The organism is Sphingomonas zeae, assembly GCF_014197135.1.
Taxonomy (GTDB): domain Bacteria; phylum Pseudomonadota; class Alphaproteobacteria; order Sphingomonadales; family Sphingomonadaceae; genus Sphingomonas; species Sphingomonas zeae.
Window position 1 is genome coordinate 56,317 of the sequence record NZ_JACIFA010000008.1, and the last position, 112,009, is coordinate 168,325.

Genomic DNA, 112,009 nt, shown 5'->3' on the forward strand with positions numbered 1-112,009 from the left:
GTCCGACAGCCCGCCCGAGCGCGACCTGCCTTGGTCGGAGTCGGGCATCGAGGGCTCGTGGCGCTTCGTCCAGCGTCTATGGCGTCTGTTCGACGGTACGGAAGCCGCAGAGGGCGAGGACAAGGCGCTTTCGCGGAAACTGCACCAGACGATCGCGGGCGTCGCGGCGGACATTGAGGCACTCGCCTTCAACAAGGCGGTGGCCAAACTGTACGAGCTGGTCAACGCCATCGAAAAGGCCAAGCCTTCCGCCGCCCGGAACGAGGCGATCCGCACCACCATGTTGCTGGTCGCGCCGATGGTCCCGCACATGGCCGAGGAAGCCTGGGCCGGGATGGGGCAAGAGGGCCTGATCGCCGACGCCGCCTGGCCGGTGGTCGACGAAAGCCTGCTGGTCGAGGATGAAGTCACCGTCGCGGTGCAGGTCAACGGCAAGCTGCGCGACACGCTGACCGTCGCCAAGGGCCTGCCCAAGGACCAGTTGGAGGCGACCGCGCTGGCGTCGGAGAAGATCCTCCGCGCGCTCGACGGTGCCAGCCCGAAGAAGGTGATCGTGGTGCCCGACCGTCTGGTGAATATCGTCGCATGACCCGCAAGTTTTCCCTGATCGCTGCCGGTCTGGCGTTGACGCTGGGGCTCACGGGCTGCGGGCTGCATCCGCTCTATGCGGGGGGCAGTTCCGGCCCGGTCGCCAATGCGCTGACGCAGATCGAGGTCGCGCCGATCCAGGGGAAGGCGGGCTGGCTGATGGCCAATGCGCTGAACGACCGGCTGGGCGGCAAGACGGGCAATGCGCGCTATCGTCTGGACGTGAAGCTGGATGACCAGATTCGCGGGCTTGGCGTCCGGCGCGACGACTCGGTGGTGCGCGAACGGCGTATCCTGCGCGCGCGCTATCAGCTGGTCGACCAGACGAGCAACGCGGTGCTGGTCGACGCCACCGCCGGGTCGGATGCCGGGATCGACGTGGTGCGTTCGGAATATGCCACCATCGCGGCAGAAAACACCGCGCTGGAGCGACTGTCGGTGATCGTCGCGGACGAGATCGTCGCGCGTCTTGCCACCTATGCGCGGTCGCGCCCTGGCGAAACGATGGTGCCCGCGCGCCCGTGAAGGCGAACGCCAACCAGATTCGCCAGGCGCTGGGGCGCCCCTCCGCCGACATCCGCCTCTATCTGCTCCACGGTCCCGACGAAGCGGGGGCGAGCGAGCTGGCGCGAATCCTGGCGAACGCGATGGGGCAGGATGCCGAGCGGATCGACCTCGATTCGGCGACGCTGAAGAGTGATCCCGCCCGGCTGACCGACGAAGCCGCATCCATGTCGCTGTTCGGCGGCCCGCGCCATATCCGCATCGCCAGCGTCGGCGAAGAGGGACTGGCGGCGTTCACCGCGCTGCTGGAGGCCGAGTCGGCAGGCAATCCGGTCGTCGCCATCGCACCGACGGTCAAGACGACCGCCAAGATCGTGAAGCTGGCGCTCGACTCGCCGCGGGCGATGGCGTTCGGTTGCTACGCGCCGACGGCGGCGGATGCCGAGCGGCTGGCCACGACGATCGGTGGCGAGATGGGTTTGCGGCTGGCGGCCGGCGTGCCCGCGCGGCTGGTCGAGGCGGCGGCGGCCGATCGTTCGGTGATGATGCGCGAGCTGGAAAAGCTGGCGCTCTATCTCGATGCCGCCCCCGACCGCCCGCGCGAGGTGGATCACGCCGCGATGGATGCGATCGGCGCCGATCTGGGCGAAGCCGAGATGGGTGATGCGGTCGAGGCCGTGGTCGAGGGCCGGGTCGGCGATCTGGGCGGCGAACTGGCCTTGCTGGATGAAGGCGGAGCGTCGCCGATTCCCTGGCTGCGCGCACTGGCCCGGCGGCTGGTTGCGCTGGCCGAGATGCGCGCCGATGTCGACGCGGGCGAGCCGGTCGAGGCGGTGATGAAGCGCCACCGCGTCTTCTTTCGCGACGAGGCCAAGACGGCACGCACGCTGCGCCGCTGGACCCCCGCCATGCTGGCCCGCGCGCTGGCCCGCATCCGCGCGGCCGAGCGCGCGGTGATGGCACCAAGCAATGCCGGGGCGGTGCTGGCCGAGTCGGAGGCGACGATCATCGCCCAGGGAATCGCGCGGCGCGGGTAAAGTTCAGAAGGCGAAGATGATGTTCGCGCGGAGGCGCGGAGAACGCGGAGGTGTCCGGCTTGCCGCGATAGCGGCCCTCTTATCGCAACCGGGGTAAAAGCGTCCCAACTTACCCCCAGGCGATTCCTCTCCGCGTCTTCGCGTCTCCGCGCGAACCATTTCTCTGGGAGAAGGCGAAACGCCGTTTAAAGCTGATGCCCGGTCCGGTCGCGCTTGGTCGCCAGATAGCGTTCGTTATGCGGATTGGGCGGCAGGCTGTGCGCGACCCGTTCGACCACCTTTACCCCCGCCGCGTTCAGCCCCGCCACTTTGGCCGGGTTGTTGGTCAGCAGACGCACCTTGTCCTGTTTCATCAGGGTCAGCATCCGTGCCGCCACGCCGAAGTCGCGCGCATCGATCGCGAAACCCAGCCGCGTATTGGCGTCGACCGTGTCGAACCCTTGATCCTGAAGCTGATAGGCGCGCAGCTTGTTGACCAGCCCGATGCCGCGCCCTTCCTGCCGCAGATAGAGCAATATGCCCCAGCCCGCCTCGGCGATGGCATGGATCGCGGCGTGAAGCTGCGGCCCGCAATCGCATTTCAGGCTGCCGAGCACATCCCCGGTCAGGCACTCGCTGTGCAGCCGCACCAGCGGCGGCTGGCCATTGGGCTGGCCGATCAGCAGCGCGACATGCTCGCCCGCCGCATGGGGCGAGCGAAAGGCGACGATCTCGGCATCCTCCGCGCCCGCCACGGGCAGGCGCGCGCGGGTGGCGATGGCCAGCGCCTCGGCATTTTCATGCGCGGCGATGTCGGCGAGCGAAATTGCCGCCTCGACGCCGGTGCCGCCCAGAAAGAAGGCGGGCAGCATCCCGGCGATCCGCGCGAACCGGATCGCCGCCGCCGCGACCGCCGGATCGGGCAGGGGGAGGGCACGGAACGGTCCTTTGAGCGGGGTGGCGAGATCGAATTGCGGATCGGCGAGCGCGGTCGCGGCGGCGAAGTCGATCCAGGGCGCACGCTCGACCAGCACGGCAGCGTCGGGATCGGCGGCCTCGACCTGATTGGTCAGCTTCAGCGTCGCGGCACGCCCGGCCGAGATCAGCACCGGCGCGCGGGCCTCAGGATCGAAGGCGGCCAGACGCAGCGGATCGGCCGTCTCGACCGCGAGCAAAGGCTGGCCCGCGATCGCGATCGGCCAGCCCCGGCGCAGCGCATCGATCGCCCGCGCGGCTGCCTTCGGATCGGCGTTCAAAAATCGAATTCCGTCATGATCGGGATATGGTCGGAGGGTTTCAGCCAGCTGCGGCATCCCTCGAACACCTGATGCGACACCGCCTTTTCGGCCACGTCGCGGGTGGCCCACATATGGTCGAGCCGCCGCCCGCGATCCGACGCCGCCCAGTCCTTTGCGCGGTAACTCCACCAAGTATAGAGACGCTCCGGCGCGGGGATGAAGTGGCGGCCCAGGTCGACCCAGTCGTTCGACGCCTGGAGCTTGCCCAGCGTCTCCACCTCGATGGGGGTATGGCTGACCACGTCGAGCAACTGCTTGTGGCTCCACACGTCCGATTCGAGCGGCGCGATGTTGAAGTCGCCGGTCAGGATGGTGGGGCAGTCGAGCTTTCCCGACCATTCGATCATGCGGCCGAGGAAATCGAGCTTCTGGCCGAATTTCGGGTTCACCTCGCGGTCGGGCACGTCGCCGCCCGCCGGGATATAGACATTCTCCAGCCGCACGCCGCCCGGCAGTCGGATGCCGACATGCCGCGCCTCGGCATTGGCCTGCCAGTCGAGGCGGTCGTCCTCGGTGATCGGCACCTTCGACACGATCGCGACGCCGTGGTGCATCCGCTGGCCATGGATGATGATGTGGTCGTAACCCAGCGAGCGGAACAGGTCGAAGGGGAAGTCGTCGTCGACCACCTTCGTCTCCTGAAGACACAGTATGTCGGGCGCCGCTTCCTTCAGGAATTGCTCGACGATCGCGGCGCGGAAACGCACCGAATTGATGTTCCAGGAGGCGATTTTCACGGCAAGCGATGTAGCGGGGGCGGGGGGATGAGACAAGATTACCCCGTGCCCCACAATTCCTCCCCTTGCAGGAGAGGAATAAGCGACCTCAAAACGGAAAGGCCCCCGCTCCGGGGGCATGGAGCGAGGGCCGACCTAGCGTTCGTCACGCAGGCGGGATGAGGATGCTCGTCCGAGCAACAGGGGGGAATCTCGAAGGCCCCTCAACCGCAACGCCTTGATAGGGCAGCGAACCTGTCGCCCGGATGAATGAAACGGCCCGCCCGCGTTCAGTTACGCGCGGCACTTCTCCGCGGGTCGTTGAATCGGAACGCCTTGTCGTCCACCGGCACGCCGAAACGCTGGTTGGACAGGCGAATCGTCGTCCGGTTGTTCTGACTGTCGAGCGCGACCCAGCCCTGCATCATCAACCCGCCGGGCGCGGCGGCATCGCGCGCGAAGACCAGGGTGATCTTGCCATATTCGGGATGCTTGGGATCGTTGGCCTCGACCGAGAGCAGGCGCGGGTCGGCGCTCGGCACCACCTTGGCATAACGACCGATATCGCGGCTGGGGTCGAGCAGCACGCCCAGCGGCGAATTCTTGATCGGCCAGCGCTGAACCTGCTTGACCGAATAATCGATGAAGGTCAGCGCGCCGCCGTCCGCCACGATCAGCAGGGGCACGCCCTTTTCATACTGAAACCGGATTTTGCCGGGCTTTTTCATGGTCAGCGTGCCGGTCAGAACCTTGCCCGCCCGGTCGGTCTGGGTGAAATCGGCGGTCATCGTCTGCACCGACTGCAGGTGACGCTGCACCGCCGCCAGGTCGCCACTGGCTTGCGCAAAGGCAGGCACGGGCGCGGCGACCATCGCCATGGCGGTCGGCGCCAGCAGGGCGGACGCCATCATCGAACGGATCATCAAAACACTCCTTTGGGCACGCCTGTCCTTGCGCGCCGCCTATTGAATGGGCCGTGAATTTCCAGCGTTACAGGGTAAAGGCGGCCTTCAGCCCCAAGATCGTCACGTCATCGGCCTGCGAATAGCCGCCGGGATGGTGGACGAATTGGACGTTGGGCCGCATCTCCAACCATTCGGCGGGGTGGATGCTGTAATAGACTTCCGCCGCATATTCCGACCCCTGCACGGCGGGTCGGGTCGGGTCGAGCCGCTGGCCGTCCGCGACGCGGTTGTTCACATGAGTCCGCGCCACGCCGAAGCCCAGCACGTCGCCGGGCACGGCGGGGACCAGCCCCTTGTAGAACAGGCCCGCCGCGACCTGATTGTCGGTGACGCTGGTCGCGCGATCGGCCTGGGTTGCGTTCAGGAAGACGCTGAGGCCGTTCTCCGCCTTGCCGTCCTTCGTCTCGCCGGTCAGCTGTTGCTGGATGTTGATATAGACGCCGTAGCGGCTGCTGCGTTCGAGCGGCGCGAGGCCTGTGATGGCGATGGGGCGGCGGTTCACGTCGAGGAACACGTCGGGGGCGTCCGCCGTCGCGATCCATCCGCCCAGCTTGTACGACCCGATCCGTCCGGCGGTAGGGTTGTTGATCCAGCCCACTTCGGCCGGAACCAGCACGCCGGTCGCGCCCTTGAAATGGCCGATGAAGAAATCATTGTCGAGGTTGCGCGGGTTGATCTCATAGACCGCGCCCTGAACATACAGGTCATCGCGCGGTTCGTAGCGCAGCCGGGCGCCCCACTGGCTGATCGGCCAGTTCTGCCAATAGTCGCCGACCAGATTGCCCGGCTGCGCACCGCAGAAGCTGAGGTTCATGAAGTGGCAGGAGAAGATCGCGAAATCCTCGCCCGGATTGGTGCGCCCTAGTTTCAGCTCGAAGCGATCGCCGATCCGCTGTTCGTACCAGAACTGGGTCAGGCGCAGCGTCTGGCCCCGGCCATAGACCTCCTGCACCTGTTGCAGCGTGCCCAAATTCGCATCGTCGCTGAGGTTGCGGCCGCGGCGATAGGTAAGGGTGGCCTGGAACGCGCCGCCCTTCAGCCCCATCACCTTTTCCAGATCGAACAGCGCGCCCGCGTCGAACTGCCCCGTCTCGCGGAACAGCGTCTTGCGCCCGCCGGTGACGTTCGCGGCGCTTTCCGAGGCGTAGCGCGCAGTGACGGTGATGCCGCGCTCGTTCAGGCGGGTGCGGATATCGTGCCAGTCGCCGATGATCCCCGGCGGCGGCGCGCGGCGCGTATCGGCGGTAATCGCCGACGGCGCGCTGTCGGAAGGGCGAACCGGGCGGCGGCGGGCAGGGGGACGCTGCGTATCACCGGCGGCGGCATCGGGGGTGACGCGGGCGGCGGTCGGTACGGGATCGGTCGTCTGCTGGGGGGCCAGCGGAGCCGCCATCAACAGCGGCGTCCAGATCATCGTCGTCAGCATTGCCCCGTTTCCCTGAACCTTATCGTTGCGCGAGCCAAACGATCGGGCGGAAAAAAGGTGCCGTAAACGTCAATCTTCCCCGGCACGGGGAGGGGGACCATGCGCAGCATGGTGGAGGGGGCGTGCCGCAAGGACTGTCCTATGGAGCAGCCCCCCTTCCGTCAGGCCTCCGGCCTGCCACCTCCCCGTGCCGGGGGGGATCAGGTCAGCCCTGTTCCGCCGCGCGGACCTGATCCACATAATCCCCGTAACCCTGCGCCTCCATCTCGCCCAGCGGCACGAAGCGCAGCGAGGCCGAGTTGATGCAGTAGCGCAGGCCCCCGCGATCGCGCGGGCCGTCGGGGAAGACATGGCCGAGATGGCTGTCGCCATGCGCCGAGCGCACTTCGGTGCGCACCATGCCGTGGGTGGTATCGCGCAGTTCGTTGACATGCGCGGGCTCGATCGGCCGGGTGAAGCTGGGCCAGCCGCAATGCGAATCGAACTTGTCGGCGGATGCGAAGAGCGGCTCGCCCGAGACGATATCGACATACAGGCCCGGCTCACGGGTATGAAGATATTCGCCGGTGCCGGGGCGCTCGGTGCCGCTTTCCTGCGTCACATAATATTGCTCGGGCGTCAGCTTGGCGAGCGCTTCCTCGGTCTTGGCATAACGGGTGTCGGGGCGGGCGTCGGCCATGGGAATGTCCTTTCCGTGGATTCAGGCAGCAGCAGGTTCGGCGGCGATCTGGCGCAGCGCCTGCTCGAAGGATTCGGGCGGCTGTCCGCCCGAGATGAGATAGCGGTTGTCGATCACGATGGCGGGCACCGACTGGATGCCGCGCCCCTGCCACAGCCGCTCCGCCTCGCGAACTTCGGCGGCATAGCGGTCGGACGACAGGATCGCGGCGGCTTCCGCGGCATCCAGTCCGGCGCGGGTGACGGCAGCGATCAGCACGTCATGGTTCGAGATGGCCTGCCCATGCGTGAAGTAGCTGTCGAACAGCGCGTGTTTCAGCGCCGCCTGCCGTCCTTCGAGCTCCGCCCATTGGAGCAGCCGGTGCGCGTCGAAGCTGTTATAGATGCGCGCATCGTCGGCCATCGCCATGGTGAAGCCGACCGACGCCGCCCGCTCGCGGATATTGGCGCGGTTGGCGGCGGATTGTTCGGGCGTCGCGCCATATTTGCGGCCGATATGCTCGACGATATTCTCACCCTCGGGCGCCATGGCGGGGTTCAGCTCGAAGGGCTGGAAATGGATATCCGCCTCGACCGTATCGCCCAATCGCTCCAGCGCGATCTCCAGCCCGCGCAACCCGATGATGCACCAGGGGCAGGAAATGTCGGAGACGAAGTCGATGCGGAGGCGGCGGGGCATGGGTGATCCTGGGTGGCGCGACTCCCAATTGGTCGCCCCGCCTATGTGGGAGGGGGATGGTGCCCCCGCAACCGCGGCTTTACCAGCGCACCCGGACCCAGCCTTCCATCCCATCTTCGCGGGGGGCGGGCGGGGGATAGACCGCGCGGATGATTGCCGGATTGTCCGCATCGGCCGGTGCCGTGGTCAGTGCCGGACGGAAATCGCAATGCCCGCCCTGCGCGCGCGGAAAGCGACCGCACAAGTGGCTGACGGCGATTCGTCGCGGCTGACCCGGCCGTTGATCCATCCGTTCCTCTCCTGACGCCGATCATGCCGCCGTCCGCCGATCCTGTCCATCCGGGAAAAGCCCGCTATTTCGTACGCTTGGATGGCTGGCGGGAACAGGGGCAAGTCGTTCGTACTTCTACATGGGCGCGCACTTTGCCAGATCCGGCCCCGCCGGATACCAGCATCGCGAACCGTGGTGATGAGGAGATGGACGGATGACGAAGACAGTTCTGGTGACGGGTGCGACCGCCGGAATCGGCGCGGGCACCGCGCGGGCCTTTGTCGCGGCCGGATGGCGGGTGATCGGCACGGGGCGTCGCGCCGACCGGCTCCAGGCGCTGGCCGACGAACTGGGAGGGGCCTTCCACCCGCTGGCGTTCGACATCACCGACGAGGATGCGCTCGACGCCGCGCTGAATAGCCTGCCGCCGGAATTCGCCGAGATCGACCTGCTCATCAACAATGCGGGCCTCGCGCTCGGCACCAAGCCCGCGCAGGACAGCGATCTGGCTCAGTGGCGCACGATGATTGCGACCAATATCGACGGGCTCATCACCATCACCCACCGGCTGCTGCCCGGCCTGATCGCGCGGCGTGGAGGGATCATCAACCTGTCCTCGGTGGCGGCGAACTATCCTTATACCGGCGGCAACGTCTATGGCGGGACCAAGGCGTTCGTGAAGCAATTCTCGCTGAACCTGCGTGCCGACCTGCACGGCAAGGGGGTGCGCGTGACCTCGATCGAGCCGGGCATGGTCGAAACCGAGTTCACCACCATCCGCACCGGCGGCGACCAGGCGGCGTCGGACGCGCTCTATGCGGGTTCCGACCCGATGACCGCCAAGGATATCGCCGCGACGCTGCTCTGGGTCGCCGAATTGCCGCCGCACCTGAACATCAACCGGCTGGAGCTGATGCCGGTCAGCCAGTCCTTTGCGGGCTTCCAGGTCGCACGGGCCGGATAATCATAGGGGGCGGTGCATCACCAACGCATCGACCGACCCCAGGCGCGGGTGCCGGAACGCCCCCGGCACCCGTCCGACCGTGGCGAAGCCCAACGATGTCCACAGATGCACGGCGCCGGTGTTGCTGGCGACCACGAAGTTGAACTGCATCGCGGTGAAGCCACGTGCGCGGGCTTCGTCGAAGGCGTGCAGTGCCATCGCCCGCGCAATGCCTTTGCCGCGCGCGGCAGGGCTGGTCATATACCCGGCATTGGCGACATGATCCCCGCCGCCCGCCTGATTGGCGCGCAGATAATAGGTGCCGAGGATGACGCCGTTCTCATCGAAAACGAACGGTACCTTGTCCGCCGCGAACCAGTAAGCGAGCGCCGCGTCCTGCGTCATCGCCGGGTCGAGCGCATAGGTCTCGCCTGCGCGAATCACCGGCATGAGGATTGCGGCTATGGCCGCAGCGTCTTGGGAAAGGGCGGGGCGGACGGACATGAGACCAGCATAGACCGACGGCCAAGGGTCCCGCGACGAATTATAAGTGGCAAGGCCTTCGCCAAGGCGTTCCTGCGAGGAAGCGGATCCGATGGAACTATCAGATAAGGCGTCGCTCGGCGACGAAGGCGATTCCATCTGAGGAATCGCTGGAGCGGGCGAAGGGATTCGAACCCTCGACCCCAACCTTGGCAAGGTTGTGCTCTACCCCTGAGCTACGCCCGCTCTGGCGCTTCCGAACCGGCGGACCGGCTGGGGTGAGGCGGGCTATTAGATGCGGGTTTTGAAACCGGCAAGCCTTTTTTTCAAAATTTTTCCGGCTGGCGACTCCGCCAATAGAACATTACAAGAACATATATGGAGGAACCCTTCGCCCTGATCGACCGTCTGCGCCGCGCGACTGCGCTGGTGGAGCAGGTGCCTATGGGGGATGCGATAGGCGAACGGGGTGGGTTGCCCCGGCTGACGCGGGCGCAACTGCACGAGATTCATGCGCCGGCCCCGGAAGCGGCGGCCAGCGGCGCAGGTTTTGCGATCGGTTGCGCGCTGACGGCGGAGGCCCGGCCGATCCTGTGGCTGCGCACCGAGGCGGCCGAGCGGCAGGGGGGCCGACTCCATGGGCCGGGCCTGATCGCGATGGGGCTCGACCCGCAAGATCTGGTCGTAGTGGTGGTGGCCGATGATTCGGCGTTGCTGCGCGCGGCCGCCGATGGTGCGCGCTGTCCGGGGTTAGGCACGGTGATCGCGGAAGGTTGGGGAGCGATGCGCGCGCTCGACCTGACCGCCTCGCGGCGATTGATGCTGGCCGCCGAAGCTTCGGGCGTGCTGATGATTTTGCTGCGTATCGGCGGGCAGACGGTGCCGAGTGCGGCGGCGACCCGCTGGGCGGTGGCACCTGCGCCGTCGCGCGCGCTGGCTGCGGAAGCGCCCGGCGCGCCCGCCTTCGATCTGGAATTGCTGCGCCGAAGGGGAGGGCCTGCGGGCGCCCGGTGGCGCGTGGAGTGGAACCGTGACACGCAAAGCTTCGACCCCGCGCCGCTATCTGGCGCTCGTCTTCCCCTGGTTGCCGATCGAGCGGTTGCGGGCGCGCCGCCCGCACCTGTTCGTGGCGCGGGATGAGGCGCCAATCGCCTTTGCCGAATCGGTGGCTGGCGCGATCCGCCTGGCCGCGCTCAATGGGGAGGCCGCGGCGGCGGGGCTGTCGGTCGGGCTGACGCTGGCGGATGCACGCGTGCGGGTGCCCGAGGTCGAGATATTCCCCCACGATCCCGCCGCCGATGCCGACTGGCTGGAACGGCTGGCCGAGGGGGCACGGCGCTATAGCCCGGCGGTGGCGCTCGATCCGCCCCAGGGACTGATCCTTGATTCGGCGGGGGTGGATCATCTGTTCGGCGGCGAGCGCGGGCTGGCCGAGGATATCGAGACGCGCATGGCGCGGCGGGGAATCACCGTGCGGCTGGCCTATGGCGACACCCCCGAGGCGGCGCGGGCGCTGGCGCGACATGCCGGAGCCCCGGCACCTGACGAGATGGGGGCGATCCGCCGCCTGCCCATCGCCGCGCTGGAATTGGATGAGGATGCGGGTGCGGCGTTGATCGCGGCGGGGCTGAAGTCGGTGGGCGACGTGCTGGCGCGGCCGATGGCGACGATCGCGGCGCGGTTCGGGCGCGAGGCGGCGACGGCGCTGCGGCGGCTGACCGGGGAGGAGGACAGCCCCCTGACCCCGCGCGCCGTCGCCGCGCCGATCGGGGTGGAGCGCCGCTTCGCCGAGCCGGTGGCGAAGACCGAGCATATGCTGGGCGTGCTGGAGGACCTGGCGGGGGAGGCGGCTCGCGCGCTGGAGGCGCGGCACGAGGGCGGGCGGCGCTGGGGCGCGCGGCTGTTCCGTTCCGATGGCGAGGTGCAGGCCCTGCGCGTCGAGACGGGGCAGCCGACCCGCGACCCCGCCGTCCTGATGCGGCTGTTTCGCGAACGGATCGAGGCGCTGGCCGATCCGCTGGATCCCGGATTCGGATACGACCTGATCCGGCTGGATGTCGGTCTGGCCGAAAAGCTGGATGCGGTGCAGCTTCGGCTGGAGGGGGGCGAGGGTCGCGCGCAGCAGGGGGCGGAGGCAGTCGCCGCGCTGATCGACCGGCTGGGCACAAGGCTGGGACGAGAGCGGGTGCGGCGAATCCATCCGCGCGACAGCCATATGCCCGAGCAGGCCGAATTGCTGCTGCCCGCCACCGATCCCGCGCCCAAGGCCGAATGGACCCGGCCCGAGCCGGGCGAGCCGCCGCTGCGTCCGATCCATCTGTTCGACCCGCCCCAGCCGATCGAGTCGCTCGCCGCCGAGACGCCCGATGGTCCCCCGGCGCGGTTTCGCTGGCGGCGGAAAATGCATGACGTGGCGCGGGCGGAAGGGCCGGAGCGGATCGCGGGCGAATGGTGGCGACGTGCCGACATGGCCCCGCCGACCCGCGATTATTACCGGGTCGAGGATGTGCGTGGGCGACGCTTCTGGATCTTCCGACATGGCCTGTACAGCGAGACCGAACGGCCGCGCTGGTATGTGCACGGGCTGTTCGCGTGAGCGGAGATTGCCAAGATCCTCCCCGGTACGGGGAGGGGGACCATGCGCAGCATGGTGGAGGGGGCATGCGGCTAGGGACGTCCTGTGCCGAAGCCCCCCTCCGTCAGGGCTACGCCCTGCCACCTCCCCGTGCCGGGGAGGATTAAATGTCCGACTTCGCCGAACTGGTCGCGGCGACGCATTATTCCTTCCTTGACGGGGCCAGTCCGGCCGAGGAAATGGTCGCGAAAGCCTATGCGTTGGGCCTCAAGGGCATCGGCATTGCCGACCGCAACACCGTCGCAGGGGTGGTGCGGGCGCTCAAGGCGTGGCGAAAGGCTTGTGCCTCGGCCAAAGAGATTGGCGCGCCGTCACCGCCGACCCTGGTCGTCGGCGCGCGACTGGTCTTCGCTGATGGCACGCCGGACATCGTGGCCTATCCGATCGACCGCACCAGCTGGGGGCGGCTGACCCGCTTGCTGACGCTGGGCAACAAGCGCGCAAGGAAGGGCGGCTGCATCCTGGGGCTGGGCGACCTGACCCGCCATGCCGAGGGGTTGTTGCTGATCGCGATGCCCGAATCGTCCGCGCGGCCCTGCGAGCCGATGGCGGACGCCATGCTGCCCCCCAAGCGGGCCGATCCGGGGCTGGCGGCGATGCTCGACCGGCTGGTGGCCATGGCACCGGGGCGGGTCTGGCTCGGCGTGACGATGCCGCGATCGGGGGCGGATCGGCGGCGGCTGGCGGCGCATGCCTCGCTGGCCGAGGCGCGGGGCGTGCCCCTGCTCGCGACGACCGATGCGTTGTTCGCGACGCCCGCCGAACGTCCGGTACAGGATATACTGACCTGTATCCGCGAAGGGCTGACCATCCGCACCGGCGGACGACGGCTGGCCGCCAATGCCGAGCGGCATCTGAAACCGGCGCCCGAGATGGCGCGGCTGTTCGCCGACCGACCCGGCGCGGTGGCGGAGAGTGTCGCGATTCTGGAGCGCATCAGCTTCCGGTTGGAGCACATCTCCTACCAATATCCCGACGAGCCGATCCCGCAGGGCTGGAACGCACAGGACTGGCTGGAGGAACTGGTCCGACGCGAAGCGGCGAAGCGCTATCCAGACGGCGTGCCTGCCAAGCTGCGTGCCCTGCTGGACGAAGAACTCGCGCTTATCCGCCGGTGTGGATACGCCCATTATTTCCTGACCGTGCACGACATCGTCTGTTTCGCGCGGACGCAGGAGCCGCCCATCCTGTGCCAGGGGCGCGGGTCGGCGGCCAATTCGGCGGTGTGCTGGGTGCTGGGTGTCACCTCGGTCGATCCGGTTCGATACGACCTGCTCTTCTCGCGCTTCGTATCGGAGGAACGGCGCGAGCCGCCCGATATCGACATCGACTTCGAGCATGAGCGGCGCGAGGAGGTGATCCAGTATATCTATGAGCGCTATGGCCGCCACCGCGCCGCCATCGCCGCAACGGTCATCCATTACCGCCCGCGCAGCACGGTGCGCGAGGTCGGCCGCGCGCTGGGCTTGAGCGAAGATGTGACGCAAAGGCTGACCAGCACCGTCTGGGGCAGCTTTTCCAAACAGTTCGAGGAGAAGCGTTTCCACGAAACCGGCTTCTCCCCCGACAATCCCGAGATCGCGCGGCTGCGCACGCTGGTCGACCGGCTGCTCGGTGCCCCGCGCCATTTGTCGCAGCATGTCGGCGGCTTCGTGCTGACACAAGGTCGGCTCGACGAGACGGTGCCGATCCATAACGGCGCGATGGAGGGGCGGACCTTCATCGAATGGGACAAGGATGACATCGACGAGCTGAAGATCATGAAGGTCGACATCCTCGCGCTCGGTATGCTGACCTGCATCCGCAAGGCGTTCGACCTGATGGAGGCGAATGGGCTGGACCGCCCCGATCTCGACACGCTGGCGCAGGACGAGGACGACCGCGTCTATGAGATGCTGCAAAAGGGCGACAGCATCGGCGTGTTCCAGGTGGAGAGCCGGGCGCAGATCAACATGCTGCCGCGTCTGAAGCCCAGCGAGTTCTACGATCTGGTCGTGCAGGTCGCGATCGTCCGGCCGGGGCCGATCGAGGGCGATATGGTCCACCCCTATCTGCGGCGGCGCGCGAAAAAGGAGGTGGTGACCTATCCCTCGCCTCATCCCGATCATGGTCCGGCCGACGAGCTGAAGACGCTGCTCGGCAAGACTTACGGCGTGCCGCTGTTCCAGGAACAGGCGATGAAGCTGGCCATTACCGCCGCCAAATTCACCCCTGACGAGGCCAACCAGCTGCGTCGCGCCATGGCGACGTTCCGCAAGGTCGGGGGGATGGACAATTTCCAGCAGAAGATGGTCGGCGGGATGGTCCGGCGCGGCTACGAACCCGAGTTCGCCGAGCGCTGCTTCAAACAGATCGAGGGGTTCGGCTCCTATGGCTTTCCCGAAAGCCATGCGCTGTCCTTTGCGCGGCTGGTCTATGTCTCGGCCTGGCTCAAATGCCATCAGCCCGCGATCTTCACCTGCGCGCTGCTCAACGCCCAGCCAATGGGCTTCTACGCGCCGGCCCAGCTGGTCCGTGATGCGCGCGAGAATGGCGGGGTCGAGGTGCGGCCGGTCGATGTAAATTTCAGCGGCTGGGACAATCGGCTGGAGCGGCGCGCGGACGGCATGTTCGCGCTGCGGCTGGGCTTTCGCCAGATCGACGGGTTTCGCGAGACATGGGGCAACGACATCGCGACTCACGCCCCCTATGAGACGATCGAGGCGGCCGCGATCCGTGCGAAACTCCCCCGCCGCGCGCTCGATCTGCTGGCGCAGGCGGATGCCTATCGTTCGCTCGGGCGCGGGCGGCGCGAGGGGCAGTGGGAGGCGCGGCGGATGAAATCGGCGCAATTGCCGCTGTTCGCCGCGATGCAGGCGCCTGAAATGGCCGTCGAGCCCGATGTCACGCTGCCGCCCATGCCGCTGTCCGAACAGGTCAGTGCCGATTACCGGGCGACGCGGCTGTCGCTGAAGGGCCATCCGATGGCGTTTCTGCGCCGCGAGCTGGCGGGCGAGGGCATATTATCCGCCGCCGATCTTCATCACCTGGCCGATGGGCGGCGCGCCAAGGTGGCGGGCGTGGTGCTGGTCCGCCAGCGGCCGGGCAAGGGCAATGCGATCTTCGTCACGATCGAGGACGAGACGGGGATCGTCAACGCGCTGATATGGGCACGCGATTTCGAGGAGAACCGGCGCGCGGTGATGGCGTCGCGGCTGATGCTGATCCACGGCGTCGTCCAGCGCAGTGAAGAAGGCGTCGTCCATCTGATGACCGCAGGGGTCGAGGATCGCAGCGCGATGCTGGCCCGGCTGGAGGACGGGCCGGGCGTCGCCACCCGATCGCACGATCCGCGTGGACGCACCGCCTCACGCGGCGTCCATCCTCGCGATGTCCGCCTGCTCCCCCGCTCGCGCGATTTTCACTGACGCTTGGTCGAATTATACGATCGGCCCATGCCCAAGGGCTTGTGCGCACCCCCCACCATGCCATATTTTATCACTATGGCCCACAACAGCGATAACCTCACCCATCCTCTGGGGATGGCCGGCAATGGGCCAGGTCAGGGTCCCGATCATGGCGACGATGGGGGCAATGGCCTGGGCGTCGCGACCCGCACGCGCACGCGCACCAAACAGCCCACGCCATACCGAGTGCTGATGCTCAACGACGATTACACGCCGATGGAGTTCGTCGTGCTGTGCCTGCAGCGTTTCTTTCGCATGAGCATGGACGATGCGACCCGCGTGATGCTGCACGTCCATCAGCGCGGTGTAGGGGTCTGCGGCATCTTCTCCTATGAGGTGGCCGAGACCAAGGTGGCCCAAGTGATCGATTTCGCCCGTGCCAACCAGCACCCGCTGCAATGCACGTTGGAAAAGGCGTAACCAGCATCGATCCTCCCCATTAAGATGGGGAGGTCGTCGGCCTGACGGAGCGCGCATAGCGCCAGCGATGCGCGGTGATGTGAACTGGCATGGGCCGCGTGCCCACCCGTTCCTTCAGGGCGGAGCAGCATGGCGATTACAGATTGGGTGCCCTTCAACCCCGGGCGTCAGCGCCCCGGGGGCAGCCAGCTGAGGTCCAGCCCCTCGAACCGGTCGATATAACCGGCCTCACGCGCCAGTCGCGCTTGGTCGAGCAGGTAGACGCGCCCCCCCTCGCGCTTGATGAGCGCATCGTCTTCCAGCTGGCGCAGCATCCGGTTGACGTGCACCGCGGTCAAGCCGATCGCGTCGCCCATTTCCTCCTGGGTCAGGCCGAGGGCGAAGGACGTGCTCACATCCATGCCGGCGTGCCGCATCTGGCCGCGCAGCGACAGCAGCAGCGTCGCCACCCGCACCCGCGCCGAGGTGCGGCCCAGACCTGCCAACCGGTCGGTGGTGATGACCCGCTCGACCTGATTGAGCACGAGGATCAGGCTGAACAGCCGCGGGTGCTCGGTCGCCAGCATCGCCATCTGCCCCCGGTCGAAGGGACAGACGACCGCGTTGGACAACGCCACCACTGTGTCGGGCGCGCGACCATAGACCAGCGCCGACAGGGCAAAGAGATCGCCGGGAAACAGAAAGCGCACGATCTGGCGACTGCCATCGTCCAGCAGCACATAGCACATCAACATGCCCTGCTGCATGACGAACAGCTCGTCACTGCGCCCCTGTTCTTCCATCAACACCGCACCGCGCCGGATCGCCTTTGGCCGATCCTCCAGCCGTGACAAGGCATCGCGTTCGGCGGGGGTCAGCGACACCCATCTGTTCAGGCGATCAGCAAGCCCGTAATTTGACACTGACACCTCATCCCCCGAACGGAGGAATGCCTTAGCCATCAAGGACGTAGCGACGCATTAATATCGATCAACTGGCCCTTTTCTTGCTTTTCAACGGGTTTCGGCGGGAGAGACGGGTGCGACCCTTGGCGATGTCCCGCTGGTCCGCTAGGAGGACGGGTCTATGGACCGTATCCTTATTCGCGGCGGCAACCGGCTGTCGGGCCGCCTGAAAATCTCGGGCGCGAAGAATGCCGCGCTCACCCTGATGCCCTGCGCGATCCTGACCGATGAGCCGGTCACGCTGCGCAACCTGCCGCGCCTGGCCGATGTCGACGGGTTCGGCCATCTGCTCAACCAGATCGGCGCGTCGACGCGGGTCGAGGGCACGCGACCGGAGGATTTCGGCCGGGTCATGACGATCCGGGCGGGCCAGCTCTTCTCGACCGAGGCGCCCTATGACATCGTGCGCAAGATGCGTGCGTCGATCCTGGTGCTCGGCCCCATCCTTGCGCGGGCAGGCGAGGCGCGGGTGTCGCTGCCCGGCGGCTGCGCGATCGGCAACCGCCCGATCGACCTGCACCTGAAGGCGCTCGAAGCCATTGGCGCGGAGATCGAGCTGACCGCCGGTTACGTCAAGGCCAGCGCCCCGGGCGGGCGCCTGTCGGGCGGACGCTACACCTTCCCGGTGGTGTCGGTCGGCGCGACCGAGAATGCCTTGATGGCCGCCGTGACGGCCAAGGGTACCTCGGTGCTGGGCAATGCGGCGCGCGAGCCCGAGATCGTCGACCTGTGCCGCCTGCTGATTGCGATGGGCGCGCGGATCGACGGCGTCGGCACCGAGACGCTGACCATCGAAGGTGTCGACCGGCTGCACGGCGCAACCTATTCGGTGATGCCCGACCGGATCGAGGCGGGCAGCTATGCCTGTGCCGCTGCGATCACCGGCGGCGACCTCGAGCTGGTCGGCGCCTCCGCCGAGGATATGCGCGCGACGCTCGCCGCGCTGACCGAGGCCGGCGTCACCGTCGAGGAGAAGCGCGATTCGATCCGCATCACCGCGCATGGCCCGCTCCAGCCGCTGACCCTGTCGACCGCGCCCTATCCGGGCTTCGCCACCGACATGCAGGCGCAGTTCATGGCGATGCTGTGCATGGCGCAGGGCACCAGCACGCTGACCGAGACGATCTTCGAAAACCGCTACATGCATGTGCCCGAGCTGGCGCGGATGGGCGCGGATATCCAGGTGCATGGTCGCACCGCGATGGTGAAGGGTGTCGAGAAGCTCACCGGCGCGCCGGTGATGGCGACCGATCTGCGCGCCTCGATGAGCCTGATCCTGGCGGGTCTGGCGGCGGAGGGCGAAACCTCGGTGAGCCGCGTGTACCATTTGGATCGCGGTTACGAGCGGTTGGAAGAGAAGCTGTCGGCGGTCGGTGCGGACATCGAGCGCGTCGGCGACTGACCTCCTATTCCTCCCCTGCAAGGGGAGGAATAACGTTCCCTACGTCACCAACCGCTTCAACGTCTCCACGCGGTCCGCCTCGGCGGCGGGTTTGTCGGTACGGATGCGGGCGATGCGGGGGAAGCGCATCGCGACACCGGACTTGTGCCGTTTCGACTCATGGATCGAATCGAACGCGATCTCCAGCACCAGCGTCTTTTCCACCTCGCGAACGGGTCCGAAGCGCTGGACGGTATGCGCACGCACGAAGTGGTCGAGCTGTCGCAGCTCCTCGTCGGTGATCCCCGAATAGGCCTTGCCGACCGGCAGCAACTCGCCACCCTCGGTCCAGCAGCCAAAGGTGTAATCGCTATAATAGCTCGAGCGCCGGCCATTGCCGCGCTGCGCATACATCATCACGCAATCGGCAGTCAGCGGATCGCGCTTCCATTTGTACCACAGTCCCACACGCCGGCCGCCGCTATAGGGAGAGTCACGCCGCTTGAGCATCACCCCCTCGATCGCGGCGTCGCGGGCGGTGGCACGCAGGCCTTCAAGGGCCGTGAAATCCTCCGCCTCGATCACCGCGCTGACGTCGAAGCGGTCGGGATCGAGCTTGGCGGCAAACGCCTCCAGCCGCCGCCGCCGCTCCGTCCAGGGGAGGGCGCGGACATCCTCGGTCCCGTCGACCAATATGTCGTAGAGCCGGACGAAGGCCGGATAGTCGGCCAGCATCTTTGCCGACACCGTCTTGCGGCCCAGCCGCTGTTGCAACGCGTTGAAGCTGGCGGCCCCCCCGCCATCCTCCAGCGTGCCGCCCTGATGCTCGCCCTTGACCAGCAACTCGCCGTCCACCGCGCCGATCGCATCGAAGGCGCTCGCCACATCGGGAAAGGCATGGGTCACATCGTCGCCCGTCCGGCTGTAAAGCCGCGTCTGCCCCGCGACATGGACGATCTGCACCCGGATGCCGTCCCATTTCCATTCGGCGGCATAATCGGCCAGGTTGACGCGAAGATCCTCCAGCGGATGCGCCAGCATGAAGGGGCGAAAGACGGGCACGTCGGCGGGCGTGGGCTGCGCACCCTTGCCCTCGCCCCAGGCGAAGAGTTCGGCATAGGGTGGCGACAGGCCGTGCCAGACTTCTTCCACCGCCTCGACATCCAGCCCGAAAGCTTCCGCGAAGGCGGTTTTGGCCAGCCGCGCCGACAGGCCGATGCGAAGGCCGCCGGTCGCCATCTTCAAAAGCGCGAACCGCTCCTCGGCCGTCAGCCGGTCGAGCATATCGGCCAGGACGGCGGGCGCGTCCGAGCGCGACAGATGCCGCAACCGCTCGACCACCGCGCCGACCGAGAGGGGTTGGGGGTCGAGCGGCCGGTCGGGCGCGGGCCAGAGCAGCGCGACCGTCTCGGCCGTGTCGCCGACATAGTCGCGGCTCATCCGGAACAGGACGGGATCGACCCGCTGTTCGATCAACGCGCGGATCAGCGCGGGCTTGACGCCGGGCAGGTCGAGATCGCCCGTCAACGCGGCCATTGCCCAACCCCGGTCGGGGTCGGGCGTGGCGGCGAGGTAATCGGCGACCAGTTTCAGCTTGGCATTGCGCGACCGCGTGTAGATCAGCGCGTCGAGCAAGCCCGCAAAGTCGCGCACCGGCGCGTCAGTCTATCGCGTTCTTCACCGACTTGCCCGCGACCAGCCCGAGCACCAGGAAGATCACGAACAGCGCGATCGCGATGAAGAACAGGATCTTGGCGATACCGACGAACGCGCCGCCGATGCCACCGAAGCCGAGGGCGCCGAGGATCAATCCGACGACAAGAAAGGTGATGGCAAGCTTGAGCATGGGGCAATCCTCTTGACCTGATAGGGGATTAACCGGCCAGTCGGGTTGGTGTTCCAGTTACGGATGATCCCGGATAAAACGGGGGCGGCCGGGCTCCGATTTTTTGGATATTATGCCAAGTCCATTGGCAAGCGCGGCAACGCCGTGGAAAGAGCGCTGTCATCATGCCCTATCCGATCCATCGTTTCCAAGCCATGTGCCGCCTGACCCCCGAAGAGGAGCGGCGGTTGCTGACATTGGGCGACGCCGAGGTTGTCCGGCGGCGCGGCGAGACCTTTCAGCACGAGGGGGATGTGCTGAGCGGATTCCACCTGCATCTGCGGGGCTGGATCAGCTCGTCGATCCTGCTGCGCAGCGGGCATCGGTTGATCCAGAAAATCCATTTGCCCGGCGATATGTTGGGCACGCCCAGCATGGTCCTGCCCAAGGCCGCCGACACACTGACCGCCATTACCGAGGCGGTGACGGCCTTCGTGCCCTATGAACGGATCGGTCAACTCTTTACCGAGGCGCCGCGGTTGGCCGCACTGTTCACCGTGGCGGTGCAGATGGAGCGGCTGACGCTGATGGACGTGCTGGCCGTCACCCGCAACGCCTCGGCGCGCGAGCAGCTGGCGCGGCTGCTGGTCGATCTGCACGCCCGGCTCAGTCCGATCGGACTGGTTCAGGATGACAGCTTTCACCTACCGCTGACCCAGGAAGTGATGGGCGACCTGCTCGGCCTGACCGCGGTACACGTCAACCGCACCATCCGGGCTATGGAAGCGGACGGGCTGGTCTCCCGCGAGGGGCATCGGATCCGCCTGCTAAACCTGGCCGCGCTGCGCGACATCTCGCCGCTGCCACCCCGGCGACCGCAATTCGAACCGGTCTGGCTGCCGGCTCCCCTGTGAGATAAGCCCGTCATTGGGGGATGCGAGAAAGGCCCCAGCGTCGACCGGGGCCTTTGCTTGATCCACGATGCCGGAGCAATCAGCCCTTGCGGCCCGCCTCGAACAGGAACCAGGCGCGTTCCTCGGCTTGATCGGTCCATTCGTCGACGATGCCGCTGGTGGCATTGTCCTTGGCCTCTTCCGCGGCATCCTTGACGGTGCGGAAACGCTCGACGAGCTTCAGATTGTCGTCGCGCAGTTCGATCAGCATGTCGGCGGCCGCCACGAATTCGCGGTCATTGTCGACAATGGTCTGGCGGCGCGCGATATCGCCGATCGAGCGCAGCGTGACGTTGCCCGTCTTGCGTACCCGCTCGGCAATGGCGTCGGTCACGCCCAGGATCTGCGTCGCCTGATCGTCGAGCATCAGGTGATAGTCGCGGAAATGCGGACCCGAAACGTGCCAATGGAAATTCTTGGTCTTCAGGTAGAGCGCATAGCAATCGGCCAGCGCGCCGTTCAGCGCGTCGGCGACGCTGGCGGTCGCGTTGCGGTTGAGGTCGGTCGGCGTATCGAGTGCCGGGTTGATATCGGACATGGACATACTCCAGCTGTCGGAAAATGGTTCGTTGCGTAAACGATCCGATGGCGCAATGGCTCCTTCCATGTCCATGGACAAAAGCCTGCACTGTCTGATCGATCGCCTAAATCAATCCCTTGACCGATAGCCCGACGATAATCCCGCTCAGGATCAGGGCCGCGCCGCCGAACACCCGGATCGCGCGCCAGGCCAGCCGCCGCCACTCCCGCGTGCCCAGCAGGATCGCGGGCAGCAGCGCCCCCGCCAAGCCCAGCATCGCCCCGGGCCATGCGGCCCAGGGCAGGGGAGACCGGGCGGCGGCGATCGCGATCAGCACCGGCCCCGATTCCATCAATAGGATCCACCCCGCGCCCAGCGTCGCGATCCCGAACACGCCCAGATGGACCGAGCCGAACGGCGAGCCGGGGCGCGGCAACCGCCCCATCATGCCGATGCCCACCAGCGTCAGCGCGACGGCCAGCAGAAGGGTGCGGGTTTCGGGCGTCACCTGTGGACCCAGCATGATCCCGATCCGGATCGCCACCACCGCCAAGATGCCTTGTGCCAGCATCACCCCGGCCAGCACCGGCATGGCGCGACCGGTCCGTTCCGCCAGGCGCTCGGCAAAACCGCTCAGTCGTCCGCCCGCCTGCGACAGCAGCGTGACGACCAGGACGATCATCAACGCATCCATCAGCTAGACAGACGCACCGAACAGGCCTCGGCAAAGTCGTTCGCGGTCTGCCAATCCTGTCGCTCGCTGGTGATCGCATCACTCAGGATCGCGAACCAGCCATGGACCGGCGCCCTGTTTTGCTCCCGCATCAGGGCGCGGTCGATAAAATGGGTGACAGTGACGGCGGGGGCCAGTCCATGCCGATGGGCGATGCGGCGAATCGCCTCCACCCCATCGATCAGCTCAACGGGCCGCACATAGGGCGCGGACACGTCGAGCGCAGCGATCCGCGCGCAGAGCTGGATGCGAATCTCGGCAACGCCGCTATCCCCCTGGAAGCCCCTGTCGGGTGATTCGCCCGGCTCCATCCTGATGGTCATCCCTCTCATGGCCGCCCGATAGCGGTAAGTGGCACCGTTACCATAGGCTGTTGCCCGTAAAGAGGGGCTTAAATCGGGTGAATTGCTTGACTCGCGCGGGCATATGGGCCATGCACCGCCCTTATATAGCGGCGGCTTCGGCTGCCGCTTTCGCTTTTTCACGCATACAGGAACCAGGTCATGGCCAAGCCGACCACCGTCAAGATCAAGCTCGTCAGCTCGGCTGATACCGGCTTCTTTTACGTCACCAAGAAGAACCCGCGCACCAAGACCGAGAAGCTGAGCTTCAACAAGTACGACCCGGTCGTGCGCAAGCATGTCGAGTTCAAGGAAGCCAAGATCAAGTAATTCGCATCAGGGCGCCGACCGCGGCGCCCTGCGAATGCTTGAAGGCGTGAAGCCGCCGTCCGTCCGGACGCGCGGCTTTTTGTCGTTGGTTCTGCTCCCCCTCCCGCAGGCGGGAGGGGGCCGGGGGGAGGGCCGGGAGTCTCATGGAGACCATCGCCCGTGACTTTCCCTCCCCCATTCCAGTTTCAGGTAAACGATGCCCCGCATCGTTTAGGTCATGCCGGGGGCATGACCGACCTGAAACTCGCTTGCGGGAGGGGCGTGCTTGTGGCGGCGTTGGAGTAGTCAGGCCGCTTCCGGGTACAGCGTGGCGATCAGCCAGTCGTGGAACAGCTTCACCGACTTTTGCTGAAGCGCGCGGGGGCGGCAGACGAACCAGTGGCTATAGGGGCTGTCGACTTCGATATCGAACAGCCGGACCAGGCGCGGGTCGTGCGCGTGCTCGAAATGGCTGGCGTGCATGAAAGCGACGCCCAGTCCTTGCGCCACCGCCTCCAGCATCAGACCGCCCGAATCAAAGAAATCGATCGCCTTGGGCTTGATCTCGTTCAGACCGGCGGCCTGGCACCAGGCGGTAAAGGCATCGGGCATCTCGCGGTGGAGGAGGGCCGTCATCCCGTTCATCTGCTCCGGGCGGAGCAGCGGGTCAGGGCCTTCGAGCAGGCGCTTCGCGCCGATGACATAGACTTTGTTGCGGTCGAGCCGCTTGGCATAGAGCGTCGGGTCGATCTCACGGCCCAGCGCGATCACCGCATCCAGCCCTTCGCCCAGCCGGGCAATGCCATGCCCGGCGGTATCGATGTCGAGATGCAGTTCGGGATGCGCCGCACGGAGCAGCCCCATATGCGGGAACAGCCGCTGCGACGCATAAAGCGGCAACACGCCGAGTCGCAGGCGCAACACTTCCTGTCCGCTGGTCATCGCTTCCACCGCGTCGGATAGCTGGTCGAGCAGGGGGGCGATCTGCTCCATCAGACGCTGGCCTTCCTCATTGGGCACCATCGCCTGATGCCGTCTGGCGAACAGCGGCTTGCCGACGAAGCGTTCCAGCGTCTGCACGCGGCGGCTCAGCGCGGGCGCGGACAGCGCCAGTTCCTCGGCCGCTGCCTTGATGGAGCCCAGGCGAACGACCTGGACAAATGCTTCGATCGCACCCAGCGGGGGGAGCCTGCGCATGCCGCACCTGTACTCGTTGACATCCTCTCGGTCAGAGGATTGCATAAACTGCATTCATAACCAAGCTTTTCGCACTTGCAACATAACGTTTCGCAGCGCAAAAGGAACGGGCCTTTCAGGCATCCTCTCCTAAAAACTTTTCGGGCTGGTCGTTTCGATCGGCCCTTTTTTTTGCCTCCGTCCGGCCGCCCGCACTTTCGCTCGCCGGAACCCGCCCCCAAGTCCCGCGCTTTCGTGTTTCAGATATTTGCCAAGGGACGATCATGGCCGACAGCGACGCGCCGACCCGCAAGATACAGGTGGCCAATAGCCGCCCCGAGGATTCCGGGCGAGGTCTTGCCCATGTTCCGCGCAGCCTGATGGCCGCACTGGGCATCACCGAGGGCGATGTCGTCGAGATCGTCGGCAAGCAGGCGACGCCCGCGCGCGCCGTAGCCCCCTATCCGGAGGATGAGGGTCTCGACCTGTTGCGCATCGACGGGTTGCAGCGCGCCAATGCGGGCGTCGGCTCGGGCGACTTCGTCGAGGTGCGCCGCGTCGAATCGAAGCCCGCGACCCGCGTCGTCTTCGCGCCCGCCCAGGAAAATCTGCGGCTGCAGGGCTCGGCCCAGGCGCTCAAGCGGACCTTTTTCAACCGGCCGCTATGCCAGGGCGACGTGGTGGCGACGGCGGGGCAGCAGCGCGTCACCAACATGCCGCCGGGCGTCGCGCAATTCATGAATGCGCCCGCCTATGCGCTTCAGGAGATCCGCCTCGCGGTCGTCGCGGCCAGCCCCAAGGGCGTGGTCCATATCGATGAGAATACCGAGGTCGAGCTGCGTCCCGAATATGAAGAGCCGCGCGAGGCGCGCCGGGCCGACGTCACTTATGACGATATCGGCGGCATGGCCTCGACCATCGACCAGCTGCGCGAGATGGTCGAACTGCCCTTGCGCTATCCCGAACTGTTCGAGCGGCTGGGGGTCGAGCCGCCCAAGGGCGTGCTGCTCCATGGCCCGCCCGGCACCGGCAAGACGCGGCTGGCGCGGGCAGTGGCGAACGAATCGGATGCGCAGTTCTTCCTGATCAATGGCCCCGAGATCATGGGCTCGGCTTATGGCGAGTCCGAGCAGCGCCTTCGCGAGATTTTCGAGGAGGCGACCAAGTCGGCCCCCTCGATCGTCTTCATCGACGAGATCGACTCGATCGCCCCCAAGCGCGACCGGGTGCAGGGCGAGGCGGAGAAGCGGCTCGTGGCGCAGCTGCTGACCCTGATGGACGGGCTCGAGGCGCGGGCGAATCTGGTCATCATCGCCGCCACCAACCGACCCGAGGCGATCGACGAAGCGCTCCGGCGGCCGGGTCGCTTCGACCGTGAAATCGTCGTCGGCGTGCCCGACGAGCGCGGACGGCGCGAAATCCTGGGCATCCATACGCGCGGTATGCCGCTGGGCGACAAGGTCGATTTGAACGAGCTGGCGCGCACCACCTTCGGCTTTGTCGGCGCGGACCTGGCCGCGCTCACCCGCGAGGCGGCGATCGAGGCGGTGCGGCGGATCATGCCGCGCCTGAACCTCGAGGAGCGGACGATTCCCGCCGAAGTGCTCGATACGCTGTCGGTGACGCGCGAGGATTTCCTGGAGGCGCTGAAGCGCGTCCAGCCCTCGGCGATGCGCGAGGTGATGGTGCAGGCGCCCAGTGTCCGCTGGGACGATGTCGGCGGCCTCGACACCGCGCAGATGAAGCTGAAGGAAGGCGTCGAGCTGCCGCTCAAGGACCCCGACGCCTTCCGGCGGCTCGGCATCCGGCCCGCCAAGGGCTTCCTGCTCTATGGCCCCCCGGGCACCGGCAAGACCTTGCTGGCCAAGGCGGTGGCGCGCGAGGCGGAGGCGAATTTCATCGCCACCAAATCAAGCGACCTGCTGTCCAAATGGTATGGCGAAAGCGAGCAGCAGATCACCCGCCTGTTTGCCCGCGCCAGGCAGGTCGCGCCGACCGTCATCTTCATCGACGAGCTCGATTCGCTGGTGCCCGCGCGCGGCGGGGGGTTGGGTGAGCCGCAGGTGACCGAGCGGGTGGTCAACACCATCCTCGCCGAGATGGACGGTCTGGAGGAGTTGCAGTCGGTCGTCGTGATCGGCGCGACCAACCGACCCAATCTGATCGATCCCGCGCTGCTGCGCCCCGGCAGGTTCGACGAACTCATCTATGTCGGCGTGCCCGACAAGGCGGGACGGCGGCGGATTCTGGGTATCCAGACCGCCAAGATGCCGCTGGCGGCGGATGTCGACCTCGACGATGTGGCGGCACGGACCGAGCGCTTTACCGGCGCCGACCTGGGGGATGTGGTGCGCCGGGCAGGCCTGATCGCGCTGCGCAGGTCGCCGGGCGCGACCCAGGTCGATATGGCGGCGTTCGACGAAGCCCTGACCGAAGCGCGCGCCAGCGTGACGCCCGAGATGGAGCGCGATTACGAACAGATCGCCGCCAAGCTGAAGCAGGAGGCCGCTGCGATCCAGCCGATCGGGTTTATTGCGCCGGGGCAGCTGACGCCGAGAGGGGACAAGCAGCCGTAACGTCGTGAGCCCTTCCTCCTACTTAAGCCCCTCCTCCCGGCAGGGGGAGGGGTTTGGGGTGGGGGCTATGCCGCGAGCTATGGTCTCGCTGAGACTCCAATCCCTCCCCCATCCCAGTTTCAGGTAAACGATGCCCCGCATCGTTTAGGTCATGCCGGGGGCATGACCGACCTGAAACTCGCTTGCGAGAGGGGCGTGCCTGCGGAGAGCATTGGCGTCAGCACTAACGCTGCTCCCATTCATAACTCCGCCCCACCTTGGCCACCGCGACCTCATATCGCGAATACCATTCCGCCCGCCCCCACTCGCGGATCGCCGCATGTTCGGGATGCGCCCGCCACGCCAGCGCGCTTGCCTCATCCGCCCACCAACTGACGGTAATCCCGAACCCGTCCGCCCCGCGCGCGCTGTCGGTGCCACAGAATCCGGGTTGCCGCGCGGCGAGGGCGTCCATCGCCTCGGCCGCCCGGGCATAACCATCGGCATCGCCAACTGTCCGCTGCGACACGAAAATCACCGCGATCTGGCCCGTCCGATCCATCGCCATTCCCTCCTTTGCCCGTCCGCTTTGCGACGGAATGTACGCGTGTCGCGCAACCCAATAGCTTGAAAGTCGTTCGGCACCTGTGCGACGAGGGGCTTTCCCTCGCGCGTCCCTTACGCGGGGATCACGAACGACAGGAACTCGATGCCCAGCTCGACCACCGCCGCGCGCAAGTCCCGCACCGATGCCACGGGTTATCCCTCGCCCGGCCAGATGTTCTTTCAGCAGTTCCTGAAGCATCCGGTGATGGTGGGCTCGATCATTCCCTCGTCGGGCAAGCTGATCCGCAAGATGCTGGGTCCGGTCGACTGGGCCAATACCAAGCTGTTCGTCGAATATGGACCCGGCGTCGGCACCTTCTGCCGCCCGATCCTGGAGCGCATGGCCCCTGACGCGACGCTGATCGCGATCGATACCAATGCCGATTTCTGCGATTATCTGCGCCACACCATTATCGATTCCCGCTTCAAGGCGGTGAACGGATCGGCGGCCGATGTGCAGAAGATCGTGCGGGACCATGGTTTCGATCATGCCGATTACGTCCTGTCCGGTCTGCCTTTCTCGACCCTGCCGCCGGGCGTGGGACCGGCGATCGCCAAGGGTACGCACGACGTGCTGCGTCCCGGCGGTGCCTTCCTGGTCTATCAGTTCAGCCCCAAGGTGAAGGACTTCCTGGTTCCGCACTGGGACAATATCGACCACGACATGGAATGGTGGAACGTGCCCCCCGCGCAGCTTTACTGGGCTTGGAAGGACTAAAGCGCATTCCTCCCCGGCACGGGGAGGGGGACCGCCGTGAAGCGGTGGTGGAGGGGGGGCGCCGCAAGCTACGCCCTATACGGAAGCCCCCCTCCGTCAGGCCTGCGGCCTGCCACCTCCCCGTTCCGGGGAGGATCATTCCGGCGACTCGATACCGAAATTCAGCCCCCGCGACACCGACGGGTCGATCACCGCGATCAGCAGATAGGCCGCGAACTGGCGCAGCCGCTGGAACCAGCCGGTGTGGCGCCTGTACCAGTCGGGCGTGATCGCTTCCGACCGTGCGACCTCTCCGTCGATATAGGCGCGGACATGCGCGGCGAAGGCCGGGTCCTCGATTCGGAGCATCAGCTCCAGATTTACGAACAGGCTGCGCATGTCGAAATTGGCCGAGCCGACATGGACCGCATCGTCGATGACGTATAATTTCGTGTGCAGCTTGGTCGGCTGATATTCGAAGATCTGCACGCCCTTGCGCAGCAACCCGGCATAGGTGAAGCGCGCCGCCGCGATCGTCGCCTGATTGTCCGACTTGCCCGCCGTCACGATCCGCACCTCGGCCTCGCGGCGCCCCGCCCGATCCAGGCGCCGGAGCATGGTGGGGCTGGGGGTGAAATAGGCCGCGATCACGTCGATCCGCTTGCCCTGCCGCATATCGTCGCGCACCGTCCGCGCCCAGGGAGACAGCCGCCGCGTCGGGCCGCCGATCAGCCAGCGCAGCCGCCCCGTCGATTCACTCCAATGTGCCAGCGCGCGGTTCAGGTCGCGCAGCCGGCCCCTGGGATTTTCCGTCCAGGCGAACAGCGCATCGAAATAGCCGGCCATGCGTGCCGCCGCCGAACCCTCGACCAGCAGCCCCAGATCGCGCCAGCTCTGGTCCGCGGGGGTGCCGAAATAATCATCCTCGATATTGAAGCCGCCGATGATGATGGACGGGGAGGGGCCTTCGGCATCCGCCAGCGCCAGCTTCTGATGGTTGCGCAGCAGATAGCGGCGGCCGAAGCGCGGCTCGAACCGTGACAGCCGGGCGCCTATCTCCACCAATGGCCGGAAGAACGCCTCGTCCGCGCCCGCGCCGAAGCCGTCGACAATGACCGACACGGCCACGCCCCGGCGCGCGGCCGCGATCATCGCATCGCGCACCCGTCGCCCGGTCTCGTCATCGGCATAGATATAATAAAGGATGCGGAGCGAGGTTCGCGCGCCCTCGATCAGCGCCAGCACCGCCTCCAGTCGCCGCGGCCCCGTGTCGAGCAGGGTCAGGCGGTGGCCGTCGACCTGAAAACCTGGCTGCTCGGGCGGGTGGGGGGCGGAAATGTGGCGGCTCCTCGCGGTAAGTGGTCCTGACGAAAACGTAACGATCGACATGACAGAGGCGTTGCACACGCCAAGGCTTTTGACTTGTCGCGCCTTTGCTGTTAGGTGGCCCGCTTTCATCCCAGCATTATTTGCGAAGGACACACGCATGGCGCGCGTCACCGTCGAAGATTGCGTCGACAAGATTCCCAACCGTTTCGATCTGGTGCTGTTCGCGGCGCAGCGGGCTCGTCAGATTTCGGGCGGGGCTGATCTGACCGTCGACCGCGACCGCGATAAGAATCCGGTCGTCGCCCTGCGCGAGATCGCCGAGGAAACGGTTCGTCCGACCCATCTGGAAGAAGCCGTGGTCAACAGCCTGCAGCGCGTCCAGATCGATGACGAGGACGAGGCGGACGATGTCGGCAGCCTGCAGGCCTCGGCCGAGGCGCTGCGCCTGACCGCCGCCGCCCCGCCGCGCAATCAGAATCTGGGTGCCGATTACGACGGCTGATCGGCCGTTCGTCGAACCTTCGAAAAAGGGCCGGTGCGATCCCTCGCGCCGGCCCTTTTCGTTTTCGGGATGGGGCTCAATAGCCCCGCCAATAATCCCAGCGCGCGGCATGGCGTTCGGCCCGCGCGAAATGCGCGTCGCGCCGCGCTTCGTGCCGACGGACGGCGGCGGCATGGGCATAGGCGCTGGCCGCGCGGTAATCGCCATAATAGGCGGCCGTGTCCGCCGCCCGCTGATCACGTCCTGCCTGATAGGCGTGGATTTCGGCTCCGCGCGCGGCCTGATGCGCGCGATACGCGTCATAGCGCCAATCCTGCGCACTGGCCGCCGTGGCCGACAACATGGCCCCGCTGGCAAGGGCCACCAGCAATCCGGTCTTGAGCATCTTCATGGCAATAGCCTCAGAACCATAATCTCCCGTATGCCGAAGATATTGCGCCGTTTCATCTGAACGGATCGTGGCGGACGCGTTCAGCGAATTGGCAGGTTTTCACGACGCCCTGGGCGATCCGGGATGAACGAGGACACCCGGATCAAGGCGCAAACGACCAAGGCTATGATGCGTCCCATGATCATTCGCAGGCGGGTCGCAAGCGAAGAGCTCCGGGTCATGATCCTTTCCTCGGCCATGCCGGGCGACAGCTTGAAAAGCGGATGCTTTGCTATGTGTATTGACACAATAATACACATTCGACATCCTCCCGCTTTCTCGAATGGGGAGACGAGTCCATGTACAGCGAGAGCGACATCGACGGCGCGGTAGCGGCGGGGGCGATCTCGTCCGATGCGGCGGCGGCGCTGAGGCGGCACGTCGCGACGGTCCATGCCGCGCCGGCCGTCGACGAGGAGCATTTCCGGCTGCTCACCGGGTTCAACGACATCTTCGTCTCCATCGCGATCGCGTTGCTGCTCGCGGCGCTGGGACAGATCGGCTTCAGCATCAGCCATGGGCTGGGCGGCGCCTTTGTCGCAGGCGCGGCGTGGATGCTGGCCTTCTACTTCACGGGCAAGCGGCGCATGGCCTTGCCCAGCATCCTGTTGCTGCTGGCCTTTGTCGGCGGCGTGGCGGGCGGCTTGATCGGCCTGGTCGACACGCTCTGGCCGCATATCGGCGATACGGCGGGCGCGCTGGCCATGTCCGGCGTGGGTTTGGTTTCGGCCGCGGCGGCTTGGCTGCACTGGCGCCAGTTCATGGTGCCGATCACCGTTGCGGCAGGGGCGGCGGCGCAGGTCGCGGTCGTGGTAGGCCTGTTGATGGCGGCGTTCCCGGACATCAAGCAGGGCGTTTGGCCGATCCTGCTGGTCTGTGGGATCGGCGTCTTCGCGCTGGCCATGCGCTGGGACATGTCCGATCCGAAGCGGGAGACGCGGCGGGCCGACGTCGCCTTCTGGCTGCATCTGGCCGCCGCGCCGATGATCGCGCATCCGATCTTCCAGATGCTGGGCGTGTTCAACAACGACATCGGCGCGGGCGTCGCGGTGATCGTGCTCGCGCTCTACCTGCTGTTCGCCGGGATCGCTCTGGCGGTGGACCGGCGCGCGCTGCTCGTCTCCAGCCTCGTCTATGTCCTGTTCGCGCTCTACTCGCTGTTCCGCAGCGCAGGCGCGGTCGAGCTGGGGGCGGCGTTCACCGCCTTCGTCATCGGCTCGGCCCTGCTGACCCTGTCCGCCTTCTGGCAGCCGATGCGGCGCATGGTGGTGGGCTGGCTGTCCCAGCCGATGCGCCTGCGCCTGCCGCCGGTGCACCAGCCCGCGTGAGGTGAGGCGTCGCCGCCCGTTGGGAACGGGCGGCGCTGCTTTCCTCAATAGGCATAGGCCCGGACCAGATCGTACAGATAATCCCGGCCGTCATAGAGCGACGTGACCCGGATACGCTCGTTCAGGCCGTGGATACCCGACATGTCCTTTTCGATGAAGATACCCGGCGCGCCATAGACGGGGATACCGATCGTCTGGAAGAAGATGCCATCGGTAGCACCCGTCGACATCATCGGGACCAAGGGCACGCCGGGGAAGTGCTTGGCCGCCAGCGTCTTCATCGGGCCGATGATCTTCGGATCCAGCTTGGGCGGGATGGCGGTCGGGCGGACCGGCTGGTTGGCGGTGACGGTGATCTTCGGACCCGCCAGCTCCTTGAGTTTCGCCAGCGTGCCCTCGACCGTCTCGCCGGGGAAGATGCGGCAGTTGATATTGGCGGTCGCGCGCTGGGGGAGGGCGTTCTCGGCATGGCCCGCCTGGAGCAGCGTCGCGACGCAGGTGGTGCGCAGCGTCGAGTGCAGCGCCTTGTCCTGGCTGACGATCGCATCCGCCGCCTGATCGTTCGGATTGGCAAGCAGCCGGTTGATCGCACCGCCCAGCTGGCCGCCGACCTTCTGCGCGGTGGCGGTCAGGAAGGCGCGGGTGGTGTCGGTCAGGTGGATGGGGAATTCATAACCCTGCACCGCCTTCACGGCATCGGCGAGCTCATAGATCGCGTTTTCGGGCGTCGGCTGCGAGCTGTGGCCGCCCGGATTGGTGGCGAGGAAGGTGTAGTTCTGCGCCGCCTTCTCGCCGACCTGCACCGCCAGCAACTCGCGTTTGCCGTCCGAGTCGAGGCGTCCGCCGCCCCCCTCGTTCAGGACGAATTCGGCCGCGATCAGGTCGGGCTTGTTCTTGGCGAGCCACTCCGCGCCGTTGAACGCGAAGGTCGTTTCCTCGCCGCAGGTCAGCGCCATCTTGATGGTGCGCTTGGGCGGGGTCTTTTTCAGGCGGATCAGCGTATCGGCCCAGACCGCGCTCATCGCCTTGTCGTCCACCGTGCCGCGACCATAGAGGAAGCCATCCTCCTCGATCAGCTTGAACGGATCGCGGGTCCAGTCCTCGCGCTTGGCCTCCACCACGTCGAGATGGCCAAGCAACAGCATCGGCTTCAACGCCTTGTCGGTGCCGGGCAGGACCGCGACGATGCCGCCGTCCTTGGGATGCTCGGGGACCGAGAACAGGGTGATGTCCGCGTCTTTATAGCCCGCCGCCTTCAGCCGATCGGCGATCTGCGACGCGGCCTGGGTGCAGCTTCCCACCGACAGCGCGGTATTGGTTTCGACCAGCTGTTTGTAGAGGCCGAAGAACGCCTTTTGGTCGGGCCTCCCTTGCGCCGCCGCGATACCCGGCAGCATCGCCAGCGTCGCCGCCACCCCGCCGAGCCATTTCGCCAACCGCATATGATCCCCCTCTTTTTCCGTGTCGGCGGGGAATAGAGCGGTTCACGCGGCGGGGTGCAAGTGTTCCTCCCCTGCAAGGGGAGGGGGACCATGCGCAGCATGGTGGAGGGGGCGTGCCGCGAATGACACCCCTTGTAGAGAACCCCCTCCACCACCGCTTCGCGGCGGTCCCCCTCCCCGTACCGGGGAGGATCGCAAGTCCTTTGCCCCGTACCGATTTCGCGCTAGCAGTCGCCGATGGACCAGCCCGATATTTCCGCTCGCCCCCTCCTGATCTCGCCCTCGCTGTTCGCGCTGTCGATCTTTTACGGCGGCATGGTGTGTATCGCGGGCGTGCTGGGCAACAAGCAGGTCTCGCTGGGGCCGATCGCGGTCGAGGCGGGGATCTTCGCCTTCCTGCTGCTGGTCGTGACGTCGAGCGCGGTGGCGGAGTTGCATGGGCCTTCGACGGCGGGTCGCCTGGTCCGGGTCGGGTTCGTGCCGCTGCTCGTGTCGCTGGCGCTGTCCTGGGTGGTCTGGGTCCTGCCGCCGTCGCCCGAGATGGTCCCCGCCAATCGCGACGCGATCCAGCTGATCCTGGGGTCGACCTGGCGGATCTGGCTGGGCGGGATCGTCGCTTACGGCGTGTCGCAGACGCTGAACGTCACGATCTTCGCCGCGCTGAAGGGTCGGGAAGGCAGCAAGCTGCTCTGGCTGCGCGCGGCGGTGGCCAGCATGTTGAGCCAGGTGGTCGACACGCTGCTGTTCGTCACCATCGCCTTTTACGGCGCCTTTCCGATCGGCCAGCTGATCGTGGGGCAGATGATCGCCAAGGTCACATTGTCCGCCGTTCTGGTGCCGCCGCTGATCTATCTGTTCGTCGCGATCGGGCGGCGGCTGGATCGCGCCTGACGGACCCGCCGCCAGGACGCGCCAGGACCTGTTTGCCAGATTGGCGGTTTTCCCCGTTCCCGACCCGCGATAAAGGGCGCGCCATGACCAACCACGATCCCGACGCCGCCCTGCTCGCCAAGGCCGAGACGCTGACCGAGGCGCTGCCCTATCTGCAACGTTACGCGGGCAAGACCTTCGTGGTGAAATATGGCGGTCACGCCATGGGCGACCCCGAGCGGCAGCGCGATTTCGCCGAGGACATGGTGCTGCTGAAGGCGGTCGGCATCAATCCGGTCGTGGTCCATGGCGGCGGTCCGCAGATCGGCGCGATGCTCAAGCGGCTGGGCGTCGAGTCGCAGTTCGTCAACGGGCTGCGCGTCACCGACAAGGAGACCGCGCAGATCGCCGAAATGGTGCTGGCGGGGTCGATCAACAAGGAAATCGTCAGCTGGATTTCCGCCGCCGGAGGGCGCGCGGTCGGCATCTCGGGCAAGGACGCCGGGCTCGTCATCGCCGAGAAGGTGCAGGGACGCGAAGCCGATCCGTTGAAGGGGATCGAGCGGCATGTCGATCTGGGCTTTGTCGGGGAGCCGGTTGCGGTCGATCCGCGCCTGATCGAAAGCCTGTGCGCCGATGGCATCATCCCGGTCATCGCGCCGGTCGCGATCGGGCTGGACGGGCATACCTATAACATCAACGCCGACACCATGGCGGGCGCGATCGCCGCGCGGTTGGGCGCGTCGCGCTTCTTCCTGCTGACCGATGTCGCGGGCGTGCTGGACAAGCAGGGCGAGCTGATGACCGACCTGAACCCGGCGCGGATCGCCGAACTGCGCGCCGACGGGACGATTTCGGGGGGGATGATCCCGAAGCTGGAAACCTGCGTCTCCGCGGTCGAGGCCGGGGTGGATGCGGCGGTGATCCTGGACGGCCGCGTGCCGCACGGGATGCTGCTGGAGATTTTCACCAAGCAGGGGGCGGGGACTCTGGTCCGCCGGTAAGGGGGCGAGGTTGTGGCGTGGGCTTCGACTTCGGCGCCAAGCGCCGAAGTTTACCCTGAGCGGCTGGCTTGCCAGCCAGCCGAAGGGCTCAGCCTGAACGGCGGTTTGTATGGTGAACCCTCGCCTCTAGCCGCTCCCCTCCCGTAAGTGGGAGGGGATGGGGGAGGGCAAGCCGCAAGCGATCAACTCTGCGAGGCTCCTTACCCTCCCCAAACCCCTCCCGCCTGCGGGAGGGGCTTAAGAAGCAGGCGGGGCCTTAGATCAAAAATCGACCGCTACGCCCTTCAATTCCCAATCCCCATAGCGCACCGGATTCTTTCCCAACGGATCAGCTTCCGGCTCCGGCTTCACCTGAGGTTCCGGCACCGGCGGATTGGGCGACAGGTACGCGGGCGGCTTCACATGGTCGGGGCGCTGGCCCATGGGCGGTCCTTTCGACTAAAGGGGCGGAATATTGCAGCCCATGTCGGGGCTGACAGGAGTTTTGCCAAGTGACACGTCCTCCCCAATCGCCGACCCGTGGCCGACCCGATCGCCGGGGTGCGCCCAAGGGCGAGGACCGGCGTGGGCGGCAGCAGCGCCCGACCGAGCCGCTGGGCACCGCCGCCCGCCGCGCCGCTATTCGCTTGCTCGACGCCGTGCTGCGTCGGGGTGAACCGCTGGAGGCGGCGCTCGCCTCGGCGACACGCGCGCTGCCGGGTGGCCCCGATCGTGGTCTGGCACACGCCATCGCGGCCGAGACGCTGCGTCGTCTGCCCGATCTCGATGCGCTGATCGACTCGGCGACCAAGCAGCGGCTGCCCGACGATGCCAAGGCGCGTTTCGCGCTGCGCATCGCGCTCGTCCAGGTGCTGGCGCTGGGCACCCCGCCGCACGCCGCGATCTCGACCGTGTTGCCGCTGGTCGATGGTGGTCCGCGCAAGCTGGTCCATGGCGTGTTCAGCACCATCACCAAGAGCGGCGTGCTCCTGCCCGAAATACCCGCTTTGCCCGACGCGACCGAGGCGCGCTGGGAAGCGAATTGGGGCGAGGATATGGTCGAGGCCGCCGCCCATGCCATCGCCGCCCCGCCGCCGCTCGACCTGACGCTGGCCGATCCCACTGCGACCGATGAATGGGCGGAGAAGCTGGGCGGGGTCAGCCTGCTCCCTGGCCATGTCCGTCTGCCTTCGGGGCATTCGGTGATGGAGTTGCAGGGCTTCGACGAGGGTGCCTGGTGGGTGCAGGACCTTGCCGCCTCGATCCCCGCGCGGCTGCTGGGCGAGGGCAAGGGTCATGTGCTTGACCTGTGCGCCGCGCCCGGGGGCAAGACGCTGCAACTCGCCGCCGCCGGGTGGACCGTCACCGCGATCGACCAGTCCGAGTCGCGCCTAGCCCGCCTGACCGAGAATCTGGAACGCACCAACCAGTCGGCGGCGGTCGTCACCGCCGACCTGCGTGAATGGAGCCCGAAGGAGCAGGCCGACGCCATCCTGGTCGACGCGCCGTGCAGCGCCAGCGGCATCTTCCGCCGTCACCCGGACGTCCTCTACCGCGTCCGCCCGGCGATCATCGCCGAGATGGCGGAATTGCAGCGGATGATCCTGACCCGCGCCGCCGACTGGCTGAAACCCGGCGGCACCATGGTCTATGCCACCTGTTCGCTGGAGCCGGAGGAAGGCGAAGGGCAGATCGCGGCGTTTTTAGAACAGCGCCCCGATTATGCGCTGGTCCCGATCACCGGCGAATGGCCGGGCGTGACGGATGAGGGCACGATCCGCACCCTGCCGACGATGCTCGCAAAGGAAGGGCGGCTCGACGGGTTCTTCATCGCGATGTTGCAACGCAAAGGCTGACTTGGGGGCGATATGTCGGTACAGGTGAAAACCATGCTTCCCGTGCGTATCGCTCCTTCCATCCTTTCCGCCGATTTCGCCCGCCTGGGCGAAGAAGTCCGGGCCATCGACGCCGCCGGTGCCGACTGGATTCATATCGATGTCATGGACGGGCATTTCGTGCCCAACATCACCATCGGCCCGGCGGTGGTAAAGGCGCTGCGCCCGCACACGACCAAGCCGTTCGACGTGCATCTGATGATCTCGCCGATCGACGCTTATCTGGATGCCTTTGCCGAAGCGGGCGCCGACACGATCACCGTCCACCCGGAGGCGGGGCCGCACATCCACCGCACGATCCAGCATATCAAGGGGCTGGGCAAGCGCGCGGGCGTCGTCCTGAACCCCGCGACACCGGCCAAGATGCTGGATTACCTGATCGACATGGTCGACCTGGTCCTGGTGATGAGCGTGAACCCCGGTTTCGGCGGGCAGAGCTTCATCGACAGCCAGCTCAAGAAGATTTCGGCGATCCGCAAGATGATCGACCATTCGGGCCGCGCGATCGATCTGGAGGTCGATGGCGGTGTCGATGCCACCCATGCGAAGCGCTGCATCGAGGCGGGCGCTGACGCGCTGGTCGCGGGCACGGCCGCGTTCCGGGGTGGCCCGGAGCATTACGCCGCAAACATCGCCGCTTTGCGCGGTTGAGCGGAATGCGCGATCGCATGGGGGCCGAAGAGGCCCGAATCGCCGCCGACAGCATCGAAGAGGGCAAGCGCCTGGTTCGCGTCCAGACCGGCGGACTGTCGCTCGCCGATCGACTGAGCGAGCATCTCCACCGGCTGACCTGGCGCACGCCGCTCCATTCGCTGCGGTTGAAGGGGCGTCATCCGCTGAAGCTGATGGCCGTGCCCGAGGACCCGATCCTGGGCGATATCGAGCGTGGTCATGCTTTGCTCGGCGGGGTGCTCGACTGGCGGGGCGAGGAACGCGGCGTCGAATCGATCGACTTCGCTCGGCCCGACTGGTCGACCGGCTTCGCCGATCATCTGCACAGCTTCGCCTGGCTGCGCGATCTGTCGACCGTGGCGACGCGGGCGCAAGGCGCGCCGATCGCCGAATATCTGATGGGCCGCTGGCTCGACGCCTTTGCCGAAACGGTCGATGCGGTGGCGTGGCGCCCCGATCTGTGGGGGCGGCGTATCCTGTTCTGGACCGCGCATGCGCCGCTGATCCTGTCGTCGACCGATCTCGTCTATCGCTCGCGCGTGCTCAACACCATGGCGCGCGGTGCCCGGCATCTGGATCGGGGTGCCGATAAGGCGCCGGCGGGCGTGGCACGGATCGCTTCGTGGTGCGGGGTGATCGCGGCCGGGTTACTGCTTGCTGGCGGCGATCCGCGTCAGGCGTTCGGCGAGGCGGGGCTGGCCCGCGCGCTCGACACCGGGCTGTTCGCCGATGGCGGGATCATCGCGCGCAGCCCGGCGGTGCAGCTCGATGCGGTCATGCTGCTGACCATGATGCGCGAGGTCTATGACGCACGGGGGCTCCCCTTCCCCGAGCAGTTTCAAGCCCGGTTGCAGCGGATGATCTCGGCGCTGCTGGGCGTCATGCACGGGGACCGTGCGCTGTCGAGCTGGCAAGGCTCCGGCCCCGAAACGCCCGAGCGGATCGCGGCGGTGATCGAGGCGTCGGGCGTGCGCACCCGGCCGCTGCGCCAGGCGGGCGATTGGGGGTATCAGCGTCTCGCGGCGGCGCAGGCGGTGCTGGTGATGGACGCGGCGCCCCCGCCGATCGCCCGCGCGATCGAGGGCGGCTGTGCCTCCACCCTCGCTTTCGAGTTTTCGGACGGCGCGCAGCGGATCGTCGTCAATTGCGGCGGCGCGCGCGCGACCGTGGCGCAGGTCCCCGCCAGCCTGGCGCACGGCCTGCGCACCACGGCGGCGCACTCGACGCTGACGCTGGGTGACAGCAACTCGACCGCCATCCATGCCGATGGCACGCTGGGGCGCGGTGTGGCCGAGGTCGAACTCAGCCGCCAAGAATCGGACGCCGCCAGCCGGATCGAGGCAAGTCATGACGGCTATGTCCGCCGCTATGGCTTTACCCACCGCCGCCAGTTGCTGCTGACCGGCGACGGGCGCGAACTGCGCGGCGAAGATGCGCTGCTGCCGCAGGGCCGCAAGCGGCAGCCGGGCAGCACCAACTTCGCGCTCCGTTTCCACCTCGGCGACGGGGTCGAGGCGATGGTGACGGCGGAAAGCGGCCAGGCGATCCTGCGCCTCGATGACGGCGCGCTGTGGCAGTTCCGTTGTCGTGGGGGCACGCTGGCGATCGAGGAGTCGCTGTGGATCGACGGCACCGGACGGCCGGTGGCGACGCAGCAACTGGTCGTGACCGGCGAAACGCCAGCGGGCGGCGCGCATGTCAGCTGGGCGTTCAAGCGGGCGCTTTGAGAGTGATGGTTCGCGCGAAGGCGCGGAGGACGCAGAGATGGCTGGCTTGCCGCTCTGACAAGGCTTCTACTCCGGCCGGTTGACGATCCGAGGGGTTTGTCACCGGGCGAAACCCCTCCGCGTTATCCGCGCCTTCGCGCGAATCCATAAAATCCCCCCGGCACGGGGAGGTGGACCACCCGCAGGGTGGTGTAGGGGAAGTGCCACTAGGGGACGACCTGTGTGGAAGCTCCCCTCCGTCAGGGCTACGCCCTGCCACCTCCCCGTGCCGGGGAGGAACATTTTGCGCTTCGGCGAATCGGAGTCTATCGGGTCCGCAAACTCCCCATTTGTAGGACTCGCTGCCCGATGGCCGTATCGCTCCCCACCGCTCCTTCCGTCGATCTGGTGCCGGTTCGCCGCGCGCTCTTGTCGGTATCCGACAAGACCGGCGTCATCGACCTGGCGCGTGCGCTGGCGGAGCGTGGGGTCGATCTCGTCTCGACCGGCGGCACCGCCAAGGCGATCCGCGAAGCAGGGTTGCCGGTGCGCGACATCTCGGAAGTCACCAACTTCCCCGAGATGATGGACGGCCGGGTCAAGACGCTGCATCCGATGGTCCATGGCGGCCTGCTCGCGGTGCGCGACGACCCTGCGCACGCCGCCGCGATGACCGAGCATGGCATCGGCGCGATCGATCTGGTCGTCGTCAACCTCTACCCCTTTCAGCAGACGGTGGCGAAGGGTGCGGAGCGGCCCGAGATCATCGAGAATATCGATATCGGCGGCCCATCGATGGTCCGCTCGGCGGCCAAGAACCATGGCTATGTGTCGATCCTGACCGACCCGGCCGACTATGCCGATTTCCTCGCCGATCTGGCCGCGAATGACGGCGCCTCGACGCTCAAGACCCGCCAGCGCCTCGCCGCCAAGGCGTTCGCCGCCACCGCCGCCTATGACTCGGCGATCGCGCAATGGTTCGGCTTTGTCGACCAGGGCGAGGCGTTCCCGGCGACCCTGCCGCTGGCCTTTACCCGCCATCCCGAAACGCTGCGCTATGGCGAGAACCCGCATCAGGTCGCCGCGCTCTATCTGCCGCAAAAGGGCGCTCAGGGCATCGCCCAGGCCGAGCAGTTGCAGGGCAAGGCGCTGAGCTACAACAACCTCAACGACGCCGATGCCGCGCTGGAACTGGTATCGGAGTTCATCGACGGCCCGCCGACCGTGGTGATCGTCAAGCACGCCAACCCCTGCGGCGTGGCGAGCGGCGAGACGCTGCTGGAGGCCTATCAGGCGGCGTTCGCCTGCGACACGGTGTCGGCGTTCGGCGGCATCATCGCCTGCAACCGCCCGCTCGACGCTGAGACGGCCGAGGCGATCTCGGGCATCTTTACCGAGGTCGTGGTGGCCCCCGATGCAAGCGCCGAGGCGCGCGCGATCTTCGCCAAGAAGAAGAACCTGCGCCTGCTGCTGTCGGGCGAACTGCCCAACCCGGCACGCCCCGGCCTGATGATGAAGTCGATCGCGGGTGGCCTCTTGGTTCAGAGCCGCGACAATGGCCGCCTGACCGACGATATGCTGAAGGTCGTCACCAAGCGCGCGCCCACGGAGCAGGAACTGGCCGATTGCCGTTTCGCCTGGACCGTCGCCAAGCATGTGAAGTCGAATGCGATCGTCTATGCCAAGGGCGGCGCGACCGCTGGTGTGGGCGCAGGGCAGATGAACCGTCTCGAATCGGCGCGGATCGCGGCGTGGAAGGCCAAGGACGCCGCCGAGAAGGCGGGCTGGGCAGAGCCCCGCACCATCGGCTCGGCGGTCGCGTCGGACGCCTTCTTCCCCTTCGCCGATGGGCTGCTCGCGGCGGTCGAGGCGGGCGCGACGGCGGTCATCCAGCCGGGCGGATCGATCCGCGATGACGAGGTGATCGCGGCGGCGGACGAAGCGGGTCTGGCGATGGTGTTCACCGGAATGCGCCACTTCCGGCATTGATCCGATCCTCCCCTGCCCGGGGAGGGGGACCATCCGAAGGATGGTGGAGGGGGCTTGCGACGAGGGATGACCTTTGTGGCAAGCCCCCTCCGTCGGGCCTGACGGCCCGCCACCTCCCCGTACCGGGGAGGATTTTTTACCGTGTGATCCCGCCCGCGTTGGGCAAGGTCGCTTCCTCTGCGGTCGGAGCCTTGCCGAACAGCGCGCGGTCGGCGGGGCCGAACGCCCAGCGCCACAGGATCAGCAGATAGGTCGCCGCGATCGCGGGTTCGCCGAACAGCAGTTCGGCCCATTCCAGCCGCTTGGGCAACAGCGTGAAAATGGCCCCCACCACGACCGCCGCACCCGCCGCCCAGACCAGCGGCCAGCGGAAGGGCGATACCGGCGCCTTCAATATCCCCGACAGCACCCGCGCCTTGATGACCGAGGTCATCGTCACGCTCATCGCCAGCGCCACTGCTGGCCCCGCCGCCGCCCAGGTCTCGGGCCAGCCGAGCGAACGCATTCCCAGGATCAGCGCGAAGCTGAGCCCGATCTGCACTCCCAGCATCGCGATCGAGATCATCAGGTTGCGGTGCCGCGCGGTATAGACAAGCGCCGATTCGCATACCGCGCCGGTCGAGGCCAGCACCTCGGCGAACAGCAGGAAGGCGAGCGCGGCGGTGCCGGAGACGAATTGCGGACCGACCACGCCCATCACCGCCTCGCCCGGGATCGATCCCATCAGCGCCAGGCACCCTTGCGCCGCGATGATCCAGAAGGCGACCTGTCGCACCTGCCGCGCGATCGCGCCCATGTCGCCATTGGCCAGGCTCTGGGTGATGACGGGACCCAGGATCGGATCGAAACTGGTCTTCAGCTTTTGCGGCAGCGAGGCGACCTGCTGCGCCATATAATAGATGCCGACGACGCGCGGCTCGAACATCACGCCCAGGATGAAGCGGTCGACATTGCGCGTGCCCCATTCCAGCGCGTCGGCCCCCGCCAGCGGCGCATTGGCGCGGGCGAGCGCGAAGACGCGCGACAGCTGCGGGCTCCAGCCATGGGGCAGGCCATAGCTGCGCAGGAAGGGCACCAGGCTGGCGATCAGCGCCGCCGTCATCGATGCGACATAGGACAGGACCAGGCCGTCGCGGATGGTGAAGAAGGAAAAGACCCAGGCCGCGATCGAGATGGTCCAGGGCTCGACCACCGCGCGCGCGGTGACGGTCGCCTTGACGTTATGGCGATAGGCGAGCGCGGCGAGACTGACGTCGGACCAGGCGATGGCGACGATGATGCAGGGCAGCCATCGGTCCAGCCCGGTGATCGCGCTGTTGGGATAGAGAAGCTCGGGAAAATTCCACAGCACGCCGCTCGCCGCGACCGAGGCGAGGAAGGCCAGCGCCATCGCGTCCCACACGATATGGACATGCGGTCGGTCGGTCGAGGCCAGCGCCTGTGCCAGCCCGCGCTTCATGCCCAGGGTGGCGATCAGCGCCGCCAGTTCGACGACCACCACCGCAATGGCGAAGCGCCCGACCAGATCGGGGCCATAGATGCGCCCCGCGATGAACAGGAAGGGGATGCGCGCCGCCAGTCGCAGGACGAAGCCCGCGATATTGGTGCGCCCCCCCTTGGCGAGCGTGTCGATGTCCTGGGTCTGGGCCATCAGCGGGCGCGGAGTCCCGTACCAGGATGGCATGATATGGACTCACCCCTCCCCTTCAGGGGAGGGGCCGGGGGTGGGGCATCGCCGCGGATGCGACACTGGTGGACACGCCCCACCCCAACCCCTCCCCTAAAGGGGAGGGGCTTGTGTCGATTGCCAGGATTTCCTCCCCTGTAAGGGAAGGTGGCAGACCGAAGGTCTGGCGGAGGGGTGTCACCGGCGACGCGCATCAATGTGCCGCGCCCCAGCTCTTGCCGACCCCGATCTCGACGCCTAGCGGCACCGACAGCGAAACCGCCGGTTCGGCCGCGCCCGCCATGACTTCGCGGATGACGGCCCCTGCCGCTTCGGCATCCGCCTCGGGCGCCTCGAACACCAGTTCGTCATGCACCTGAAGCAGCATCCGCACATGGCCCAGGCCAGCGGCGGCGAGCGCGGGTTCCATGCGGACCATGGCGCGCTTGATGATATCGGCGCTGGTCCCCTGGATCGGCGCGTTGATCGCGGCGCGCTCGGCCCCCTGCCGCTCCCCCTGGTTGCGCGAGGCAATGCGCGGAAAATGCGTCTTGCGGCCGAACAGCGTCTCGGTGAACCCCTTCTCGCGCACGGACGACAGCGTCTCGGCGATATAGCGGTTGATGCCCGGAAACCGCTCGAAATAGCGGTCGATCATCGCTTGCGCCTCGTCTGCCGATACGTCGAGGCGACCCGCCAGACCCCAGCGCGAAATGCCGTAGAGGATGGCGAAGTTGATCGTCTTGGCGCGTCCGCGCGTGTCGCGATTGACCTCGCCGAACAGCTCCATCGCGGTCAGGCTGTGGATATCGTCGCCATTGGCGAACGCCTCGCGCAGCGCAGGCACGTCGGCCATGTGCGCGGCCAGCCGCAACTCGATCTGCGAATAGTCGGCGGCGATCAGGACATGGCCCTCCTCGGCGATGAACGCCTCGCGCAACTGCCGCCCGACCTCGGTGCGGATCGGGATGTTCTGCAGGTTCGGCTCGGTCGAGGACAGGCGGCCGGTCTGCGCGCCGGTCAGGCTGTAGCTGGTATGGACGCGGCCGGTCCTGGGGTTGATCTGCGCCTGGAGCGCGTCGGTATAGGTGCTCTTCAGCTTGGACAGCTGGCGCCATTCCAGGATCTTGCGCACGATCTCCGCCGCCTCGCCGCCGTCGCGCGCGAGCCGTTCGAGTTCGGTCACATCCGTCGAGTAAACGCCGGACTTGCCCTTGCGCCCGCCCTTCAGGCCGAGCCGGTCGAACAGGATTTCGCCCAACTGCTTGGGGCTGCCGATGGTGAAGGGGGTGCCCGCCATCGTGTGGATCTCGCCCTCCAGCGCGGCGATCTGCCCGGCGAACTCGGTGGAGAGTTGCGACAGGCGGTCGCGATCTACCTTGATCCCGCGCCGCTCCATCCCTGCGATGACGGGGACGAGCGGGCGGTCGACCATCTCGTAGACGCGGGTCGCCTGTTCCATTGGGAGGCGCGCCTTGAACCGCTTCCACAACCGCAGCGTGACGTCGGCATCCTCGGCGGCGTAGCGGGTGGCGAGCTTGAGGTCGACCTCGTGGAAGCCGAGCTGCTTCTTGCCGGTGCCGACCACCTCCTTGAAGGCGAGGCAGGTATGCGACAGATGCGTCGCGGCCAGTTCGTCCATGCCATGGCCATGCAAACCCGCATCAAGGTCGAAGCTCATGACGATGGTGTCGTCATGCGGCGCGATGGCGATGCCGCGCTCGCCCAGCACGATCATGTCGAACTTCAGATTCTGGCCGATCTTCAGGACCGACGGATCCTCGCACAGCGCCTTGATCCGCTCCAAAGCCGCCGCGACCGGAATCTGCACCGGCACCTCGGCGAGCAGATCGGTCCCGCCATGGCCCAAGGGGATGTAGCACGCCTTGTTCGGCGCGAGGCACAGGCTGACCCCGACCAGCTCGGCCTGGGTCGCATCGGTCGAACTGGTCTCGGTATCGATCGCGACGAAGCCCTGAGACTGCGCCTCCGCGACCCAGCGGTCCAGTGTCTCCAGGTCCTGCACCGTCGTATAGCCGTCGAGATTGCACGGCTCGTCATCGTCCATCGGCGCGGACGGCGCGGCCTCTCCGGCGGCGGGTACGGGGGCTGCGTCGTCGGTGATCTGGCCCATCTTGGCGATCAGCGAGCGGAAACCGTGATGCTCCAGGAACGCGCGCAGCGGCGCATCCGGGATGGTCGGATGCAGCGCCAGTTCCTCCAGCGGCTGTGGCAGCGGCGCATTGCACTCCAGCGTGACCAACCGCTTCGACAGCCGGGCATTGTCGGCATGTTCGATCAGATTGTCGCGAAGCTTGCCCTTCTTCATCTCGGGCGCGGCGGCGAGGACGGATTCGAGATCGCCATGCTCGACGATCAGCTTGGAGGCGGTCTTCGGGCCGACGCCCGGCACACCCGGCACATTGTCGACGCTGTCGCCCATCAGCGCGAGCACATCGCCCAGCTGTTTTGGGCCGACGCCGAACTTCTCGACGACATAGGCCTCGCCCAGACGCCGGTTGTTCATCGTGTCGAGCATGTCGAGGCTGCCATCCTCGACCAGCTGCATCAGGTCCTTGTCGCCCGACACGATCGTGACCTGCCACCCCTCGGCCATAGCGGCGCGGGCGTAACACGCGATGAGATCGTCGGCTTCCAAACCCGCTTCCTCGATGCAGGGCAACGAGAAGGCGCGGGTGGCGTCGCGGATCATTGGGAATTGGGGCACCAGATCGGGCGGGGGCGGAGGCCGGTGCGCCTTATACTGGTCGTACATGTCGTTGCGGAAGGTCTTGGACGACTTGTCGAGGACCACCGCCATATGGGTCGGCCCGTCGGCGGCGTTGACCTCATCCACCAGCTTCCACAGCATGGTCGTATAGCCATAGACCGCCCCCACCGGCTCGCCATGCTTGTTCGTCAGCGGCGGCAGGCGGTGATAGGCGCGGAAGATATAGCCGGAGCCGTCGACGAGATAGAGATGGGGCATGATCCGCGCGGTTTAGCGGATGCGGGGGAGGGTAAACAGCCCCTGATGGTAGCGGTTTTTCGGGTTTGTGGCGGATGGGTCACGCTGTTGCGGTGGTACAGTGCGCCAGAGCCAGTCGACGTTCGCGGCACATTTGCCATTCCTCCCCTGCAAGGGGAGGGGGACCATGCGAAGCATGGTGGAGGGGTGTCCCCGGTCGCGAGCTTTGACTGCCCTTTCCGATGGGGACACCCCTCCGTCAGGCCTTCGGCCTGCCACCTCCCCTTACAGGGGAGGAATAAAATGAATGTCGATTGGCCTTGGAAAGCGGACTTGTGCGAAGGCCCTCACAGCGTATTCTCGACACATGCAATCAGCAGCCTACCCCGGCCGACCAATTGTCAGTTTGGCTCTGGCCATGCTCGGACTCATGTTCGGAGCGTTCGCGCTTCAATTCGCTCTTATATCTTCGCCACATTACGGTTGGCTCCTTCACCGCTGGGCGTTGTTCTTCCTGCTCGCAAGCTCGGCCGCCTTGCTCGGGTTCTATGTCGGCGATCGAAAAACCCGGTGGGCATCTTTTGCCGTGCTGATCGTCTTGGCGGTAAGCGCGATTGATCCTTTGCATCGGATAATTTTTACGGCGGTTGGTGGGACGTTTGAGTTCTTTACTCCGCGGTGGTGACATCCCTTGTCGCAAAAAGTCAGTCATTCGCTCGTTTGGGCGTCTGTAACGATCAATTCGCCACCGCTACCGGCCCTCTCGGCGGCCCCGCCGCGTCGGCGACCGCCGCCGCGACATTCTGGATCAGCAGCTGGCGCTTGCGGATATCCTCGGTCGTGTCGCCGATCATCACCGCGATGGCGAAGCGGCGGCCGTCGGGGGCGGTCAGCAGGCCGACATCGTTGAAACCCGCATTGCGGCGGCCCAAATCTTGGCCGGTGCCGGTCTTGTGCGCGATGGTCCACCCCGACGGCACGGCGGCGCGCAGGCGGGCATGGCCGGTGCGCGAGGCCTCCATCGTGTCGATCAGGATGCGGGTCGAGGTCTCCGACAGCAACTCGCCGCGCGCCAGCCGGGCGAGCGCATCGGCGATGGCGATCGGCGCGGCGCCATCGGGCGGATCGCTGACATAGGCATCGAGCGCGGCCTTGCGCGCCGCCGGGTCGAGCCGGTTGCGCGCCGCCTGGAACGCGCCCGCCGCCGCAAAGGCGGGTTGCCAGGTCAGGCCAGCGGTCTTCGCCTGGAGCAGCCGCTCGCCCGGACCGAAACGGATATCGCCCAGCCGCTTGGCGGCGATCATCGCACGTACCGCCTGCGGCCCGCCGACAAAGGTCAGCAGCCGGTCGTTGGCGGTGTTGTCGCTCATCGTCAGCGCACGCTTCAGCAGCTCGCCGACGGTGGTGTGGTATCCGTCGCCCTTGACCAGCATCGCGATCGGCTGGTGAAAGACGGTCAGGTCCTCGCGCCGCACGACGATCGGCTCGTCCAGACGAGCGCGGCCCTTGTCGCGCAGATCGAGCAGGGTGATCGCGACCCACAGCTTGGAAACGGATTGCTGCGGCAGGCGCTGACGGCCGCCGACCTCGACCGTCCAGCCATCATCGACCGCGCGGACGGCGATACCCTTCTTGCCGGTGAAGCCGGCGGACAGGCGGTTGATCGTCGATACCAGTCCGGCAGGCGCGGCGGGCGCGCGGCTGGGGCGGGGCGGGGGGAGCGGCATCGACACTTCGACCTGGGGGTCGGCAACACCGGGAGCATGGGCCGTCGCGCCGGGACGGGAATCCCCGCCGCATGCGGAGAGTCCCAAGAGAAGAAACCCGGCAGGCCATGAACGCAGCCCGCCGCTCGATACTCGCTTCGTCACCGCTGTACCCCGCTATACATCAGCATCCTTACGTGTTGACCGGACGGGGGAAATCCCCGCGCACAGGGCTTGCGACGAAAGGCCGCGAGGGCACGATAAGATGCGAAACATCTTCAATTCCTCCCCTTTCAGGGAGGAATACGGAGGCATCAAGGAATCAGGATGGTGTCGATCGCCTCGTCCAGCGTCTCCAGATAGTCGAGCGTGTAGTGCAGCCCCCGGCTCTCCTTGCGGTGGAGCGCGCAGCGGACGATCAGTTCGGCGGTCTGGAGCAGGTTGCGCAGCTCGATCAGGTCCGGCGTGACGCGGAAATGGCCGTAATAGTCGTTCACCTCGTCGGTCAGCATCCGGATGCGATGCTGCGCGCGCTCCAGCCGCTTGGTGGTGCGCACGATGCCGACATAATTCCACATGAAGCGGCGGATTTCGGTCCAGTTCTGCTTGATGACCACCTCTTCGTCCGAATCGGTGACGCGGCTTTCGTCCCAGGCGCGGATGGCGGGCGGCGGGGGCAGGTCGTCCCAATGCTGCGCGATATGGTTGGCGCACGCCTCGCCATAGACGAAGCATTCGAGCAGCGAGTTGGAAGCCAGGCGGTTCGCGCCGTGCAGGCCCGACTGGGTGACTTCGCCCGCGGCGTAGAGGCCGGGCAGGTCGGTGCGCCCGTCGCGGTCCACGATCACGCCGCCGCAGGTATAATGCTGGGCGGGGACCACCGGGATCGGCTGCACCGTCATGTCGATACCGAGCGACAGCAGCTTTTCGTGGATGTTGGGGAAATGCTCGCGGACGAAGGCGGGCGACTGGTGGCTGATGTCGAGATGGACATAGTCCAGGCCCAGCCGCTTGATCTCATGATCGATGGCGCGCGCCACGATGTCGCGCGGCGCGAGTTCGGCGCGGGGGTCGAGATCGGGCATGAAGCGGTGGCCCGTCTCGGGGATTTTCAGGTGCCCGCCCTCGCCGCGAACCGCCTCGGTAATCAGGAAATTCTTGACCTGGGTGTTGTAGAGGCAGGTCGGGTGGAACTGCATGAACTCCATGTTCGACACCCGCGCGCCCGCCCGCCACGCCATGGCGATGCCGTCGCCGGTCGCGCCCTTGGGCGCGGTCGAGAATTGATAGGTGCGGCCCGCGCCCCCGGTCGCCAGGATCGTCGCGCGGGCGGTGTGCAGGACGACGCGGCCCGTCCGGCGGTCGACGGCATAGATGCCCCAGACATTCCCCGCCCCCGAATAGCGCATCTCGTGGCGGCTGGTCGCCAGGTCGATCGCGACCTGATCGGGGACCATGGTGATGTTGGGATGCGCGTCCGCCGCCTTCAGCAGCGCGTCGAGCACCGCCCAGCCGGTCGCGTCCGCCACATGCACGATACGGCGATGCGAATGCCCGCCCTCGCGCGTCAGGTGGAGCATATTGCCCTCGGTCGCGAAGGGGACGCCCAGCTTCTGCAACCGCTCGATCGCGGCGGGGGCGTTCTCGACCACGAACTCGACCGTGGCACGGTCGTTCAGGCCTGCGCCCGCGACCATCGTGTCCTCGATATGGCTGTCGAAGGTGTCGCCGGGTTCGAGCACGGCGGCGATGCCCCCTTGCGCCCAGGCGGTCGAGCCCTCGTTCAGCTTGCCCTTGGCCAGCACCGTCACCTTGAACCGGTCGGCGAGGTTCAGCGCGGCGGTCAGCCCGGCCGCGCCCGATCCGACGATCAGGATATCGGATTCGGTCATGCGCGGGCTCCTTCGGGCGCGGTGGCTGGATACATGACCGTCCTGTGGCACGGACGGGGGACGGGGGACAGGGGGTAAGCGGCTTGTCTTGGGCGGTGAGTCTTCCCACCTCTTGCGCATGACGTTGGCCCGGCCCGATTGGCGCGACCGTCTGCGCGCCGCGATCCCCACGGGGTTGATCGTAGGGGTGATGGGCTATGCGCTGGTCGTCGGGCTGGGCTTCGCGCCGCCCCTGCCGACCCCCAGCGAGGCGCTGGACAGTTTCGACGTCCGCCCGCCTGCGCCGCCACCGCCGCCCCGCATCCAGCCCAAGCGGGTCCAGACCCACCGCCCGCGCGGGGCCGCCGCCCCGCCCAATCTGCGGTCGCAGGCGACGGAAGTGGTCGCGCCGCCGCCGGTGGTCGTGCTGCCGCCCATATCGCCGGTGATCGCCGCGCCGGTGGCGGGCACCGGCGCGCAGGCCAGCCAGGGTGCGTCGGACAAGCCCGGCCCCGGCACCGGCGCGGGCGGGATTGGCAATGGCACGGGCAGCGGCGGCGCGGGCGATGGAGACGGCTATGGCGACGACACCCCGCCGCGCCGGATCAGGGGCCGGATCAAGGATTCCGACTATCCGCGCGAAGCCGCCGAAGCGGGTATCAGCGGCAGCGTGACGGTGCGCTATTTCGTCAATGTCGACGGCCGGGTCAGCGGCTGTGTCGTAACCCGGAGCAGCGGCAACCGCGCGCTGGACGAAACGACCTGCAGCCTGATCGAGAAACGCTATCGCTACGACCCCTCGCGCGATGCGGACGGCCGGCCGGTGCGCTCGATCATCGTCGTCAGCCAGGACTGGATCTTGGAGCGCGAGCCGCCGGAGGGGCGATAGGGCCAAGCCAATCCCTCCCCTGCAAGGGGAGGGGGACCATGCGCAGCATGGTGGAGGGGTGTAACCGGTTGTTGGAGCAACCGAACCTCACCAAGCGGGACACCCCTCCGTCAGGCCTTCGGCCTGCCACCTCCCCTTGCCGGGGAGGAATTGGGGCGGCACCACGCTGAATGTCGATCACCCCGGATGCCCGCATTTTTGTTCGCGCGGAGACGCGGAGACGCGGAGACGCGAAGGCGCGGAGAGGAACGGCCTGCCGCGCAAGCGGCCCTATGATCTCAAGTGGTCGATAAGATTCCGGCTTCGCCAGGTAGTTCTCCATCTCCGCGTCTTCGCGTCTCCGCGCGAACAATTCTTTTTCGTGGGGCGATCACGCCGCGACGGGGAAACGCAGCATCCGGTCGCGCACGGGGACCAACGCCTCGGCGGGGCGGCCGACCGCCTGGTGCAGTGCGGGGTGGTCGACGTCCAGCCCTCCGGTCAGTGCGCCGAAAGCGGGCAGGATCAGCTTGTTGGCCGTGCCCACGAAACAGCGCCGCGCGACCAGCTTGCCGCGCACCCGCAGGCGCAGCTTGGGGTGGAAATGCCCGGACAGTTCAGGGAGCGTCTCGGCCGGATCGGCTTCGTGGCGCAGGACGAGGCCGTCGACCGCGGCTTCCTGGGTCACCGCGCCGCCGCAGCGGTCGCGCAGCACCGGATCATGGTTGCCGGTGATCCAGGTCCAATCGGTCGCACCGGTCAGCGCCAGCAGCATCGCGCGTGCCTCCGGCAACAGCCGGTCGCAGCCGTCCGCATCATGGAAGCTGTCGCCCAGGCACCAGACTTCGCGTGCGCCCGTACGGGTCACGATCGCGGTCAACTCGGACAATGTGGCCAGCGAGTCGTAGGGGGGCAGCATCTGCCCGCCGCCCGCATACCAGCTCGCCTTCTCCAGATGCAGGTCGGCGACCAGCAACGCCCCCCGCGCGGGCCAGTAGAGCGCGCCGTCGGCCAGCGCCTGGAATGCATGACCGCCGAACGAAAAGGGAACCATTTCCGGTCCATGCGCTTGACGCCGGGCAATATCAAGCGTTTGCAAACGGTCGCCGAAAGCCCTTGCTTCGGGCGCGCAGAAGCGTAAAGCGCGCCGTCCTTTTGGCACAGGGGGTTCCGGCGGGCATGACGGGGACGGCAACCGACATGAGGGGCGAGATGACGGGCCATCCGGTTTCATCGACCGAAACGGGCGAGGCGGGCGTGCACCGCCACCCGGCACTGCTGGCGCTGACGGTCGGGGCGATCGGCGTGGTGTTCGGCGATATCGGCACCAGCCCGCTCTACGCCTTTCGCGAAGCGCTGTCGCAATCGGCGGGCGACGGCATCGACCCCAGTGAAATCCTGGGTGTGCTCAGCCTGGCATTGTGGTCGCTGATCCTGGTCGTGACCATCAAATATGTCGTCTTCCTGATGCGGGCCGACAATCAGGGCGAGGGCGGGGTACTGGCGCTGGCCGCGCTCGCCCGGCGCGCCGGCGGAGCACGCTCGCGCATCGCGTTGGTCCTGGGCGCGGCGGGGGCATCGCTCTTCTACGGAGACGCGATCATCACGCCGGCTCTGTCTGTGCTGTCGGCGATGGAGGGGTTGCGGACCATCCCCTCGGCCGCGTCGATCTTCGACGAGGGCGTCATCCGGATGTGCACGATCGTCATCCTGGTCGCCTTGTTCTTCATCCAGTCGCGCGGCACGGCGCAGGTGTCGAAGCTGTTCGGTCCGATCTGTATCCTGTGGTTCCTGGTCATCGGTGGCCTGGGCGTCTGGCATATCGCCGACGAACCCTCGATCGCGCGGGTCGTCTGGCCGGGTTACGGCGTCGGCTTTCTCGCCAGCCATGGCATGGTCGGGCTGTTCGTGCTGGGTGCCGTGTTCCTGACCGTCACGGGGGCCGAGGCACTGACCGCCGATATGGGCCATTTCGGGCGGCTGCCGATCCGTATCGGCTGGTTCTCGCTGGTGCTGCCCGCGCTCGCGCTCAACTATCTGGGGCAGGGCGCCTTCGCCCTTTCCACCCTCGAACAGGCGACCGCCAGCGGCCAGCCCTTCACCAATCAGGACTGGTTCTTCCTGATGGCGCCCGAGCCGCTGCGTCCTGCGCTGATCGTGCTGGCGGGGCTGGCGACCGTCATCGCGGCGCAGGCGGTCATCACCGGCGCCTTCTCGCTGACCCAGCAGGCGATCCAGCTCGGTTTCCTGCCGCGCCTGCGGGTGCGCCAGACCTCGGCGGATTTCCAGGGGCAGATCTATCTGCCCGCGATCAACTGGTTGCTGCTGTTCGGCGTGCTCGTGCTGGTCATCCAGTTCAAGACGTCCTCGGCGATGGCCGCCGCCTATGGCATCGCGGTGACGGGCACGATGGTGGTGACGACGTGCCTGGCCTATCTGGTGGTGCGCCACCGCTGGGGCTGGTCGCGCCCGCTCGCGCTGGCGGCGATCCTGCCCTTCCTGACGCTCGACCTCGTCTTCTTCGGCGCCAATATCCTGCGCGTGATCGAAGGGGGCTGGGTGCCGTTGCTCGTCGGGGCGGGGGTCGGCCTGGTCATCCATACCTGGGTGCGCGGGCGGGGGATCGTGTCGGCCTTCGAAAAGCGGCAGGCGATCCCGCTCGCCGATCTGGTCGCCGCCCTCGCCAAACGCCCGCCCGAGCGGGTGCCGGGGACCGCGGTGTTCCTGACCGCCAACCCCGCCTCGGCCCCGGGCGCGCTGCTCCACAATCTGAAGCACAACAAGATTTTGCATGCCCAGAATCTGGTGGTGACGATCCGCACCGCCGACCGCCCCTTCGTGCCCGCCGAACACCGCGCGCATGTCGAGCGGCTGGACGACAATTTCGCGACGGTCACGTTGACCTATGGCTTTATGGAAACCCCCGACGTGCCCCGCGACCTGCCGCGCGATCTGGGCGTCGAGACCAAGCCCGCCGGGCTGGACCCGATGAAGACCAGCTATTTCATCGGTCGCAATACGCTGAAGCCCGAAGCGGACAAGGGAATGCCGCTCTGGCAGGATCGACTGTTCATGTTCCTGCAGCGCAATGCGAGCGATCCGACCGACTTTCTGCGGATTCCGCCGGGCAAGGTGCTGGAACTGGGCGAACAGGTGACGGTGTAGGATCCTCCCCTTACAGGGGGGAGTTTAGAGCGTGACCTTGGGTGGCTTGGCAGCCTCGACCGCGACCAGCACCATCTTCTCCCAGATCGCCGGATCGCCCGCCTCGGCCATCGCCTGATCGGGCTCGCGCAGCGTCCGGAGCACCGCCAGCGCGTCGCCCATATGGTCGCGCCAATGCGCGTCCACCAGCTTGGCGGCCGATTCGGAATCGCCCCCCGCATTGGCGCTGAGCCTTTGGCCGCATAGCACGCGTGCGATGCGCTCGGCGGCGGGGGTGTGGGCAATATCCATGGCGACCTCTCCTGATGCGCGGGAATTGTTACGCGCTCAACGCATCAGGATTGGGTTGGGGTGCATGCCGTGGCAGCAAGCACGCCCCTCCCGCAGGCGGGAGGGGATGGGGGAGGGTGAAGAGGCTCACCGAGACTATCGCCTAGGGCTTTGCCCCTCCCCAACCCCTCCCCCTGCCGGGAGAGGGGCTTTTACAGCGTCAGCCCTGCACGCCGCGCCCGGCACCGCCGCCGCCGGGGCGGCCCTGGCCGCCACGACCGCGACCGCCGCCCGGACCACCGGCGGCACCACCACCGCCGCTACGGCGACGCGGCTGGCGGCCCTGCGGCGCCCGCGAGTCGGTCGCGCGCGGGTGATGGGTGGCGCGCGGCCGCGCCGGGTCACGCGGACGATCGACGCGCGGCGCGGGGTCGGCGCCGATCGCCTTCACGCGCTGCGACTTGATCGTCTCGGCGCGCTTCACGAAGTCGGCGGGAAGCGGAACGACCGTGATCTTCTGCCGCGTCAGCTTCTCGATATCCTTCAGATACGGACGCTCATCCTCGGCGCAGAAGGCGATCGCCAGACCCGAACGGCCCGCACGCGCGGTGCGGCCGATGCGGTGGACATATTGCTCGGCAACATTGGGCAGTTCGAAGTTGAAGACGTGGCTGACGCCCGGAATGTCGATGCCGCGCGCGGCGATGTCGGTCGCCACCAGCACGCGGGTCTGGCCGGAGCGGAACTCGCCCAGCGCGCGCTCGCGCTGGCCCTGGCTCTTGTTGCCGTGGATCGCATTGGCGGCGATGCCGTTGCCCGCCAGCAGCTTCACGACGCGGTCGGCACCATGCTTGGTGCGGGTGAAGACCAGCGCCAGCTCGATCGCGGGATCGGCGAGCAGGATGGTCAGCAGCGCCTGCTTTTCCTGTTGCGTGACGAACGTCACCGACTGCTCGACGCGCTCGGCGGTGGTGGCGACGGGCGTGACCGAAACGGTCGCGGGGTTGTCGAGGAACTTGTCGGCCAGGTCGCGAATCGCGGCGGGCATGGTGGCCGAGAAGAACAAGGTCTGGCGCTTGCGCGGGATCATCTTCACGATGCGGCGCAGCGCGTGGATGAAGCCCAGGTCGAGCATCTGGTCGGCTTCATCGAGCACCAGGATCTCGATCATCGACAGGTTGAGGAAGCCCTGCTCGACCAGATCGATCAGACGACCGGGCGTCGCGACCAGGATATCGACGCCGCGCGACAGGTCCTGCCGGTTCTTGTTCAGGCTGGTGCCGCCGAAGACGGTCGCGACCGCCAGCTTGGAAAACTTGGCATAGCCCTTGGCATTCTCGGCGATCTGGCTGGCCAGTTCGCGGGTCGGGGCAAGGACGAGCATCCGGCAATGGGTCGGCAGGACGCGCTTGTTCGCCTCGACCAGACGCTGGATCGAGGGGAGGACGAAAGCGGCGGTCTTGCCGGTGCCGGTCTGCGCGATGCCCAGCAGGTCGCGACCTTCCAGCAGCGTCGGGATCGAGTCGCGCTGGATCGGGGTGGGTTCGGAATAGCCCTTGGCTTCGAGCGCGCGGACGAGCGGCTCGGCCAGGCCGAGTTCGGAAAAGGACATGGAATTGCTTTCTGACATGGCGCGCGAGTCACGAAGGGCCGCGAAACGCGGCGCCGGGGTTGATGACACCCCGCGTGACAAGGGAAGCCTGGAAACAGGGTCGGGGCGGAGCCGGGACCTTTGCAGGTCCGTTCACGCTGCACATGGACGCCTTCGACAGGCGGGCATGTGCGCCGCGCTTTGCGGAATGTCAAGTTTCAGGCAGCGTCGGGCTTACGGTGCGTGACAAGCGCGGACGGATGGTTACATCTGATACCGGTTAGCGAAGAGGAGCCCTGCATGAAACTCGCCAGTCTCAAAAGTGGTCGTGACGGCAAGCTGGTCGTCGTGTCGAGCGACCTCGCCTGGTATGCCGATGCGGGCCATATCGCCCCGACGCTGCAGGCCGCGCTGGACGACTGGGACGCCATCGCGCCCGCGCTCGCCAATCTGGCCACCGATCTGGATCACGGGGCGATCCCGCGTGAGCGCTTCCACGAGCATGACGCCGCCTCGCCGCTGCCGCGTGCCTATCAATGGGCGGACGGTTCGGCCTATGTGAACCATGTCGCGCTGGTGCGGCAGGCGCGCGGGGCGGAACTGCCCGAAAGCTTCTGGCACGACCCCCTGATGTATCAGGGCGGCTCGGACGGGTTTCTGGGGCCTCGCGACGCGATTCCGCTCGCCGACGAAAGCTGGGGCTGCGACCTGGAGGGCGAAGTGGTCGTCGTCACCGGTGATGTGCCCCTGGGAGCGAGCCGCGACGAAGCGCTGGCGGCGATCCGACTGGTCGGCCTGACCAACGACGTGTCGCTGCGCGGGCTGATTCCGGGTGAGCTGGCCAAGGGGTTCGGCTTTTTCCAGTCCAAGCCGGCCTCGGCCTTCTCGCCGGTCTTCGTCACCCCAGACTCGCTGGGCGACTGGTGGAAGGACGGCAAGCTGCACCGGATCCTCAAGGTCGACCTGAACGGCAAACCCTTTGGACGCGCCGACGCGGGCGAGGACATGACCTTCGACTTCGGCACGCTGGTGGCTCATGCGGCCAAGACCCGCGCACTGGGCGCGGGCACGATCATCGGGTCGGGCACCGTGTCGAATCGCGATTCGGATGGCGGGCCGGGGCGGCCGGTCGCCGAGGGCGGCGTCGGCTATAGCTGCCTGGCTGAGCTGCGCATGATCGAGACGATTCGCGGGGGTGAGCCCGCCACGCCGTTCCTGAAAAAGGGCGACACGGTGCGCATCTGGATGGAGGACGACCGCCACCATCCGATCTTCGGCGCGATCGAGCAGACGGTGGAGTAACGGCTTATTCCTCCCCATCGGTGATGGGGAGGATAGGGCCTCCCTACCCGACCAGCGCGTCGATCGCCTCGGCCATGTCGATATCGCGCGCCGACAGGCCGCCCGCATCATGGGTGGTCAGCACGATATCGACCCTGTTCCAGACATTGGACCATTCGGGATGATGGTCGGCCTTTTCGGCCAGCAGCGCGACCCGGGTCATGAAGCCGAACGCCTCGTTGAAATCGGCGAAGACGAAACGGCGGCTGATCGCGTCGCGCGATTCGTCCCAGTCCCATTCGGTCAGGCCGTCCAGCGCTTCGTCCCGGTCCAGTTCGCTCAGCCGCTCCACCATGATCGTCCCCTTGCTTCTCTTGTTCTTTTGGCCGGCACAGCGGTAAGACGGCGGCCATGAGCGGGCAAGTCGCGATCGGTGAAGCGCCTATGGGTGAAGCACCCGGGGCCGAGGCGATCGAACGGATCGCGCGGGAAGCGATCGCGCGCCTGCCCGCCGAATTCGCCGCGCATCTGGGCGATGTCGTCCTGATCGTCGAGGATTATGCCGATGACGAGACGCTGGCCGCGTTGGGCATCGATCATCCGCTCGACCTGACCGGCCTGTATCACGGGCGGCCGGTGGGTGAGAAAAGCTCGATGGATTCAGGGGGGCTGCCCGACCGCATCCATCTGTATCGCCGGGCGATCCTGGATGAATGGATCGAGACGGGGGTGCGGCTCGATGATCTGGTCGTGCATGTGACCATCCATGAGATCGGCCATCATTTTGGCCTGTCCGATGAGGATATGCACGCGCTGGAAGACGCCGTGGGCGAAGCCGCCCCGTGATCCTGGCGCTGTCCCAGCTCGCCTGCGCGCGGGGCGGGCGACTGCTCTTCACGCATTTGTCGCTGACCCTGGCCGCAGGCGAAGCGGCGGTCGTCACCGGCCCCAACGGCATCGGTAAGTCGAGCCTGTTGCGGCTGGCCGCCGGGTTGATCGCGCCGTTCGAGGGGGGAGTGACGCGTTCGGCACGCATGGCGCTGATGACCGAGGATCTTGCGCTCGACACCGAAAGGCGGCTGGGCGAGGCGCTTCTGTTCTGGGCGCGCCTCGATGGTCTAGCCGCGGCGGGCGAGCGGGTGGCGCGGGCGCTGGACACGGTGGGCCTGGCGAGACTGGCCGATGTGCCGGTGCGGCTGCTCTCGACCGGGCAGCGCCGCCGTGCCGGCCTGGCGCGGGTGCTGGCGGCAGAGGCTCCGCTGTGGCTGCTCGACGAGCCGGGTAACGGGCTGGACGGCGAGGGCATTGCGATGCTCGAACAGGCGATCGCGCGGCACCGCGAGATGGGCGGCGCGGTGCTGCTGACCACGCATCAGCCGCTGGCCGTTCCGGGGGCGGTGATCCTGCCGCTGGCCGAGCGGGTCCCGGTATGAAGGCAGCACTGACTCTGATCGCGCGCGACGTACGGCGCGGCTATGCCGGGGGCGGGGCGGGACTGGTCTGCGGCTTTTTCCTGCTGGCGGTGGTGCTGTTTCCCTTTGCCATCGGCCCCGACCGGGCGGTGCTGGCGCGGATCGGCGCGGGCGCGATCTGGGTCGCGGCGCTGCTGGCCGCGCTGTTGCCGGTCGAGCGGTTGGTCGCGCCCGATTGCGAGTCGGGCTGGTTCGATCAGATTTGCGTCCACGGCCTGTCGCTGCCGCTGGTCATGGCGTTGCGGATCGCGGGCCATTGGCTGGCCTTTGCGCCGCCGCTGATGCTGGCGGCGCTGGTGGCGGGCGCGCTGTTCGGGCTCGATGGCCTGGGCATGGCGCGGGTCGAGGCGGGGCTGTTGCTCGGCACGCCAGGGCTTGCGGCGCTGGCGGTGGCGACCGGCGCACTGACCGCGGGCCTGCGCACGGCGGGAGGGCTGGCCGGACTGCTGCTGCTCCCGCTCGCGCTGCCGCTGCTGATCTTCGGCGCGGGGAGCGGTGACATGGGCGCGCTCAAGCTGCTCGCGGCGGTATCGCTGATGCTGGTCGCAGGCGCGCCCTGGATCGCCGCGGCGGCGATCCGATCGGTGCGCGACTGACGCCATGATCGAAGACGGGGCCATTCCGGCGGCGCGGATCGCGCGCGCCTTTGACGCGGCGGCGGCCTATGACGCCCATGCCGTGATCCAGCGGCAGGTCGCCGACTGGCTGGCCGAGCGGATCATGACGGTCGCGTCGTCTGCCCCACGCGTGCTGGAAGTGGGATGCGGCACCGGCTTCCTGACCGGCGCGGTGCTGCCCCGACTGGCGGGCGCCGACTGGCTGATGACCGATATCGCGCCCGCCATGCTGGAGCGCGGACTGGCCAAGTATCCGGGCGTGCGCGGGAGGGTGATGGACGGCGAATATCCCGATCTGCCCGGCGAAGCGCCGTTCGACCTGATCGTCAGCAGCCTGGCGGTGCAGTGGTTCGCCGATCTGGAGGCGGGTTTGCGGCGGCTGGCGGACCTGCTCGCGCCGGGCGGGCGGATGTTGGTGACGACATTGGTCGAAGGGACCTTCGCGGCGTGGCATGAAGCGCACCGGGCGGAAGGGTACGCGGCGGGCAGCCCGGTCTATCCGCCGGTCGATTCGCTGAAGCGGATGGGCTGGCGGGTCGAAACGCGGCGGTTCGAGCAGCGCCACGAATCGGCGGCGGACTTCCTGCGCGCGCTGCGGGCGATCGGGGCGGGGACGCCGCGTGACGGTCATCGCCCGATTCCGCCGGGCGCGATGCGAAGGATCGCGCGGCGATTCGAGGCGGGAGGCGCGGTGGCGACCTATGAGGTCGCGTTGATCGAAATCCCCCGCCCCCGCTCAGGCTGAACGGGCGTTGGTCGTTACCGGCTCCACCGCGCCCAGATGGCGGTGGGCAGGGTGATGCCCCGCGCTTCCTCGCGCACGCCCAGTTCGCCGCATTCCACCTTGCCGGGCAGGTCGGCCATCACCTGGCGCATCATCTCGCCGATCGCCAGCGCCGACATGCGTACCGCATAGACCGTGAGGAACAGGAAGCGCGAATCGGCATCGAGCAGCTGGCGGCAATTGGCGATCAGGCCGGGCAGGTCTTCCTCCAGCCGCCACACCTCGCCCTCCGGCCCGCGACCATATTTGGGCGGATCGAGCAGGATGCCGTCATAGCGCCGCCCGCGCCGCACCTCGCGCGCGACGAACTTGGCGGCGTCGTCGATGATCCAGCGCACGGGCGCATCCCCCAGGCCCGACAGCATCGCGTTGCTCCGCGCCGCCTCGACCGATTTCTTGGAGGCGTCGACATGGACCATCTTCGCCCCCGCGCTTGCCATCGCCAGCGTGCCGACGCCGGTATAGCCGAACAGGTTCATGCACTCGGGCTCGGTCATCCCGTCGACCTGCTCGCGCATCCAGCTCCACACCGGTGCCATGTCGGGGAAGAAGCCCAGATGGCGGAAAGGCGTGTTCTGCGCGGTGAAGCGCACCTCGTTCCACTTGAGCGGCCAGCCGTCGCGCGGCACCGGCTCGTTGAAGTTCCAGCGGCCGCCGCCATCCTCGTCCGATCCGGGCAAGAACTCGGCCGCCGCGCGCCAGTCTTGCGTGGCGGGCGCCCACATTGCCTGCGGCTCGGGGCGGATGAAGCGGAACCGGCCATAGCGTTCCAGTTTGCGGCCATGGCCGGAGTCGACCAGCCCGTAATCCGCCCAAGGCTCGCCGATCATCGTTTCGAGTTTCATGGACGCGCGTTAGCGCAAACCATGCCCGTCGATAAAGGCCGTCACCGCCTCAAAGGTGGCGGGCAGGGTGGTGTAGCGTTCTTCGCGTTCGAACAGGTCGCCGACGCGGCGGGGCAGCGCGGGGCGGCTGCCCGTCGCGCGCTCGACCGCATCGGTGAACTTGGCCGGGTGCGCCGTGGCCAGCGTCACCACCGGCACGTCGAGCCCGCTTTTGCGGGCGGCGGACAGCGCGATGCCGCTATGCGGGTCGAGAATCTGCCCCGCTTCGTCCGCCGCCCAGCGCATCGCGCGGCTCATGTCATCGGCATCGACTCGCGCGCTGGTGAAGAGCGGGGCAATGGCCTGGCGCTGCGCATTGGTCAGCCGCATCGCGCCGGTGCCCTCAAAGCCCTTCATCTGCGCGGCCAGCGCTGCGCCGTCGCGGCCGTTCGCGTCGAACAACAGCCGCTCGAAGTTCGAGCTGACCTGGATGTCCATCGACGGCGTTGCGGTCGCCTGTACCTGTCCCTTGGAATAGTCGCCCGACGACAGTGCGCGGTGAAGGATGTCGTTGACGTTGGTCGCGACGATCAGCCGCTCGATGGGCAAGCCCATGCGCGCGGCGACATAGCCTGCGAACACGTCGCCGAAATTGCCCGTCGGCACCGAGAAGGCGATGCGCTGGCCCGGCGCGCCCAGCCGGACGGCGGCGTAGAAATAATAGACGATCTGCGCCATCAACCGCGCCCAGTTGATCGAGTTGACCGCCGACAGCGTATGGCGGTCGGCAAAGGCGCGGTCGTTGAACATCGCCTTCACCAAGGCCTGCGCGTCGTCGAAATTGCCCTCGATGGCGATGTTATGGACGTTGGGCGCGAGCACCGTGGTCATCTGGCGGCGCTGGATTTCGGTCACGCGGCCTGCCGGGTGCAGCATGAAGATGTCGATATTGGCGCGCCCGGCGACCGCGTCGATCGCCGCCGAGCCGGTGTCGCCGCTGGTCGCACCGACGATGGTGAGGCGAGTGTCGGTCCCGCGCAGGAACCGCTCGAACAACAGGCCCAGCATCTGGAGCGCGACGTCCTTGAACGCCAGTGTCGGGCCGTGGAACAGCTCCAGCAGCCACTGGTCATGGTCGAGCTGGACGAGCGGCGTGACGGCGGCGTGCGAGAAACGGCCATAGGCGGTGTCGCACAGCGCTTGCAATTCTTCGGCGCTCAGGCTGTCGCCGACGAACGGCGCCATGATTCGCGCGGCCGTCTGCGCATAGGACAGGCCCGCCAGCCCCTCGATCTCCTCGAAGGTCAGGGTCGGCCAGGTCTCGGGCACGTAAAGCCCGCCATCGCTGGCGAGACCGGCCAGGGTCGCGCCCCGGAAATCGAGGATAGGGGCGGAGCCACGGGTACTGAGATAGCGCATGATGCGCTGCCGCTTAACGGGGTGCGTTGCGCATCACAACCATTCGATTGCGTCGAGCGACCGCCAAAACATAGATAATTGCGGCAATGGCGGCGAACAGGAACCATTGCACCGCATAGGCCAGGTGGTTGTTGGGGACGCCGCTGATGTCCGGTTTGGGGTTGGCCTGAAGGCCGGGGGCAGGCGTGTCGGCGACCAGCAGCATCGCCTGCGGGCGGTTATCGAAGGCCGATTGGATCAGCGATCGGCTGTCGGGGGCGTGGGAGACATAGCCGGTCACCCGACCGCCCCGCCAATCGTTTTCGGCGCGGGGATCATGGGTGGTGCCCAGCTGGACCTGCAGCGCGCCTTTCTGAACTGGTTGGCCGCTCATCTGATTATCGAGGAAGGAGCGCAGCGTGGTGACGTCCGACGGCACCGAACAGGTCGCGATCAGCCGGAACCCCGCCGCCCCGGCCCCGGCGCGGCGGATGGTGATCGGCGGACGGCAATCCGCGACCGTGCGGCGGAAGAGCAGGCTGTCGTCGGGGAATAGCGGAAAGGCGATGACCGGCCGCGCCGGATTGGCGGCGAGCTGGGCGAGATAGGCCTCCTTTTGCGGCAACCGGTCGAGCAACTGCCACAGCCCCAGCGCGATCATTGCCGCAACCGCGAGCCCGACGATCAGCGTCGGCAGGATGGGCAGGCGCTTCACGCGTCGTCGTCGGGACGCACAACGGCGCCCTCGCGTGCCTCGTTGCGATATTCGGCGGCCATCAGCGCACCCTTGGCGATACGCAAGCTATAGACTACGCCAATCGCGGTCAGCGGCAGCCAGATCGCCATTTGCAGCCAGAGCGGCGGATGCAGCTTCAGCTCGACCATGATCGCCGCGATGGTGATGATGGTGCCCAGGATCAGCGTCAGGAACGCCGCCGGGCCATCCCCGACATTGAACCGGGTGAAGTCCAGCCCGCACGCGGCGCAACGGTCGGCAAAGGTCACGACCTGGGTCGAGAATAGCGGCCCGGCAAACAAATGGGGCTGGCCGCAACGCGGACACAGCCCCTGGAACGCGGCCTGCGCGATGGTGGGAGGTGTCGGCTCAGCCACTATGAACCGGCGCGCCCCAGCCACCCCAGACATAGATGGTGACGAACAGGAACAGCCACACCACGTCGACGAAATGCCAGTACCAGGCCGCCGCCTCGAACCCGAAATGCTGGCGAGGCGTGAAGTCGCCGCGATAGGCGCGGATCAGGCAGACGATCAGGAAGATGGTGCCGACGATGACGTGGAAGCCGTGGAACCCGGTCGCCATGAAGAAGGCGGCGCCATAATTGATCCCCTTAAAGGGGAAGGGCGCATGGATATATTCATAGGCCTGGATCGAGCTGAAGATCAGGCCCAGCACGACGGTCAGCCACAGGCCTTTCAGCACGCCGTCGCGGTCGCCGACGCCCAGCGCGCCCCACAAGCCCTTCTTCTCGCCACCGCGCTGGTTGTGGATCAGCGCATGGTGCGCCCAGGTGACGGTGGTGCCGCTGGTCAGCAGGATCAGCGTGTTGAGCAAGGGCAGCTTGAAGGCGTCGATCACCTCCAGCCCCTTGGGCGGCCAGGTCGCCGCGATGGCCGCGGCGCCCTCGGTCGCGCGTTCGACCTGTCCGTCGACAAAGCTCATCGCGGTCGGGAAGAGGGCAAAGTCGAAAAACGCCCAGAACCAGCCGACGAAGAACATCACTTCGGAGGCGATGAACAGGATCATGCCGTAGCGGAAATGAAGCTGAACGACCGGCGTGTGATCGCCATGATGCGCCTCGCGCACCACATCGGCCCACCAGCTGCCCATGCAGAACAACACCGCCGCGAGGCCTGCCAGAAACGCCCAGCCGCCGCCCGTCACGCTATGCATCCACATGATCGCGCCGGATGCCATCAGCAACGCCGACATCGAACTGGCCAGCGGCCAGGGGCTCGGCGGCAGGATGTGATAATCGTGGTTCTTCGCGCCAGCCATGATCCCGTCCCTATATTTTGCTATTTTGAGGACAGGCTAACCCGCTTTCTTCGCCGAATCCACCGGGTAAAATGTGTAGGACAGGGTGATGGTTTCGATGTCCTTGGCGTCGGGGTCGTTCAGAATCTTGGGATCGATGAAGAAGATGACCGGCATCCGCGCCGTCTCACCGGGTTTGAGCGTCTGCTGGGTGAAGCAGAAGCACTGGATCTTGGTGAAATAGCGCCCCGCCTGATCGGGGGTGACGTTGAAGGTCGCGGTGCCCGTGACCGGCACCTTGGCGTTGTTGGTCGCGGTGAAGAACACCATGTCACGCGCGCCGATATCGACGGTTTCGTGCGGGTTCTCCGGCTTGAAGGTCCAGGCGAGGCGCGAGGAGACATTGGCGTCGAAATTGACGGTGATCTGGCGATGGACGCTGCCCGGTGCCTGGGTGCCGCGCTGGGTCGTGCCCTGATAGCCCGTCACCTGGCAGAACATGCGGTAGAGCGGCACGCTGGCAAAGGCGAGGCCGGTCATGAACACCACGCCCAGAATCGCGAACACCACCGTCCGGGTCTGGCGCGTCAGCCGCATCAGTGCATCCCCGACCGGATCTTGGACAGGGTGATGAAGAAGATCAGCACCACCAGAAAGCCCAGCAGCAGCGCCATCGCGGTGGCGCGGGCGCGCTGCTTGGCGCGTATCCGATTCGAATCGTCAGGCGTCATGCCCAACGATCCACCACCAGCGCGCCAAAGAGAAGGAAAAGATAGAGAATCGAATATTTGAACAGCCGCTTTTCCGGCTTCATCGCGTCATCGGGCTGGGTATGGCGGAGGGCGACGATCGCGGCATAGGCAGCGAACAGCGCGGTCCCGGCCGTGGCGACGATGCCGTAGATCGATCCTGCCAGCCCCAGTGGCCAGGGCGCGACGGCGGCGATGGCCATCGGAATGGTGTAGAGCCCGATCTGCGCGCGCGTCACCCGCTCACCCGCGACCACGGGCAGCATCGGCACGCCCGCATTGGCGTAATCGGTCTTCACGAACAGCGCGAGTGCCCAGAAATGCGGCGGCGTCCACAGAAAGACCAGGCTGAACAGCAGGAAGGGAAGGAGCGCGATCTCGCCGGTCGCGGCCGCCCAGCCGATCAGCGGCGGAAACGCCCCCGCCGCGCCGCCGATGACGATATTCTGCGGCGTCCGGCGTTTCAGCCAGACGGTGTAGACAAGGACGTAGAACAGGATCGAGACGGTCAGGATCGCAGCGGCGACATAATTGACCGCCAGCCCCATCAGAATGACCGAGAAACAGGCGAGCCCGACGCCGAAATGCAGCGCCGATTCGCGGCTCATGCGTCCGGCGGGCAGCGGTCGCTTGGCGGTCCGGCGCATCAGCGCGTCCAGATCCGCCTCATACCATTGGTTAAGTGCCCCCGCCGCGCCCGCGCCCAGCGCGATGCACAGGATCGCGGTGAAGCCGATGACCGGATCGACCCCCACGGGCGCCGCCAGCATCCCGCACAGGCCGGTGAACACCACCAGCGTCATCACCCGCGGCTTGGTGAGCGCCAGGAAGTCGCGCCAGTCGGCGGGGACGAACACGGAGGAGGGAATGCTGGACATGGGAGTCCGGCATATAGGGCTTGGCGGGGAGGGGGGCAATCGAAGCGGTTGGTGTGGCGGTACATCCTCACCGCAGGCGCACCCCCTCCCGCAGGCGGGAGGGGCCGGGGGGGAGGGCAAGGAGTCTCACCGAGACCAACGCTTGTGGCTTTCCCTCCCCCATCCCCTCCCGCCTGCGGAAGGGGCGTGCCAAGATCAAAGTGCGGGGCTCACCCCCTCAGCGTCGCCATGTCGATGACGAAGCGATACTTCACATCGCTCTTCTGCATCCGGTCATAGGCGGTGTTGATCTCGTCCATCGTGATCATCTCGATATCGGCGGTCAGGCCGTGGCTATGGCAGAAGTCCAGCATCTCCTGCGTCTCGGCGATGCCGCCGATCAGCGAGCCCGCCAGCGCGCGGCGGCGGAACACGAGATTGCCGACCGACGGCGACGGATGCGGCGAATCGGGCACGCCGACCAAGGTCATCGTCCCGTCGCGCTTCAGCAGCATCAGGAACGCGTCGAGATTATGCGGCGCCGCCACCGTGTTCAGGATGAAGTCGAAGCTGCCCAGATGTTCCGCCATCTGGGCGTCATCCTTCGACACGATCAGGCTCTTGGCGCCCAGTCGCTTGGCATCCTCCGCCTTGTTCGGCGATGTCGAGAAGACATGGACCTCGGCCCCCATCGCGGCAGCGATTTTCACGCCCATGTGACCCAAGCCGCCCAGGCCGACGATGCCGACCTTCTGGCCCGGCCCGACCTTCCAGTGGCGAAGCGGCGAATAGGTGGTGATCCCGGCGCAGAGCAGCGGCGCGACCGCGGCCAGATCGCCTTCGTCATGGTTGATCTTGAGGACGAAGCCTTGCTTGACCACGATATGGTCCGAATAGCCGCCCAAGGTGTGACCGCCCATGACGGGGTCGGGGCCGTTATAGGTGCCGACAAAGCCGGTCGTCTCGCAATATTGCTCTTCGCCGTCATGGCAGGATGGGCAGTGGCCGCAGCTGTCGACCATGCAGCCGACGCCGACCAGATCGCCGACCTTGTACTTGGTCACGTCGCCGCCCACGGCGGTCACGCGGCCGACGATCTCATGGCCCGGAACGCACGGATAGAGCGTGCCCGCCCACTCGCTGCGCGCGGTGTGCAGGTCGGAGTGGCAGACGCCGCAATAGAGGATGTCGATCGCGACATCATCGGCTTTCGGGTCGCGGCGTTCGAAGGAAAAAGGCGCGAGCGGGGTCTCGGCCGACTGGGCGGCATAACCCTTGGCGGGAGTGGGCATGGGAGCTCCTCTGGAAATCTGTAACGCGAACGAACGGACGCGGCCGCCCATATGGGGGCCGCGCTGTTCGGTGCCAGAGAAGCGCATCCGTAAGTTTTCCGATCGGTACTGATCGGAGAATTGTCTCAAATCAAAATGTTATATTGTCACTAAAGGCCCGAATTACCCCATGAACCCCTGATTCCAGGTCGAGGCATCGTAATTACCGATATTGGGCAGCACGGTGCGCAGACCGCCCGAGTCGATGCCGAACCAGCTGGCCAGCGTTGCGGCATATTGGTCGACCGACATGGTGGGGATCAGGCGGCCTTGGCCGACATCGTCGCTGGTGTTGTTGCCGACGACCGGCGCCTTGCCATAGAAACGCTGCCCGCGTACCGCGCCGCCGACAACGAAATGCATGCCGCCCCAACCATGGTCGGAGCCGTCGTCATTGGACTGGAGCGTGCGGCCGAAGTCGGAGGCCGTGAAGCTGGTCACCTGATTGGCCACGCCCATCGCGTTGGTCGTGTCGTAAAAGGCCTTCATCGCGGCCGATACCTTGGATAGCAGCCCCGGATGCTGCGCGACCAGATTGTCGTGCAGGTCGAACCCGCCCATCGACACGAAGAAGACCTGGCGCTTCAGGCCCAATGTCTGGCTGATGGAGATCATCCGCGCGACCATCTTCAGCTGGTCGGCCAGCGTGTTGTTCGTGGGGAAAAGCGGGAAATTGGCCGCCGGAGCCCCCGCCAGCGCGCTGCTAAGCTGCGCCTGGACGTCGAAGGCGCGCTTGGAGATGCGGGCATGTTCGCTCGCCATCGCAAAGCTCGACTCGGTGGTCATCAGGCTGCGCAGCGTGTCGAGCGCCGAGGATGAGCCGTAGAGCGTCCTGCTGCTGTTGAGCAGCGCGACCGGCCCGCCGGTGCCCACCGCATATTGGATCGCGGTCCGACCGCTCAGATACACCGCATTGCCGCTGGTGTTGATGCAGGTCAGCGCGGCGGTGCCGTTGCCGCTCTGGAACACGTCGCCAATCCGGCCGCCCCAGCCGCTGTTCGCACCTTCCGGGCTCGACGCCTGGAAGAAGCTCTGCTGGTCGTTGTGGCTGAACAGCTTGGGCGGCAGCTTGACCTTGTTGCCCGTATATTGCGCCTTGGTCGTCGGCTCGACCAGCGTGCCGACGTTCAACGCCACCGCCATCTTGCCCGCCGCGAACAGCTGGCTCATTTCCGGCATCGATGGCGACAGGGCGTAAAGACGCCCACCGGGCAGCGCGACCGTGGGGTTCAATACGCTGCCCGCCAGCACATCGCGCTGATAGCCGATATTGGCACGCGCGGCGCGATAGGCGGCAAAGCTGGTCTCGTCATACGGGACCAGCGTGTTGGCATAGTCGTTGCCGCCGTACAGGAACACGCAGACCAGCGCCTTGTAATCGGACGCGGTGGCGGCCGCCGCCTCGCCGATCGCGGCCAGGCTGGAGACGAAAGGCGTGGCGGTCCCGGCCAGGCCGAGCAACGCACTGCGCTTGAGGAAAGCGCGCCGTGATTGGTCTTGCATCATGCTCATCACCGCAGGTTCAGATATTCGGGGGAGGCCATGGTCAGCAGGATCGCGATGCCGACCCGGTTGATCGGCCCGTTGGTCGCGGTGGCCGACACGCTGTCGACGGCACCCCGGATCGCGGTCACCGTCGCGGCGGACAATTGCCCGGCGGCCAGCACCAGGTTGATCTCGTCGACCAGCGCCTTGCTGTCGGCGGCGAGCGTCAGGATCGCGGTGTAATCGGCCTTAACATCGCCGGTGCCGTTGGCGATCAGCCCGTACATATAGTTCACATAGGCCACGACGCTTTGTTCGTTGGTGATCTGGAACTCGGGCGCGACCAGGCCGCTGCTGGCCAGGCTGGTGCCTGCGGGCGTGTAGCCGGGGCGGTAGAAGTTGAAGACCGAGGGGCTGTGCCCCTTGGCCTGGCCCAGTCGGGTGGTCGGGTTCGAGGTATCGCCAATGCCCCAGGCATTGGAAGGCGAATTGACCCCGAAGGCGCGCGCCCAGCCGGTCAGGCGCAGCACCGGCTCGCGCAGCTTGCCCGTCGTCGCAGCGGTCGGCAGGTTACGCGCCTCGCTGTCGAGCAGGATCGCGCGGATCACCGCCTTCATGTCGCCGCGCACGCCCTGACCATTGTCGACGAACTTGCTCGCGACCCGGTTGATATAGCCGGGCGAGGGGTTGCTGGTGACCAGCCGCTGGATCAGCTGTTTCGAGATGAAGGGCGGCACATTGGGGTGCGCGAAGATCGTGTCGAGCGCGCTCTTGACCGCCGCCATGCCGCCGCCGGTGACGGTGGTGCCCAGGAAGCTAGACGCGCCGGTTTCGTTGATCCCTGCGTTGATGACCATCGGCATCCGGTAGCGCGCGGGCGTCGAGGTGTCGGCGGTTGCGGGCGACAGGCCGGTAAAGACCCGCGCCAGTCCTGACACATCGGCCTGGACATAGGTTTCCATCGGCTGGCCGCCATTCATCTTCAGCGAGCCATCCATGTTCATCTGGTACAGGCCGAGGGTGAACAGCTGCATCAACTCGCGCGCATAATTCTCGTCGGGCTGCGCGCCGGTCGTCGGATTGGCCTTCTTGTTGTACATGAAGGTCAGGAACGACCCCATCGCGAAATTGGTGGTGATCGCGCCCAATATGTCGCGGTAGTTGCCGAAGGCATTGTCGAGCAGGATGTCGACATAGGCCGCCATGCTGAACGCGCGCCACTGGTCCGATACGCCGTCGATGCCGACGACCAGGATGTCGAGCAGCGCCATGCCGACCCGCTGGCGCAGCTGGTCGGGCTCGACGATCATCTGCCGCCAGAGTGTGGGATCCAGGCCGGACAGGTAATTGCGGTTGGTCGCCGCGTCATATCCATTGGCAACCAGCCAGTCCCAATGGGTGGTGGCACGCGGCAACGCCATCTGGTCGGTCAACCAGCCGTCATAGCCGCGCGAGACGACCGCATCGATCGTGCTGCGCGTCGCGCCCATGGTCGCCTGCGCCAGGAACCGGCTGGCCTCGGTGGGGGTGGGGGCCGCGTTGACGACGACCACGGGGGTGGTGGCGGCCGCCGGTGTCGCGGAGGTGCTGCCGCTCGCGCTTGCCGTGCTGCCGCCCCCGCCGTCACCACAGGCCGCCAGGGCCAGCAGCGGCAGCAATGCCCCGCCCGTCCCCATTGCCGAACCGGCCGATCGCGTCGCGACGACAGGCGTACCCGCTCCATCGTCGGCAGCCGCCGTCACCGGCTCCGCCAGAATGTCCCGCCCCATCATTGGATTCCACCCGCTAACCGCCACCTGTCGGGCGATGGAGGCCAGCATGTGTCCAAGGTGGCTAACGAAGTATGAAAGGTTCCCTCGGTTCGTCGTGACCAGATAACAATCTGGCCGAAATGGCCCTATCGTAACGCTATTGCAATGAAAAAGACCCCGAAATTTTCATTTCGAGGCCTTTTCCGGATGGTGGATCGATAGTTCAGTCGATGCGCGGGAGCGTCTCGAACTGGTGATAGGGCGGCGGGCTGGACAGCGTCCATTCCAGCGTCGTCGCGCCCTCGCCCCAGGGGTTATCCCCCGCCGGCTTGCCCGCGATCAGCGACCAGATCAGGTTGATAAAGAAGATCGCCATGCCCGCGGCCATGATCTCATAGCCATGCGTCGCGACCTTGTTCCACAGCGCAAAGGCGTCGGGATAATCCGGATAGCGACGCGGCATCCCCTGCAACCCTAGGAAGTGCATGGGGAAGAACAGCAGGTTGACGCCGATGAAGAACACCCAGAAGTGCAGCTGGCCCAGGATTTCGTTGTACATCTTCCCCGACATTTTGGGGAACCAATAATAGAAGCCGGCGAACAGCGCGAACACTGCGCCCAGCGACAGGACGTAGTGGAAGTGCGCGACGACATAATAGGTGTCGTGCATATAATCGTCGATGCCGCCGTTCGCGAGCACCACGCCGGTCACGCCGCCGACGGTGAACATGAAGATGAAGCCGATCGCCCAGACCATCGGCGTCTTGAAGGTCAGCGAACCGCCCCACATGGTCGCGATCCACGAGAAGATCTTGATGCCGGTCGGTACCGCGATGATCATCGTCGCGGCGGTGAAGTACATCTTGGTGTTCACGGAGAGGCCGGTGGCGAACATATGGTGCGCCCACACGACGAAGCCGACCACGCCGATCGCGACCATGGCATAGGCCATGCCGAGATAGCCGAAAACGGGCTTGCGGCTGAACGTGGCGATGATCTGGCTGACGATGCCGAAGCCCGGCAGGATCATGATGTACACTTCGGGGTGGCCGAAGAACCAGAAGAGATGCTGGTACAGGATCGGGTCGCCCCCCCCGGCGGGGTCGAAGAAGGTCGTGCCGAAGTTACGGTCGGTCAGCAGCATGGTGATCGCGGCGGCCAGCACCGGCAGCGAGAGGAGCAGCAGGAACGCCGTCACCAGCACTGACCAGACGAACAGCGGCATCTTGTGGAGCGTCATGCCTGGCGCGCGCATGTTGAAGATGGTGGTGATGAAGTTGATCGCCCCCAGGATCGACGACGCACCCGCCAGATGGAGCGAGAGGATCGCCATGTCGACGCTCGGCCCCGGCTCGCCGAAAGTCGATAGCGGGGCGTACGCCGTCCAGCCCACGCCCGCGCCCGACCCGAAAAAGGGCGAGGCGAGCAGCAGCGTAAAGGCCGGGATCAGCAGCCAGAAGGACACGTTGTTCATGCGCGGGAACGCCATGTCGGGCGCGCCGATCATGATCGGCACGAACCAGTTGCCGAACCCGCCGATCATTGCGGGCATGACCATGAAGAACACCATGATCAGGCCATGCGCCGTGATCAGCACGTTCCACAGGTGGAGCGACTGGTCGAGGCTCTGTGCGCCGCCATGCAGCATCCCCGCCCAGATACCCAGATACTGGATGCCCGGTTCGCGCAGTTCGGCGCGCATCAGGCCGGAGATCGCGCCGCCGATGATGCCCGCGACGATCGCGAAGATCAGATAGAGGGTGCCGATATCCTTGTGGTTGGTCGACAGGAACCAGCGCGCGAAGAAGCCGGGCTTGTGATCGGCGTCATGGTGCGCGTGGTGGTGATCCTCATGACCGACAAAAGCCGATCCGGGGTGAAGTGCGGTGTCGGTCATGGCTTATTGTCCAGCGTTGCCGGGGCCAGCCGGATTCCCGGTGGCGCCCTGCGCGGAAGTGGGGGATTGGGCGGGCACGGCCATATTGTCGGCCGGTCCCGTCACGGCCTCGGCGGCATTGGCCTGCGCGGCTTCGACGGCCGAGCCTTCGGCACCCGGCTGCGGGATCACCGAGGAGGAGGGCGCCTTCGACCCCGGCATCTGGCCGCCCTTGGCCGCGACCCAGGCGGCGAACTGCGCCGGGGGCACCGCCTGCACGGCGATTGGCATGAAGGCATGGCGCGCGCCGCACAGTTCCGAACACTGGCCGAAATAGAGGCCGGGCTTGTCGATGGTGAAGCTCGTCTCGTTCAACCGGCCGGGCACCGCGTCCAGCTTCATCCAGAAGGCCGGAATCGCCCAGCTGTGGATGACGTCATTGGAGGTGGTGATCAGGCGGATCGGCACGCCGACGGGCAGGACGATGCGATTGTCCACCGCCAGCAGGCGCGGACCGTCGGCATCGGTGCGCGCGCGCTCACCGGGAGCCACCTGATCCTTTTCCTTGAGCATGTTGGCGGTGATCTCGATCCCGCCATGATCCGGATATTGATAGGTCCAATACCATTGGTTGCCGATCGCCTTCAGCGTGACCGCGCCGGCGGGCGCAGGCTTGAACTGCGCCTGGAGCAGCCCGATCGAGGGGATGGCGATCAGGACGAGGACGACGACCGGCCCCAGCGTCCACAGCACCTCGACCAGCGTGTTGTGGCTGGTCTTGGAGGGGACTGGATTGGCCGCACGGCGATAGCGGAACACGACCCAGACAAGCAGCAGCAGGACGAGGACACAGATGGCGGTGATGACGGGCAGCAACACGTCATTGTGCATCCAGTGTGCGAACACGCCGTTCTTCGTCACCTGCGGCTGAAGCCCGATGCGGCCATCGATCGGCAGGCCGACATTGGGGTCGATGGTGGTGGCGGGTGCGCCGTCCTGCGCCAGCAGCGGGCTGGTCGGGGCGGCGGTCGCCGGCGCGGCGGCACTGGTCGGTGCGGTGTTGGAAACGCCCGCCCCTTCGGCGGCAGCCTGCGGCGCGGGGGCGGCTTTCGGGGCAGGTGGGGCGGCCGGAGTCGCGAAGGCGGCACCCGACAGCGCGGTGCATCCCAATCCGGCGGCGATCGCGATCGCCTTCATGCGTTTGGGCATCCTCATCCTCCGGGGTCCGGACATGCGCTTGACCTCGCTCATCCCGCTCTCGTCTCCCATCTCCCTCGCCTGTCCATCGGTCGTCCGACGGGCTTTGAGCGGGGCGTCCTGTCGTTTTTGTTAGGCGGACTATAGCACGGGACTTCGCCCCCTCAACCCTTGAGCGTCACATGCCAGATTGCGCGGGGGGCGGGGCGATCCTATGAGGCCGGGTCATCTGACCGATGCCGGAGTTGCCCCATGACCGATGAAGACGTCCTCGCCGAGTTCCGCGCCGCCGAGGCGCTGCTCGAAGGGCATTTCATCCTCTCGTCCGGCCTGCGCAGCCCACGCTATCTGCAATGTGCCCGCGTCCTGATGGACCCGGCGCGCGCCGCCCGGCTGTGCGAGGGGGTGGCCGCGAAAATTCCCGCCGACATCAAGGCGCAGATCAGCGCGGTCGTCGCCCCCGCCATGGGCGGTGTCATCGTCGGCCATGAAATGGCGCGCGCGCTGGGCGTGCCGGGCATGTTCCTGGAGCGGCCCGAGGGAACCTTCCACCTGCGTCGCGGCTTCCGGCTCGAGCCGGGGCAGAAGGTGCTGATGATGGAAGACGTGGTCACGACCGGCCTGTCCAGCCGCGAGGCGATCGCCGCCATCGCGCGCGAGGGCGGCGAGACGATCGCGGCGGCTTCGCTGGTCGATCGCTCGAACGGGGCGGCCGATCTGGGTGTGCCCTTCTTCCCGCTGATCCGCCTCGACGTGCCCAGCTACAGCGCCGACGATCTGCCGCCCGAACTGGCGGCGATCCCCGCCATCAAGCCTGGGAGCCGCGCGGCGGCATGACCGGGCACTTACGCCTGGGCGTCAATATCGACCATGTCGCGACCGTGCGGAACGCGCGCGGCGCGGGCTATCCCGATCCGGTGAAGGCGGCGCTGATCGCGGCTGAGGCGGGCGCGGACGGCATTACCGCGCATCTGCGCGAGGATCGGCGGCACATCACCGACGATGACATCGCGCGGCTGTCGGCGGAACTTACCGTGCCGCTCAATCTGGAGATGGCGGCCACGCAAGAGATGCTGGCCATCGCGCTGAAGCATCGCCCGCACGCCGCCTGCATCGTTCCGGAAAAGCGCGAGGAACGGACGACCGAAGGCGGCCTCGATGCCGCCGGGCAGCGCGAATGGCTGGCACCGATGGCGGCGAAGCTGGGCGGGGCGGGCATCCGCGTGTCGCTGTTCATCGAACCCGATCCCCGCCAGATCGAGGCAGCGCTGCAGCTGCGCGTGCCGGTGGTCGAACTGCATACCGGCCGCTATGCCGAACTGGACGGGCCGGAGCGCGCGGAGGAACTACGCCGCCTGTCGGACGCGGCGGCGCTGGCAGCCAAGAACGGGATCGAGGTTCATGCCGGACATGGCCTGACGTACGACAATGTCGCGCCGATCGCGGCGATCCCGCAGGTGCGCGAGTTGAACATCGGCCATTTCCTGATCGCCGATGCGGTGTTCGTCGGCTTGCCCCAAGTCGTGCGCAAGATGCGTGCCGCCATGGATATGGCCCGGTGAATCCTCCCCGGCACGGGGAGGGGGACCAGCCGCAGGCTGGTGGAGGGGGGGCGCCCAGAACGACTCGCGCGGTGGAGAGCCCCCTCCACCACCGCTTCGGGGCGGTCCCCCTCCCCGTGCCGGGGAGGATCGCATGATCATCGGCCTCGGCTCCGACCTGTGTAATATCGAGCGAATCCAGGCCGCGCTCGACCGGCATGGCGGCCGGTTCGAGGCGCGCTGTTTCACCGATGTCGAGCAGGCCAAGGCCGCCAAGCGACCCTTCACCCGCGCCGGCACCTACGCCAAGCGCTTCGCCGCCAAGGAGGCCTTTTCCAAGGCGGTCGGCACGGGTTTCGCGCAAGGCGTGTTCATGCGCGACATCGGGGTCGTGAACCTCCCCGGCGGCGCGCCGACGCTGATGTTGACCGGCGGCGCGCGCGAACGACTTGACGCGATGACCCCGGCGGGCCACGCCGCCCATATCCACTTGACCATGACCGACGATCACCCTTGGGCGCAGGCCTTTGTCGTGATCGAGGCACGACCGGAAGTTTCCGCATGAAGGACGCGGTGTTGGACACGAACCCAGGCTCGCCGGTGCATCAACCGGGGGGCGATCAGCCGGTGAACGCCGCCCCGCCGCCCCAGGCGCAGCCCAAGAAGAAGGGCACCGACTGGTGGGCCGAGGTCAAGGGGCTGTTCTGGCTGCTGCTGATCGTGCTGGGGTTCCACAGCTTCATTGCCAAGCCCTTCTACATCCCCTCCGAATCGATGCTGCCGGGGCTGCAGGTCGGCGATCGGCTGGTGGTGTCGAAATTCGCCTATGGCTGGTCCTATGTCTCGCCGACCATCCCCAACCCGGTGGCGATCTTCAAGTCGCTCGTCCTGCGCCGGCCCGAGGATAGCTGGAGCCTGCAACTGCCCTTCATCCATGGGCGGCTGTTGGGCTCGCTGCCCAAGCGCGGCGATGTCGTGATCGTGACCCCGCCGGGGACGCATAACGACTATATCAAGCGGGTGATCGGGCTGCCGGGCGACCGGTTGGAGGTGCGCGACGGCGTCGTCATCCTCAACGGCAAGCCGGTGAGACGCGGGCCGCTTCACTATGTCGACATCCCCGTCGACACCAACAGCCCGTGCAAGGCGTCCGATTATGGCGAGGATGCCAAGATCCGCTCGGCCTCCGGCCAATGGGTCTGCCACCTGCCGATCGTCACGGAAACGCTGCCCAACAACCGTCGTTACGACACGGTCGAGCTGGGTTGGAGCCCGGGCGACAATTACGGCCCGATCACCATTCCGGCCGACCACGTCTTCCTGATGGGCGACAATCGCGATCGTTCGGCCGACAGCCGCTTCTCGCTGGCCGAACTGGGGCTGGGCGGGGCGGTCCCCTATGAAAATATCGGCGGTCGCGCCGAATTCGTGACCTTCAGCCTGGACGGCGACACGACGCTCAATCCGCTGACCTGGTGGAGTTCGCTGCGCTCGGGCCGGGCGGGCCTGTCGCTGCATCCGACCACCGTGAAGGCCGGGGGCGGCGCCGCGCAATGAGCGATCCGGCCCCGCTGACGGACCGCCCGGCACCGATCGAGTTCCGGGAGGGCTTCGTCCGGCGGGAACTGACGCGCGCGGCGATCTGGTTGGGGTTGATCGCCGCGATGGCGGTGACGGTGCTGCTGGTCCAACCGCTGCTGGTGATCTTTGCCGGGCTGGTCTTTGCCACGCTGCTTGACGGCGGCGTGCGGCTTCTGGGCCGCATGCTGCCGATCGGGCGCGCCTGGCGGTTGCTGATCGTCGTGCTGGTGGTGGCGACGTTCCTGCTCGGCACCTTCTACCTGACCGGGGTGGAGGTGACGCAGCAGGTGACGCAGCTCCGCTCCACGCTGGAGACGCAGGCGGGGCGGGTGACCGGCTGGCTGGCCGAACAGGGGCTGATGCCCAAGACCTCGGACCTGAACGGACTGCTCAAACAGTCCATGGGTTCGATCGGCAAGCTGACCTCCTGGGTCGGGACCGCCGTGGGCGCGGTGACGTCGCTGTTCATGATCCTGGTCATCGGCCTGTTCCTGGCGATGGATCCGGAGGGCTATGCGCGCGGCCTGCAATGGTTCGTTCCGCGCGCCGCCCGCGCGGAGTTCGCGATCACGCAAGGCCGCGTCATGTTCACGCTGCGCCGCCTGCTCGCCGGACGTCTGCTGGGCATGGCGGTGGAGGGGGTGCTGACCGGCATCGCCCTGATGATCGGCGGCGTGCCGATGGCGCTGCTGCTCGGGATCATCGCCGGCATCCTGGCCTTCATCCCCAATATCGGGGCGATCATTACCGGCGCGCTGATGATCGCGGTCGGCTTTTCGGCGGGGAGTGATGCGGGCTTCTGGGCGATCGGCACCTATCTGGTCGTGCAGACCTTCGACGGCTATGTCGTGGTGCCGATGGTCGCCAAGCGCACCGTCGACCTGCCGCCCGCGCTGACCCTGTCGACCCAGATCATGGCGAGCGCGCTGTTCGGCATCCTCGGGCTGGCGCTGGCCGACCCGATGACGGCCATGATCAAGTCGGCGCTGCAACGCCGGTCGGAGCGTGAGGCGGAGCGGGACGGCGATACCACCCGCGCCGAGGCCGATATGGCGTGAAGCTGCGCCGCTCTACCCGACCAGCGCGGGTTCGAGCGGCCCCGCCTCACCCAGCGCCCGGCGGGCGCGCGCGGCGACGATCGAATCGAACAGCGCCAGATAGCGCTCGGCCGAATCCAGCCCCGGTTGCGGCACGGGTTCGGGCCGCAGCGCCAAGGGGTCGAGCCAGTGGCGCAGCGCCGCGACCAGCGCGCCCAGGTCCTCGCGCGGGACGATGGTGCCCAGCGAGCGGTCGGACACGATCTCATGCACTGCCGGGCTCGAATCCGTCGCGACGACCGGCGTGCCGACCGCCAGCGCCTCGCGCAGCACGCCGGGCACGCCCTCATAGTCGGAGGACAGCGCCACGACTTGCGCGGCGGCCATGGCGGCGGGCGCATGGGCGCTATGCCCGGGCAACGAAACCCGGTGCGACAACCCCAGTATCTCGATTTGTGCGCAAAGAGCCGGGCGGAGGCTTCCCTCGCCGAGGATCGTCAGGCCGATATCCTCCGGCAGATGGGTCATCGCGGTAATCAACCGGTCCCAGCGCTTCTGCGGCTCCAGCCGCCCCACGCCCAGGATGCGACGGCCCGGCGGCATGGCACGCGGCGGGGCGGCAGGGTCGAGCAGCGTCGGCGGGTTGGGAATGACCGCGACCGACAGGCCGGTGGCGCCCTGCGCTTCCCGCGCGGTCGCAGGGGTCATCGCGACCAGCGCGTCGAGGAACAGCCGATGCCCCGCCAGCCAGCGCCGCTGACCCCAGGCGATCATCGCCGCCTGATCGCCACGATCGACCGCATTGGACATCTTGGCGACGATTGGCGGACAGGCTGCCGCCAGCCGAAGCCGCGTCCAAGCGGCCATGGCCGTATAGTGATTGCCCGGACAGAAGACGATATCAGGGCGCGCCCGCGCGATCATCGCAGGCAGGGCGCTGCAAAGTCCGCCATAACGCTGATGCCCCAGCGTCACCGTCTCGACGCCCAGCGGCACACCGCCTTGGAACTGCCCGTCCTCATCGCCCAGGATCAGCGTGACCCGCCGTCCACGATTCAGCCAGCCTGGCAGCATCCGGCCCAGCGCCGCTTCGACACCGCCGCGCATTGCCAGGGCATAGGTCAGGATATGATCGGCGGGCATAGGCTCCGGAAGCAAAAGGCGGGTTGATAGGGAGCGCTAATCAGCGCTTGTCGCGCAATTATGTCAGTTTCAGCCCTAAGGTGGACACAATTGCACGACAAAGGTGAATTCTTATTCAGGTGCGAGAAAGCAGTGTTGAGGTTAGCGGGCGCCGCCGGCGAACGCCGCCGAGGAATCTCCATAACGTGCAGAATGAACGAGATGATCCCATGACCCCGCAACAGGCCCTGCCTGCCGGCCCGGTGCCCGGAGCGGGCGTCGACACTGGCCCGGTGGCGCGCGACATGGCTGCGCTGGAGCCGTTGAAGACGGTCAAGAACCGTTGGCCCGCCATCATCGGCGGGCTGCTGACGCTCGCGATGATCGTGGGACTGGGGCATGAACTGCTGGGTCGCGGCCTGGTGGGCCTCAGCCATTCGGTGCCGACCAACCCGTTGTTCTACGTCGTCTTTGTCGGCCTCTATATGGCGCTGCCGATCGGCGACTATATCATTTTCCGGCGGCTATGGGGCATCCCGTTCAGCGGCATGGCGGCGCTGATCCGCAAGCGGATCGCGAACGAAGTGGCATTCAGCTATTCGGGCGAGGCGTATTTCTATGCCTGGGCGCGGGCAAACGCGAAGATGGTGGCTGCTCCCTTCGGCGCGGTGAAGGATGTCGGCATTCTGTCGGCCATCGCGGGCAATGCGATCACCCTGTTGATGATCGGCCTCGCGCTGCCGGTCGGGCGCGAACTGCTGACCGCGGAGCAGCTGCGGCTGGTCTGGGGATCGATCGCGATCGTCATGGCGACCTCGCTGCCCTTCCTGATCTTTTCGCGGCGGGTCTTCTCGCTCGATCGCAAGACCCTTTGGTGGGTCTTCATGGTCCACTGCATCCGCCTGATCGCCAACTCGCTGCTCGTCGCGCTGGCATGGCATTATGGGATGCCGAGCGTGTCGCTGGGCATGTGGCTGTTCCTGTCGGCGGCGCGCCTGCTCGTCTCGCGCCTGCCCTTGGTACCCAATAAGGACCTTCTTTTCGCCAATTTCGCGATCCTGTTGATCGGGCAGGATCAGGAATTGAGCGAACTTATCGCCTTCACCGCGGCGCTGACCCTGTTGGTCCATGTCGCGCTGATCGCGGGGTTTGGTGTGACGGCATTGGTGCGGAAGGTACGCGCATGATTCGCGTGATGAAGATGGTGGCGGTAGCGGCGATCGGGCTGGCGGCGATGCCGCAGGCGGCGGGCGCACAGGTGCTGGGCAGCGATGCGGCGGCCTGCACCGGCGGCGGCGGTCCCGCCATTCTCGCCCGGATCGAAGGGCTGAAGGACCGCAAGGGCAATCTGAAGCTCGAACTCTATCCGGCGAATGACGAGGATTTCCTCCAGGACGATGGCGTGCTGGTCCGCGCGGGTAAGACGTTCCGCCGAGTCCAGGTGCCGACGCCGGCAGGCGCCGGGCCGATCGCCATGTGCATCCGCGTGCCGCACCCGGGCCGCTATGCATTGCTGTTCACCCATGACCGCGACGGCAAGAACAAGTTCAATTTCTGGAGCGACGGCGCGGGCTTTCCGGCCAATACCAAGCTGGGCCGTCGCAAGCCGCCGCTCGCCTCGGCGTTGATCGATGTGCCTAATGGTGTGGCCACGACGACCATCCGTGCCCAATATCTGCGTGGGCTGGGCGGTTTCGGTCCGGTGGATTGAGGGAACGGATGATGCGCATCGTCGACGTCAACGAATTCTACTCCCCCACCGGCGGGGGCGTGCGGACCTATATCGACCGCAAGATGTCGATTCTGGCCGAGATGGGGCATGAGCTGATCGTGCTCGCCCCCGGCACCGAGGACGTGGTCGAGGAGCGCCCCGGCGGCGGCAAGATCATCTATATCAAGGCGCCGCGCCTGATCCTGGACACCAATTACGGCATGTTCTGGGATTCGGCGCCCGTCTGCCGCCTGCTCGACGAGCTGGACCCCGACATCGTGGAGGTTTCCTCGCCCGCCAAGCCCGCCTGGTTCGTCGCCAGCTGGCAGGGGCGTGCGAAGAAGGTCTTCTTCATGCACAACGACAATGTCGGCACCTATCCGGTGCGCTGGCTCGATGGCCTTGTTGCGCAGGAGCGGGTGGAGGACTGGTTCAGCTGGTACAGCCGCTACATGAACCGCTTCCTCGATCATTACGACCTGGTGCTGTCCAACGGCCCGGCGCTGGTCAAGCGGCTCGGCAAGCGCGGCGTGCGGGTGGACGAGGGCATTCCGCTGGGGATCGAGCGCCATTTCTTCTCGCCCGACCACCGCGACGAACGCCTGCGTGCGGCGCTGCTGGCGCAATGCGCGCTGCCCGAGGATGCGCATCTGCTGCTCGGGCTGGGGCGGCATCACCCCGAAAAGCGCTGGCCGATGGTCATCGACGCGGTCGAGCGCGTGGCCTCGACCCGCCCCATCGGCCTGATCCTGATCGGCGGCGGCGTCGCCAGCCGGACGCTGGAAAAGCGGATCGCGGGCAGCCCCCACATCCGCCTGTTCCGCCCGGTCTATGACCGCCCGCGCCTCGCCCGGATCATGGCGAGCTGCGACGCGCTGGTGCATGGTTGCGAGACCGAGACGTTCGGGCTGGTCGCCTCCGAAGCGCTGGCCTCGGGTCTGCCGCTGGTCGTGCCCGATTATGGCGGGTGCGCCGAGGTGGCGAACCCGCTATTCGCCGAAACCTTCCGCGCGCGCGACGGCGCGGCCTGTGCCGAGGCGATCGAGCGTCTGCTGGCGCGCGACCAGCGCGTGCTGCGCAACGCCGCGCGCGTCGCGGCGGGTAAGGTGTTCAGCGATCGTGACCATGCCGAGGCGCTGATCGCACGCTATCAGAGGCTGCTGGATGGGGAAGCGGGCGAGCGCGCCGCCGCCTGATCCCCCCACCTCCGTTCAGCCTGAGCGAAGTCGAAGGCCACAGGGTTCCCTATCGGCGAGCGCATGACGTGCGCTTCGACTTCGCTCAGCGTGAGCGGAGAGTGAGGTTAGGCCGCCAGCAGATCCGCATAGCGCGACGGCGTGTGCGTCTTGGCCAGCCGCGCATAGGTCTTGTCGATGCTGTCGAGCAGCGCCGGCACGCCATTGTCGCCCGGATGCACCGCGACCCGCGCCACCGGCGTCGGGCGCAGGCCGTGACGCAGCACGGCGGCGGCGGCGAGCGAGCTGAGCTGGCGTCCGCGCGACCGGCTGGCCCAGGTGACGACGGGGCCGCGCGCGATGATCTTGCCATCGGCGGGCGTCCATACTCGGAAATGATCCTCGGCCATTCCGAACCCGGCATCGCCCAGCGCTGCCCGCGCCTCGTCCGAATAGAGCCAGGCGGGCGCGATGAAGCCGGTCGCGCGGCGGCCGATGATATCCTCGATCAGCGCGGTGCCGCGCTGCATCCGGCGGAGGGCCTCGGCGCGGTCCAGGCCGACGAACTCACCTTCGCCCGCCGTCATATGCCTGGCCTTCAGCGCCGTCTTGGAATCGGTATGGACCATGTCGTCCTTGTGCGACCAGCCATGGACGAACATCTCGATCCCCATGTCCGCCCAGTTGCGCAGCCGGGTGGCAAAGGGCGTGCCGGGCGCGATCGGCGCGCTGTTCCAATGGTCGGGGATGACCAGCATGGCGAGACGCGGCCCGCCGAGATGCCCCGACAGCCGGTCGAACAGCGCATCGACCGCCCCTTCGAACCGGGGGGACACGTCATGGATCGAGGCAAGAAGGCGTTTCATCGCGCGGATTTATAGACGCTGATCGTCTCATTGCCCATCGGCAGTTTCGCGGTCAGCCGGTAGCCGCCCGCCATCGCCGCCAGCACGCGCGCATGGGCTTCGGGCCGCTCGCCATTATAGGGCGGGCGCATGACGACGACGGCGGGGTGTTGCGAGAGGATGCGGGTGATCTCGGTATCCTGGTCGACGCCGGTGGCCCCTGCCTCGCGCGCGCGGCTGAGATGGGCGGGCACGATCCAGCGCGACAGGGCGCAACGCTGGGTCGCGACATAGAGCATGGTGCTGCCCGAATAGACATACAGGCACCCCGGTCCCTTACCGACCGCCTGGGTCAGCGCGGCGAACTCGCTGGCGTCGCCGCGTTCGTGGCGCAAGGACAGCAGCACGATCTGCCCGGCCAGCGCCACGGTCAGCAGCAGGGCCGGGGTGTAGCGCCGCCGCCAGTCCTGACGCCCCAGCATCGCGGCGGCGGCGGTACAGGCGGGGAGCAGGATCGGCAGGCCGTAATGGTCGAACCAGGGCCGGAACAGCAGCACGCCGATAATCGCCGCGCCCAGCCAGACGGCCAGGAAAACCCGCTCGCGGTCGCGCTCCGCCCGCTTGAGGCCCAGCACTGCCAGCGCGACAATGGGCGACAGGATCAGGGCCAGCTGCCCCAGATTGCCCGCCAGTTCGCCCAGCGGATCGGGGTTGCGATGGAAGATCGACAGGAAATTGGCATAGAGGAACGCATCCCACTGCCCGATTGCGGCATAGACTCCCGCCGCCAGCCCGGTGGGCACCAGCGACACCGCGACCAGCGCCGCGCCGTACAGGATCAGCGCGACCGGCGACCGGCTCCGTCGCCATTCGCTGGCCAGCAGCCAGAGGCCGAACACCATGCCCTCGAACACCGCCGAATATTTGATCTGAAGGGTAATCCCCACCAGAGCCATCGCGACGAGGCCCAGGCTGCGGGCACGCCGCCGGTCGGATTCGAGGATGGCCCAAGCCGCCCCGATCATCAGCAGATTGTAGAAGACCGGCGCCTGCCCCCCCTGTCCGCCGAGCAGGTTCAACCACAGAATATAGGCGATGCCCGCCGCGGTCGCGCCCCCCGCCCAGCCGAGCCGGTCGGCCAGCCGCGCAATGGCCCATGCGGTCGCGACGACGCTGACCAGCGCCATTGCCTGATAGGCCCAGATGCCCGCCGGGAAACCGAATGCGGCGGGCAGGGCATAGAGCAGGAACAGCCCGATCGGCTTGCGGTCCCACACATCGACGAAGGGCCACGCGCCCTGCCACATCGCGTGGCCGGTGAAGAAGTAGAACTCCTCATCCACATGGACCACCGGATTGCCGAAGGTTGCCACGCGGGCGGCAATCGCGACGGCGAGCAGGATCAGGAGGCGGTGGGTGCCGGAGTGATTCGAAGGTTGCTGTGTGACCGACATGGCACTGATCCAGGAAAGCCCCTCCTCTTCAGGGGGGGTGGGGTGGGGCCTGTCGACAGGCGTAGGTCTTGCGGAAGCGCCCCACCCCCGGCCCGTCCCCTGAAGGGGAGGGGAGATTTAGCGGGTCGCGGTCACGAAATAGTCGAGCGCGGTCGAATCGCTGACCATGAAGCCCTTGGTCGGCGAATAGCTCAGGCCCCGCACGTCGCGCACCGTCAGCCCCGCCCCGGTCAGCAGCGCGGTCAGTTCGTCCGGCGTCAGGAATTTCGACCAGTCATGCGTGCCCTTGGGAATCGCCCCCGACCCTTCGGCCAGCGTGATGAGCGCCAGCTTGGACAGCGGCGTGCGGTTGGGCGTCGACAGGATCATCAGGCCGCCCGGCGCCAGGGCATCGGCCAGTCCGCGTACGAAGCGCGCCGGATCGGCGACATGCTCGATCACCTCCAGCGAGGTGACGAGGTCGAACGTCTCGCCCGACAGCCCTTCGACGCTGCCCGCACGGTAATGGATCTCCAGCCCCGACTGGGCAGCATGGGCGGCGGCGACCGCGACATTTTCCGGCGCGGCATCCAGCCCCGTCACCTCTGCGCCCAGCCGCGCCAGCGGCTCGCACAGCAACCCCGCGCCGCAGCCGACATCCAGCGCGCGCTTGCCCTTCAGCGGGATGAATCCCTGGCCATCGGCATTCCAATGCAGGTCGATCTGCTCGCGAATATAGCGCAGACGCGGCGGATTGAGTCGGTGAAGCATCGCGCTCGACCCCTTGGGGTCCCACCAGTCGGCGGCCATCTTTCCGAAATGTGCGGCTTCGGTCCCAATAATGGTAGAATCGTTCAAATGGCTTGCGTTCGTCATGGGCGCTACCTATCAGGGCCGCCGTTTTACCCCAAGGAGATTGGCAAAAACCGCATGGCCCGTATCGTGATGAAGTTCGGCGGCACCTCGATGGCCGGAATCGAGCGCATCCGCAACGTGGCGGCGCGGGTCAAACGCGAGGTGGAGGCGGGCCATCAGGTCGCGGTCGTCGTCTCCGCGATGGCGGGGGAGACCGACCGGCTGGTCGGTTTCTGTCGCGAGGCCTCGTCGCTCTACGATCCCCAGGAATATGACGTCGTCGTCTCGGCGGGCGAACAGATCACCAGCGGCTTGCTGGCGATCACGCTCCAGGCGATGGGCGTGCCCGCCCGTTCGTGGCTGGGTTGGCAGCTGCCGATCCATACCGACACGGCGTTCGCGAAGGCGCGGATCGGCGAGATCGACACCAGCGCGCTCGACGAGAGTCTGGCGGCGGGCGTGGTCGCGGTGATCCCCGGCTTCCAGGGCGTGGCCGAGGGCAACCGGGTCACGACCTTGGGTCGCGGCGGATCGGACACCAGCGCGGTTGCGGTCGCGGCGGCGATGAAGGCGGAGCGGTGCGACATCTACACCGATGTCGACGGCGTCTATACGACCGACCCGCGCATCGTGCCCCGCGCGCGCAAGCTGTCGAAAGTCACCTATGAGGAGATGCTGGAACTCGCCAGCGTCGGCGCCAAGGTGCTCCAGACCCGCTCGGTCGGGCTGGCGATGAAGGAACAGGTGCGCGTGCGAGTGCTCAGCTCGTTCGACGACGCACGGGACGAAGACGGACATCGCGGCACGTTGATCGTGGGCGAAGAGGAAATCGACGATATGGAACGCCAGCTCATCACCGGCATCGCGCATGACAAGAACGAAGCCAAGATCACCCTGACCGCCGTGCCCGACCGGCCCGGCGCGGTGGGTTCGATCTTCGCGCCGCTCGCGGACGCCGGGATCAATGTGGACATGATCGTCCAGAACATCGCGCATTCGACCGGGTCCACCGACGTGACCTTCACCGTGCCCTCGGCCGACCTGGCACGCAGCCTGGACGTGCTGGAAAAGGCGAGCGGCGAGATCGGCTATGGCAATCTGGTCCACGACACGCGGGTTGCCAAGATCTCGGTGGTGGGCGTGGGCATGCGCAGCCATGCGGGCGTTGCGTCGACCATGTTCCAGACGCTGGGCGCGCGCGGGATCAATATCCTCGCCATCACTACCTCGGAGATCAAGGTCAGCGTGCTGATCGAAGAGGATTACACCGAACTCGCGGTGCGTGTCCTGCACACTGCCTATGGCCTGGACGCCGAAGCGGCTTAAGTGCTTTCCCCTCCTCGGGCTCGGTTCGGGGAGGGGTTCGTTTGGTTCGCGCGAAGCCGCGAAGCCGCGAAGCCGCGAAGCCGCGAAGACGCGAAGCGTATTCAAAAAGATTTGTTCGCGCAGAGGCGCGGAGGGCGCAGAGAGGGCGTGTACAGCCACTGGCCGTGTCCTCCAGCAACGGCCTGTCGAAGACCAGTTTGCGCTGCCGCGCGCGAAACATCTCTGCGTCCTCTGCGCGAACCAACTCATCTTCGCGGCATCGCGGCTTCGCGTGAACCAAATCTTGCCGTCCGCCCCGCTCCACGGCATGGAGCAAAGATGACCGACACCCATACCACCACCACCGGCGAACAGCGTCTCGCCACCCGCATGGCGCGCGGCGCGGAGTTCCTGGGCGCCGACATGGCGATCATGGCGGGCGCCATGTCCTGGGTGTCGGAGCGCAATCTCGTTTCCGCCATGTCGAACGCGGGCGGCTTCGGCGTGATCGCGTGCGGCGCGATGACGCCCGAGCTGCTCGATACCGAGATCGCCGCGACCAAGGCGATGACCACGCGGCCCTTCGGCGTGAACCTGATCACCATGCACCCGCAGCTGTTCGACCTGATCGCGGTGTGCGGCCGTCACCAGGTCGGCCATGTCGTGCTGGCCGGCGGCCTGCCCCCCAAGGGCGCGCTGGAGGCGATCAAGGACACCGGCGCCAAGGTCATCTGTTTCGCCCCCGCCTTGTCGCTGGCCAAGAAGCTGATCCGCTCGGGCGTCGATGCGCTGGTGATCGAGGGGATGGAGGCGGGCGGCCATATTGGCCCGGTCTCGACCAGCGTGCTGGCGCAGGAGATGTTGCCCGAGATCGCCACCCAGGTCCCCGTCTTCGTGGCGGGCGGCATCGGCCGGGGTGAGGCGATCGCCGGTTATCTCGACATGGGTGCGGCGGGCGTCCAACTCGGCACGCGCTTCGTCTGCGCGACCGAATCGATCGCGCACCCCAATTTCAAGAAGGCGTTCATCCGCGCCTCGGCCCGCGACGCGGTGGCGAGCGTGCAGATCGACCCGCGCCTGCCGGTCATTCCGGTCCGCGCGCTGAAGAATGCGGGCGGCGAGCTGTTCACCGCCAAGCAGCGCGAAGTCGCCCAGTCGCTCGACGAGGGCAGGGTCGCAATGGCCGAAGCGCAGCTTCAGATCGAACATTACTGGGCCGGTGCGCTGCGCCGCGCGGTGATCGAGGGCGATGTCGAGCATGGCTCGGTCATGGCGGGCCAGTCGGTCGGCATGGTCACCAAGGAAGAACCGATCGCCGATATCCTGGCCCAGCTGATGGCCGAGGCTGCCGCCGCGCTGGTCGCGCGCGCGGCCTGATCCTCCCCGATACGGGGAGGTGACAGGCCGGACGCCTGACGGAGGGAGCTTCCTCCTAGGGCGTCCTTAGCGGCGAGCCCCTCCCCCATGCTTCGCATGGTCCCCCTCTCCGTGCCGGGAGGATTTCCGACCCTCGGACATACGCCTCGTTTCATCGCAGGAGTTACGACGCGTTAACCCTGATTCGGCATGACGTCGGTTAACGGCCGGGGGCGGGTTTTCCGAGGATCAGGGTTATGGCGAAGTTGCGTTTGGTGTCGGGTGTAGCGATCGGCCTGTCTCTCGCGGGATGCGCCGCGCGGGAGACGGCCAAGGTGGCGCCGCCGCCGGTCATGGTCCCGGCCCCGCCGCAATATGTTCGCGCGCCGATGCCCGCCGGTGCGACGCCGGGAATGCGCATTCCCGCGCTGCTGCCCGATGGCAATTACGCGACCCCCAACCGCTCGCTGACCAGCGCCGCCACCGTCTGGCACCTGCGTTCGGGGCTGAACGTCGCCGCGCTCGCCTGTCGCGGTCCGGACGAGGGGCAGATCGTCACCCGTTACAACACGATGCTGACGGTACAGCGGATCGAGCTGGCGGCGGCGGAGAAGCGCTATTCGGCGGAATATCAGGCGCAGGGCGGCGACTGGCGCGACAGCTATGACGATGCGATGACCCGGCTCTACAACTTTTTCTCGATCACGCCGGTTCGCAAGACCTTCTGCGCCGCCGCCGACGAAGTGCTCGCCGATATCAGCACCGCGCCGACCACCGCTTTCGACATGAAGGCCGCCGAGCGGCTCGAAAAGCTCAACGCGCCCTTCATCGCCTTCTTCCGCGCCTATGACGCATGGCGGGCAGGAACGATGGTGCCGGTGAAGCAGGGCGTCGCCCCGCTGACCATCGCGAGCAGCGCGGCCCCTGCGGTCGCTCCCGCAAGCGCGCCCAGCGGCCCTGTGCTGTCGAGCCAGCCGGTGCCCGCCGCCAAGCCCTATACCCCGCCGGTCATTAACCCGCCCTCGCTGAAGGTCGATCCGGCCGCGATCCAGTAAGCGCGGAGCGGCTCGGCCCGCGATCGAGAATGGCGATTCGCCGATCGACGCAGGCTCGTCCATTCGTCCCTTCGCGCGCGGTTCGTCGCGGCCTCGCGTCACCAACGGGTATCGTCAGACCAGAGGTAACAGGGGCGCAAGTGCCTTCCTTCCCCCCGACGGATAGGTTAACGGGCACTCACCATGACGGTGACGGGAGACCACCAGCTGATCGGCGGCCGCTTCGAGGGACATGAGCATCGCTTTGCGGTGCGTGTCTATTTCGAGGATACCGACCTGTCGGGCGTGGTCTATCACGCCAATTATCTGCGTTATATGGAGCGCGCCCGCTCCGACATGCTGCGGATCGCCGGGATCGACCAGCGCGCCGCGCATGAGGCGGGGCAGGGCGCCTATGCCGTCACCGACATCGCCATCCGCTATGCCGCCTCCGCCCGGCTCGACGACGATCTGGTCGTTACATCCAGACTGATCGAGGTGAGTGCGGTTCGCGTCGTCATTCATCAGACAGTCAGGTGCGGGGCGGTCAAGCTGACCGACGCGCGCGTGACCGTCGCGTGGGTCGGCCCGAACGGTCGCCCGCGTCGGCAGCCCGCCGACTGGATCGCCATCTACCAACGCCTTGTCTGGCAAGGGGACACCCAACACCCATGAATCCCGTCTTCAACATGGATGCCGCCAGTTTGTCGCCCGTCGCCTTGTTCATCCACGCCGACTGGGTGGTGAAGCTGGTGATGATCGGCCTGCTGCTCGCCAGCATCTGGACCTGGACGATCATCGTCGCCTTTTCGCGCAAGCTGGCGCGCACCAAGAAGGGCATGGTCCGGTTCGAACGCGATTTCTGGAAGGCCGAGGATATCGATGCCTTTCACCGGATGGAGCAGGACAATGAACTGCCCTCGGCGCGGGTCTTTTCGGCGGGGGTGCAGGAATGGCGGCGTTCGACGGCGGGGGGGCATATCGACCGCGACGGCACGCGCGAGCGGCTGGCCACCGCGATGGGATCGGCGGTCGCGGGTGAGATCGACAAGCTCTCCGACCGACTGAACGTGCTGGCGACGGTCGGCTCGGTCGCGCCGTTCGTCGGGCTGTTCGGCACCGTCTGGGGCATCATGCGCAGCTTCACCGGCATCGCGCAGGCGCAGAACACCTCGCTGGCGGTCGTCGCACCGGGCATTTCGGAGGCGCTGTTCGCCACCGCGATCGGCCTGTTCGCCGCCATCCCGGCGGTGATCGCCTATAACCGGTTCAGCCATGGCGTGAACCGGGTCGAGGCGTCGCTCAACCGCTTCGCCGACGGGTTCCATACGACGCTCAGCCGCCAGCTCGATCAGGCGCGTTGAAGGGATCGCCGCCATGGCCATGAACCTCCCCTCCCGCTCCGGTCGGGGCCGCCGCGCGCCGATGGCGGACATCAACGTCACGCCCTTGGTCGACGTGATGCTGGTGCTGCTGATCATCTTCATGGTGACGGCGCCGCTCCTGACGACGGGCGTGCCGGTCAACCTGCCCGACAGCCGCGCCAAGGCGCTGGATCAGGAGCAGAGGCCCGAACAGATTGCGATCGACGAACAGGGGCGGATGTTCCTGAACGACGATGAGATCACCGAGGCCGACCTGCCCGCCAAACTCGACGCCATCGCCGCGCGCAAGGGTCCCGACGGACAGGTGCCGCAAGTCTATCTGCGCGCCGACCGGGCGCTGGATTATGGCCGGGTGATGCGGGTGATGGGTGAGCTGAACCGCGCCGGGTTGAACCGCGTGTCGCTGGTCACCGTGGAAGGTGGCGCGGGCGAGGGGGCGAGCGCCCGCTGATGGAGCGTGGGGAACGGATCGGGCTGGCGATCGCGGTCGCAGGACATATCGTCCTGTTCGGCTTGTTGTCGGTCGGCTTTCTGTCGACGCCGAACCCGGAAAAGCTGAAGGTCACGCCGATCGACATCTCGCTGGTCAAGGATGTCGCGCTGGACGCCGCGTCGCCCACACCCAACCAGCAGGCCGCCCAATCGATCGCCCCCGAAGAGGGCGCGCCCGAGGACGCCGCCCCGCCCGAACCGGTCGAGGCCGAGCCGGAACCCCAGCCCGCGCCGCCGCCCCCGGCGCCGCAACCCAAGCCCCAGCCCAAGCCGCAGCCGAAACCCGAACCGGCCAAGCCCGAGCCGCGCCCGGAACCCAAGCCCCGGCCCAAGCCCGTGGAAAAGCCCCGGCCGCAGCCCCAGCCGAAACCAAAGCCCGCACCCGCCAAACCGGCCCCGGCCAAGCCGGTCCGCGAGGCCAAGCCCGCACCTGCGCGCCCGACCCGGTCGGAAGCCAAGCCTGCGGCAGCCCCCAAGCCAGCCACCCCGGCGCGGGGCAGCGGCAAGAGCGAGACGGCGACCACGACCAAGCCGCGCGGTTCGCATCTGGGTTCGGATTTCCTGAAGGGCCTGTCGCCCGATCCGTCGCCGTCCAAGTCGCAGGCCGCTCCGGCGGCGAAGATGGGTGCCGCGGAAGCCAGCAATATCGCGTCGGCAATCAAGCGGCAGGTTCAACCCTGCGCCAATCGACAGGTCAATCCCGGACCGGGTGCCGAGCGCATCCGGGTGAAGATCAACCTGCATATCAACCCGGACGGCAGCCTGGCCGCCGAGCCGCGCGTTACCGGACATACGGGCGTCGACGGCGATAACGAACGCTATGTCGACCGTGTCGATGCGTTGGCCATCGCGACTTTCAAGGGCTGTTCGCCACTGCGTGGCCTGCCGAAGGAACTCTATGACGTTCCCAATGGCTGGCGCAATTTCACCCTGATCTACAAGCTGCCGGGTTGAGCATGATGGTTTCGGCTCCCCCGTCGCAGACCCAGGTGGCCCCCGCCCCGGCGACGAGCGCGTCGTCCAAGGCGGCTCACATGCAAGCGGCCGAGGCGGCGACGTTGGTGCTTCGGCAGGTTCGCCCCTGCGTCCAGCAGGTCGTCAATCCCGGCCCCGGTGCGGAACGGATTCGGGTGACGCTGCGTCTCCATTACAATCGCGACGGTATGCTCGCCGCGACGCCGGTGATTCTGGGGCATAGTGGCGTGGACGCGGGCAATGCGGCTTATGTCGCGCGGCTCAACGATCAGCTCACGACGGTTTTCAGAAACCGTCCATTACGCGACATGCCCCCGGCGCTTTATGGAGCGCCGGGCGGCTGGAGCGACTTTACTCTTCGTTTCAGACTTCCGGGTTGAGGATCATGTTTATGCCCCGTTCCCTGCTGACCCTGCCGCTCACGCTGGCACTGGCCGCCAGCGCCGTGGGGGCGCAGGACGTGCCCGCGCCTGCTCCTCAGGATCAGGCGGCGGCGCCCGCTCCCGCCGCCGGGCAGCAGCCTGGCGCTGCGCCCGCCAATGGCCAGGAAGGGCTGGTCGTCGATGTCGAGGGCGGCATTTCCGCGCCGATGCCGATCGCGATTCCCGCCATGCCGACCAGCGCGGTGGTGCAGACCCCGGCGGGCACGACCGATGTGGTCGGGCAGAAACTGTCCGAGATCATCGCCAACGACCTGCGCAATTCGGGGCTGTTCACGCCCGTTCCACCAGCGCAGCTGCGCACCGTGTCCTTCCCGGAAGTGACCGCGCCCGCTTTCGACTATTGGAACGGCACCGGCGCGCAGGCGCTGGTCCAGGGCTATGTCCGCGCCAATGGCGACGGGACGCTGACGGTCGGCTGCTATCTCTATGACGTGTTGGCGCGCAGCGAACTGGCGCGGCAGGGCTTTGTCGTGTCGCCAAGCGACTGGCGGCGCGCGGCGCATAAGTGCGCCGACACCATCTATACCAAGCTGACCGGCGAAGGCCCCTATTTCGACAGCCGCATCACCTATGTCTCGGAAACCGGGCCGAAGGCGCACCGGATCAAGCGGCTGGCGATCATGGACCAGGACGGCGCGAATCACCGTTTCCTGACCAACGGCCAGTCGATCGTGCTGACCCCGCGCTTCGCGCCGAACCAGCAGTCGATCGTCTATATGTCCTATATCGACAAGCGGCCCGCCATCTATGTCTATGACATCGGCACCGGGCGCCAGCGTCTGGTGGTGCAGAATGCCGCGACGACCTTCGCGCCGCGCTTCTCGCCCGATGGCCGCTGGATCCTGTTCTCGATGGCGCAGGCGGGCAACACCGACATCTATCGCGTGTCGTCGCAGGGCGGCTCGCCGCAACGTCTGACCAATTCGCCGGGCATCGACACCGGGGGCAGCTATTCGCCCGACGGATCGAAGATCGTGTTCGAGAGCGATCGTTCGGGCGGGCAGCAGATTTACGTCATGAACGCCGACGGATCGAACCAGCAGCGGATCAGCTTCGGCGGCGGGCGCTATGCGACCCCGGTGTGGAGCCCGCGCGGCGACCTGATCGCCTTTACCAAGCTGGGCGGTGCGTTCCGCATCGGCATCATGAGCCCGTCGGGCGGCGGCGAGAAATTGCTGACCAACAGCTGGCAGGACGAGGGGCCGAGCTGGTCGCCCAATGGCCGCGTCATCACCTTCCAGCGCTCGACGCAAGGCGCGTCGGGCAAGGCGGATGTGTGGATGGTCGACCTTACGGGCGTGAACGAGCGTCGTATTCCGACGCCGCTCGACGGATCGGACCCGGCCTGGGGGCCGCTGCGCCAATAAGACTGTTTCGGGGGTTCTACCAATCTGTAGGGAGTTGAAAGTCCGATGACCAAGATCAAGACCACGCTCGTCGTCGCCACCATGGCGATCGCCATGGCGGGCTGCGCCAAGAAGCGCCCCGAAGTGCTGCCGCCCGCGCCGGTCAGCCAGGGCACCGGCGTCGATCCCAATGCGGGCGCGAACACCAACCCGGACGGCGCGATCGTCCCCGGCTCGGACGCCGACTTCAAGCGCTCGGTGACGTCGAACACGATCCATTTCGGGCTCGATCAATATGATATCGATCCCGAATCGCGCGCGATCCTGGACAGCCAGGCACAGTGGCTGGCGCGCTATCCCAATGTCCGCATCACCATCGAGGGGCATTGCGACGAGCGTGGTACCCGTGAATATAACCTTGCGCTCGGTGATCGCCGCGCCAATGCGGCCAAGAATTATCTGGCGGCGCGCGGCGTCTCGCCCGAGCGGATGAACGTCATCAGCTATGGCAAGGAACGCCCGATCGCGCTGGGTTCGGACGAAGCCAGCTACGCGCAGAACCGCCGCGCCGTGACGATCGTGTTGAGCTGATAGGAAAAGGCCCGGCTCTCATGAGGAGGGCCGGGCCTGATTTTATGCCCACGCTCCTTTCCGCCTGAGCGAAGTCGAAGGCCACGGTTTTCGCTTTCGGCAAGGTGCGGGGCGTGCACTTCGACGTCGCTCAATGCGAACGGTCGAGGGCGTTACCCGCGAAACGCGCTGTTCAGCAGCTTCGCGAGTCGCAGCCCGCCACGCTTCATCTGCTCGCGCTCGACCGGGGCCATCTCGCGGATCGCGGCTTCATTCATCGTCATATGCGCAGGGGTCGGCTGGCACGGATCGCCGCCCATCGCCGCGGCATAGGCGCGCTTGGCGATCGCCCAATTCTCGCGGCTCCACGCATCCACGTCGCCCGCCGACTCGCGCCGCCGCTCGGCCGCCGGATAGCCGCGGACCAGCTTGGGCGGGGTCGAGATCGCGCGCTCGGCGAGCAGCCCATCCCAGATCGAGTGCAGGTTCAGGCGCGGCGTGCTGTACGCGCCATAATCGACATGGGTGTCGTTGCCGCCCTTGTCGCTCTTGTCGCCCGCATGGAGCGGCTGGTGCAGGTCGCCGACGAAATGGACCAGGAAGGCCAGCGCCATGACCCGGTCCTTTTGCGACGCCCGCTTGTCCTTCAGGATGGCAAGCTGGCGGGGGATCTGGGCCGAGACGCAGTCGCCCGAATCGCAGGCCGGTGGCAGGCGGAAGGGCTGGCAGATGTCGATATTCTGATAGTGCCAGCTATAGGCATAGCCGAAGCGCGACTTGCCGTTTTCGTCCTTCAGCGGCTTGACGCAATCGGGCCAGACGCTGGCCTCCTCGATCGTCCGGACCGGGCAGGTCGGCGTGTCGAGCTGGGCCTGCGCCTTCAAAATCTGGCGAATCTCGGCGCGGGCATGGGGGGTGATGTTGGCCCAGGCGATGGCGGCGACGGTCTCGTGGCCATATTCCCAATAGGCGGCGGCGGGGGAGGGGAGGAACAGGCCCGCCACCATCCCGAACAAGATACGCAAGTGCTTCATGGGCGTGCCTTTTATCCTTCGTCGGCGTAGATCGCCACCTGATGTTCGCCGCCGCTCGTCGCGCGGCCGCGATACATGCCCACCGTCGTCATGCTCCAGGCGATGGTCCCGTCGGGCGCGGCGACGATGGTGCCGCCGGTGCCGCCAAGCGCTCGAACCTCGGCCAGCACGGCATCGGCGGCGGCCTGCACATCCTCGCCGGTGAAGCGGCGGCGCGCGGCGATCTCGTGCCCGACGCCGACGCGGATGAAGACCTCGCCCGATCCGGTGCATGATACGGCACAGGCCCGGTCGTCCGCGAACGTCCCCGCGCCGATCAAAGGCGAGTCGCCGATCCGCCCCCAGCGCTTGCCCGTCACGCCGCCGGTCGAGGTGGCGGCGGCCACATGGCCCTGCCCGTCGCAGGCAACCGCGCCGACCGTGCCGTATTTCATGTCGCTGTCGAAGGCCTCGGCATTGCGCGAGAGCAATTCATCGAGCTGCCGCCGACGCTCGTCGGTATGGAACCAGTGGGGGTCGACCTGTTCCAGCCCCTGTTCCGCCGAGAAGCGATCCGCTCCCGGCCCGGCGAGCAGGACATGGGGGCTTGTCTCCATGACCTTGCGGGCCAGCGACACCGGGTTGCGGGTGCGCGTCACCCCGGCGACCGATCCCGCACGCCGGTCGCGCCCGTCCATGATCGCGGCATCGAGTTCGTTGGTGCCGTCTCGTGTGAAGCAGGCGCCCCGCCCGGCGTTGAAGTGCGGATCATCCTCCAGCACGCGCACCGCCGCCTCGACCGCGTCCAGCGCGCTGCCGCCGCCCGCCAGCACCGCCGATCCGGCCTTGAGCGCGGCGTCCAGCCCGGCGCGCGCGCCTGCATCCTGCTCGGGCGTCAGCACCTCGCGCGTGATCCGGCCCGCGCCGCCATGGATGACCAGCGACCAGCATGGGGACATGGGTGAAACTCCGGGACCGAATGGAAAAACGCCCGCGCCCCTATCAGATCGTGGCTTTTCTGCCATCCCTCAAGACCGAAGGCCGATCAGCAGATTTTGGCCGGAGACCGATCAGGGGACGGAGCCAGCGCACTTCCCGTCCGATAAGATAGAAGGCCCCGCATCCCGCCACCGTCGCCGCCATCAGGATGATCGTGTCGATCCACAGCGGCAGCCCCAGCCCGCGCAAGCCGAAGGCGACCAGGATGATGATCGTCTGGTGGATCAGATAGAAGGGAAAGACCGCCTCGGTCAGTGTCCGCCGCCATGGGTGATCGCGATTCCAGAAACGTTCTGCCACCCCGATCAGGGCGACCACCGCCATCCATCCCTGCACCGCGCGCGCGCCCGCAAAGAGGATGCCCAGCCCCTGCGGCGCGCCCGCCAGCCCCGGCCAGCGCCATTCCAGCCCGCCCGCGATGACATAGCTTGCCAGCGCGATGGCGGCGGCGACCGGCCAGCCCCGACGGAAGCTGTCGAGTACGCGCTCCGACCCCGCCATGCCGAAGCCGAACAGCAGCGCGGGGAAATAGATCGCATGCGCCAGCCAGTCGTCGAGCAGCCCATGCGTCTCCGACTGGCCGGGAAAGAAGCGGATATCGACCAGCAGCAGCCAGATGACGGGCAGCACCGCGCCGCCCCAGCCGCCGAGCACCCGGTCGAACAACGCTTGCGCTGCCCCGGCAAAGCGGTGGCCGACCGCCAGCATTGCCGCCACCGCCATGGTATAGACCCAGAGATAGCCGACGAACCACAGATGGTTCCAGGCGGGCGTCGGCACCACACCACCGACCGCGCGAAAACTCAGCCAGTCGCGCGTCCAGAAGGTCCAATAGGACCCGGCATAGCCATATTTGCTCGCCAGCTCGGCCCAGATCTGGGGCGGCACCAGCACGCAGACACCGAAAGCCAGCGGCACCAGCAACCGGATGCTGCGCCCGCGCGCGAAGCCCAAGATCGTGGGATGCCGCGCCGCCAGCGCGCGGGTGGCATAACCCGACACGACGAAGATCAGCATCAACCGCCAAGGATTGCTCGCCAGCATCGGGATCGCGACCCAGGGCCGGCTCGCCAGCTGCACATGAAAGCCCCAGGGCACGAAGACCATGCCGATATGGTACAGGATCAGGATGGCGAAGGCGCCGATCCGCAACCAGTCTAGGCCGTAATGGCGGGGGATGGAGGCGGCAGCGGTCATTCTGGAGGTCTGGTACAGCACTGACTTTGAACCGCAACGCCGCGCGCGTATATAGGGGTCCATGTCCATTCGTCCCTGGCGAGATATCGTCCGCCGCCAAAGCCGTCAGATCATGGTGGGCAACGTGCCCGTGGGGGGCGACGCCCCCGTCACTGTGCAGACCATGACCAACACGCCGACCAGCGATCCGGTCGCCACGATCAACCAGATCCGGCGCTGCGAAGAGGCGGGGGCGGACATCATCCGCGTCTCCTGCCCCGACACCGATTCGACCGCCGCGCTGGCCAAGATCACCAAGGCGGCGCGGGTTCCCATCGTCGCGGACATCCATTTTCATTATAAGCGCGCGTTGGAAGCGGCCGATGCGGGCGCGGCGTGCCTGCGCATCAATCCGGGCAATATCGGATCGTCCGAGCGCGTCGCCGAAGTCGTCCGCGCCGCCAAGGCCAATGGCTGCGCCATCCGCATCGGCGTGAACGCCGGTAGCCTCGAAAAGGACCTGCTCGAAAAATATGGCGAGCCCTGTCCCGAGGCGCTGGTCGAATCGGCGCTCGACCATATCAAGCTGCTGCAGGATCACGATTTCCACGAATATAAGGTCGCGGTGAAGGCGTCGGACGTCTTTCTGGCGGTCGCCGCCTATCAGGGGCTGGCCGAGGCGACCGACTGCCCGCTGCATCTGGGCATCACCGAGGCGGGCGGGCTGATCGGCGGCACGGTCAAGTCCTCGATCGGCATCGGCTCGCTCCTCTGGTTCGGGATCGGCGACACGATCCGCGTCTCGCTCTCCGCCGAGCCGGAGGAAGAGGTGCGCGTCGGCTTCGAGATTCTGAAGGCGCTGGGCATCCGCAATCGTGGCGTGCGTGTCGTGTCCTGCCCATCCTGCGCGCGGCAGGGCTTCGACGTGATCCGCACCGTGCAAGTGCTGGAGGAACGGCTCCAGCATATCCGCACGCCCATGTCGCTGTCGGTGCTGGGCTGCGTCGTCAACGGTCCCGGCGAAGCGCGCGAGACCGATATCGGCGTGACCGGCGGCGGCAACGGCAAGCACATGGTCTATCTGTCGGGCCTGACCGACCACACGGTCGAGGATGCCGATATGGTCGAGCATATCGTCAAGCTGGTCGAGGCCAAGGCCGCCGAGCTGGAAGCCGCCGACGTGGCGAAGGCCGCGATCGCGGCGGAGTGACGTCCCCCATCATCCGCATCGCCGCCGCACTGATCGAGGACGGCGCGGGGCGATTGCTGCTGGTGCGCAAGGCGGGCACGTCCTGCTTCATGCAGGCGGGCGGCAAGATCGAGCCGGGCGAAGACCCCGCCGCCGCGCTGATCCGCGAATTGGACGAGGAAATCGGACTGCGCGTGGGCGTCGATGACCTGGGGCCGATCGGTTGCTTTTCGGCGGTGGCGGCCAATGAGCCGGGGCACCGGATCGACGCCACGGTCTTCCATCTGTGCAGCACCCACGCGCCAGTTCCGGCGGCGGAAATCGAGGAAGCGATCTGGATCGATGCCGGAACGGCGGAAACCCTGACGCTGGCGCCGCTCCTCCGCGAGCATATCCTGCCCTGGTATCGCCAGATGCTGGCGCATCCCTAAATCCTCCCCGGTACGGGGAGGTGGCAGGGCGCAGTCCTGACGGAGGGGGCGTGCCGCACAGGACGTCCTTTGCGGCACGCCCCCTCCACCACCGCTTTGCGGCGGTCCCCCTCCCCGTACCGGGGAGGATCATTACAACCGCAACCCCAGCCGCACCCCTGCGCCAACATCGGGTGCGCCCTTGCTGACCCCGGCGCTGCCTTGCACACCCAGCGACAGGCGCTGCGACAAAGCGGTGTCCAGCCCCGCGCCGATCTCCTGCCGGTCGGCGACCTGATCGCTGACCCGCGACGCGTAATTATACGAGACGCTGACCTCGCTCGCCTTGCCGATTCCGACCGCGACACCGCCGCGCGCGCTGGTCACGTCGCGCAAGCGATAGCCGTCCGGCTGGCCGACAAAGCTGTGGCCCACCGCCGCGAAAGGCGTGATCTTGCCCGGTACCGCCGCTTCCGCGACGACCGAGTAATCCGCCTTGCCGGTCCCCAGCCCGCGCGCGGCCGAGGCGGTCGGCAGTTTGGCGCTGCCGGTCAGCGCGAGGGCGAGGTGATGGCGACGCGGCGGGATCACCTGCACCGAGGCGCCGACCACCGCATCGCCCAGCCCCGAGCGCCTTTCGCGCGTCGCGGGGCGGGTGGGATCGGTAAAGATCGGCAGGCCCAGCGGCCCGCCCGGCGCGATGACATTACCCGGCGCGTCGACCCGTACCACCGGCAGCGCGGCGAAGACCGTCACCCGCTTGCGCTTGGCGCGGAGGGAAGCGGTAGAGCTGGCACTGCTGACCCGCTGACCGGTGCCGTATTTGCCCGAGGCATAGTCCGCGCCGACCGAGGCCGTGACCTGTGCGCTCGCGGGCGCTGCCACCAGCATGGCCAGACCCGTTGCGGCGATCCGCGTCTTCATACCCTTTGTCCCTTGGTGTCCTGTTCCCAAGGGGCAACGGATGCGGGGTGGGGTTTAATCCCAGCCATGACATTGGCACCTTACCCCGGTATCGCCGCGGCATGAGCGCGCGCACGTCCCCTGTCATCGCCTTTGGCGCCGCCGCGCTGGGCATTGCGATCTATTCGGTGATGGACACGCTGATGAAGCGGCTGTCGATCGACAGTGGCGCGTATAGCGCGGTGCTGTGGCGGTCCTGGGTCGGGGTGGCGATCACCGGCACTTTGTTCCTGGCCAGAGGCGGACGCTGGCCGGGGCGCGACGTGTTGATCCTGCACATCGCGCGAGGGGCGACCGGGGGCGCCTCGGTGCTGCTGTTCTTCTGGGGGCTGGCGCGGGTGCCGATGGCGCAGAGCATCGCGCTGACCTTTCTCTCGCCCTTGATGGCGCTGTTCCTCGCCGCGTTCATGCTGGGCGAGACGGTGCGGCGTGCCGCGATCCTGGGGTCCCTGATCGCCGGAATCGGCGTGCTGGTGATCGCGGGCGGCGAAGTGCAGGCCCAGGCCTCGACCGACGTCGTGCTGGGCTCGATCGCGATCCTGATCGCCTCGGTCCTCTATGCGGTCAGCCTGGTGCTGCTGCGGCGGCAGGCGCAGGCCGCAGGTCCGGCCGAAGTGGCGTTGTTCACCATGCTGGTCATCGCGGTGCTGATGACGCCCGCCGCGCCCTTCGTCTCGGGCTGGCCCGCCACCTATCAATGGCCCGCCATCGTGATCGCCGCCGCGCTGGGTAGCCTGTCGGCGCTGCTGCTCGCCTGGGCCTATGCGCGGGCCGAGGCGCAGATGCTGGCGCCGGTCGAATATACCGCCTTCGTCTGGGCGGCGTGCCTGGGCTATGCGGTGTTCGGCGAGCATGTCTCGCTGTTCACGCTCGCGGGGGCGGCGTTGATTATCGCGGGCTGCGTGGTGGCCGTGCGACGGCCGGTAGCGCCTGGACCACAGAGCGAGGCAGGATTGTGAGCATTACCCTCCGCGCGGCCGAACCGGCCGATACCGCTACCATCCTGGACTTCGTCCGCGAACTGGCGGCATTCGAGCGCGAGCCCGACGCGGTCGTCGCGACCGAGCCGATGCTGGCCGAGGCGCTGTTCGGCGTGCCTCCGGCGGCCGAAGCGGTGATCGCCGAGCGCGATGGCGTGCCGGTCGGCTTTGCGCTGTTCTTCGCCAATTTCTCGACCTGGACCGGGCGGCGCGGGCTGTATCTGGAGGATTTGTACGTCACGCCGTCGGCGCGCGGGGCCGGGGTGGGCAAGGCGCTGTTGATCCATCTGGCGGGGATCGCGCGCGATCGGGGCTGGGCGCGGTTCGAATGGTCGGTGCTGGACTGGAATACCCCTGCGGTGGAATTCTACCGCGCGATGGGGGCGCAGGCGATGGAGGAGTGGACGGTGCAGCGGGTTTCGGGTGAGGCTTTGGAGACGCTTGCGGGGCGGTAGTTGCAGGGTTCGCGCGGAGGCGCGGAGGACGCGGAGGTGTTGAACCTTGAGGCGTGCCTCATTCATCATCGGCTGATTGTTGAGAAATGTGGTCTGCGTCAGGCGAGCCACCTCCGCGTTCTCCGCGCCTCCGCGCGAACCCATCTTCTTAGCCGCCGCAGATCCCCCGCTCCGTTCAGCCTGAGTGAAGTCGAAGGCCAGGGGATGTCCTCTCCCCAAGCTCCGGGATGGCCCTCCCCCAACCCCTCCCGCCTGCGGGAGGGGAGAAAGAAGAGCAGAAAAAACGCCCCGGTGCTTGGTTAGCACCGAGGCGTTCCTTCAAACCTTCAACCTGAAATCAGGCGCGGCCGGGGACGTCGTGGTCGTGCGGCTCTTCGCCCTTGGCCTTGGCGTCCTCGTAGCGCTCGATCGCCTCGACGACGATGCGACGGGCTTCGTCACGGTCGCCCCAGGTGCCGATACGCACCCACTTCTTCTTCTCCAGATCCTTGTAATGGGTGAAGAAGTGCTCGATCTGCTGGAACACGATCTCGGGCAGGTCGTCGCGACCGCCGACATTCGAGTAATAAGGGAAGGTCGAGTCGACCGGCACGCAGACCAGCTTTTCGTCGCCACCGGCTTCGTCTTCCAGGTTCAGCACGGCGATCGGACGCGCGCGGACGACGCAGCCCGGGATGAACGGGGTGCGCGACACGACCAGCGCGTCGAGGGGGTCGCCGTCGGGGCTCAGCGTGTGCGGCACGAAGCCGTAATTCGCCGGATAGCGCATCGGGGTGTGCAGGATGCGGTCGACGAACAGCGCGCCGGACGCCTTGTCGAACTCATACTTCACGGGCTCGCCGCCGGTCGGGACCTCGATCACGACATTGATGTCATCGGGCGGGCTCTTGCCGACGGGGATAAGGTCGATGCGCATCGAATCGGTCTTTCTTGCCAATACCGGATGAGTTCCGGTGTAAAAACAATGGCGGGCGCGATAGCGCAACCCGCCATGGCGTGTCGATAGATGTCGGTTGGTTCGGGCTCAGCGCGCCGTCAACAGACGGTCCAGCCCGGTCTCGCCGGTGCCGACCTTTTGCAGACGCGGATAGCGTGGGCCGCCGGTATAGGCGATCGTCACCTCGCGGAACCGATCCTGGTTCTTTATCACCAACTTGACCGGCTTGGCTGGGTCCTTGGCAGCAAGGATCGCGGCCTTTAGCCGGTCGCCCGAATAGCTTTCGCCGTTCACCGCCTGGATTTGCGTGCCGACATCGATGCCCGCCTTGAATGCGGGACTGTCCCAAATTGAACTGGTCACTTCGCCGCTGTTCGATACCGACAGGCCCAGCGAATAGGTGACGTTGGTGCTGCCCTTTTCACCCTGTTTGAAGGTCGGGGTCGGCGTATCGGTATAGACCAGCTTGTAGCCGTTCATCGCAAAGCCGTTGATCGGCGCGGGCTTGCCCGTCTCGGTGATACGCTGACGGAGGAAACCGGCCCAGTCATAGGGGACGATCTTGTTCAGCGTGTCGGCGACATCCTCGAAGGTGTAGGTCACTTCGCCCCAGTCGCCGTTGCGGATGCCGAAAAACGCCTTGGCGAAATCGTCGAGCGACTTGGCGCCGTTCGACTTCTGGCGGAGCATCGCGTCGACCTCCATCCAGACCATCAGGCCTTCATTGTAATAATCCTCCGACCGCTGCCAGCTGGTCCAGCCCTTGGGCTTGCGCGAGGAGATGATCGGGTCGTTGGTGGTGTCGACCAAATTGCGCCACTGACGCGCGGGCGCGGTGTCGTAGATGGCGAGGATCGAGGCATATTGGTCCAGCGTATCCTGCTTCGAGACCATGCCCGAACGCGCCTGAAGCACATAGCCCCAGAATTGCGTCTGGCCTTCATAGACCCAAAGCAGCGAGTCGCGCATCGGCGTGCGGAAATCGGGGGTCCACAGGTCGGCGCCGCGCCGGAACTTGCCGTCCCAGCTATGGGTGAATTCATGCGGCAGCAGGTTGCGGCGGCCCGGCCCGGCATCCCATTCGGTGAAATAGCCCGGCGTCACGCCGTTTTCGGACGAGCGGTGATGCTCCAGACCGATGCCGCCCAGCTGGTCGCTGATCGACAGCAGGAATTCGTAATGGTCGTAATGCTGCGCGCCGAAGGTCTTGACCGCCTGGTCGACCAGCCGCTGGTGCGCGGCAATCTGTTCGGGCTTGGCGTTCAGCTCGGCGGCGCTGTCGGCGAAGACGTTCAGCTTCACCTGGGGCGAGAGCGGAAAGACCTTGCCATATTTGCCCGCCAGCACCGGGGAATCGACCAGGATCTCGTAATTGGTCGTGTCATAGGTATAGGTCGAACCCGACGCCTTGGCCGGGACCGCGCCCGCCGCCGTCCAGCCGGTTGGGAAGATCGCGGTCATCTGGATCGGGATCTGGCGGGTATAGTAACCGGCCGGATAGAGGCTGACCGAATTGGGTTGCAGCGAGATCATCGTCGGGGTGACCGCGATGCGGCCCTGGTCGGGCTTGGTCGCCGACAGGAACTGGAACTCCAGGTCGAGCTGCCGGGCGCCCGACGGCACGTCGATGTGGAAGGCGAAGACATCGACCGGGTCGCGCGTCCAGGGGAGGACGCGGCCGTTCGCCTTGATGACCAGGCCCGCCAGCTTTTCGATCTCACCGCGCGGATTGTGCGCGCCGGGCAGCCATTTGGGGAAGAGCAGCGCCATCGGCCCCGCCTTGGCGACGGGGATGGTCTCCTTGACGCGGAAGATGCCGCGATCGGTATCGGTGGCATCGACGATCAGCTTGATCGTGCCCGGATAGGAGGTGTCGACCGCGTCGGGGATGGTGTTGACGAAGGGCGCCTGGGCGGCGGGTGCGGAGTTGCCCGGCGGGACCTGGGCGACGGCGGCAGCGGAGGAGGCGAGCAGCGAGGCGACGAGCACGGAACGAAGCGAATGGCGGATCATGAAGGGCCTTTTGCGGCGACGAGGAAATGGCGGCAGGTTAGGCACCCGATAGGCCAGTCGTCCAGGCCTTTTCGGGTTGCCCTCAACCCGACCCCCCGCCCAACACATTGACGGTAAAGGCAATGACACCCAGGTTGAAGATGAACGCCGCCAGGCACTGGCCGGTGACCACGCGGCGCACCCGGCGCGAGGCGATTGACACGTCCGACGTCTGGAACGTCATGCCCAGCGTCACCGAGAAATAGAGGAAATCCCAATAATCCGGCTCGGCGGTGTCGGGGAATTGCAGGCCGCCCGCATCGCCCTTGTCGCCTGCGCTGTAGAACAGATGCGCATAGTGCAGCGCATAGACAATGTTGGAGAACAGCCAGGCCAGGATCAGCGTGCCGACGACCAGCGCGATGGTGACGATGCTGCTCCGCCCGCGCAACTCGCCGCCCACCGCGACCAGGACGACGAACAGCACGATCCCGCAAAACACCAGCAACACGGCGCGATTGGCATCGTTGCGCGCGGCGCGCGCCCGCATCTTCGCGGCCTGCCCCTGTTTGAGGAGCGGCACCAGCGAGGCGAGAAAGAGGAGGGCGGCCAGGTCGAACCCCGCCAATATCCCCCGTGTCATCCCAAAGCGCGGACACAGCACCGCGCTCGCCGCGACGAGGATCAGCCCGAAAGCCAGGAATCGCGGCGGCGCGATCCGGTCGCCGATACGAGTTTGCAGGCGCTGCCAGCGGGTGATGGTCATGGATAGGGATGTACGCGCGCGGGGGCGGGTCTGGCTATGGGGCGGTAAGCCGCGATCCATAGGCGCTGGCCAAATGGATCATATAGTCCGGCAGGTGCACGCCCCCGGCGCGCCAATCCATCACGACCTTGGCGGGCACCATGGGCGAAAGGGACAGCAGGAAAAGGATCAGCGCCTTTCGCTGCCCCGATTCCGAAGCGCGTGACCCGGAGATCAAAGGCGTTGCAGCGTTCCCCTATCAGCGTTGCGGGCTCGCCAGCCATCGATGAAGAAGGCGCGGGCCATCTCTGTCTTTTGCCGGGCATAATTTTCGACCCTTGGCTCTCCTTCGGTCATCCCAGGCGGTCTTGCCACAAAGAAAGCGGGGTCGTGGCGCATGAAGATATTATGATATGTCAGGGTCTTGTTGCCTGGGATGTGGCAATGTTCGGCCATGGATCCTGCCCCCCACCACACCGCCCTCCTCATCATCGATATGATCAACGACCTCGACTTCGAGGGCGGGGAGGATTTGCGTGAACCGGCCGAGGCGGCGGCGCGGCGGATCGTGAAGTTGCGGGCTGCGGCGGACGAGGCCGGGGTGCCGGTGATCTACGTCAATGACAATTTCGGCCATTGGCATTCCGAACGCTCCTCGATCGTCGACCATTGCGACCGCGAAGATAGTCCCGGCCGTGCGCTGATCGCCGCACTTCGGCCGCGCGACAGCGATTACTTTATCGTGAAACCGCAATTTTCGGGCTTTTACGCGACCAACCTGCCGGTGCTGCTGCCGCAATTGGGCGTGTCCCGCGTGATCCTGACCGGGGTTGCGGCCGACATCTGCGTGCTGTTCACGGCCGCCGATGCGCATATGCGCGAATATGACCTGTGGGTGCCCGGCGATACCGTTGCGAGCGAAAGCGACGCGCATCGTCGCTGGGCGCTGGAGATCATGCAGCACAGCATGTGCGCCGAGACCCGCCCCACCGACGAACTGCCGTTGACGGACTGGCTGTCCCGAACCGATTGATCGCACTCTAGCGCGAGGGGCTTCGCTACCTTAGATAGCGCCACCTCTATGGCACGGATCGAAACCCCCAAGCGCGTGCGCGGCACGCAGGACATCTTCGGCGATGAGCAGCGTCGCTTTGCGCACGTTCTGCGGACGTTCGAGCGTGTGCACGGCCTCTACGCCTTTCAGCGGCTCGACCTGCCGGTGTTCGAGGATACGCAGGTCTTCGCCCGCTCGATCGGCGAGACGACCGATGTCGTGTCGAAGGAGATGTACACCTTCCCCGATCGCGGCGGCGACCTGCTGACCCTGCGCCCCGAATTCACGGCCGGGATCGCGCGCGCCTATCTGACCGAGGGGTGGCAGCAATATGCGCCCTTGAAGCTCGCGACCTCGGGCGCGGTGTTCCGCTATGAGCGCCCGCAAAAGGGGCGGTATCGCCAGTTTCACCAGATCGACGCCGAAATCCTGGGCGCGGCCGAACCGGCGGCGGATGTCGAGTTGCTGGTGATGGCCGACCAGTTGCTAAGCGAACTGGGCATCGCCGAGGGTGTGACGCTCCAGCTCAACACGCTGGGCGATGCCGAGACGCGTGACGCCTGGCGCGACGCGCTGGTCGCGCATTTCGAGGCGCACCGCGACCAGCTGTCCGAGGACAGTCTGGTGCGGCTGGAGAAGAATCCGCTGCGCATCCTCGACTCCAAAGACCCGCGCGACCGGCCGATCGCCGATGCCGCGCCCGATATCGACGCCTATCTGACACCCGAGGCACGCGCCTTTTTCGAGGCGGTGACGGCGGGGCTGGATGCGGCGGGCGTCGCCTGGACGCGCAATGCGCGGCTGGTGCGGGGGCTCGATTATTATCGCCACACCGCGTTCGAGTTCGTGACCGACCGGCTGGGTTCGCAAGGGACCGTGCTGGCGGGTGGCCGTTATGACGGGCTGATCGAGTCGCTGGGCGGTCCCGCCACGGCGGGCGTGGGCTGGGCGGCCGGGGTCGAGCGGCTGGCGATGCTGCTGGATGAGCCGGCCAGGCAAACCATCGACGCGGTCGTGGTGCCGATGGGCGCGGCGGCGGAGTTGCGCGCGACCGGCCTCGTCGCCGAGCTGCGCCGCGCCGGGCTGTCGGTCGACATGGCCTATAAGGGCAATATGAAGCGCCGGATGCAAAAGGCCGATGCGCAAGGCGCGCGCCATGCGATCATCCTGGGCGATGACGAACTGGCGGCGGGCGTCGCGGCGGTGAAGGTCTTGGCCGACGGCACCCAGACTCAGGTTGCACTGGCCGAACTGGCGGGAGCGCTGGCGCGCGCATGAAGACCATCTCCGCCGAGCGCATCGCGCAGATCGAGGCGCGACGCGACGAATTGCAGGCGATGATGGCGACTGGCGACCTGCCGTCGGATCGCTTCGTCGCGGTGTCGAAGGAATATGCCGAGCTGGAGCCGGTCGCCAACGCCGCCGCCGAGGTGCGCCGGTTGCGGCAGGAGGCCGACAGCCTGACCTATATGACGCAGGACGGCGACGACGAACTGCGCGAGCTGGCGGCGGAGGAGTTGCACGCCAACCGCAATGCGCTGGCCGAGGCGGATCGCCACCTCGCGCTGGCGCTGCTGCCCCGCGACGCCGCCGACGAGCGCGCCGCGATGCTGGAAATCCGCGCCGGGACGGGCGGCGACGAGGCGGCTTTGTTCGCGGGCGACCTGTTCCGCATGTACCAGCGTTATGCCGAGCGGCAGGGCTGGCGGGTGGAGGTCATTTCCGCCTCGGTCCCCGACACGGGGGGCTATAAGGAAGTCGTCGCCTCGGTCGCGGGCGCGGGCGTCTTCGCCAAGCTGAAGTTCGAATCAGGCGTTCACCGGGTTCAACGCGTCCCCGTCACCGAGTCGGGCGGGCGCATCCACACCTCGGCGGCGACCGTCGCGGTGCTGCCGGAAGCGGAGGAGGTCGACCTTCAGATCGACGACAAGGATCTGCGCATCGACATCTATCGTTCGTCGGGCGCGGGCGGGCAGCACGTCAACACCACCGACTCGGCGATCCGTATCACTCATATCCCGACCGGCCTGGTCGTAATCCAGCAGGACGAGCGCTCGCAGCACAAGAATCGCGCCAAGGCGATGAAGGTGCTGCGGACCCGGCTATACGAGGCCGAGCGCGAGCGTCTGGCGGCGGAACGGGCGGGGACGCGGCGCTCGATGGTGGGTTCTGGCGACCGGTCGGAGCGGATTCGGACGTATAATTTCCCACAGGGGCGCGTGACCGACCACCGGATCAACCTGACCCTCCACCGCCTGCCGGAGATTCTGGAGGGCGAACTGGACGAACTGATCGGCGCGCTGCTGGCGGAGGATGAGGCCGAACGGCTCGCCGCGCTCGATGGGTGAGGGCGTGCGCGACGCGATCGAAGAGGTTCGCGCGGAGACGCGGAGACGCGGAGCGGTCCAGCCTGCTGCGCCGCAGGTCCGCTATCTCGCTTGGTTGGTGACGCCCAAGCATTGCCCCATGCGGGACATCTCCGCGCCTCCGCGCCTCCGCGCGAACCACTTTTGGCCAAATTTCGGCATTCGCCGGGTTGAGACGGCGGCGTGACCGACGCCCGCACCGCACTTGCACAAGCTGCCGAGCGTTTCGCCTTCTCCCCCACCGCGCGGTTCGACGCCGAACTGCTGCTGGCCCACGCCCTGGGGATCGAGCGCAACGCCCTGCTGCTCGACCTGACCCGGCCCGTCCCCGACGCCTTCTGGCCGCTGGTCGAGCGCCGCGAGCGCCAAGAGCCGGTCGCCTATATCACCGGCACGCGCGGCTTCTGGACGTTGGACCTGATGGTCGGTCCCGGTGCGCTGGTGCCCCGCGTGGACAGCGAGACGCTGATCGATGCGGCGCTCCGGCACTTCAAGGGGCGTCCGCCCGCCACGCTGCTCGACCTCGGCACCGGGCCGGGCACGCTGTTGCTGGCGCTGCTCGACGAGTGGCGCGGGACGAAGGGGCTGGGCGTCGACCGCTCGGCGGAGGCGCTGGGCTATGCCGTCGCCAATGCCGCGGCCTGCGGGTTGGCCGACCGCGCGCATTTCGTGCGCGGCGACTGGGCGACGGCGCTGACGGGGCCGTTCGACTGCATCGTCACCAACCCGCCCTATATCGGAACGGCCGAGCCGCTCTCGCCCGAGGTGCGCGATTACGAACCCGGAACCGCGCTGTTCGCCGGGCCGGACGGGCTGGACGATTACCGCCTGCTCGCCCCCGAATTGCGCCGCCTGCTGGCGCCCGGCGGGGCGGCGGTGGTCGAGATCGGGCATGAACAGGCGGAGGCGGTGACGACGCTTCTGACGATGCAGGATTTCACCGTCACCCTGCACCGCGACCTGGGCGGACGGCCCCGCGCGCTTCTCGCGCATTGAACATTCGCCGCTCATGCCCCATATTTCACTTGAAGGACCCTGGCTTATCCCGCTAGAGCGGGGGCAGGGGCACGCGAACATCGGCACTCTTACCGTTTCTTCGGGGTCGTTGATTTCGGACCGATGCCCATATCCTTCGTCATGCAGTCGCTGCTGTCCGGCGGCCGTGGCAAGCGCCTTACGGGGCGCGAGAGCTTCGCATCGTGCGACACGCGCGCGGTGCCGGGAAAAGTGGACCTTGTTGGTTTGACGACTAAGGACGAACAGCTTGATCAATAATCGGCAGGCCGGCCGCCGTCGCGGTCGTGGCGGCAACAATAATGGTGGGCAGCGTCCGGGTGGCAATCCCGGCCGTCCCGACAACGGCAATCGCATCGACAACCGCGCGCGCGGCAACGCCAACCAGCTGTACGAGAAGTACAAGAATCTGGCGGCCGAGGCGCAGCGTCAGGGCGACCGGGTCAACACCGAATATTATTGGCAGTTCGCCGATCACTATTTCCGCGTGCTGAGCGAAACCCGCTCGCGCTTCGAGGAGCAGAATCAGCGCCGCCAGCGCGAGGAACCGCGCGACGACCAATATGACGACGGCTTCGACAACGATGCCGAGGATTATGGCGACGAGGGCGATCCCATCCGTCCCGGCGAGCAGCAGGGCGAGGTCGAGCAGCCGCGCCGTGAGCGCCAGCCGCGCGAAACCTATGCGCGCGACAACCAGCAGCGCGACGAGCGTCCCCGCCGCGATCGCGACGATCGCCCGCGCCGCGAACCGCGCGAGGATCGTCGCCCAATGCGCGCCGAACAGCCGCCCGTCGCGGCCGAGGACGTGCAGCCGGTCGTGACCACCGAGGTCGCCGCCGCGCCGCAGGCCGAAGAGGAAGCCCCCCGTCGTCGCGGTCGTCCGCGTCGCGAGCGCCCCGCCGAAGTGCAGGACGCGGGCGAACAGACCGGCTTCGACGCCGACCGTCTGCCCCCGGCGCTCAGCGCGGCGCCTGAGGCGGAAGCGGTGGCCGAGGAGAAGCCCCGTCGTCGTCGCGTCCGCGCGGCAGCCCCGGTGGAGCCGGAGGCTGCGGCAGGCTGATCGGCCCCCACGCTTTCGATCGATAAAGGACCGGCTTCCGCGACACTTGCGGGGGCCGGTTTTTTATGGCCGCCGGTCGACATCCTCGTCATGCCCGGTCCCCGAGCTGAGGAACACCAACCCCATCAGCGCGCCGGTCAGCATCACCATGCCGCCGATCCCGCCGATCACGCCCAGCATCGTTGCCCAGTTGAGCGGGCCGTAAACCTCGGCCAGCGCGATCATCGAACCGCCGACCGCGACGGCCGCGGCGACCGTCATCCAGGCCATCAACGTGCGGAACCGCGCCCAGGCAAAGGCCGCCTGCTCGGGATCATCGAGTCCGGGTGGGGGAGGGGACATGGCGCCGACTATGCGCACCGCGCCGTCGCTCGGCAAGCGGGGCGGGGTCAGCCCGCGCGACGGAACCGCCCGACCGTCAGCTTGGCCAGGATGCCCCCGGCGATCGCATCGATCTCCCGCCGGATCGGATGGCGCACCGCATAGACGACCGCCAGCCAGGCCAGCCCACCTGCCGCCGCGCTCAGGCTCAGCAGCGTGAAGCCGACCGCTTCGGGCCTCGCGACCCAGCGATAGATAGCAAGCAGCGGCGCGATCGTCGCCAGCGTCGCGAGCAGGCTCTGAACATAGATGATCAGCATTCCGCGCCATGCAAAGCCGGTCAGCGGCTTCATCAATGCGGCATAGAGCAGGAACCACGCGATCCCATAGCCGATGCGCGAGATCGCCGCCCATTCCAGGCTGACCGTCGCGCCCAGGATCAGCAGCCCGATCGAGGCGATCGTGTCTAGCGCGTTGACGACGATCAGCCGCCGGATGTGTCCGAGCAGGATGGGCAGCTCGAAATGCAGCGGCACGGCGGCGAAGAACAATTGTCCCAGCGCGATCCAGGTCAGCAGCGGCGCCACCCCCGCCCAGCGCGGGCCATAGAGCATCAGCACGATCGGCGTCGCGGCGGTGGCGAGAAAGGTCATGGCGGGCCAGGTCACGCCGCTATAGGCCGCGACGACTCTCTGATAGGGCGCGGCCAGATCGGCGCCCGCATCGCGTAGCCGGGCGAAGGCGGGATAGAAGACGCCGTCGACCGCGCCGCTGACCAGCATCTGCAACTGTGCGCCCAGGCTGGAGGCGCGGCTGTACAGACCGACCGCGGTCAGGGTCAGGATACGCCCGATGACCAGCTCGGGGCTGCGCGAGCTGATCGCGTCGCTGATATACAGAAGCGAGCTGTTCGACCCGAAGCGCAGGATCGGGCCAATCCCCTTCAGGCTGGGCGGGAAGGGCGGCCTGATGCCCGATCGCCACTGGCCGATCACCGCGCGCGCCGCCTGTTGCGCGACCGAGGCCCAGGCCAGTGCGAAGGCCGAATAGCCGGCCCAGGCCAGCGCGAGCGAAAACACCGCATTGATCACCGCCGCGCCCACGCTGGTCAGGAAGATGGAATAATAGTCCATCCGCCGCTGCAGCATCGCGCCCGGCACGATGCCGAAGGGCACGATCAGATAGGAGGCGGCGATGATGGCGAGCAGCGGGGTCAGCCGCACATTGCCGTAGAAGCGCGCTACCGGCCAGGCGAGCGCCAGGATGATGAGGCCGATTCCCAGCGCAAAGATCAGCGACACCGAGAAGCATGTCCGCAACTGATCTTCGGTCAGATCGCGCTCGCCCGCGACGAAGCGCCGGATGCCGAAATCCTGGAGCGCGGAGACCAGCATCGCGGCGGACAGGGCGATCGAATACAGCCCCATCTCGGATGGGCTCAGGAAGAAGCGCGAAATCACCACGCTGACCACGAACTGGATCGCAAAGGCGATATATTGCCCCCCGATCGACCAGAGCGCGGCGCCGCGAACCGACGAGCCGCTCATCGTCGGATCCGATGATGGGTCAGAAGACCGGCAAGCCGTATCGCGGCAGCGCCATGGTTGTTGCGGACCAGCCGGGCCACCGCGCGCCACAGGCCGGGAATGGGTTCGCGACGTTCCTGACGCATGTCCTCCAGATGCGCGGCGATCCAGGACAGCCCCTCTCCGGCCAGCGCATCGGGGGCATGTAATATGCCGCGTACCACTTCGGCGCGCACCTCCTGCGCGATGCCTGGTCGCCCGAATAGAGTATCGAGCATCTCGATCGGAGGTAAGCTTGTCCATTCGTCCGAAGGATCGCGGCGCCCGCTCGCCCGCTCCCTATGGGCGAGTCGCGCGACAGCCACGCCGTAACGCTGGGTCAGCACATGCCGGTACGACACCTGCGTTGTCGAATAGCGATAGAGGTGCAGGCGCTGGGGCAGATTGGCCATCCGCGTCCGCTCGGACAGCCGCAACCACAGATCATAATCCTCGCTGTGGCGATAGGCGGGCCGATAACCCCCGACCGCCTCCAGCAAGTCGCGGCGCATCATGACCGAAGGGTGGCAGAGGGGAGAGCCCGTCGGTAGCGCAGCCGAGATCGTCTCGGACGATAAAGGATG

111 protein-coding genes, 1 tRNA gene and 1 pseudogene (2 of these 113 running past the window's edge) are annotated in these 112,009 nt (G+C 66.9%); 56 read left to right on the forward strand and 57 right to left on the reverse strand.

Annotated elements, in window-relative coordinates; genetic code table 11:
- The 3 genes in view from leuS to holA are tightly spaced (each overlapping or abutting the next) and all read left to right on the forward strand, a layout consistent with a single transcriptional unit that may run on beyond the window.
- Positions 1–589: the final stretch of a leucine--tRNA ligase gene (gene leuS / locus GGR45_RS12760; protein WP_175311147.1), read on the forward strand. The gene continues 1,913 nt to the left of window position 1, outside the view; only the last 589 of its 2,502 coding nucleotides appear in the window; its start codon lies off the left edge, out of view; its stop codon occupies positions 587–589.
- Positions 586–1,113 carry an LPS assembly lipoprotein LptE gene (gene lptE, locus GGR45_RS12765; RefSeq protein ID WP_175311148.1) on the forward strand — a complete coding sequence of 176 codons (528 nt, stop codon included), beginning with the start codon at positions 586–588 and terminating at the stop codon, positions 1,111–1,113. Before leuS ends, lptE begins: the two co-directional genes overlap by 4 nt.
- Positions 1,110–2,129: a DNA polymerase III subunit delta gene (holA, locus tag GGR45_RS12770; RefSeq protein WP_175311149.1), complete on the forward strand. Its 1,020-nt coding sequence runs from the start codon at positions 1,110–1,112 to the stop codon at positions 2,127–2,129. Before lptE ends, holA begins: the two co-directional genes overlap by 4 nt.
- Before the next feature lie 185 nt (positions 2,130–2,314).
- Here the strand turns inward: holA and ribA are convergent, their stop codons facing one another.
- The 7 genes from ribA to GGR45_RS12805 form a co-directional block, all read right to left on the reverse strand.
- Positions 2,315–3,364: a GTP cyclohydrolase II gene (ribA, locus tag GGR45_RS12775; protein WP_175311150.1), complete on the reverse strand. Its 1,050-nt coding sequence runs from the start codon at positions 3,362–3,364 to the stop codon at positions 2,315–2,317.
- A complete protein-coding gene (locus GGR45_RS12780) occupies positions 3,361–4,143 on the reverse strand; it encodes an exodeoxyribonuclease III (RefSeq protein WP_175311151.1) in 783 nt (260 codons plus the stop codon). The genes ribA and GGR45_RS12780 overlap by 4 nt, the downstream gene beginning before the upstream one ends.
- A gap of 269 nt (positions 4,144–4,412) precedes the next feature.
- The gene (locus GGR45_RS12785) at positions 4,413–5,045 is read right to left on the reverse strand and encodes a LolA family protein (protein ID WP_415640771.1); all 633 of its coding nucleotides are present in this window, start codon (positions 5,043–5,045) and stop codon (positions 4,413–4,415) included.
- Between the two features lie 67 nt (positions 5,046–5,112).
- Positions 5,113–6,513 carry a carbohydrate porin gene (locus tag GGR45_RS12790; protein ID WP_175311152.1) on the reverse strand — a complete coding sequence of 467 codons (1,401 nt, stop codon included), beginning with the start codon at positions 6,511–6,513 and terminating at the stop codon, positions 5,113–5,115.
- 205 nt (positions 6,514–6,718) lie between these two features.
- Positions 6,719–7,192: a peptide-methionine (R)-S-oxide reductase MsrB gene (gene msrB / locus GGR45_RS12795; RefSeq protein ID WP_175311153.1), complete on the reverse strand. Its 474-nt coding sequence runs from the start codon at positions 7,190–7,192 to the stop codon at positions 6,719–6,721.
- A gap of 21 nt (positions 7,193–7,213) precedes the next feature.
- Positions 7,214–7,870 carry a DsbA family oxidoreductase gene (locus tag GGR45_RS12800; protein WP_175311154.1) on the reverse strand — a complete coding sequence of 219 codons (657 nt, stop codon included), beginning with the start codon at positions 7,868–7,870 and terminating at the stop codon, positions 7,214–7,216.
- Between the two features lie 79 nt (positions 7,871–7,949).
- Positions 7,950–8,159, reverse strand: a complete 210-nt coding sequence (locus GGR45_RS12805) for a hypothetical protein (RefSeq protein WP_175311155.1) — start codon at positions 8,157–8,159, stop codon at positions 7,950–7,952.
- A gap of 196 nt (positions 8,160–8,355) precedes the next feature.
- On the opposite strand from GGR45_RS12805, the gene GGR45_RS12810 reads away from it, so the two are divergent.
- Positions 8,356–9,105 carry an SDR family NAD(P)-dependent oxidoreductase gene (locus GGR45_RS12810; RefSeq protein ID WP_175311156.1) on the forward strand — a complete coding sequence of 250 codons (750 nt, stop codon included), beginning with the start codon at positions 8,356–8,358 and terminating at the stop codon, positions 9,103–9,105.
- On the opposite strand, the gene GGR45_RS12815 is transcribed toward GGR45_RS12810, so the two are convergent.
- Together GGR45_RS12815 and GGR45_RS12820 are read right to left on the reverse strand one after the other, a co-directional pair.
- Positions 9,106–9,588 carry a GNAT family N-acetyltransferase gene (locus GGR45_RS12815; RefSeq protein WP_175311157.1) on the reverse strand — a complete coding sequence of 161 codons (483 nt, stop codon included), beginning with the start codon at positions 9,586–9,588 and terminating at the stop codon, positions 9,106–9,108.
- Positions 9,589–9,738: 150 nt separating this feature from the next.
- A tRNA-Gly gene (locus tag GGR45_RS12820) sits at positions 9,739–9,813 on the reverse strand.
- Between the two features lie 132 nt (positions 9,814–9,945).
- Here GGR45_RS12820 and GGR45_RS12825 point away from each other — a divergent pair.
- The 4 genes from GGR45_RS12825 (at position 9,946) to clpS (ending at position 16,068) form a co-directional block, all read left to right on the forward strand.
- Positions 9,946–10,707, forward strand: coding sequence for an ImuA family protein (locus GGR45_RS12825; RefSeq protein ID WP_175311158.1), 762 nt, complete (start codon positions 9,946–9,948; stop codon positions 10,705–10,707).
- Entirely contained in the window at positions 10,598–12,163 is a 1,566-nt protein-coding gene (locus GGR45_RS12830) for a Y-family DNA polymerase (RefSeq protein ID WP_343051179.1), read from the forward strand. Before GGR45_RS12825 ends, GGR45_RS12830 begins: the two co-directional genes overlap by 110 nt.
- Positions 12,164–12,309: 146 nt before the next feature.
- Positions 12,310–15,609 carry an error-prone DNA polymerase gene (locus GGR45_RS12835; protein ID WP_175311159.1) on the forward strand — a complete coding sequence of 1,100 codons (3,300 nt, stop codon included), beginning with the start codon at positions 12,310–12,312 and terminating at the stop codon, positions 15,607–15,609.
- Positions 15,610–15,723: 114 nt separating this feature from the next.
- A complete protein-coding gene (gene clpS / locus GGR45_RS12840; protein ID WP_175311251.1) occupies positions 15,724–16,068 on the forward strand; it encodes an ATP-dependent Clp protease adapter ClpS in 345 nt (114 codons plus the stop codon).
- Positions 16,069–16,235: 167 nt separating this feature from the next.
- Here clpS and GGR45_RS12845 read toward each other — a convergent pair whose 3' ends face one another.
- Positions 16,236–16,931, reverse strand: coding sequence for a Crp/Fnr family transcriptional regulator (locus GGR45_RS12845; RefSeq protein WP_336621479.1), 696 nt, complete (start codon positions 16,929–16,931; stop codon positions 16,236–16,238).
- 202 nt (positions 16,932–17,133) lie between these two features.
- Between GGR45_RS12845 and murA the strand changes: the two genes are divergently transcribed.
- Positions 17,134–18,414, forward strand: coding sequence for a UDP-N-acetylglucosamine 1-carboxyvinyltransferase (gene murA / locus GGR45_RS12850; RefSeq protein WP_175311161.1), 1,281 nt, complete (start codon positions 17,134–17,136; stop codon positions 18,412–18,414).
- Between the two features lie 39 nt (positions 18,415–18,453).
- Here the strand turns inward: murA and GGR45_RS12855 are convergent, their stop codons facing one another.
- Positions 18,454–20,046 (reverse strand): cisplatin damage response ATP-dependent DNA ligase, encoded by a 1,593-nt coding sequence (locus tag GGR45_RS12855; RefSeq protein WP_175311162.1) that lies wholly within the window; start codon positions 20,044–20,046, stop codon positions 18,454–18,456.
- Between the two features lie 7 nt (positions 20,047–20,053).
- A complete protein-coding gene (locus GGR45_RS12860) occupies positions 20,054–20,239 on the reverse strand; it encodes a DUF1328 domain-containing protein (protein ID WP_007407044.1) in 186 nt (61 codons plus the stop codon).
- Between the two features lie 164 nt (positions 20,240–20,403).
- On the opposite strand from GGR45_RS12860, the gene GGR45_RS12865 reads away from it, so the two are divergent.
- Complete coding sequence (locus tag GGR45_RS12865) at positions 20,404–21,132, forward strand: Crp/Fnr family transcriptional regulator (RefSeq protein ID WP_175311163.1); 729 nt, start codon at positions 20,404–20,406, stop codon at positions 21,130–21,132.
- A gap of 79 nt (positions 21,133–21,211) precedes the next feature.
- Here GGR45_RS12865 and GGR45_RS12870 read toward each other — a convergent pair whose 3' ends face one another.
- The 3 genes from GGR45_RS12870 to GGR45_RS12880 all read right to left on the reverse strand — a co-directional run bounded on the left by GGR45_RS12870 (position 21,212) and on the right by GGR45_RS12880 (position 22,747).
- Positions 21,212–21,709: a Dps family protein gene (locus tag GGR45_RS12870; RefSeq protein ID WP_415640769.1), complete on the reverse strand. Its 498-nt coding sequence runs from the start codon at positions 21,707–21,709 to the stop codon at positions 21,212–21,214.
- A gap of 106 nt (positions 21,710–21,815) precedes the next feature.
- Positions 21,816–22,373 (reverse strand): TMEM165/GDT1 family protein, encoded by a 558-nt coding sequence (locus GGR45_RS12875; protein ID WP_175311165.1) that lies wholly within the window; start codon positions 22,371–22,373, stop codon positions 21,816–21,818.
- Positions 22,374–22,384: 11 nt separating this feature from the next.
- Positions 22,385–22,747: a hypothetical protein gene (locus tag GGR45_RS12880; RefSeq protein WP_246358214.1), complete on the reverse strand. Its 363-nt coding sequence runs from the start codon at positions 22,745–22,747 to the stop codon at positions 22,385–22,387.
- A gap of 180 nt (positions 22,748–22,927) precedes the next feature.
- Between GGR45_RS12880 and rpmG the strand changes: the two genes are divergently transcribed.
- A complete protein-coding gene (gene rpmG / locus GGR45_RS12885) occupies positions 22,928–23,095 on the forward strand; it encodes a 50S ribosomal protein L33 (RefSeq protein WP_007407030.1) in 168 nt (55 codons plus the stop codon).
- Between the two features lie 285 nt (positions 23,096–23,380).
- Here the strand turns inward: rpmG and GGR45_RS12890 are convergent, their stop codons facing one another.
- Positions 23,381–24,271 carry a LysR substrate-binding domain-containing protein gene (locus tag GGR45_RS12890; protein ID WP_175311166.1) on the reverse strand — a complete coding sequence of 297 codons (891 nt, stop codon included), beginning with the start codon at positions 24,269–24,271 and terminating at the stop codon, positions 23,381–23,383.
- A 263-nt stretch (positions 24,272–24,534) separates the two neighbouring features.
- Between GGR45_RS12890 and GGR45_RS12895 the strand changes: the two genes are divergently transcribed.
- Entirely contained in the window at positions 24,535–26,826 is a 2,292-nt protein-coding gene (locus GGR45_RS12895) for a CDC48 family AAA ATPase (RefSeq protein ID WP_175311167.1), read from the forward strand.
- 223 nt (positions 26,827–27,049) lie between these two features.
- Here the strand turns inward: GGR45_RS12895 and GGR45_RS12900 are convergent, their stop codons facing one another.
- Positions 27,050–27,373: an antibiotic biosynthesis monooxygenase family protein gene (locus GGR45_RS12900; protein WP_175311168.1), complete on the reverse strand. Its 324-nt coding sequence runs from the start codon at positions 27,371–27,373 to the stop codon at positions 27,050–27,052.
- Between the two features lie 141 nt (positions 27,374–27,514).
- Between GGR45_RS12900 and GGR45_RS12905 the strand changes: the two genes are divergently transcribed.
- A complete protein-coding gene (locus tag GGR45_RS12905) occupies positions 27,515–28,129 on the forward strand; it encodes a class I SAM-dependent methyltransferase (RefSeq protein ID WP_175311169.1) in 615 nt (204 codons plus the stop codon).
- 135 nt (positions 28,130–28,264) lie between these two features.
- Here the strand turns inward: GGR45_RS12905 and GGR45_RS12910 are convergent, their stop codons facing one another.
- Positions 28,265–29,497 carry a phospholipase D-like domain-containing protein gene (locus tag GGR45_RS12910; RefSeq protein WP_246358215.1) on the reverse strand — a complete coding sequence of 411 codons (1,233 nt, stop codon included), beginning with the start codon at positions 29,495–29,497 and terminating at the stop codon, positions 28,265–28,267.
- A 97-nt stretch (positions 29,498–29,594) separates the two neighbouring features.
- Between GGR45_RS12910 and rpoZ the strand changes: the two genes are divergently transcribed.
- Entirely contained in the window at positions 29,595–29,939 is a 345-nt protein-coding gene (gene rpoZ / locus GGR45_RS12915; RefSeq protein WP_042486773.1) for a DNA-directed RNA polymerase subunit omega, read from the forward strand.
- Positions 29,940–30,015: 76 nt separating this feature from the next.
- On the opposite strand, the gene GGR45_RS12920 is transcribed toward rpoZ, so the two are convergent.
- On the reverse strand, positions 30,016–30,330 hold the full coding sequence (locus GGR45_RS12920; RefSeq protein WP_175311170.1) for a hypothetical protein: 315 nt from the start codon (positions 30,328–30,330) through the stop codon (positions 30,016–30,018).
- A 338-nt stretch (positions 30,331–30,668) separates the two neighbouring features.
- On the opposite strand from GGR45_RS12920, the gene GGR45_RS12925 reads away from it, so the two are divergent.
- Entirely contained in the window at positions 30,669–31,697 is a 1,029-nt protein-coding gene (locus GGR45_RS12925; protein ID WP_175311171.1) for a hypothetical protein, read from the forward strand.
- A 44-nt stretch (positions 31,698–31,741) separates the two neighbouring features.
- Here the strand turns inward: GGR45_RS12925 and GGR45_RS12930 are convergent, their stop codons facing one another.
- Positions 31,742–33,139, reverse strand: coding sequence for a M20/M25/M40 family metallo-hydrolase (locus GGR45_RS12930; protein ID WP_175311172.1), 1,398 nt, complete (start codon positions 33,137–33,139; stop codon positions 31,742–31,744).
- Positions 33,140–33,376: 237 nt separating this feature from the next.
- Between GGR45_RS12930 and GGR45_RS12935 the strand changes: the two genes are divergently transcribed.
- Entirely contained in the window at positions 33,377–34,030 is a 654-nt protein-coding gene (locus tag GGR45_RS12935) for a queuosine precursor transporter (protein WP_175311173.1), read from the forward strand.
- 83 nt (positions 34,031–34,113) lie between these two features.
- Positions 34,114–35,013 carry an acetylglutamate kinase gene (argB, locus tag GGR45_RS12940; RefSeq protein ID WP_175311174.1) on the forward strand — a complete coding sequence of 300 codons (900 nt, stop codon included), beginning with the start codon at positions 34,114–34,116 and terminating at the stop codon, positions 35,011–35,013.
- A gap of 261 nt (positions 35,014–35,274) precedes the next feature.
- Here argB and GGR45_RS12945 read toward each other — a convergent pair whose 3' ends face one another.
- Entirely contained in the window at positions 35,275–35,436 is a 162-nt protein-coding gene (locus GGR45_RS12945; RefSeq protein ID WP_175311175.1) for a DUF1674 domain-containing protein, read from the reverse strand.
- Positions 35,437–35,504: 68 nt separating this feature from the next.
- On the opposite strand from GGR45_RS12945, the gene GGR45_RS12950 reads away from it, so the two are divergent.
- The 4 genes from GGR45_RS12950 to purH all read left to right on the forward strand — a co-directional run bounded on the left by GGR45_RS12950 (position 35,505) and on the right by purH (position 41,254).
- The gene (locus tag GGR45_RS12950) at positions 35,505–36,848 is read left to right on the forward strand and encodes an RsmB/NOP family class I SAM-dependent RNA methyltransferase (protein WP_415640797.1); all 1,344 of its coding nucleotides are present in this window, start codon (positions 35,505–35,507) and stop codon (positions 36,846–36,848) included.
- Between the two features lie 33 nt (positions 36,849–36,881).
- The gene (rpe, locus tag GGR45_RS12955) at positions 36,882–37,538 is read left to right on the forward strand and encodes a ribulose-phosphate 3-epimerase (protein WP_175311176.1); all 657 of its coding nucleotides are present in this window, start codon (positions 36,882–36,884) and stop codon (positions 37,536–37,538) included.
- Positions 37,539–37,543: 5 nt separating this feature from the next.
- Complete coding sequence (locus GGR45_RS12960; RefSeq protein WP_175311177.1) at positions 37,544–39,286, forward strand: heparinase II/III family protein; 1,743 nt, start codon at positions 37,544–37,546, stop codon at positions 39,284–39,286.
- A 348-nt stretch (positions 39,287–39,634) separates the two neighbouring features.
- Positions 39,635–41,254: a bifunctional phosphoribosylaminoimidazolecarboxamide formyltransferase/IMP cyclohydrolase gene (gene purH, locus GGR45_RS12965; protein WP_175311178.1), complete on the forward strand. Its 1,620-nt coding sequence runs from the start codon at positions 39,635–39,637 to the stop codon at positions 41,252–41,254.
- A 136-nt stretch (positions 41,255–41,390) separates the two neighbouring features.
- Here purH and GGR45_RS12970 read toward each other — a convergent pair whose 3' ends face one another.
- Both GGR45_RS12970 and polA read right to left on the reverse strand, forming a co-directional pair.
- Positions 41,391–42,905, reverse strand: a complete 1,515-nt coding sequence (locus GGR45_RS12970) for a lipopolysaccharide biosynthesis protein (RefSeq protein ID WP_175311255.1) — start codon at positions 42,903–42,905, stop codon at positions 41,391–41,393.
- Positions 42,906–43,134: 229 nt separating this feature from the next.
- Positions 43,135–45,909 (reverse strand): DNA polymerase I, encoded by a 2,775-nt coding sequence (gene polA, locus GGR45_RS12975; RefSeq protein WP_175311179.1) that lies wholly within the window; start codon positions 45,907–45,909, stop codon positions 43,135–43,137.
- Between the two features lie 286 nt (positions 45,910–46,195).
- Between polA and GGR45_RS12980 the strand changes: the two genes are divergently transcribed.
- A complete protein-coding gene (locus GGR45_RS12980; protein ID WP_175311180.1) occupies positions 46,196–46,573 on the forward strand; it encodes a hypothetical protein in 378 nt (125 codons plus the stop codon).
- 52 nt (positions 46,574–46,625) lie between these two features.
- Here GGR45_RS12980 and GGR45_RS12985 read toward each other — a convergent pair whose 3' ends face one another.
- Positions 46,626–47,615, reverse strand: coding sequence for a serine hydrolase (locus GGR45_RS12985; RefSeq protein WP_285161360.1), 990 nt, complete (start codon positions 47,613–47,615; stop codon positions 46,626–46,628).
- 293 nt (positions 47,616–47,908) lie between these two features.
- Positions 47,909–49,486, reverse strand: a complete 1,578-nt coding sequence (gene nadB / locus GGR45_RS12990; RefSeq protein ID WP_175311181.1) for an L-aspartate oxidase — start codon at positions 49,484–49,486, stop codon at positions 47,909–47,911.
- A 118-nt stretch (positions 49,487–49,604) separates the two neighbouring features.
- Between nadB and GGR45_RS12995 the strand changes: the two genes are divergently transcribed.
- Positions 49,605–50,354, forward strand: coding sequence for an energy transducer TonB (locus GGR45_RS12995; RefSeq protein WP_175311182.1), 750 nt, complete (start codon positions 49,605–49,607; stop codon positions 50,352–50,354).
- A gap of 370 nt (positions 50,355–50,724) precedes the next feature.
- Here the strand turns inward: GGR45_RS12995 and pdeM are convergent, their stop codons facing one another.
- Positions 50,725–51,387 (reverse strand): ligase-associated DNA damage response endonuclease PdeM, encoded by a 663-nt coding sequence (gene pdeM, locus GGR45_RS13000; protein ID WP_175311183.1) that lies wholly within the window; start codon positions 51,385–51,387, stop codon positions 50,725–50,727.
- 158 nt (positions 51,388–51,545) lie between these two features.
- Between pdeM and GGR45_RS13005 the strand changes: the two genes are divergently transcribed.
- The gene (locus GGR45_RS13005; RefSeq protein ID WP_175311257.1) at positions 51,546–53,498 is read left to right on the forward strand and encodes a potassium transporter Kup; all 1,953 of its coding nucleotides are present in this window, start codon (positions 51,546–51,548) and stop codon (positions 53,496–53,498) included.
- Positions 53,499–53,522: 24 nt separating this feature from the next.
- Here GGR45_RS13005 and GGR45_RS13010 read toward each other — a convergent pair whose 3' ends face one another.
- A complete protein-coding gene (locus GGR45_RS13010) occupies positions 53,523–53,789 on the reverse strand; it encodes a hypothetical protein (protein ID WP_175311184.1) in 267 nt (88 codons plus the stop codon).
- Positions 53,790–53,988: 199 nt separating this feature from the next.
- Positions 53,989–55,380: a DEAD/DEAH box helicase gene (locus tag GGR45_RS13015; protein WP_175311185.1), complete on the reverse strand. Its 1,392-nt coding sequence runs from the start codon at positions 55,378–55,380 to the stop codon at positions 53,989–53,991.
- Between the two features lie 279 nt (positions 55,381–55,659).
- Between GGR45_RS13015 and GGR45_RS13020 the strand changes: the two genes are divergently transcribed.
- Positions 55,660–56,661, forward strand: coding sequence for a fumarylacetoacetate hydrolase family protein (locus GGR45_RS13020; protein WP_175311186.1), 1,002 nt, complete (start codon positions 55,660–55,662; stop codon positions 56,659–56,661).
- A gap of 43 nt (positions 56,662–56,704) precedes the next feature.
- Here the strand turns inward: GGR45_RS13020 and GGR45_RS13025 are convergent.
- Positions 56,705–57,004, reverse strand: a pseudogene (locus tag GGR45_RS13025) (4a-hydroxytetrahydrobiopterin dehydratase); the annotation flags it as partial.
- A gap of 47 nt (positions 57,005–57,051) precedes the next feature.
- Here GGR45_RS13025 and GGR45_RS13030 point away from each other — a divergent pair.
- The 4 genes from GGR45_RS13030 to GGR45_RS13045 are packed head-to-tail and all read left to right on the forward strand — an operon-like array spanning position 57,052 to position 59,474.
- Positions 57,052–57,486, forward strand: coding sequence for a metallopeptidase family protein (locus GGR45_RS13030; protein ID WP_175311187.1), 435 nt, complete (start codon positions 57,052–57,054; stop codon positions 57,484–57,486).
- Positions 57,483–58,073 (forward strand): heme ABC exporter ATP-binding protein CcmA, encoded by a 591-nt coding sequence (gene ccmA / locus GGR45_RS13035; RefSeq protein WP_175311188.1) that lies wholly within the window; start codon positions 57,483–57,485, stop codon positions 58,071–58,073. Before GGR45_RS13030 ends, ccmA begins: the two co-directional genes overlap by 4 nt.
- Positions 58,070–58,708 carry a heme exporter protein CcmB gene (locus tag GGR45_RS13040; protein ID WP_175311189.1) on the forward strand — a complete coding sequence of 213 codons (639 nt, stop codon included), beginning with the start codon at positions 58,070–58,072 and terminating at the stop codon, positions 58,706–58,708. The genes ccmA and GGR45_RS13040 overlap by 4 nt, the downstream gene beginning before the upstream one ends.
- A gap of 4 nt (positions 58,709–58,712) precedes the next feature.
- Complete coding sequence (locus GGR45_RS13045) at positions 58,713–59,474, forward strand: methyltransferase (protein WP_175311190.1); 762 nt, start codon at positions 58,713–58,715, stop codon at positions 59,472–59,474.
- A 14-nt stretch (positions 59,475–59,488) separates the two neighbouring features.
- Here the strand turns inward: GGR45_RS13045 and GGR45_RS13050 are convergent, their stop codons facing one another.
- The 13 genes from GGR45_RS13050 to coxB form a co-directional block, all read right to left on the reverse strand.
- Entirely contained in the window at positions 59,489–60,358 is an 870-nt protein-coding gene (locus GGR45_RS13050) for a class I SAM-dependent methyltransferase (protein WP_175311191.1), read from the reverse strand.
- A 9-nt stretch (positions 60,359–60,367) separates the two neighbouring features.
- Positions 60,368–61,756 (reverse strand): threonine synthase, encoded by a 1,389-nt coding sequence (gene thrC / locus GGR45_RS13055; RefSeq protein WP_175311192.1) that lies wholly within the window; start codon positions 61,754–61,756, stop codon positions 60,368–60,370.
- Between the two features lie 13 nt (positions 61,757–61,769).
- Positions 61,770–62,450 carry an SURF1 family cytochrome oxidase biogenesis protein gene (locus tag GGR45_RS13060; protein WP_175311193.1) on the reverse strand — a complete coding sequence of 227 codons (681 nt, stop codon included), beginning with the start codon at positions 62,448–62,450 and terminating at the stop codon, positions 61,770–61,772.
- A complete protein-coding gene (locus GGR45_RS13065) occupies positions 62,447–62,881 on the reverse strand; it encodes a DUF983 domain-containing protein (protein ID WP_415640808.1) in 435 nt (144 codons plus the stop codon). Before GGR45_RS13065 ends, GGR45_RS13060 begins: the two co-directional genes overlap by 4 nt.
- The gene (locus GGR45_RS13070; protein ID WP_175311195.1) at positions 62,841–63,752 is read right to left on the reverse strand and encodes a cytochrome c oxidase subunit 3; all 912 of its coding nucleotides are present in this window, start codon (positions 63,750–63,752) and stop codon (positions 62,841–62,843) included. The genes GGR45_RS13065 and GGR45_RS13070 overlap by 41 nt, the downstream gene beginning before the upstream one ends.
- 36 nt (positions 63,753–63,788) lie before the next feature.
- Positions 63,789–64,328, reverse strand: a complete 540-nt coding sequence (locus tag GGR45_RS13075) for a cytochrome c oxidase assembly protein (RefSeq protein ID WP_175311196.1) — start codon at positions 64,326–64,328, stop codon at positions 63,789–63,791.
- On the reverse strand, positions 64,328–64,462 hold the full coding sequence (locus GGR45_RS19845; protein ID WP_257575300.1) for a hypothetical protein: 135 nt from the start codon (positions 64,460–64,462) through the stop codon (positions 64,328–64,330). The genes GGR45_RS13075 and GGR45_RS19845 overlap by 1 nt, the downstream gene beginning before the upstream one ends.
- Positions 64,459–65,358 (reverse strand): heme o synthase, encoded by a 900-nt coding sequence (locus GGR45_RS13080; protein WP_175311197.1) that lies wholly within the window; start codon positions 65,356–65,358, stop codon positions 64,459–64,461. The genes GGR45_RS19845 and GGR45_RS13080 overlap by 4 nt, the downstream gene beginning before the upstream one ends.
- A 209-nt stretch (positions 65,359–65,567) precedes the next feature.
- Positions 65,568–66,629, reverse strand: coding sequence for an NAD(P)-dependent alcohol dehydrogenase (locus GGR45_RS13085; RefSeq protein WP_175311198.1), 1,062 nt, complete (start codon positions 66,627–66,629; stop codon positions 65,568–65,570).
- A 162-nt stretch (positions 66,630–66,791) separates the two neighbouring features.
- On the reverse strand, positions 66,792–68,174 hold the full coding sequence (locus tag GGR45_RS13090) for a DUF1501 domain-containing protein (protein WP_336621506.1): 1,383 nt from the start codon (positions 68,172–68,174) through the stop codon (positions 66,792–66,794).
- A gap of 5 nt (positions 68,175–68,179) precedes the next feature.
- A complete protein-coding gene (locus GGR45_RS13095; RefSeq protein ID WP_246358216.1) occupies positions 68,180–69,922 on the reverse strand; it encodes a DUF1800 domain-containing protein in 1,743 nt (580 codons plus the stop codon).
- A gap of 205 nt (positions 69,923–70,127) precedes the next feature.
- Entirely contained in the window at positions 70,128–71,801 is a 1,674-nt protein-coding gene (ctaD, locus tag GGR45_RS13100) for a cytochrome c oxidase subunit I (RefSeq protein ID WP_175311201.1), read from the reverse strand.
- A gap of 3 nt (positions 71,802–71,804) precedes the next feature.
- On the reverse strand, positions 71,805–72,977 hold the full coding sequence (gene coxB / locus GGR45_RS13105; RefSeq protein ID WP_175311202.1) for a cytochrome c oxidase subunit II: 1,173 nt from the start codon (positions 72,975–72,977) through the stop codon (positions 71,805–71,807).
- Between the two features lie 252 nt (positions 72,978–73,229).
- Here coxB and pyrE point away from each other — a divergent pair, with 252 nt between their 5' ends.
- From pyrE to GGR45_RS13130, 5 genes are all read left to right on the forward strand, one after another.
- Positions 73,230–73,814, forward strand: a complete 585-nt coding sequence (pyrE, locus tag GGR45_RS13110; protein WP_175311203.1) for an orotate phosphoribosyltransferase — start codon at positions 73,230–73,232, stop codon at positions 73,812–73,814.
- A complete protein-coding gene (locus GGR45_RS13115; protein WP_175311204.1) occupies positions 73,811–74,539 on the forward strand; it encodes a pyridoxine 5'-phosphate synthase in 729 nt (242 codons plus the stop codon). The genes pyrE and GGR45_RS13115 overlap by 4 nt, the downstream gene beginning before the upstream one ends.
- Positions 74,540–74,672: 133 nt before the next feature.
- Entirely contained in the window at positions 74,673–75,083 is a 411-nt protein-coding gene (acpS, locus tag GGR45_RS13120) for a holo-ACP synthase (protein WP_175311205.1), read from the forward strand.
- Positions 75,080–76,075 carry a signal peptidase I gene (gene lepB / locus GGR45_RS13125; RefSeq protein WP_175311206.1) on the forward strand — a complete coding sequence of 332 codons (996 nt, stop codon included), beginning with the start codon at positions 75,080–75,082 and terminating at the stop codon, positions 76,073–76,075. The genes acpS and lepB overlap by 4 nt, the downstream gene beginning before the upstream one ends.
- Positions 76,072–77,157: an AI-2E family transporter gene (locus tag GGR45_RS13130; protein WP_175311207.1), complete on the forward strand. Its 1,086-nt coding sequence runs from the start codon at positions 76,072–76,074 to the stop codon at positions 77,155–77,157. The genes lepB and GGR45_RS13130 overlap by 4 nt, the downstream gene beginning before the upstream one ends.
- A 12-nt stretch (positions 77,158–77,169) precedes the next feature.
- On the opposite strand, the gene GGR45_RS13135 is transcribed toward GGR45_RS13130, so the two are convergent.
- Positions 77,170–78,279: a glycosyltransferase gene (locus GGR45_RS13135; protein ID WP_175311208.1), complete on the reverse strand. Its 1,110-nt coding sequence runs from the start codon at positions 78,277–78,279 to the stop codon at positions 77,170–77,172.
- 209 nt (positions 78,280–78,488) lie between these two features.
- Here GGR45_RS13135 and GGR45_RS13140 point away from each other — a divergent pair, with 209 nt between their 5' ends.
- Genes GGR45_RS13140 through GGR45_RS13150 form a run of 3 tightly spaced genes read left to right on the forward strand, consistent with a single transcriptional unit; the run spans position 78,489 to position 81,165 of the window.
- The gene (locus GGR45_RS13140) at positions 78,489–79,445 is read left to right on the forward strand and encodes a hypothetical protein (protein WP_217497923.1); all 957 of its coding nucleotides are present in this window, start codon (positions 78,489–78,491) and stop codon (positions 79,443–79,445) included.
- Positions 79,442–79,969, forward strand: a complete 528-nt coding sequence (locus GGR45_RS13145; RefSeq protein WP_175311210.1) for a DUF2141 domain-containing protein — start codon at positions 79,442–79,444, stop codon at positions 79,967–79,969. The genes GGR45_RS13140 and GGR45_RS13145 overlap by 4 nt, the downstream gene beginning before the upstream one ends.
- Positions 79,970–79,980: 11 nt before the next feature.
- The gene (locus GGR45_RS13150) at positions 79,981–81,165 is read left to right on the forward strand and encodes a glycosyltransferase (RefSeq protein ID WP_175311211.1); all 1,185 of its coding nucleotides are present in this window, start codon (positions 79,981–79,983) and stop codon (positions 81,163–81,165) included.
- A 107-nt stretch (positions 81,166–81,272) separates the two neighbouring features.
- Here GGR45_RS13150 and GGR45_RS13155 read toward each other — a convergent pair whose 3' ends face one another.
- From GGR45_RS13155 to ubiG, 3 genes are all read right to left on the reverse strand, one after another.
- Positions 81,273–82,010, reverse strand: coding sequence for a polysaccharide deacetylase family protein (locus GGR45_RS13155; protein ID WP_175311212.1), 738 nt, complete (start codon positions 82,008–82,010; stop codon positions 81,273–81,275).
- Positions 82,007–83,443: an ArnT family glycosyltransferase gene (locus GGR45_RS13160; RefSeq protein WP_175311213.1), complete on the reverse strand. Its 1,437-nt coding sequence runs from the start codon at positions 83,441–83,443 to the stop codon at positions 82,007–82,009. Before GGR45_RS13160 ends, GGR45_RS13155 begins: the two co-directional genes overlap by 4 nt.
- 117 nt (positions 83,444–83,560) lie before the next feature.
- The gene (gene ubiG / locus GGR45_RS13165; RefSeq protein WP_175311214.1) at positions 83,561–84,298 is read right to left on the reverse strand and encodes a bifunctional 2-polyprenyl-6-hydroxyphenol methylase/3-demethylubiquinol 3-O-methyltransferase UbiG; all 738 of its coding nucleotides are present in this window, start codon (positions 84,296–84,298) and stop codon (positions 83,561–83,563) included.
- 54 nt (positions 84,299–84,352) lie between these two features.
- Between ubiG and GGR45_RS13170 the strand changes: the two genes are divergently transcribed.
- The 10 genes from GGR45_RS13170 to pal all read left to right on the forward strand — a co-directional run bounded on the left by GGR45_RS13170 (position 84,353) and on the right by pal (position 93,204).
- Positions 84,353–85,603 carry an aspartate kinase gene (locus GGR45_RS13170; protein ID WP_175311215.1) on the forward strand — a complete coding sequence of 417 codons (1,251 nt, stop codon included), beginning with the start codon at positions 84,353–84,355 and terminating at the stop codon, positions 85,601–85,603.
- A gap of 318 nt (positions 85,604–85,921) precedes the next feature.
- Positions 85,922–86,959, forward strand: coding sequence for an NAD(P)H-dependent flavin oxidoreductase (locus GGR45_RS13175; protein ID WP_175311216.1), 1,038 nt, complete (start codon positions 85,922–85,924; stop codon positions 86,957–86,959).
- 236 nt (positions 86,960–87,195) lie between these two features.
- Entirely contained in the window at positions 87,196–87,993 is a 798-nt protein-coding gene (locus tag GGR45_RS13180) for a hypothetical protein (protein WP_175311217.1), read from the forward strand.
- Positions 87,994–88,176: 183 nt separating this feature from the next.
- On the forward strand, positions 88,177–88,647 hold the full coding sequence (locus tag GGR45_RS13185; protein WP_175311218.1) for a YbgC/FadM family acyl-CoA thioesterase: 471 nt from the start codon (positions 88,177–88,179) through the stop codon (positions 88,645–88,647).
- Positions 88,644–89,336 carry a protein TolQ gene (gene tolQ / locus GGR45_RS13190; protein WP_175311219.1) on the forward strand — a complete coding sequence of 231 codons (693 nt, stop codon included), beginning with the start codon at positions 88,644–88,646 and terminating at the stop codon, positions 89,334–89,336. The genes GGR45_RS13185 and tolQ overlap by 4 nt, the downstream gene beginning before the upstream one ends.
- A 13-nt stretch (positions 89,337–89,349) precedes the next feature.
- Positions 89,350–89,808, forward strand: coding sequence for a protein TolR (tolR, locus tag GGR45_RS13195; RefSeq protein ID WP_175311220.1), 459 nt, complete (start codon positions 89,350–89,352; stop codon positions 89,806–89,808).
- Positions 89,808–90,803: a cell envelope integrity TolA family protein gene (locus GGR45_RS13200; RefSeq protein ID WP_175311221.1), complete on the forward strand. Its 996-nt coding sequence runs from the start codon at positions 89,808–89,810 to the stop codon at positions 90,801–90,803. The genes tolR and GGR45_RS13200 overlap by 1 nt, the downstream gene beginning before the upstream one ends.
- Before the next feature lie 80 nt (positions 90,804–90,883).
- A complete protein-coding gene (locus GGR45_RS13205; RefSeq protein WP_175311222.1) occupies positions 90,884–91,204 on the forward strand; it encodes a hypothetical protein in 321 nt (106 codons plus the stop codon).
- Positions 91,205–91,215: 11 nt separating this feature from the next.
- On the forward strand, positions 91,216–92,634 hold the full coding sequence (gene tolB, locus GGR45_RS13210; protein WP_175311223.1) for a Tol-Pal system beta propeller repeat protein TolB: 1,419 nt from the start codon (positions 91,216–91,218) through the stop codon (positions 92,632–92,634).
- Positions 92,635–92,679: 45 nt separating this feature from the next.
- Complete coding sequence (gene pal / locus GGR45_RS13215; protein ID WP_175311224.1) at positions 92,680–93,204, forward strand: peptidoglycan-associated lipoprotein Pal; 525 nt, start codon at positions 92,680–92,682, stop codon at positions 93,202–93,204.
- 152 nt (positions 93,205–93,356) lie between these two features.
- Here pal and GGR45_RS13220 read toward each other — a convergent pair whose 3' ends face one another.
- Genes GGR45_RS13220 through GGR45_RS13230 form a run of 3 tightly spaced genes read right to left on the reverse strand, consistent with a single transcriptional unit; the run spans position 93,357 to position 96,392 of the window.
- The gene (locus GGR45_RS13220; protein ID WP_175311225.1) at positions 93,357–94,217 is read right to left on the reverse strand and encodes a S1/P1 nuclease; all 861 of its coding nucleotides are present in this window, start codon (positions 94,215–94,217) and stop codon (positions 93,357–93,359) included.
- 11 nt (positions 94,218–94,228) lie between these two features.
- On the reverse strand, positions 94,229–95,155 hold the full coding sequence (locus GGR45_RS13225) for an isoaspartyl peptidase/L-asparaginase family protein (RefSeq protein WP_175311226.1): 927 nt from the start codon (positions 95,153–95,155) through the stop codon (positions 94,229–94,231).
- A gap of 43 nt (positions 95,156–95,198) precedes the next feature.
- Positions 95,199–96,392 carry an acyltransferase family protein gene (locus GGR45_RS13230; RefSeq protein WP_175311227.1) on the reverse strand — a complete coding sequence of 398 codons (1,194 nt, stop codon included), beginning with the start codon at positions 96,390–96,392 and terminating at the stop codon, positions 95,199–95,201.
- 61 nt (positions 96,393–96,453) lie between these two features.
- Between GGR45_RS13230 and ispG the strand changes: the two genes are divergently transcribed.
- A complete protein-coding gene (gene ispG / locus GGR45_RS13235) occupies positions 96,454–97,581 on the forward strand; it encodes a flavodoxin-dependent (E)-4-hydroxy-3-methylbut-2-enyl-diphosphate synthase (protein ID WP_175311228.1) in 1,128 nt (375 codons plus the stop codon).
- Positions 97,578–97,991 carry an NUDIX domain-containing protein gene (locus GGR45_RS13240; RefSeq protein WP_175311229.1) on the forward strand — a complete coding sequence of 138 codons (414 nt, stop codon included), beginning with the start codon at positions 97,578–97,580 and terminating at the stop codon, positions 97,989–97,991. Before ispG ends, GGR45_RS13240 begins: the two co-directional genes overlap by 4 nt.
- Positions 97,992–98,123: 132 nt before the next feature.
- Here the strand turns inward: GGR45_RS13240 and GGR45_RS13245 are convergent, their stop codons facing one another.
- Positions 98,124–98,894 carry a transporter gene (locus GGR45_RS13245; protein ID WP_175311230.1) on the reverse strand — a complete coding sequence of 257 codons (771 nt, stop codon included), beginning with the start codon at positions 98,892–98,894 and terminating at the stop codon, positions 98,124–98,126.
- A 101-nt stretch (positions 98,895–98,995) separates the two neighbouring features.
- On the opposite strand from GGR45_RS13245, the gene GGR45_RS13250 reads away from it, so the two are divergent.
- Together GGR45_RS13250 and GGR45_RS13255 are read left to right on the forward strand one after the other, a co-directional pair.
- Entirely contained in the window at positions 98,996–99,892 is an 897-nt protein-coding gene (locus GGR45_RS13250; protein ID WP_175311231.1) for a DMT family transporter, read from the forward strand.
- Complete coding sequence (locus tag GGR45_RS13255) at positions 99,889–100,368, forward strand: GNAT family N-acetyltransferase (RefSeq protein ID WP_285139045.1); 480 nt, start codon at positions 99,889–99,891, stop codon at positions 100,366–100,368. Before GGR45_RS13250 ends, GGR45_RS13255 begins: the two co-directional genes overlap by 4 nt.
- Before the next feature lie 337 nt (positions 100,369–100,705).
- On the opposite strand, the gene ppa is transcribed toward GGR45_RS13255, so the two are convergent.
- The 4 genes from ppa to GGR45_RS13275 form a co-directional block, all read right to left on the reverse strand.
- Entirely contained in the window at positions 100,706–101,284 is a 579-nt protein-coding gene (ppa, locus tag GGR45_RS13260; protein ID WP_175311232.1) for an inorganic diphosphatase, read from the reverse strand.
- 108 nt (positions 101,285–101,392) lie between these two features.
- Positions 101,393–103,318: a M61 family metallopeptidase gene (locus tag GGR45_RS13265; protein WP_175311233.1), complete on the reverse strand. Its 1,926-nt coding sequence runs from the start codon at positions 103,316–103,318 to the stop codon at positions 101,393–101,395.
- 82 nt (positions 103,319–103,400) lie between these two features.
- Complete coding sequence (locus GGR45_RS13270; protein ID WP_175311234.1) at positions 103,401–104,063, reverse strand: DUF1345 domain-containing protein; 663 nt, start codon at positions 104,061–104,063, stop codon at positions 103,401–103,403.
- A gap of 213 nt (positions 104,064–104,276) precedes the next feature.
- A complete protein-coding gene (locus GGR45_RS13275) occupies positions 104,277–104,498 on the reverse strand; it encodes a hypothetical protein (RefSeq protein WP_175311104.1) in 222 nt (73 codons plus the stop codon).
- Between GGR45_RS13275 and GGR45_RS13280 the strand changes: the two genes are divergently transcribed.
- From GGR45_RS13280 to GGR45_RS13305, 5 genes are all read left to right on the forward strand, one after another.
- The gene (locus GGR45_RS13280) at positions 104,497–105,075 is read left to right on the forward strand and encodes a cysteine hydrolase family protein (protein WP_246358217.1); all 579 of its coding nucleotides are present in this window, start codon (positions 104,497–104,499) and stop codon (positions 105,073–105,075) included. The genes GGR45_RS13275 and GGR45_RS13280 overlap by 2 nt on opposite strands.
- A 48-nt stretch (positions 105,076–105,123) precedes the next feature.
- On the forward strand, positions 105,124–106,374 hold the full coding sequence (hisS, locus tag GGR45_RS13285) for a histidine--tRNA ligase (RefSeq protein WP_175311235.1): 1,251 nt from the start codon (positions 105,124–105,126) through the stop codon (positions 106,372–106,374).
- A complete protein-coding gene (gene prfA / locus GGR45_RS13290; RefSeq protein ID WP_175311236.1) occupies positions 106,371–107,444 on the forward strand; it encodes a peptide chain release factor 1 in 1,074 nt (357 codons plus the stop codon). Before hisS ends, prfA begins: the two co-directional genes overlap by 4 nt.
- A 201-nt stretch (positions 107,445–107,645) precedes the next feature.
- Positions 107,646–108,458 (forward strand): peptide chain release factor N(5)-glutamine methyltransferase, encoded by an 813-nt coding sequence (prmC, locus tag GGR45_RS13295; protein WP_175311237.1) that lies wholly within the window; start codon positions 107,646–107,648, stop codon positions 108,456–108,458.
- 268 nt (positions 108,459–108,726) lie between these two features.
- Positions 108,727–109,539: a DUF4167 domain-containing protein gene (locus tag GGR45_RS13305; RefSeq protein WP_175311238.1), complete on the forward strand. Its 813-nt coding sequence runs from the start codon at positions 108,727–108,729 to the stop codon at positions 109,537–109,539.
- Between the two features lie 63 nt (positions 109,540–109,602).
- On the opposite strand, the gene GGR45_RS13310 is transcribed toward GGR45_RS13305, so the two are convergent.
- The 3 genes in view from GGR45_RS13310 to GGR45_RS13320 are tightly spaced (at most 47 nt apart) and all read right to left on the reverse strand, a layout consistent with a single transcriptional unit that may run on beyond the window.
- The gene (locus GGR45_RS13310) at positions 109,603–109,881 is read right to left on the reverse strand and encodes a hypothetical protein (RefSeq protein ID WP_175311239.1); all 279 of its coding nucleotides are present in this window, start codon (positions 109,879–109,881) and stop codon (positions 109,603–109,605) included.
- Positions 109,882–109,928: 47 nt separating this feature from the next.
- Positions 109,929–111,407 carry an oligosaccharide flippase family protein gene (locus tag GGR45_RS13315; protein WP_175311240.1) on the reverse strand — a complete coding sequence of 493 codons (1,479 nt, stop codon included), beginning with the start codon at positions 111,405–111,407 and terminating at the stop codon, positions 109,929–109,931.
- Positions 111,404–112,009: the 3' portion of a glycosyltransferase family 2 protein gene (locus GGR45_RS13320; protein ID WP_175311241.1), read on the reverse strand. It continues 411 nt past the right edge of the window; the window shows 606 of its 1,017 coding nt (coding positions 412–1,017); its start codon lies beyond the right edge, outside the window — the gene reads right to left on this strand; its stop codon occupies positions 111,404–111,406. Before GGR45_RS13320 ends, GGR45_RS13315 begins: the two co-directional genes overlap by 4 nt.

Coding starts and splice junctions, on each gene's coding strand:
- lptE (WP_175311148.1), top strand. CDS start 586: ATGACCCGCAAGTTTTCCCTGATCGCTGCCGGTCTGGCGTTGACGCTG.
- GGR45_RS12785 (WP_415640771.1), bottom strand. CDS start 5,045: ATGATCCGTTCGATGATGGCGTCCGCCCTGCTGGCGCCGACCGCCATG.
- GGR45_RS12790 (WP_175311152.1), bottom strand. CDS start 6,513: ATGCTGACGACGATGATCTGGACGCCGCTGTTGATGGCGGCTCCGCTG.
- msrB (WP_175311153.1), bottom strand. CDS start 7,192: ATGGCCGACGCCCGCCCCGACACCCGTTATGCCAAGACCGAGGAAGCG.
- GGR45_RS12800 (WP_175311154.1), bottom strand. CDS start 7,870: ATGCCCCGCCGCCTCCGCATCGACTTCGTCTCCGACATTTCCTGCCCC.
- GGR45_RS12805 (WP_175311155.1), bottom strand. CDS start 8,159: ATGGATCAACGGCCGGGTCAGCCGCGACGAATCGCCGTCAGCCACTTG.
- GGR45_RS12810 (WP_175311156.1), top strand. CDS start 8,356: ATGACGAAGACAGTTCTGGTGACGGGTGCGACCGCCGGAATCGGCGCG.
- GGR45_RS12815 (WP_175311157.1), bottom strand. CDS start 9,588: ATGTCCGTCCGCCCCGCCCTTTCCCAAGACGCTGCGGCCATAGCCGCA.
- GGR45_RS12825 (WP_175311158.1), top strand. CDS start 9,946: ATGGAGGAACCCTTCGCCCTGATCGACCGTCTGCGCCGCGCGACTGCG.
- GGR45_RS12835 (WP_175311159.1), top strand. CDS start 12,310: ATGTCCGACTTCGCCGAACTGGTCGCGGCGACGCATTATTCCTTCCTT.
- clpS (WP_175311251.1), top strand. CDS start 15,724: ATGGCCGGCAATGGGCCAGGTCAGGGTCCCGATCATGGCGACGATGGG.
- murA (WP_175311161.1), top strand. CDS start 17,134: ATGGACCGTATCCTTATTCGCGGCGGCAACCGGCTGTCGGGCCGCCTG.
- GGR45_RS12860 (WP_007407044.1), bottom strand. CDS start 20,239: ATGCTCAAGCTTGCCATCACCTTTCTTGTCGTCGGATTGATCCTCGGC.
- GGR45_RS12865 (WP_175311163.1), top strand. CDS start 20,404: ATGCCCTATCCGATCCATCGTTTCCAAGCCATGTGCCGCCTGACCCCC.
- GGR45_RS12870 (WP_415640769.1), bottom strand. CDS start 21,709: ATGTCCGATATCAACCCGGCACTCGATACGCCGACCGACCTCAACCGC.
- GGR45_RS12875 (WP_175311165.1), bottom strand. CDS start 22,373: ATGATCGTCCTGGTCGTCACGCTGCTGTCGCAGGCGGGCGGACGACTG.
- GGR45_RS12880 (WP_246358214.1), bottom strand. CDS start 22,747: ATGACCATCAGGATGGAGCCGGGCGAATCACCCGACAGGGGCTTCCAG.
- rpmG (WP_007407030.1), top strand. CDS start 22,928: ATGGCCAAGCCGACCACCGTCAAGATCAAGCTCGTCAGCTCGGCTGAT.
- GGR45_RS12890 (WP_175311166.1), bottom strand. CDS start 24,271: ATGCGCAGGCTCCCCCCGCTGGGTGCGATCGAAGCATTTGTCCAGGTC.
- GGR45_RS12895 (WP_175311167.1), top strand. CDS start 24,535: ATGGCCGACAGCGACGCGCCGACCCGCAAGATACAGGTGGCCAATAGC.
- GGR45_RS12900 (WP_175311168.1), bottom strand. CDS start 27,373: ATGGCGATGGATCGGACGGGCCAGATCGCGGTGATTTTCGTGTCGCAG.
- GGR45_RS12905 (WP_175311169.1), top strand. CDS start 27,515: ATGCCCAGCTCGACCACCGCCGCGCGCAAGTCCCGCACCGATGCCACG.
- GGR45_RS12910 (WP_246358215.1), bottom strand. CDS start 29,497: ATGTCGATCGTTACGTTTTCGTCAGGACCACTTACCGCGAGGAGCCGC.
- rpoZ (WP_042486773.1), top strand. CDS start 29,595: ATGGCGCGCGTCACCGTCGAAGATTGCGTCGACAAGATTCCCAACCGT.
- GGR45_RS12920 (WP_175311170.1), bottom strand. CDS start 30,330: ATGAAGATGCTCAAGACCGGATTGCTGGTGGCCCTTGCCAGCGGGGCC.
- GGR45_RS12925 (WP_175311171.1), top strand. CDS start 30,669: ATGTACAGCGAGAGCGACATCGACGGCGCGGTAGCGGCGGGGGCGATC.
- GGR45_RS12930 (WP_175311172.1), bottom strand. CDS start 33,139: ATGCGGTTGGCGAAATGGCTCGGCGGGGTGGCGGCGACGCTGGCGATG.
- GGR45_RS12935 (WP_175311173.1), top strand. CDS start 33,377: ATGGACCAGCCCGATATTTCCGCTCGCCCCCTCCTGATCTCGCCCTCG.
- argB (WP_175311174.1), top strand. CDS start 34,114: ATGACCAACCACGATCCCGACGCCGCCCTGCTCGCCAAGGCCGAGACG.
- GGR45_RS12945 (WP_175311175.1), bottom strand. CDS start 35,436: ATGGGCCAGCGCCCCGACCATGTGAAGCCGCCCGCGTACCTGTCGCCC.
- rpe (WP_175311176.1), top strand. CDS start 36,882: ATGCTTCCCGTGCGTATCGCTCCTTCCATCCTTTCCGCCGATTTCGCC.
- GGR45_RS12960 (WP_175311177.1), top strand. CDS start 37,544: ATGCGCGATCGCATGGGGGCCGAAGAGGCCCGAATCGCCGCCGACAGC.
- purH (WP_175311178.1), top strand. CDS start 39,635: ATGGCCGTATCGCTCCCCACCGCTCCTTCCGTCGATCTGGTGCCGGTT.
- GGR45_RS12970 (WP_175311255.1), bottom strand. CDS start 42,905: ATGGCCCAGACCCAGGACATCGACACGCTCGCCAAGGGGGGGCGCACC.
- polA (WP_175311179.1), bottom strand. CDS start 45,909: ATGCCCCATCTCTATCTCGTCGACGGCTCCGGCTATATCTTCCGCGCC.
- GGR45_RS12980 (WP_175311180.1), top strand. CDS start 46,196: ATGTCGATTGGCCTTGGAAAGCGGACTTGTGCGAAGGCCCTCACAGCG.
- GGR45_RS12985 (WP_285161360.1), bottom strand. CDS start 47,615: ATGCCGCTCCCCCCGCCCCGCCCCAGCCGCGCGCCCGCCGCGCCTGCC.
- nadB (WP_175311181.1), bottom strand. CDS start 49,486: ATGACCGAATCCGATATCCTGATCGTCGGATCGGGCGCGGCCGGGCTG.
- GGR45_RS12995 (WP_175311182.1), top strand. CDS start 49,605: ATGACGTTGGCCCGGCCCGATTGGCGCGACCGTCTGCGCGCCGCGATC.
- pdeM (WP_175311183.1), bottom strand. CDS start 51,387: ATGGTTCCCTTTTCGTTCGGCGGTCATGCATTCCAGGCGCTGGCCGAC.
- GGR45_RS13005 (WP_175311257.1), top strand. CDS start 51,546: ATGACGGGCCATCCGGTTTCATCGACCGAAACGGGCGAGGCGGGCGTG.
- GGR45_RS13010 (WP_175311184.1), bottom strand. CDS start 53,789: ATGGATATTGCCCACACCCCCGCCGCCGAGCGCATCGCACGCGTGCTA.
- GGR45_RS13015 (WP_175311185.1), bottom strand. CDS start 55,380: ATGTCCTTTTCCGAACTCGGCCTGGCCGAGCCGCTCGTCCGCGCGCTC.
- GGR45_RS13020 (WP_175311186.1), top strand. CDS start 55,660: ATGAAACTCGCCAGTCTCAAAAGTGGTCGTGACGGCAAGCTGGTCGTC.
- GGR45_RS13030 (WP_175311187.1), top strand. CDS start 57,052: ATGAGCGGGCAAGTCGCGATCGGTGAAGCGCCTATGGGTGAAGCACCC.
- GGR45_RS13040 (WP_175311189.1), top strand. CDS start 58,070: ATGAAGGCAGCACTGACTCTGATCGCGCGCGACGTACGGCGCGGCTAT.
- GGR45_RS13045 (WP_175311190.1), top strand. CDS start 58,713: ATGATCGAAGACGGGGCCATTCCGGCGGCGCGGATCGCGCGCGCCTTT.
- GGR45_RS13050 (WP_175311191.1), bottom strand. CDS start 60,358: ATGAAACTCGAAACGATGATCGGCGAGCCTTGGGCGGATTACGGGCTG.
- thrC (WP_175311192.1), bottom strand. CDS start 61,756: ATGCGCTATCTCAGTACCCGTGGCTCCGCCCCTATCCTCGATTTCCGG.
- GGR45_RS13065 (WP_415640808.1), bottom strand. CDS start 62,881: ATGTCTGGGGTGGCTGGGGCGCGCCGGTTCATAGTGGCTGAGCCGACA.
- GGR45_RS13070 (WP_175311195.1), bottom strand. CDS start 63,752: ATGGCTGGCGCGAAGAACCACGATTATCACATCCTGCCGCCGAGCCCC.
- GGR45_RS13075 (WP_175311196.1), bottom strand. CDS start 64,328: ATGCGGCTGACGCGCCAGACCCGGACGGTGGTGTTCGCGATTCTGGGC.
- GGR45_RS19845 (WP_257575300.1), bottom strand. CDS start 64,462: ATGACGCCTGACGATTCGAATCGGATACGCGCCAAGCAGCGCGCCCGC.
- GGR45_RS13080 (WP_175311197.1), bottom strand. CDS start 65,358: ATGTCCAGCATTCCCTCCTCCGTGTTCGTCCCCGCCGACTGGCGCGAC.
- GGR45_RS13085 (WP_175311198.1), bottom strand. CDS start 66,629: ATGCCCACTCCCGCCAAGGGTTATGCCGCCCAGTCGGCCGAGACCCCG.
- GGR45_RS13090 (WP_336621506.1), bottom strand. CDS start 68,174: ATGATGCAAGACCAATCACGGCGCGCTTTCCTCAAGCGCAGTGCGTTG.
- GGR45_RS13095 (WP_246358216.1), bottom strand. CDS start 69,922: ATGGGGCGGGACATTCTGGCGGAGCCGGTGACGGCGGCTGCCGACGAT.
- ctaD (WP_175311201.1), bottom strand. CDS start 71,801: ATGACCGACACCGCACTTCACCCCGGATCGGCTTTTGTCGGTCATGAG.
- coxB (WP_175311202.1), bottom strand. CDS start 72,977: ATGAAGGCGATCGCGATCGCCGCCGGATTGGGATGCACCGCGCTGTCG.
- pyrE (WP_175311203.1), top strand. CDS start 73,230: ATGACCGATGAAGACGTCCTCGCCGAGTTCCGCGCCGCCGAGGCGCTG.
- GGR45_RS13115 (WP_175311204.1), top strand. CDS start 73,811: ATGACCGGGCACTTACGCCTGGGCGTCAATATCGACCATGTCGCGACC.
- acpS (WP_175311205.1), top strand. CDS start 74,673: ATGATCATCGGCCTCGGCTCCGACCTGTGTAATATCGAGCGAATCCAG.
- lepB (WP_175311206.1), top strand. CDS start 75,080: ATGAAGGACGCGGTGTTGGACACGAACCCAGGCTCGCCGGTGCATCAA.
- GGR45_RS13130 (WP_175311207.1), top strand. CDS start 76,072: ATGAGCGATCCGGCCCCGCTGACGGACCGCCCGGCACCGATCGAGTTC.
- GGR45_RS13135 (WP_175311208.1), bottom strand. CDS start 78,279: ATGCCCGCCGATCATATCCTGACCTATGCCCTGGCAATGCGCGGCGGT.
- GGR45_RS13140 (WP_217497923.1), top strand. CDS start 78,489: ATGACCCCGCAACAGGCCCTGCCTGCCGGCCCGGTGCCCGGAGCGGGC.
- GGR45_RS13145 (WP_175311210.1), top strand. CDS start 79,442: ATGATTCGCGTGATGAAGATGGTGGCGGTAGCGGCGATCGGGCTGGCG.
- GGR45_RS13150 (WP_175311211.1), top strand. CDS start 79,981: ATGCGCATCGTCGACGTCAACGAATTCTACTCCCCCACCGGCGGGGGC.
- GGR45_RS13155 (WP_175311212.1), bottom strand. CDS start 82,010: ATGAAACGCCTTCTTGCCTCGATCCATGACGTGTCCCCCCGGTTCGAA.
- GGR45_RS13160 (WP_175311213.1), bottom strand. CDS start 83,443: ATGTCGGTCACACAGCAACCTTCGAATCACTCCGGCACCCACCGCCTC.
- ubiG (WP_175311214.1), bottom strand. CDS start 84,298: ATGACGAACGCAAGCCATTTGAACGATTCTACCATTATTGGGACCGAA.
- GGR45_RS13170 (WP_175311215.1), top strand. CDS start 84,353: ATGGCCCGTATCGTGATGAAGTTCGGCGGCACCTCGATGGCCGGAATC.
- GGR45_RS13175 (WP_175311216.1), top strand. CDS start 85,922: ATGACCGACACCCATACCACCACCACCGGCGAACAGCGTCTCGCCACC.
- GGR45_RS13180 (WP_175311217.1), top strand. CDS start 87,196: ATGGCGAAGTTGCGTTTGGTGTCGGGTGTAGCGATCGGCCTGTCTCTC.
- GGR45_RS13185 (WP_175311218.1), top strand. CDS start 88,177: ATGACGGTGACGGGAGACCACCAGCTGATCGGCGGCCGCTTCGAGGGA.
- tolQ (WP_175311219.1), top strand. CDS start 88,644: ATGAATCCCGTCTTCAACATGGATGCCGCCAGTTTGTCGCCCGTCGCC.
- tolR (WP_175311220.1), top strand. CDS start 89,350: ATGGCCATGAACCTCCCCTCCCGCTCCGGTCGGGGCCGCCGCGCGCCG.
- GGR45_RS13200 (WP_175311221.1), top strand. CDS start 89,808: ATGGAGCGTGGGGAACGGATCGGGCTGGCGATCGCGGTCGCAGGACAT.
- GGR45_RS13205 (WP_175311222.1), top strand. CDS start 90,884: ATGCAAGCGGCCGAGGCGGCGACGTTGGTGCTTCGGCAGGTTCGCCCC.
- tolB (WP_175311223.1), top strand. CDS start 91,216: ATGCCCCGTTCCCTGCTGACCCTGCCGCTCACGCTGGCACTGGCCGCC.
- pal (WP_175311224.1), top strand. CDS start 92,680: ATGACCAAGATCAAGACCACGCTCGTCGTCGCCACCATGGCGATCGCC.
- GGR45_RS13220 (WP_175311225.1), bottom strand. CDS start 94,217: ATGAAGCACTTGCGTATCTTGTTCGGGATGGTGGCGGGCCTGTTCCTC.
- GGR45_RS13225 (WP_175311226.1), bottom strand. CDS start 95,155: ATGTCCCCATGCTGGTCGCTGGTCATCCATGGCGGCGCGGGCCGGATC.
- GGR45_RS13230 (WP_175311227.1), bottom strand. CDS start 96,392: ATGACCGCTGCCGCCTCCATCCCCCGCCATTACGGCCTAGACTGGTTG.
- ispG (WP_175311228.1), top strand. CDS start 96,454: ATGTCCATTCGTCCCTGGCGAGATATCGTCCGCCGCCAAAGCCGTCAG.
- GGR45_RS13245 (WP_175311230.1), bottom strand. CDS start 98,894: ATGAAGACGCGGATCGCCGCAACGGGTCTGGCCATGCTGGTGGCAGCG.
- GGR45_RS13250 (WP_175311231.1), top strand. CDS start 98,996: ATGAGCGCGCGCACGTCCCCTGTCATCGCCTTTGGCGCCGCCGCGCTG.
- ppa (WP_175311232.1), bottom strand. CDS start 101,284: ATGCGCATCGACCTTATCCCCGTCGGCAAGAGCCCGCCCGATGACATC.
- GGR45_RS13265 (WP_175311233.1), bottom strand. CDS start 103,318: ATGATCCGCCATTCGCTTCGTTCCGTGCTCGTCGCCTCGCTGCTCGCC.
- GGR45_RS13270 (WP_175311234.1), bottom strand. CDS start 104,063: ATGACCATCACCCGCTGGCAGCGCCTGCAAACTCGTATCGGCGACCGG.
- GGR45_RS13280 (WP_246358217.1), top strand. CDS start 104,497: ATGGATCCTGCCCCCCACCACACCGCCCTCCTCATCATCGATATGATC.
- GGR45_RS13275 (WP_175311104.1), bottom strand. CDS start 104,498: ATGGCCGAACATTGCCACATCCCAGGCAACAAGACCCTGACATATCAT.
- hisS (WP_175311235.1), top strand. CDS start 105,124: ATGGCACGGATCGAAACCCCCAAGCGCGTGCGCGGCACGCAGGACATC.
- prfA (WP_175311236.1), top strand. CDS start 106,371: ATGAAGACCATCTCCGCCGAGCGCATCGCGCAGATCGAGGCGCGACGC.
- GGR45_RS13310 (WP_175311239.1), bottom strand. CDS start 109,881: ATGTCCCCTCCCCCACCCGGACTCGATGATCCCGAGCAGGCGGCCTTT.
- GGR45_RS13315 (WP_175311240.1), bottom strand. CDS start 111,407: ATGAGCGGCTCGTCGGTTCGCGGCGCCGCGCTCTGGTCGATCGGGGGG.